Source organism: Streptomyces sp. NPDC004539 (genome assembly GCF_040610055.1).
Taxonomy (GTDB): Bacteria; Actinomycetota; Actinomycetes; order Streptomycetales; family Streptomycetaceae; genus Streptomyces.
Genome location: NZ_JBEXLS010000010.1, coordinates 108,366 through 220,920 on the forward strand (window position 1 = coordinate 108,366; position 112,555 = coordinate 220,920).

The 112,555-nt window shown below is 72.4% G+C and carries 107 protein-coding genes (1 of these 107 running past the window's edge); 60 read left to right on the forward strand and 47 right to left on the reverse strand.

Annotation, left to right across the window (positions count from 1 at the left end):
* Positions 1-224: 224 nt before the first annotated feature.
* On the reverse strand, positions 225-683 hold the full coding sequence (locus ABZX85_RS21855) for a MarR family transcriptional regulator (protein ID WP_355870947.1): 459 nt from the start codon (positions 681-683) through the stop codon (positions 225-227).
* Positions 684-813: 130 nt separating this feature from the next.
* On the opposite strand from ABZX85_RS21855, the gene ABZX85_RS21860 reads away from it, so the two are divergent.
* Positions 814-2,265, forward strand: a complete 1,452-nt coding sequence (locus ABZX85_RS21860; RefSeq protein WP_355870949.1) for an MFS transporter — start codon at positions 814-816, stop codon at positions 2,263-2,265.
* 85 nt (positions 2,266-2,350) lie between these two features.
* Here the strand turns inward: ABZX85_RS21860 and ABZX85_RS21865 are convergent, their stop codons facing one another.
* The 4 genes from ABZX85_RS21865 to ABZX85_RS21880 form a co-directional block, all read right to left on the reverse strand.
* The gene (locus ABZX85_RS21865) at positions 2,351-2,989 is read right to left on the reverse strand and encodes a response regulator transcription factor (protein ID WP_355870951.1); all 639 of its coding nucleotides are present in this window, start codon (positions 2,987-2,989) and stop codon (positions 2,351-2,353) included.
* Positions 2,986-4,182 carry a sensor histidine kinase gene (locus tag ABZX85_RS21870; protein ID WP_355870953.1) on the reverse strand — a complete coding sequence of 399 codons (1,197 nt, stop codon included), beginning with the start codon at positions 4,180-4,182 and terminating at the stop codon, positions 2,986-2,988. The genes ABZX85_RS21865 and ABZX85_RS21870 overlap by 4 nt, the downstream gene beginning before the upstream one ends.
* A gap of 81 nt (positions 4,183-4,263) precedes the next feature.
* Positions 4,264-5,379: an extracellular solute-binding protein gene (locus tag ABZX85_RS21875; protein ID WP_355870955.1), complete on the reverse strand. Its 1,116-nt coding sequence runs from the start codon at positions 5,377-5,379 to the stop codon at positions 4,264-4,266.
* 159 nt (positions 5,380-5,538) lie between these two features.
* Positions 5,539-6,525 carry a helix-turn-helix domain-containing protein gene (locus ABZX85_RS21880; RefSeq protein WP_355870957.1) on the reverse strand — a complete coding sequence of 329 codons (987 nt, stop codon included), beginning with the start codon at positions 6,523-6,525 and terminating at the stop codon, positions 5,539-5,541.
* 278 nt (positions 6,526-6,803) lie between these two features.
* Between ABZX85_RS21880 and ABZX85_RS21885 the strand changes: the two genes are divergently transcribed.
* Entirely contained in the window at positions 6,804-7,550 is a 747-nt protein-coding gene (locus ABZX85_RS21885; protein ID WP_355870959.1) for a phage Gp37/Gp68 family protein, read from the forward strand.
* A 1-nt stretch (position 7,551) separates the two neighbouring features.
* Here the strand turns inward: ABZX85_RS21885 and tcmP are convergent, their stop codons facing one another.
* Positions 7,552-8,709, reverse strand: a complete 1,158-nt coding sequence (gene tcmP, locus ABZX85_RS21890) for a three-Cys-motif partner protein TcmP (RefSeq protein WP_355870962.1) — start codon at positions 8,707-8,709, stop codon at positions 7,552-7,554.
* Between the two features lie 510 nt (positions 8,710-9,219).
* On the opposite strand from tcmP, the gene ABZX85_RS21895 reads away from it, so the two are divergent.
* From ABZX85_RS21895 to ABZX85_RS21905, 3 genes are read left to right on the forward strand one after another with little or no spacing between them, the layout of a single operon-like run.
* Entirely contained in the window at positions 9,220-10,608 is a 1,389-nt protein-coding gene (locus ABZX85_RS21895) for an SUMF1/EgtB/PvdO family nonheme iron enzyme (RefSeq protein WP_355870965.1), read from the forward strand.
* Positions 10,609-10,622: 14 nt separating this feature from the next.
* Positions 10,623-11,909, forward strand: coding sequence for an MFS transporter (locus ABZX85_RS21900; RefSeq protein WP_355870968.1), 1,287 nt, complete (start codon positions 10,623-10,625; stop codon positions 11,907-11,909).
* Positions 11,884-12,624 (forward strand): class I SAM-dependent methyltransferase, encoded by a 741-nt coding sequence (locus ABZX85_RS21905; RefSeq protein WP_355870971.1) that lies wholly within the window; start codon positions 11,884-11,886, stop codon positions 12,622-12,624. Before ABZX85_RS21900 ends, ABZX85_RS21905 begins: the two co-directional genes overlap by 26 nt.
* 79 nt (positions 12,625-12,703) lie before the next feature.
* Here ABZX85_RS21905 and ABZX85_RS21910 read toward each other — a convergent pair whose 3' ends face one another.
* Positions 12,704-13,717, reverse strand: a complete 1,014-nt coding sequence (locus ABZX85_RS21910) for an alpha/beta hydrolase (protein ID WP_355870974.1) — start codon at positions 13,715-13,717, stop codon at positions 12,704-12,706.
* Positions 13,718-13,913: 196 nt separating this feature from the next.
* Here ABZX85_RS21910 and ABZX85_RS21915 point away from each other — a divergent pair, with 196 nt between their 5' ends.
* The gene (locus tag ABZX85_RS21915) at positions 13,914-14,879 is read left to right on the forward strand and encodes a TerC family protein (protein ID WP_355870977.1); all 966 of its coding nucleotides are present in this window, start codon (positions 13,914-13,916) and stop codon (positions 14,877-14,879) included.
* Here the strand turns inward: ABZX85_RS21915 and helR are convergent.
* Together helR and ABZX85_RS21925 are read right to left on the reverse strand one after the other, a co-directional pair.
* Positions 14,860-16,992: an RNA polymerase recycling motor ATPase HelR gene (gene helR / locus ABZX85_RS21920; protein ID WP_355870980.1), complete on the reverse strand. Its 2,133-nt coding sequence runs from the start codon at positions 16,990-16,992 to the stop codon at positions 14,860-14,862. The genes ABZX85_RS21915 and helR overlap by 20 nt on opposite strands.
* Before the next feature lie 24 nt (positions 16,993-17,016).
* A complete protein-coding gene (locus tag ABZX85_RS21925; RefSeq protein WP_355870983.1) occupies positions 17,017-18,210 on the reverse strand; it encodes a glycosyltransferase in 1,194 nt (397 codons plus the stop codon).
* A 236-nt stretch (positions 18,211-18,446) separates the two neighbouring features.
* Between ABZX85_RS21925 and ABZX85_RS21930 the strand changes: the two genes are divergently transcribed.
* On the forward strand, positions 18,447-19,328 hold the full coding sequence (locus tag ABZX85_RS21930) for an LLM class F420-dependent oxidoreductase (protein WP_355870986.1): 882 nt from the start codon (positions 18,447-18,449) through the stop codon (positions 19,326-19,328).
* Positions 19,329-19,478: 150 nt separating this feature from the next.
* On the opposite strand, the gene ABZX85_RS21935 is transcribed toward ABZX85_RS21930, so the two are convergent.
* Positions 19,479-20,042, reverse strand: coding sequence for an NAD(P)H-dependent oxidoreductase (locus tag ABZX85_RS21935; protein WP_355870989.1), 564 nt, complete (start codon positions 20,040-20,042; stop codon positions 19,479-19,481).
* Between the two features lie 118 nt (positions 20,043-20,160).
* Between ABZX85_RS21935 and ABZX85_RS21940 the strand changes: the two genes are divergently transcribed.
* From ABZX85_RS21940 to ABZX85_RS21950, 3 genes are all read left to right on the forward strand, one after another.
* Positions 20,161-20,832, forward strand: coding sequence for a helix-turn-helix domain-containing protein (locus ABZX85_RS21940; RefSeq protein WP_355870991.1), 672 nt, complete (start codon positions 20,161-20,163; stop codon positions 20,830-20,832).
* 138 nt (positions 20,833-20,970) lie between these two features.
* Positions 20,971-22,011, forward strand: a complete 1,041-nt coding sequence (locus tag ABZX85_RS21945; RefSeq protein WP_355870993.1) for a LacI family DNA-binding transcriptional regulator — start codon at positions 20,971-20,973, stop codon at positions 22,009-22,011.
* Between the two features lie 173 nt (positions 22,012-22,184).
* Positions 22,185-23,615, forward strand: coding sequence for a benzaldehyde dehydrogenase (locus tag ABZX85_RS21950; protein WP_355870996.1), 1,431 nt, complete (start codon positions 22,185-22,187; stop codon positions 23,613-23,615).
* Between the two features lie 8 nt (positions 23,616-23,623).
* On the opposite strand, the gene trxA is transcribed toward ABZX85_RS21950, so the two are convergent.
* Positions 23,624-24,010, reverse strand: coding sequence for a thioredoxin (gene trxA, locus ABZX85_RS21955; protein ID WP_355870998.1), 387 nt, complete (start codon positions 24,008-24,010; stop codon positions 23,624-23,626).
* Positions 24,011-24,126: 116 nt separating this feature from the next.
* On the opposite strand from trxA, the gene ABZX85_RS21960 reads away from it, so the two are divergent.
* Positions 24,127-25,533 (forward strand): NAD(P)/FAD-dependent oxidoreductase, encoded by a 1,407-nt coding sequence (locus ABZX85_RS21960; protein WP_355871001.1) that lies wholly within the window; start codon positions 24,127-24,129, stop codon positions 25,531-25,533.
* Between the two features lie 279 nt (positions 25,534-25,812).
* On the opposite strand, the gene ABZX85_RS21965 is transcribed toward ABZX85_RS21960, so the two are convergent.
* Positions 25,813-26,451: a peptide deformylase gene (locus tag ABZX85_RS21965; protein WP_355871004.1), complete on the reverse strand. Its 639-nt coding sequence runs from the start codon at positions 26,449-26,451 to the stop codon at positions 25,813-25,815.
* 138 nt (positions 26,452-26,589) lie between these two features.
* Here ABZX85_RS21965 and ABZX85_RS21970 point away from each other — a divergent pair, with 138 nt between their 5' ends.
* The gene (locus ABZX85_RS21970) at positions 26,590-27,999 is read left to right on the forward strand and encodes a PepSY domain-containing protein (protein ID WP_355871007.1); all 1,410 of its coding nucleotides are present in this window, start codon (positions 26,590-26,592) and stop codon (positions 27,997-27,999) included.
* Between the two features lie 113 nt (positions 28,000-28,112).
* Here ABZX85_RS21970 and ABZX85_RS21975 read toward each other — a convergent pair whose 3' ends face one another.
* Together ABZX85_RS21975 and ABZX85_RS21980 are read right to left on the reverse strand one after the other, a co-directional pair.
* Complete coding sequence (locus ABZX85_RS21975; protein ID WP_355871010.1) at positions 28,113-28,544, reverse strand: MarR family transcriptional regulator; 432 nt, start codon at positions 28,542-28,544, stop codon at positions 28,113-28,115.
* Positions 28,541-29,125, reverse strand: a complete 585-nt coding sequence (locus ABZX85_RS21980) for a MarR family transcriptional regulator (protein ID WP_355871013.1) — start codon at positions 29,123-29,125, stop codon at positions 28,541-28,543. The genes ABZX85_RS21975 and ABZX85_RS21980 overlap by 4 nt, the downstream gene beginning before the upstream one ends.
* 148 nt (positions 29,126-29,273) lie before the next feature.
* Here ABZX85_RS21980 and ABZX85_RS21985 point away from each other — a divergent pair, with 148 nt between their 5' ends.
* Positions 29,274-30,239: a pirin family protein gene (locus ABZX85_RS21985; protein ID WP_355871016.1), complete on the forward strand. Its 966-nt coding sequence runs from the start codon at positions 29,274-29,276 to the stop codon at positions 30,237-30,239.
* A gap of 37 nt (positions 30,240-30,276) precedes the next feature.
* Here ABZX85_RS21985 and ABZX85_RS21990 read toward each other — a convergent pair whose 3' ends face one another.
* Complete coding sequence (locus tag ABZX85_RS21990) at positions 30,277-31,104, reverse strand: SDR family oxidoreductase (protein ID WP_355871019.1); 828 nt, start codon at positions 31,102-31,104, stop codon at positions 30,277-30,279.
* Positions 31,091-32,473: an NAD(P)-binding domain-containing protein gene (locus tag ABZX85_RS21995; RefSeq protein WP_355871022.1), complete on the reverse strand. Its 1,383-nt coding sequence runs from the start codon at positions 32,471-32,473 to the stop codon at positions 31,091-31,093. The genes ABZX85_RS21990 and ABZX85_RS21995 overlap by 14 nt, the downstream gene beginning before the upstream one ends.
* Positions 32,474-32,629: 156 nt before the next feature.
* Between ABZX85_RS21995 and ABZX85_RS22000 the strand changes: the two genes are divergently transcribed.
* The 7 genes from ABZX85_RS22000 to ABZX85_RS22030 all read left to right on the forward strand — a co-directional run bounded on the left by ABZX85_RS22000 (position 32,630) and on the right by ABZX85_RS22030 (position 38,367).
* Positions 32,630-33,277, forward strand: a complete 648-nt coding sequence (locus ABZX85_RS22000) for a TetR/AcrR family transcriptional regulator (protein ID WP_355871024.1) — start codon at positions 32,630-32,632, stop codon at positions 33,275-33,277.
* Positions 33,278-33,389: 112 nt separating this feature from the next.
* On the forward strand, positions 33,390-34,514 hold the full coding sequence (locus ABZX85_RS22005; RefSeq protein ID WP_355871027.1) for a hypothetical protein: 1,125 nt from the start codon (positions 33,390-33,392) through the stop codon (positions 34,512-34,514).
* 146 nt (positions 34,515-34,660) lie between these two features.
* Entirely contained in the window at positions 34,661-34,840 is a 180-nt protein-coding gene (locus ABZX85_RS22010) for a hypothetical protein (RefSeq protein WP_355871030.1), read from the forward strand.
* 11 nt (positions 34,841-34,851) lie between these two features.
* Entirely contained in the window at positions 34,852-35,529 is a 678-nt protein-coding gene (locus ABZX85_RS22015) for a hypothetical protein (protein WP_355871033.1), read from the forward strand.
* Positions 35,526-36,446: a hypothetical protein gene (locus tag ABZX85_RS22020; RefSeq protein ID WP_355871036.1), complete on the forward strand. Its 921-nt coding sequence runs from the start codon at positions 35,526-35,528 to the stop codon at positions 36,444-36,446. The genes ABZX85_RS22015 and ABZX85_RS22020 overlap by 4 nt, the downstream gene beginning before the upstream one ends.
* Positions 36,443-37,357, forward strand: a complete 915-nt coding sequence (locus tag ABZX85_RS22025) for a hypothetical protein (RefSeq protein ID WP_355871039.1) — start codon at positions 36,443-36,445, stop codon at positions 37,355-37,357. The genes ABZX85_RS22020 and ABZX85_RS22025 overlap by 4 nt, the downstream gene beginning before the upstream one ends.
* Positions 37,357-38,367 carry a serine hydrolase domain-containing protein gene (locus ABZX85_RS22030; protein WP_355871042.1) on the forward strand — a complete coding sequence of 337 codons (1,011 nt, stop codon included), beginning with the start codon at positions 37,357-37,359 and terminating at the stop codon, positions 38,365-38,367. Before ABZX85_RS22025 ends, ABZX85_RS22030 begins: the two co-directional genes overlap by 1 nt.
* 8 nt (positions 38,368-38,375) lie before the next feature.
* On the opposite strand, the gene ABZX85_RS22035 is transcribed toward ABZX85_RS22030, so the two are convergent.
* Positions 38,376-38,618: a DUF6059 family protein gene (locus ABZX85_RS22035; protein ID WP_355871045.1), complete on the reverse strand. Its 243-nt coding sequence runs from the start codon at positions 38,616-38,618 to the stop codon at positions 38,376-38,378.
* A 215-nt stretch (positions 38,619-38,833) separates the two neighbouring features.
* Here ABZX85_RS22035 and ABZX85_RS22040 point away from each other — a divergent pair, with 215 nt between their 5' ends.
* From ABZX85_RS22040 to ABZX85_RS22050, 3 genes are read left to right on the forward strand one after another with little or no spacing between them, the layout of a single operon-like run.
* A complete protein-coding gene (locus ABZX85_RS22040) occupies positions 38,834-39,283 on the forward strand; it encodes a hypothetical protein (RefSeq protein ID WP_355871046.1) in 450 nt (149 codons plus the stop codon).
* Positions 39,284-39,295: 12 nt separating this feature from the next.
* The gene (gene cseB, locus ABZX85_RS22045) at positions 39,296-39,967 is read left to right on the forward strand and encodes a two-component system response regulator CseB (protein ID WP_355871049.1); all 672 of its coding nucleotides are present in this window, start codon (positions 39,296-39,298) and stop codon (positions 39,965-39,967) included.
* A gap of 60 nt (positions 39,968-40,027) precedes the next feature.
* Positions 40,028-41,230, forward strand: coding sequence for a HAMP domain-containing sensor histidine kinase (locus tag ABZX85_RS22050; protein ID WP_355871051.1), 1,203 nt, complete (start codon positions 40,028-40,030; stop codon positions 41,228-41,230).
* 26 nt (positions 41,231-41,256) lie between these two features.
* On the opposite strand, the gene ABZX85_RS22055 is transcribed toward ABZX85_RS22050, so the two are convergent.
* Positions 41,257-41,586, reverse strand: a complete 330-nt coding sequence (locus ABZX85_RS22055; protein ID WP_355871446.1) for a helix-turn-helix domain-containing protein — start codon at positions 41,584-41,586, stop codon at positions 41,257-41,259.
* Between the two features lie 142 nt (positions 41,587-41,728).
* Between ABZX85_RS22055 and ABZX85_RS22060 the strand changes: the two genes are divergently transcribed.
* Positions 41,729-42,352, forward strand: coding sequence for an ANTAR domain-containing protein (locus ABZX85_RS22060; protein WP_355871054.1), 624 nt, complete (start codon positions 41,729-41,731; stop codon positions 42,350-42,352).
* A 45-nt stretch (positions 42,353-42,397) separates the two neighbouring features.
* On the opposite strand, the gene ABZX85_RS22065 is transcribed toward ABZX85_RS22060, so the two are convergent.
* Together ABZX85_RS22065 and ABZX85_RS22070 are read right to left on the reverse strand one after the other, a co-directional pair.
* Entirely contained in the window at positions 42,398-43,714 is a 1,317-nt protein-coding gene (locus ABZX85_RS22065; protein ID WP_355871057.1) for an NAD(P)/FAD-dependent oxidoreductase, read from the reverse strand.
* Between the two features lie 37 nt (positions 43,715-43,751).
* Positions 43,752-44,171 carry a hypothetical protein gene (locus ABZX85_RS22070; protein ID WP_355871060.1) on the reverse strand — a complete coding sequence of 140 codons (420 nt, stop codon included), beginning with the start codon at positions 44,169-44,171 and terminating at the stop codon, positions 43,752-43,754.
* Positions 44,172-44,355: 184 nt separating this feature from the next.
* On the opposite strand from ABZX85_RS22070, the gene ABZX85_RS22075 reads away from it, so the two are divergent.
* The 3 genes from ABZX85_RS22075 to ABZX85_RS22085 all read left to right on the forward strand — a co-directional run bounded on the left by ABZX85_RS22075 (position 44,356) and on the right by ABZX85_RS22085 (position 46,995).
* Positions 44,356-44,580 (forward strand): DUF6458 family protein, encoded by a 225-nt coding sequence (locus tag ABZX85_RS22075; protein WP_355871063.1) that lies wholly within the window; start codon positions 44,356-44,358, stop codon positions 44,578-44,580.
* Positions 44,581-44,590: 10 nt separating this feature from the next.
* Positions 44,591-46,435 (forward strand): transketolase, encoded by a 1,845-nt coding sequence (locus ABZX85_RS22080; protein WP_355871065.1) that lies wholly within the window; start codon positions 44,591-44,593, stop codon positions 46,433-46,435.
* 98 nt (positions 46,436-46,533) lie between these two features.
* The gene (locus ABZX85_RS22085) at positions 46,534-46,995 is read left to right on the forward strand and encodes a VOC family protein (RefSeq protein WP_355871068.1); all 462 of its coding nucleotides are present in this window, start codon (positions 46,534-46,536) and stop codon (positions 46,993-46,995) included.
* Positions 46,996-47,000: 5 nt separating this feature from the next.
* Here the strand turns inward: ABZX85_RS22085 and ABZX85_RS22090 are convergent, their stop codons facing one another.
* Positions 47,001-47,414, reverse strand: a complete 414-nt coding sequence (locus ABZX85_RS22090) for a VOC family protein (protein WP_355871071.1) — start codon at positions 47,412-47,414, stop codon at positions 47,001-47,003.
* Positions 47,415-47,524: 110 nt separating this feature from the next.
* Here ABZX85_RS22090 and ABZX85_RS22095 point away from each other — a divergent pair, with 110 nt between their 5' ends.
* A complete protein-coding gene (locus ABZX85_RS22095; protein WP_355871072.1) occupies positions 47,525-48,298 on the forward strand; it encodes a hypothetical protein in 774 nt (257 codons plus the stop codon).
* Here ABZX85_RS22095 and ABZX85_RS22100 read toward each other — a convergent pair.
* Complete coding sequence (locus tag ABZX85_RS22100; protein WP_355871075.1) at positions 48,267-49,679, reverse strand: aldehyde dehydrogenase family protein; 1,413 nt, start codon at positions 49,677-49,679, stop codon at positions 48,267-48,269. The genes ABZX85_RS22095 and ABZX85_RS22100 overlap by 32 nt on opposite strands.
* 57 nt (positions 49,680-49,736) lie before the next feature.
* Between ABZX85_RS22100 and ABZX85_RS22105 the strand changes: the two genes are divergently transcribed.
* Together ABZX85_RS22105 and ABZX85_RS22110 are read left to right on the forward strand one after the other, a co-directional pair.
* Positions 49,737-50,192 carry a DUF1569 domain-containing protein gene (locus tag ABZX85_RS22105; protein ID WP_355871078.1) on the forward strand — a complete coding sequence of 152 codons (456 nt, stop codon included), beginning with the start codon at positions 49,737-49,739 and terminating at the stop codon, positions 50,190-50,192.
* Positions 50,179-50,793 carry a TetR/AcrR family transcriptional regulator gene (locus ABZX85_RS22110; protein WP_355871081.1) on the forward strand — a complete coding sequence of 205 codons (615 nt, stop codon included), beginning with the start codon at positions 50,179-50,181 and terminating at the stop codon, positions 50,791-50,793. Before ABZX85_RS22105 ends, ABZX85_RS22110 begins: the two co-directional genes overlap by 14 nt.
* Positions 50,794-50,812: 19 nt before the next feature.
* On the opposite strand, the gene ABZX85_RS22115 is transcribed toward ABZX85_RS22110, so the two are convergent.
* Positions 50,813-51,658: an SDR family NAD(P)-dependent oxidoreductase gene (locus tag ABZX85_RS22115; protein ID WP_355871084.1), complete on the reverse strand. Its 846-nt coding sequence runs from the start codon at positions 51,656-51,658 to the stop codon at positions 50,813-50,815.
* A gap of 283 nt (positions 51,659-51,941) precedes the next feature.
* Here ABZX85_RS22115 and ABZX85_RS22120 point away from each other — a divergent pair, with 283 nt between their 5' ends.
* Positions 51,942-53,240, forward strand: coding sequence for a hypothetical protein (locus tag ABZX85_RS22120; RefSeq protein ID WP_355871087.1), 1,299 nt, complete (start codon positions 51,942-51,944; stop codon positions 53,238-53,240).
* A 23-nt stretch (positions 53,241-53,263) separates the two neighbouring features.
* Here ABZX85_RS22120 and ABZX85_RS22125 read toward each other — a convergent pair whose 3' ends face one another.
* Together ABZX85_RS22125 and ABZX85_RS22130 are read right to left on the reverse strand one after the other, a co-directional pair.
* Positions 53,264-53,911, reverse strand: a complete 648-nt coding sequence (locus ABZX85_RS22125) for a helix-turn-helix domain-containing protein (RefSeq protein ID WP_355871089.1) — start codon at positions 53,909-53,911, stop codon at positions 53,264-53,266.
* 99 nt (positions 53,912-54,010) lie between these two features.
* Positions 54,011-54,916, reverse strand: coding sequence for a LysR family transcriptional regulator (locus tag ABZX85_RS22130; protein WP_355871092.1), 906 nt, complete (start codon positions 54,914-54,916; stop codon positions 54,011-54,013).
* Positions 54,917-55,039: 123 nt separating this feature from the next.
* On the opposite strand from ABZX85_RS22130, the gene ABZX85_RS22135 reads away from it, so the two are divergent.
* The 5 genes from ABZX85_RS22135 (at position 55,040) to ABZX85_RS22155 (ending at position 62,759) form a co-directional block, all read left to right on the forward strand.
* Complete coding sequence (locus tag ABZX85_RS22135) at positions 55,040-56,419, forward strand: M20/M25/M40 family metallo-hydrolase (RefSeq protein ID WP_355871094.1); 1,380 nt, start codon at positions 55,040-55,042, stop codon at positions 56,417-56,419.
* Positions 56,420-56,585: 166 nt separating this feature from the next.
* Positions 56,586-57,872 (forward strand): MFS transporter, encoded by a 1,287-nt coding sequence (locus tag ABZX85_RS22140; RefSeq protein WP_355871097.1) that lies wholly within the window; start codon positions 56,586-56,588, stop codon positions 57,870-57,872.
* 255 nt (positions 57,873-58,127) lie between these two features.
* Complete coding sequence (locus ABZX85_RS22145; RefSeq protein ID WP_355871100.1) at positions 58,128-59,300, forward strand: winged helix DNA-binding domain-containing protein; 1,173 nt, start codon at positions 58,128-58,130, stop codon at positions 59,298-59,300.
* A gap of 112 nt (positions 59,301-59,412) precedes the next feature.
* Positions 59,413-62,289 carry a SpoIIE family protein phosphatase gene (locus ABZX85_RS22150; RefSeq protein ID WP_355871102.1) on the forward strand — a complete coding sequence of 959 codons (2,877 nt, stop codon included), beginning with the start codon at positions 59,413-59,415 and terminating at the stop codon, positions 62,287-62,289.
* Between the two features lie 26 nt (positions 62,290-62,315).
* Positions 62,316-62,759 carry an RpiB/LacA/LacB family sugar-phosphate isomerase gene (locus ABZX85_RS22155; RefSeq protein ID WP_355871105.1) on the forward strand — a complete coding sequence of 148 codons (444 nt, stop codon included), beginning with the start codon at positions 62,316-62,318 and terminating at the stop codon, positions 62,757-62,759.
* A 2-nt stretch (positions 62,760-62,761) separates the two neighbouring features.
* Here the strand turns inward: ABZX85_RS22155 and ABZX85_RS22160 are convergent, their stop codons facing one another.
* Positions 62,762-63,073, reverse strand: a complete 312-nt coding sequence (locus ABZX85_RS22160; RefSeq protein WP_355871108.1) for a DUF6191 domain-containing protein — start codon at positions 63,071-63,073, stop codon at positions 62,762-62,764.
* A gap of 15 nt (positions 63,074-63,088) precedes the next feature.
* Positions 63,089-63,613 carry a hypothetical protein gene (locus ABZX85_RS22165; RefSeq protein ID WP_355871111.1) on the reverse strand — a complete coding sequence of 175 codons (525 nt, stop codon included), beginning with the start codon at positions 63,611-63,613 and terminating at the stop codon, positions 63,089-63,091.
* Between the two features lie 507 nt (positions 63,614-64,120).
* Here ABZX85_RS22165 and ABZX85_RS22170 point away from each other — a divergent pair.
* Positions 64,121-65,119: an alpha-L-glutamate ligase gene (locus tag ABZX85_RS22170; RefSeq protein ID WP_355871113.1), complete on the forward strand. Its 999-nt coding sequence runs from the start codon at positions 64,121-64,123 to the stop codon at positions 65,117-65,119.
* Between the two features lie 538 nt (positions 65,120-65,657).
* Positions 65,658-67,328, forward strand: a complete 1,671-nt coding sequence (locus tag ABZX85_RS22175; RefSeq protein WP_355871116.1) for a cellulase family glycosylhydrolase — start codon at positions 65,658-65,660, stop codon at positions 67,326-67,328.
* A 48-nt stretch (positions 67,329-67,376) separates the two neighbouring features.
* On the opposite strand, the gene ABZX85_RS22180 is transcribed toward ABZX85_RS22175, so the two are convergent.
* From ABZX85_RS22180 to ABZX85_RS22190, 3 genes are all read right to left on the reverse strand, one after another.
* Positions 67,377-69,560, reverse strand: coding sequence for a nitrate- and nitrite sensing domain-containing protein (locus ABZX85_RS22180; protein WP_355871119.1), 2,184 nt, complete (start codon positions 69,558-69,560; stop codon positions 67,377-67,379).
* A gap of 229 nt (positions 69,561-69,789) precedes the next feature.
* Positions 69,790-71,658 (reverse strand): protein kinase, encoded by a 1,869-nt coding sequence (locus tag ABZX85_RS22185; RefSeq protein WP_355871122.1) that lies wholly within the window; start codon positions 71,656-71,658, stop codon positions 69,790-69,792.
* 137 nt (positions 71,659-71,795) lie between these two features.
* The gene (locus tag ABZX85_RS22190; protein WP_355871125.1) at positions 71,796-72,224 is read right to left on the reverse strand and encodes an ATP-binding protein; all 429 of its coding nucleotides are present in this window, start codon (positions 72,222-72,224) and stop codon (positions 71,796-71,798) included.
* 163 nt (positions 72,225-72,387) lie between these two features.
* Here ABZX85_RS22190 and ABZX85_RS22195 point away from each other — a divergent pair, with 163 nt between their 5' ends.
* The gene (locus ABZX85_RS22195) at positions 72,388-72,615 is read left to right on the forward strand and encodes a DUF397 domain-containing protein (protein ID WP_355871128.1); all 228 of its coding nucleotides are present in this window, start codon (positions 72,388-72,390) and stop codon (positions 72,613-72,615) included.
* 218 nt (positions 72,616-72,833) lie between these two features.
* A complete protein-coding gene (locus ABZX85_RS22200) occupies positions 72,834-73,754 on the forward strand; it encodes a helix-turn-helix transcriptional regulator (protein ID WP_355871131.1) in 921 nt (306 codons plus the stop codon).
* 20 nt (positions 73,755-73,774) lie between these two features.
* Here the strand turns inward: ABZX85_RS22200 and ABZX85_RS22205 are convergent, their stop codons facing one another.
* A complete protein-coding gene (locus tag ABZX85_RS22205) occupies positions 73,775-74,596 on the reverse strand; it encodes an SAM-dependent methyltransferase (protein WP_355871134.1) in 822 nt (273 codons plus the stop codon).
* 238 nt (positions 74,597-74,834) lie between these two features.
* On the opposite strand from ABZX85_RS22205, the gene ABZX85_RS22210 reads away from it, so the two are divergent.
* The 3 genes from ABZX85_RS22210 (at position 74,835) to ABZX85_RS22220 (ending at position 77,466) form a co-directional block, all read left to right on the forward strand.
* On the forward strand, positions 74,835-75,521 hold the full coding sequence (locus tag ABZX85_RS22210; RefSeq protein WP_355871136.1) for a PAS domain-containing protein: 687 nt from the start codon (positions 74,835-74,837) through the stop codon (positions 75,519-75,521).
* A gap of 430 nt (positions 75,522-75,951) precedes the next feature.
* Complete coding sequence (locus ABZX85_RS22215) at positions 75,952-76,929, forward strand: threo-3-hydroxy-L-aspartate ammonia-lyase (protein WP_355871139.1); 978 nt, start codon at positions 75,952-75,954, stop codon at positions 76,927-76,929.
* A 180-nt stretch (positions 76,930-77,109) separates the two neighbouring features.
* Positions 77,110-77,466: a cupin domain-containing protein gene (locus tag ABZX85_RS22220; RefSeq protein WP_355871141.1), complete on the forward strand. Its 357-nt coding sequence runs from the start codon at positions 77,110-77,112 to the stop codon at positions 77,464-77,466.
* Positions 77,467-77,479: 13 nt separating this feature from the next.
* Here ABZX85_RS22220 and ABZX85_RS22225 read toward each other — a convergent pair whose 3' ends face one another.
* The 8 genes from ABZX85_RS22225 to rhaI all read right to left on the reverse strand — a co-directional run bounded on the left by ABZX85_RS22225 (position 77,480) and on the right by rhaI (position 87,513).
* The gene (locus ABZX85_RS22225) at positions 77,480-78,829 is read right to left on the reverse strand and encodes a VWA domain-containing protein (protein WP_355871144.1); all 1,350 of its coding nucleotides are present in this window, start codon (positions 78,827-78,829) and stop codon (positions 77,480-77,482) included.
* The gene (locus tag ABZX85_RS22230; RefSeq protein WP_355871146.1) at positions 78,826-79,683 is read right to left on the reverse strand and encodes a MoxR family ATPase; all 858 of its coding nucleotides are present in this window, start codon (positions 79,681-79,683) and stop codon (positions 78,826-78,828) included. The genes ABZX85_RS22225 and ABZX85_RS22230 overlap by 4 nt, the downstream gene beginning before the upstream one ends.
* 63 nt (positions 79,684-79,746) lie before the next feature.
* A complete protein-coding gene (locus ABZX85_RS22235) occupies positions 79,747-80,382 on the reverse strand; it encodes an LUD domain-containing protein (RefSeq protein ID WP_355871148.1) in 636 nt (211 codons plus the stop codon).
* Positions 80,379-81,848, reverse strand: coding sequence for a LutB/LldF family L-lactate oxidation iron-sulfur protein (locus tag ABZX85_RS22240; protein ID WP_355871151.1), 1,470 nt, complete (start codon positions 81,846-81,848; stop codon positions 80,379-80,381). Before ABZX85_RS22240 ends, ABZX85_RS22235 begins: the two co-directional genes overlap by 4 nt.
* Entirely contained in the window at positions 81,845-82,600 is a 756-nt protein-coding gene (locus ABZX85_RS22245; RefSeq protein WP_355871154.1) for a (Fe-S)-binding protein, read from the reverse strand. Before ABZX85_RS22245 ends, ABZX85_RS22240 begins: the two co-directional genes overlap by 4 nt.
* A 151-nt stretch (positions 82,601-82,751) precedes the next feature.
* Positions 82,752-84,140, reverse strand: a complete 1,389-nt coding sequence (locus tag ABZX85_RS22250) for a rhamnulokinase family protein (protein WP_355871448.1) — start codon at positions 84,138-84,140, stop codon at positions 82,752-82,754.
* 56 nt (positions 84,141-84,196) lie between these two features.
* The gene (locus tag ABZX85_RS22255) at positions 84,197-86,236 is read right to left on the reverse strand and encodes a bifunctional aldolase/short-chain dehydrogenase (protein ID WP_355871157.1); all 2,040 of its coding nucleotides are present in this window, start codon (positions 86,234-86,236) and stop codon (positions 84,197-84,199) included.
* Between the two features lie 116 nt (positions 86,237-86,352).
* Positions 86,353-87,513, reverse strand: a complete 1,161-nt coding sequence (rhaI, locus tag ABZX85_RS22260; protein WP_355871160.1) for an L-rhamnose isomerase — start codon at positions 87,511-87,513, stop codon at positions 86,353-86,355.
* Between the two features lie 251 nt (positions 87,514-87,764).
* Between rhaI and ABZX85_RS22265 the strand changes: the two genes are divergently transcribed.
* From ABZX85_RS22265 to ABZX85_RS22310, 10 genes are all read left to right on the forward strand, one after another.
* Complete coding sequence (locus ABZX85_RS22265) at positions 87,765-89,279, forward strand: sugar ABC transporter ATP-binding protein (RefSeq protein ID WP_355871163.1); 1,515 nt, start codon at positions 87,765-87,767, stop codon at positions 89,277-89,279.
* A complete protein-coding gene (locus tag ABZX85_RS22270) occupies positions 89,276-90,349 on the forward strand; it encodes an ABC transporter permease (RefSeq protein ID WP_355871166.1) in 1,074 nt (357 codons plus the stop codon). Before ABZX85_RS22265 ends, ABZX85_RS22270 begins: the two co-directional genes overlap by 4 nt.
* On the forward strand, positions 90,342-91,349 hold the full coding sequence (locus ABZX85_RS22275) for an ABC transporter permease (RefSeq protein WP_355871169.1): 1,008 nt from the start codon (positions 90,342-90,344) through the stop codon (positions 91,347-91,349). Before ABZX85_RS22270 ends, ABZX85_RS22275 begins: the two co-directional genes overlap by 8 nt.
* Positions 91,350-91,360: 11 nt before the next feature.
* Positions 91,361-92,443, forward strand: coding sequence for a rhamnose ABC transporter substrate-binding protein (gene rhaS, locus ABZX85_RS22280; RefSeq protein WP_355871172.1), 1,083 nt, complete (start codon positions 91,361-91,363; stop codon positions 92,441-92,443).
* A gap of 17 nt (positions 92,444-92,460) precedes the next feature.
* Complete coding sequence (locus ABZX85_RS22285) at positions 92,461-92,781, forward strand: L-rhamnose mutarotase (RefSeq protein ID WP_355871175.1); 321 nt, start codon at positions 92,461-92,463, stop codon at positions 92,779-92,781.
* A 42-nt stretch (positions 92,782-92,823) separates the two neighbouring features.
* The gene (locus tag ABZX85_RS22290) at positions 92,824-94,245 is read left to right on the forward strand and encodes a BNR repeat-containing protein (protein ID WP_355871178.1); all 1,422 of its coding nucleotides are present in this window, start codon (positions 92,824-92,826) and stop codon (positions 94,243-94,245) included.
* Positions 94,246-94,327: 82 nt separating this feature from the next.
* Positions 94,328-95,353, forward strand: a complete 1,026-nt coding sequence (locus ABZX85_RS22295; RefSeq protein WP_355871181.1) for a LacI family DNA-binding transcriptional regulator — start codon at positions 94,328-94,330, stop codon at positions 95,351-95,353.
* Between the two features lie 41 nt (positions 95,354-95,394).
* On the forward strand, positions 95,395-96,684 hold the full coding sequence (locus ABZX85_RS22300) for an alpha/beta fold hydrolase (RefSeq protein ID WP_355871184.1): 1,290 nt from the start codon (positions 95,395-95,397) through the stop codon (positions 96,682-96,684).
* Complete coding sequence (locus ABZX85_RS22305; RefSeq protein WP_355871187.1) at positions 96,684-97,415, forward strand: PIG-L deacetylase family protein; 732 nt, start codon at positions 96,684-96,686, stop codon at positions 97,413-97,415. The genes ABZX85_RS22300 and ABZX85_RS22305 overlap by 1 nt, the downstream gene beginning before the upstream one ends.
* Positions 97,416-97,467: 52 nt before the next feature.
* Entirely contained in the window at positions 97,468-98,277 is an 810-nt protein-coding gene (locus tag ABZX85_RS22310; protein ID WP_355871190.1) for a pentapeptide repeat-containing protein, read from the forward strand.
* Here ABZX85_RS22310 and ABZX85_RS22315 read toward each other — a convergent pair.
* Positions 98,239-99,858, reverse strand: a complete 1,620-nt coding sequence (locus tag ABZX85_RS22315) for a cytochrome P450 (protein WP_355871193.1) — start codon at positions 99,856-99,858, stop codon at positions 98,239-98,241. The genes ABZX85_RS22310 and ABZX85_RS22315 overlap by 39 nt on opposite strands.
* Before the next feature lie 108 nt (positions 99,859-99,966).
* Here ABZX85_RS22315 and ABZX85_RS22320 point away from each other — a divergent pair, with 108 nt between their 5' ends.
* Complete coding sequence (locus ABZX85_RS22320; RefSeq protein WP_355871195.1) at positions 99,967-100,572, forward strand: TetR/AcrR family transcriptional regulator; 606 nt, start codon at positions 99,967-99,969, stop codon at positions 100,570-100,572.
* A 133-nt stretch (positions 100,573-100,705) separates the two neighbouring features.
* A complete protein-coding gene (locus tag ABZX85_RS22325; RefSeq protein WP_355871198.1) occupies positions 100,706-101,425 on the forward strand; it encodes a DUF2470 domain-containing protein in 720 nt (239 codons plus the stop codon).
* 44 nt (positions 101,426-101,469) lie between these two features.
* Here the strand turns inward: ABZX85_RS22325 and ABZX85_RS22330 are convergent, their stop codons facing one another.
* Both ABZX85_RS22330 and ABZX85_RS22335 read right to left on the reverse strand, forming a co-directional pair.
* Positions 101,470-102,687 (reverse strand): lactonase family protein, encoded by a 1,218-nt coding sequence (locus ABZX85_RS22330; protein ID WP_355871201.1) that lies wholly within the window; start codon positions 102,685-102,687, stop codon positions 101,470-101,472.
* A 418-nt stretch (positions 102,688-103,105) separates the two neighbouring features.
* Complete coding sequence (locus ABZX85_RS22335; protein WP_355871203.1) at positions 103,106-104,131, reverse strand: hypothetical protein; 1,026 nt, start codon at positions 104,129-104,131, stop codon at positions 103,106-103,108.
* A gap of 242 nt (positions 104,132-104,373) precedes the next feature.
* Here ABZX85_RS22335 and ABZX85_RS22340 point away from each other — a divergent pair, with 242 nt between their 5' ends.
* Positions 104,374-104,913, forward strand: a complete 540-nt coding sequence (locus ABZX85_RS22340) for an erythromycin esterase family protein (RefSeq protein ID WP_355871206.1) — start codon at positions 104,374-104,376, stop codon at positions 104,911-104,913.
* Positions 104,914-104,927: 14 nt separating this feature from the next.
* A complete protein-coding gene (locus ABZX85_RS22345) occupies positions 104,928-105,575 on the forward strand; it encodes an erythromycin esterase family protein (protein WP_355871209.1) in 648 nt (215 codons plus the stop codon).
* Here ABZX85_RS22345 and ABZX85_RS22350 read toward each other — a convergent pair.
* Entirely contained in the window at positions 105,526-106,416 is an 891-nt protein-coding gene (locus tag ABZX85_RS22350; protein ID WP_355871212.1) for an MBL fold metallo-hydrolase, read from the reverse strand. The genes ABZX85_RS22345 and ABZX85_RS22350 overlap by 50 nt on opposite strands.
* A gap of 86 nt (positions 106,417-106,502) precedes the next feature.
* Positions 106,503-107,282: an oxidoreductase gene (locus tag ABZX85_RS22355; protein ID WP_355871215.1), complete on the reverse strand. Its 780-nt coding sequence runs from the start codon at positions 107,280-107,282 to the stop codon at positions 106,503-106,505.
* Positions 107,283-107,367: 85 nt separating this feature from the next.
* On the opposite strand from ABZX85_RS22355, the gene ABZX85_RS22360 reads away from it, so the two are divergent.
* Positions 107,368-107,802 (forward strand): MarR family transcriptional regulator, encoded by a 435-nt coding sequence (locus ABZX85_RS22360; RefSeq protein ID WP_355871450.1) that lies wholly within the window; start codon positions 107,368-107,370, stop codon positions 107,800-107,802.
* Between the two features lie 25 nt (positions 107,803-107,827).
* Here ABZX85_RS22360 and ABZX85_RS22365 read toward each other — a convergent pair whose 3' ends face one another.
* The gene (locus tag ABZX85_RS22365) at positions 107,828-108,322 is read right to left on the reverse strand and encodes an FBP domain-containing protein (RefSeq protein WP_355871217.1); all 495 of its coding nucleotides are present in this window, start codon (positions 108,320-108,322) and stop codon (positions 107,828-107,830) included.
* Positions 108,323-108,441: 119 nt separating this feature from the next.
* On the opposite strand from ABZX85_RS22365, the gene ABZX85_RS22370 reads away from it, so the two are divergent.
* A complete protein-coding gene (locus ABZX85_RS22370; RefSeq protein WP_355871453.1) occupies positions 108,442-109,359 on the forward strand; it encodes a DUF3626 domain-containing protein in 918 nt (305 codons plus the stop codon).
* Positions 109,360-109,463: 104 nt separating this feature from the next.
* On the opposite strand, the gene ABZX85_RS22375 is transcribed toward ABZX85_RS22370, so the two are convergent.
* Complete coding sequence (locus tag ABZX85_RS22375) at positions 109,464-110,096, reverse strand: PAS domain-containing protein (protein WP_355871220.1); 633 nt, start codon at positions 110,094-110,096, stop codon at positions 109,464-109,466.
* 38 nt (positions 110,097-110,134) lie between these two features.
* A complete protein-coding gene (locus ABZX85_RS22380) occupies positions 110,135-110,722 on the reverse strand; it encodes an HD domain-containing protein (protein WP_355871223.1) in 588 nt (195 codons plus the stop codon).
* 409 nt (positions 110,723-111,131) lie between these two features.
* Here ABZX85_RS22380 and ABZX85_RS22385 point away from each other — a divergent pair, with 409 nt between their 5' ends.
* A protein-coding gene (locus ABZX85_RS22385; protein WP_355871225.1) for a cytochrome P450 crosses the window boundary here: on the forward strand, positions 111,132-112,555 show its 5' portion. 1,729 nt of this gene lie beyond the right edge of the window; the window shows 1,424 of its 3,153 coding nt (coding positions 1-1,424); the start codon lies at positions 111,132-111,134; its stop codon lies beyond the right edge, outside the window.

Sequence of the window (112,555 nt, forward strand, 5' to 3'; positions counted from 1 at the left end):
AAGACGGGCACCAGCCATGTCTTTTCAGGGGCGCGGGGCTGTGCGCTCACAGACGGGCACCAGCCATGTCTTTTCAGGGGCGCGGGGCTGTGCGCTCACAGACGGGCACCAGCCATGTCTTTTCAGGGGCGCGGGGCTGTGCGCTGAAAGACGGACATCAGCCATGTCCTTTCAGGGGCGCGGGGAACTGCGCGACCAGCCACATCCCACCCGTACCCGAACACCTACCCCTCCCGAGGCCACGGTCTCCCCCCAATCGCCTCGATCCCATAGTTGAACCGCCGCAAATACCCCGCGAACGCGGCGATGTCCTCCCCCGACCAATCCCCCATCACCCGGTCCAGCACCTCGACGATCCCGGCCCGCTCCTGGTCCAGCAGCCGCGCCCCCTCCTCCGTGAGGCAGAACTTGCGGGCCATCCCCCCGGCGGGATCGGGAATCCGCTCCAGCAGCCCCGCCCGGGTCGCGGCGGCGGTCTGCCGGTTGAGTGTCGACGCGTCGAGACCGAACGCCTCGCTCAACTCCCCGATGGACATGGGCCCCTGCATCAGAATGCGGCTCAGCATGATGTACGCGCTGCGGTCCATGACCCCGTCGGTCCGCCGCCCACCCCGCTTGCTCATGAACGAGTGGCGGCTGAGCAGCATCTGCTCGTACTCGACCTGGTGAGTCGGCGTCTCCATGAACCAATCCTGGCACACACGCAACGGCGGATCACATGCTTGATACATACGACATGTACGATGCACATCCTTCACCCCGCGCGCCCCCACCCGGCGCCGCCGAACCCCCTGACAGAAAGTCGAGTCCTCCATGGACGCCCCCCAGCCCACGGCCCGCTCGGGCGCCGTGGTCGCCACGCTCGCCTTCGCCGGCACCACCGCGGCGATCATGCAGACGCTGGTCACCCCGCTGATCGCCGAGCTCCCGAAGATCCTGGACACCACGTCGTCGAACGCGGCGTGGGTGATCACGGTCACCCTGCTGGTCTCGGCGGTCTGCGTCCCGGTGGTCGGCCGCCTGGGCGACCTCGTCGGCAAGCGCCCGATGCTGCTGGCCTGCTCGATCCCGCTGGTCGTCGGCTCCGTGGTGTGCGCGCTGGCCTCGGACGTCGTCATGATGATCATCGGCCGTGGCCTCCAGGGCATGGGCATGGGCATGGTCCCCCTCGGCATCGCGCTGCTGCGGGACGTCGTCCCGACGGAGAAGCTGAGCGGCTCGATAGCCCTGGTCAGCGCGTCCATGGGGATCGGCGGCGCCATCGGCCTGCCGATCGCCGCGGCCGTCGCCGAGTACGCGAGCTGGCGCGTCCTGTTCTGGGGCTCCGCGACGCTGGCCGCCGCCGTCGCCGTCCTGATCTGGTTCCTGATCCCGAACGTCCCGGCGGGCGCGAAGGGGCAGCGGTTCGACGCGGTCGGCGCGGTCGGGCTCGGCATCGGGCTCGTGGCGCTGCTGCTCGCCGTCTCCAAGGGCGGCGACTGGGGCTGGGGCTCCGGCTCGGTCCTCGGCCTGTTCGCGGCGGCCGTCGTCGCGCTCGTCGGCTGGGGCTTCTGGGAGACGCGGACGAAGGACCCGCTGGTCGACCTCCGCACGACCGCCCGCCCGCGCGTCCTGCTCACCAACGCGGCCTCGGTCTTCATCGGCTTCGGCATGTACGCGTCGATGCTGGTCCTGCCGCAGCTCCTCCAGTTCCCGAAGGAGACCGGGTACGGCCTCGGCCAGTCGATGCTGGCGGCCGGCCTGTGGATGGCGCCCGGCGGCGTCACGATGATGCTGGTCTCGCCGCTCGGCGGAAAGCTCACCAACGCCCGCGGCCCCAAGTTCACCCTGGTATGCGGCGCGCTCGTCCTCGCGGCCGGGTACGCCGTCGCGCTCCCGCTGATGGGTTCCGCCGCCGGCCTGATGGTCGTCACGATCGTCACCAGCAGCGGCGTCGGCCTCGCCTACGGTGCGATGCCCGCGCTCATCATGAGCAGCGTCCCGGCCTCCGAGACGGCCGCCGCGAACGGCTTCAACACTCTGATGCGCGCCCTCGGTACCTCGATCGGCTCGGCCGTCATCGGCGTGATCCTCTCCCAGATGACGACGACCCTGGGCGGCTACACCTTCGCCTCCGAGGACGGCTTCCGTACGGCCCTCATGGTCGGCGGCGTCCTCGCCCTCGTCTCGGCCGGCATCGCCGCCGTCATCCCGGCGGCCAAGCCGCTCGCCGCGGAGACCGAGACGTCCGACCAGACGCCGGAGCCGGAGCAGGCCCGCGTCTGACCCACGGACGGGGTGTGCCGGACCGGCCACGCACGACAGGCCGGCCACTCGCCACAGGCCGACCGTTTCATGACAGGCCGACCGCTCACGACAGGTCCAGCACACCCCGCCGTACCGCCTCCGACACCGCCGACGCCCGGTTGTCGACCCCCAGCTTCCGGTAGATCCGCACGAGATGTGTCTTCACGGTCGCCTCGCTCAGGAACAACGCCTCCGCGATCCCCCGGTTCCCCCGCCCCTCGGCCATCAGCCGTACGACGCCGACCTCACGTGCCGTCAACTCCCGCCCCCGGTCAGGCTCTTCCCCGACCAGCGCGCCCACCAGCTCCGGCGCCAGCCCCAGCGCCCCGGCCGCCGCCCCGCGCACCGCCCGGAACAGCTCCCCGGGCGCCCCCGCCTTGAGCACGTACCCCCGTGCCCCGGCCTCCAGCGCCCGCACGACATCGGCCCGCCCCGAGTAGCTCGTCAGCATCACCGCGGCCACCCCCGGCGCCGCGTCCCGCAGCCGCCGTACCGCCTCCACCCCGTCGATCCCGCCCGCCCCCGCGAACCGCAGGTCCATGAGGACGACGTCCGGCAGGAGCTCCACCGCGAGCCGCACCGCCTCCTCCCCGCTCGCCGCCTCCCCGGCGACGACGAGATCGGGCTCCCCCTCCAGCAGGGCACGCAGACCCGCCCGGACGACCGTGTGGTCGTCGGCGAGCAGCAGGCGCAGCCCGCTCACCGCACACCGGCCCGCTCGGCCGGCACCGACGCGCACACCCGTGTCCCGTGACCCGGCGCGCTGTACACGTCCAGGGCGCCCCCGCACTCCCGGAGCCGGGCGCGGGCGGCCGGCAGCCCGTAACCCCGGGCCGGGGCAGGGCGGTCGGGGACGCGGTCGAACCCCCGGCCGTCGTCCCGGATCTCCAACTCGGCGCCGTCCGCCCGCTGATGGAGGGTGACCTGGACGTTCACCGCGCGGGCGTGCTCGCGGATGTTCGCCAGGGAGCTCTGTGCGATCCGGAACAGGGTCGCGGCGGCCTGCCCGTCGAGTACGGGACAGGCCGCCCCTGTCGTCCGGAAGCTCACCCGCGCCGCCGCGCCCTCGGTCTCCGCCCGCGCGCACAACAGGCGCAGCGCGCCCGCGAGTCCGGCCTCGTCGACCGCCGACGGGGTGAGGTCGCTGATGATCCGGCGGGTCTCCGCGAGGTTGGCGTGCAGACCGTCGGCCGCCGCCCGGACACGTGTCAGCGCGACGTCCGGCCGCTCCCGCCAGTCCCGCTCGGCGGCCTGCAACAGCATGACGCCGCCCGCGAGTTCCTGCGCGAGGGTGTCGTGCAGATCCCGCGCGATCCGCTCCCGCTCCGCCAGCACCCCCGCCTCCCGCTGCCGCCGGGCCAGTTCCGCACGCGTCGCCCGCAACTCCTCGACCAGCAGGCGCCGTCGGTCCGCCTCCCGCTGGAGCGCGCCGTACAGCGCGACCGTCCCCCACACCGCCGCCACCGGAACCAGCACCTCCGGCGTGAAATCGCCGCTCCCGCGCACGAGTTGACCGACCAGCGAGACGGTGACGACGCCCACGGCGACCGCCGAGCCCCGCCGGTCCAGCGCCCGCAGCGCCGCACAGGCGAGGGGGATCGCCGCCCACACGTACGCGTCGGTCAGCGTGACCGGGGCGCGCAGCACCAGCCCCGTCCACAGCGCGACCAGCGACGCCACCCACACCCGGCGGGTGCCGGGCCCCCACCGGCCGCCGACGGCCAGCCCGCCCGCGTACACCAGCGCCAGCAGCACGCTGAGCACCACGATGTCGCGGCACAGGGGACCCCCGTAGGCGGCGGCCCGGACCAGCCCCGCGACGACGACGAGCGCGAACGCGCCGTGCGCGAGGTGGTCCAGGAGCCAGTGCTGGGCGGCGGGACGGCGGTCGGACACGGCGGGCACCCCTGGACGATCATCCGTAGGAACAGGGGCGCTGAGTCTAACGGCCGGCTGTAGGGGCGCTGTGAGATCCGGTCAGGCGCCCGGGTGCAGGCCCGGCCAGCCCGGGGTGGGCTCGCCGCGTACCTCGCCGAAGTACAGGGCGAACGTCTGCTTCAGGCGCTCGATCTCGGCGCGGTCCGCCATGAAGCGGGGGAAGCCGTCCAGGTTCGCCTGCGGGTAGCGCCACACCGGCTTGAGACCGGTCGGCGGGGTGACGTCCGTGCGGACCGACCAGCCGTTGAACGCCTGCTGCTGGCGGGCCGTCGACAGGCTCCAGTTGAGGTACAGCTTGGCGGCGGTGGGATGCGCGGCCTTCCGCAGGATCGCCGCGCGCTGGCCCCACGCCATGAACGGGGCCGCGTCCGGCAGCACCCACCTGACCGGGCCCGTGCCGAGCGGGGCGCCCGCCCCGCCGACGCCGATCGCCTTCGCGCCCGAACGGAGCGCGTCGCCGGGGGAGTTGCTGCCGCGCGCGAAGGCGACGTCCTGCGCGGCGAACCGGGCCGCCCACTCCCAGCCGTACTTCCGCACGTACAGGGAGTACAGGTACAGGACCGCGTCGTCGTCGTGCGGGTAGGACGACGCGATCCGGCCCTTCCAGCGCGGGTCGAGCAGGTCCAGCGGGGTGCGGGGGGCGTGCGAACCGACCGCGTCCGTGCCGTACATGAAGCCGAACGAGATCACCGAGAGCGCCGTCCACGCGCCCTGCGGGTCGCGGAACGCGTCGTACAGCTTCGAGAAGCCCGCCGGGCGGTAGGGGAGCAGGTGGCCCTGGGCCTTCCAGCGGGTGAAGTCCTGGAGGGTCTGGAGCTGGACGACGTCCGGGACGAGGGTGTCCGTCGCGAGCTGGTTGTCGATACGGACGTCGTGGTACTTGCTGTAGTCCACGACGATCGTCAGGTCGATGTCCGGGAACGCCTGCGTGAACGCGGCCTTCGTGGCGTCCTGCTGGGACGGGGTGTCGCCGCCCGCGTAGATCACGAGCTTCCCGCCCTCCGCCTTCGCGGCCCGGTACAGCTCGTCGAGGCCGCGCGTCTCCTCGCTCGCGGAAGGGGTGGCGGCGGACGCGGTCCTGCTCATCGCGCCGACCGCGAGCGCGGCACCGGCACTCGTCGCGAGGATGCGCCGGCGGCTGGGGAAAGTGGGCATGCTGGAGGGGCCTCTCTGCACGTCGGGTGGGGTGCGTCGAGTCTCTCGGGCGGGGCCGGGCGGGCGCGTCGGGAGAACGGAGGGGATACGGGGCGCGGGGTTGAACCGTGATTCCACCGATCGGTTGAACGGGGGCGCGCGGGCCGGGGCGCCGTGCCGTCAGGGTCGGGTCAGCCGGCGCATCGTCAGGGCGAGTTGCAGCCGGAAGCGGCCCGGCGGCATCCGTACGGACCAGCCCAGCACCTGTTCCGCGTGCGCGAGCCGGTCCTGCAACGTCGAGTGGTGGACGGTCAGTTCGGTGGCCGCGGCCCGCAGACTGGGGGCGAGTGCCACGGCGTGCAGCGTCGCCAGCGCCCAGGGGGCCTCCGTCGCCGCCCGCTCCAACGCCCGTACGTCGGCGGGCGGTTCGCCGCCCGGTGTCACCAACTCCGCGAGCAGCGCGATACCGCCGAGGTCGTCGGCGTGCACGACGCGGGGGCCGGGGTCCTGGGGCGTCCCCTCGGCCGTGAACCGCAGGGCGGTGCGGGCCGCCGTCCAGGAGGCGGGGAGGTCGAGGACGGGGAGCGAGGGGCCGACGCCGGAGCGGTCCCGGGCGGCGAGCGCGTCGGTGCCGGGGTCGAGATACGGGGGCCTGTCGAGCGGGGCGACCACCCGTACGTGCGCGTCGGGGGCGAGCCCCAGCCGCCGTGCCGCGTGCAGCCGGGCCCGCTCGGACGCGGTGGCGTCGAGGAGGGTCTCCAGCAGGGCGGGGTCATCGGCGGGCGCCCGCCCCCGGGTCCGGTCCAGCACCCGCCGTACGACACCCGCGGCGCGCTCCAGGATCACCGCGTCGACGACACCGGAGGCCCCGTCGGCACGCTCCAGCCACAGCGCGGGCGGCCCTCCGGGGGTGAGTGGCACACAGGGCCACGCCGGATCGACGGGCCCGTCGACCTCCCGCCGCACCCCGTCGACCTCCACCCGTACCCGCACCCGCCGCCCCTCGTCCACCAGCCGCACGGGCACCCCCGCCAGCACCGCGGCCCCCCGCACCAGCGACTCAACCCCCGCCCGCGCCTCCGCCAGCCGGTCGAAGTACGCGATCACCCCCACCGCGGCCCCCGCATCCGGATCAACCGCACTCAACCGCCCGGCCAGCTCTTTCATACGTCCCATCATGCGCCACCCCCGCCGCCCGCCGACGGGCCGTGCGTCCACCTGCGCCGACGCGGCTCGCCCCCGGAGGCGCGCCGCTGACCGGCGGCTTCGCCGGACGGGGCGAACGACTGGGCATATGTGTTCTATCGCCGTGACGGCGGAGACGCCGCAGACGCAAGGTGGTTGGATGCCTGTGCCCCGGTGGTGCGACGGACGGCCGGGGTTACAGGGCCTGCGTCCGTGCCGTCCGGGACAGGGCGCGGGTCGAGGGGACGGAGGGCCGACCGGTGAGTGACCGCAGCGCGATCGAGTGGACCGAGGCGACGTGGAACCCGACCACGGGATGCGACCGCGTCTCCGCGGGATGCGACAACTGCTACGCGCTGACGCTGGCGAAGCGTCTGAAGGCCATGGGGTCACCGAAGTACCAGGCCGACGGCGACCCTCGCACCTCCGGGCCCGGGTTCGGACTGGCGTTGCACCCGGACGCTCTGCGAGTGCCCTATGGATGGAAGAGCCCGCGCACCGTCTTCGTGAACTCCATGAGCGACCTGTTCCACGTGCGGGTGCCGCTCGACTACGTACGGAGCGTCTTCGAGGTGATCGCGGACACTCCGCAGCACACCTACCAGGTGCTCACCAAACGGGCGCGGCGCCTTCGCCAGGTCGCCGGCCGGCTCCGGTGGCCGGACAACCTCTGGATGGGGGTGTCGGTGGAGAGTGCGCGGGAGCTCCCGCGCGTCGATGATCTGAGGCAGGTGCCAGCGGCCGTGAAATTCCTGTCGTGCGAGCCGCTGCTGGGTCCGCTCGACGGCCTTGAACTGACCGGGATCGACTGGGTGATCGCCGGAGGCGAGTCAGGGCGAGGGCACCGTCCCCCGGAGGAGGCCTGGGTCACGCAGATTCGAGACACCTGCCAGGAAGCCGGCGTGGCCTTCTTCTTCAAGCAGTGGGGCGGCCGTACTCCGAAGGCCGGCGGCCGTGAACTTGAGGGCCGTACCTGGAACCAGATGCCGCTGGGAGCAGCCGTCTGATTCACCGGGCCGGGGCGACGACCAGCTCCCGAGGTTTGGGCCCCACCCCATTGCTGGACGTCTTCCCGGCTGCGTGCAACTGCTTGACGGCGGCACGCACCACCGGTTCGGTGACCTGGCCGTAGTACTCCCCGAAGACCTCCAGGGTGTGGTCGACCAGGCGGAAAGGACGCCGCCGTATCGCGAGCAGACGCTCCAGGTTCCCCGCGATCGCCGGGACGGCCTTCGCGGTGACTTCCTTCGGATCGGGCCGGATCAGAGACGCCGTTGTGAACAGTGCGTTCGGGTCGTGCGTCTCGTCGGCCACCTCGGCCTTCTCCCACCAGGCGTCCCGCGCGCGGGCGACTGCGTCGCCGAACACCCACAGCCCGTGCTGACGCCACGTGCCGAACACCAAGTGATACACGGCCTCGTGACGCGGGGCGCGGAAGACCGGAACGGAACGCACCAGCATGCCGGTGGCGGTGGACAGCCGCTGCGCGTACTCGGCGGCAACCTTCTGCGGCGCTGCGGGGTCCCACTCCCGGCCCGCGGGAAAGTAGTCCCGCCACCACCGGCCGCCCAGGACGGCGTCGAACCGCAGTGAGGACGCCTCCACGCCCTTGGCCGAACGAGCGTTGCCGCCCAGCCGTCGTACGGCGTCCATGCTGAAGTTCATCAGGAACTCCGTAGGCGGCCAGTTCCCGGTGCGGCGCCGCCCTGCCATGGTTCCCACCAATCGGCCGTAGGGCAGACCGAGCCCGCACGGATCGAGGAACAGGAACAGCGGCTGCCCCGCGGCCACGCCCACCACCCGGTCCAGGACGCCCTCGACGTCACCGTGGTGCACTCGGGCATCGACGCCCTGGCGGCGGTAGCTTACAGCGACCGACTCCAGCCGTGCTGCCGACTTCGCGTCAGCCTCTGTGAAGAAACATGTCCAGCGCAGTTGGTGACGCGAGCGGTGCCGGGCGGCCACCCGCATCGCGATCTCCGCCGAACCGGGCTCCCCGCTCTCGTAACGGCCCTCGCCGGCATATCCGTCCAGGTACACCACCTGCTTGTCCCGCGCTCCGGTCATCGCACCGAACTGCGGAATGTAACGCCCCAGCAAACTGTGCTTGAACACGCTCGGCAACGCCTGCTCAGCCCAGTACGTCCCGCCCGTCCCCGTCGACATGACGCCCCCTCCGCCGCCACTGGCCCCCGCCCTTTACGCATGGTCAACCACGCGCCCAAGCCCGACAAGAGGACCGACACGCCGAGTACGCCATCACGGTCCGGTGTCGCATCGTCGTGCGGTCGGCTGGTCAGTAAGGCTGTGAATCCGGCCTACTCAGGTCCAGGCCAATCGCGCACCGCCCGTTCCCTTCATGCTACATCAATCGGACATTGCGTATCATTTAAGGTTCGTTTACCTTCGCTTGGTCTAGCTGTCAAGAAGTCCTAACGGGTCAATCATGGAAAGCGCTCTTCAAGTACCTCAATTGTCCCCTTAGGGTGAGAGTGAAATAGCGAGAGGGGAGGTGAAGTACACATGTCGTACGGGACCCAGTGGGAAAAGGCTCGGTCGGCTCGCGCCCTGAAGAAGCGCCTGCCGGACGCGGACAAGTGGTAGAAGTCCTGAATCAAGGGGGGCGCGCGTCATTGGGCGTGCGCCCCTTCCTCACCTGCGACAGGAGCAGTGGTTTTGAGCCTCCTTTCCGGCATCCAGAGAATCGATGAACATGCCCTGGGGCCAAAACTCGGACATGAAGATTTTCGCGGCCTGGTGCACGATTATGTGGGTGTCATTGCCTCGGCCCGGCCGGGTGACGTCTCCGATCTGGCTCCAGTGGGGGCGATGCATCCGTGGCCGTGGGTTCGCGTCGCTGTCCTGAGGCGCCTTGCCCATCTCGCCCCGAAGAACCAGGCAACCCGCGAGCTGGCGCGCTGGCTGACCCACGACTACGACGACTTCGTCGCCTTCGAAGCTCTTCAGGTGGCTGGAGCCGTCGCGGGTGAGGACGCTGTGGGGGATCTGATCCTCATCGTCGGGGAGGCCGGCAAACGGATCACGCACCACAGCGGCAAGCCCGTGGGGATCGGCCACGCCGTGGCGCTGGAAGCGATTCAGGCCATCGTGTTCCGCGGAAACAAGTCACCGCGAAGGCTGGAAGAGCTTGAGAGGGAACTCTTTCCGGAAGGTCGCCGAAAGCCGGACCGGCTGCCCGAGGTGCACGGGCCTGTCTTCCGGACCGGCGGTCACGGTTTCCACGGTCACGACGGCATGTCCTTCATTCCGGCGGGCCCGGTGACGATGGGGATTCCTCCGTCATGGAGATCCCGGGAGCTGCTTTTCGACTGGAAGGACGATCCAGGGTCGACCGTCCAGGTCAAGGAATTCCACATCGACAAGCTTCCTGTGACGGTCGCCGAGTACGACACCTTCTCCTTTGGTGAAGCAGCCCTCACTCATGAGTTCTGCCACCCCAGCGAAGCGCCGGGGAAGCTGCACTGGCGGAATACCCTCACGGACGACCGCGTGGCGCCGGACCATCCGGTGACGGGGGTTGACTGGTTCGACGCCTACGCCTACGCGCGGTGGACGGGCAAACGACTTCCTGCGGAATGCGAATGGCAGCGAGCGGCTCAGGGGCCCGACGGCAGCCCGTTTCCCTGGGGACACGAATTCGACCCGGCGGCGGCGCACTGTGTGTCGCACATCGACCTCACACGCGGCTGGGAAACGATCCGGGAATGGCGTGCGCACCTGCTGGGCCTGCTGGACGAACCCACCCCGTCGACCACCGCGCCAGTGGCCGCCCGAGGGACTTCTCCCTTCGGTGTGCACGACATGAGCGGAAATTCATGGGAATGGACGTCATCGGCGTATTCCGGAGAACCGGCAACTCCCGGTGACGGCTCCCGGGACGCGGTCGACGTCGTCTACGATGCGACTTCGTACGCCGTGATCAAGGGAGGCGCATGGACCTCGCTGCCGGAACAGGTGTCGGCATCGTTCAGGGGGAGAGACCTGCTTTTCGATCGCCATTTCGAGATCGGTTTTCGATGCGTGTGCGACTGTGTCGCACGCTGACCGGGTGAACAGCATTGGGCCAGGAAACCGCTAGCAGCACCAAGGTTCGGGAAAAATCCGGCTATCGCGCGGCACTGGCGAACAAGGCAATCAGACGCCTCCTGATCGGATACATCCCTTTCTCCTTGTCCAGCTCCATGGACAAGATTGCCATCGTGTGGATCGCCTCCGAGCTGATGCCGGCCGACAAATCGCTTGCCATCTCAGCCGTGACCATCCTCTACCTGGCACCCGGCGTACTGGTGAGCCTCGCCTTCGGCACCCGGCTGGCGAGGGTCTCACCCGACCGCCTCACGCTCGTCAACAGCGTGAACAAGTGCTCCTTCCTCACGCTGAGCGGAATTCTCCATATCCTCGATCTGCTATCCTTTTCGTTGTTCCTCGTCTTTCTGTGTCTGGCAAGCCTCTCCGGGTCTTTCGGACGAGCCTCCTGGCAGTCGGCCATCCGGAACTCCGCCGAGGGCAAGCACCTCTTCGCGGCGAACTCTCTCTTCTCCACGGTCACCCAGATCAGTTTCATGGCGGGACCGGCGCTTGGCGGGATTCTCATCGCGGCCATGGGCGCCGGCCCGGTCCTCATTCTGGACGGACTCTCCTACCTGAGTGTTCTGGGCGCAGTGCTCTCGGTCAGCAGAGGGAAGACGCCCTCGGCGGCAGCTCCGGCTCCCCCGCAGGACGAAGCGCCCCCGGAGCCCGTGGAGCAGCCGGGCGCGCGAACCCGTGCATGGGTCCTGGTCTCGGTCACCGGGGTGTTCTACGCCCTGTACGGACCCATGGTCGTACAACTTCCGCTCAAACTCATCGAGGACTTCCGGATGAGCGACACCGAGGCGGCGCGCAGCCTCGGCTACGCCTGGTCGGCCGTGGGCGTAGGGTCGGCGATCACGGCCCTGCTGGTCGGTACGAGGCAAAGCCTGGCTCGCCAAGGGTGGGCATCGTTCGTCATCTTCGGCTGGGGCGCGGCCACGGTCGTCGTCGGGCTGGCACCGAACTTCCCGGTCGTCATCGCGGGTCTCTTTTTGGGCGGCCTGGTGTTCGCCCCTTACACCTCCATCGTGCAGACGATCCTTCAGGCGACGCTGAGCCGTCGCGGGTTCGACACCGTCAACATGTACTACTCGGCGGTGCTCAACGGTGCCCAGCCGGTCGGGGTAGCTGCCGCGGGTGCGCTGGGCGTGGCCTACGGTCCCACTCCCATCCTCGTAGGCACCGGCATTCTGCTCATCGGGACAGCAGCCACAGCCGCAGCCCTCACCTTGCGGAAAGGAATGAGCCTTGACCAAAGGCGCGCAGAGCACTGAAGAATTCGATGCCTGGGTGAAAATTCGCTCACTATGGACCTCGGTCGACGACGCGGACTTCTACCGGTCGCTTGCGGAGAAGTACGGCAGACCTGTCGTGGACCTCGGCATCGGGGACGGACGAGTGGCCTCCGTGAGCCTTCCTGACGTCGGCGTGGACATCTCTCCGGAATCGCTGCGCCGATGCGAGGAAGCGCTGGACGGGCAAGTGGCACTCCTCCAGGCGGACCTGGCCGACTACACACTCGGTGAACCCGCCCGGCTCTCCTACGCGTCGCTCAACACGTTCAATCACATCCTCGACTCGGAACACCGGGTCCGTGTCTTCCGTAACGTGCTGCGCAACACTCAGCCGGGCGGATTCCTCGTCTTCGACGCGGCGAACACATCGCGGGAAAGTCTCCTCAAGTACGACAGAATTCCCGTGGAACAGGCGCGTACCGAAGAATTCGTCTTCTACTTGAACGAGACCGTCCTGGATGCTGATCGACTGCTGACGGCGTATCACGGCGTACTGGAGCGTTTGGACAACGGATCGACCGTCAGCAGGTCGCATCTTCCACCGCTGCACCGCGTCTACGTTCCCCCGCATCAGTTCGCGATCGAACTGAGCCGGGCAGGTTGGCAGATCGAGAACCTCTGTGGCGGGTTCGACCTTTCTCCCTACAGCAGCACGAGTCGTAAGCAGATCTGGACAGCGACCAGGGCAGGCTGAAGGGAGGTCTCTTTCCTTCTGACCCGTAGCCGGCCCAGCCGCATGCGCTCTCTGCTTCAGCAGGAACCCGGTCTCCCCCTCACTCCGCCAACAACCGCCGCAGCCACGCCAGCTGAGCCGCCCGGGCCGCGCGGGACAGGGATGCCTGGGGGGCGAAGCCGTCGAAGCCGTGGAAGCCGCCGGGCCAGACGTGGAGTTCGGCGGCGCCGCCCGCCTGCCAGATACGGCCGGCGTAGGCGACGTCCTCGTCGCGGAAGGTCTCGGCGGAGCCGACGTCGATGAAGGCCGGGGGCAGGCCGGAGAGGTCGGTGGCGCGGGCGGGGGCCGCGTAGGGGGAGACGTCGGGGGTGGCGCGGGCGGAGCCCAGGAGGGCCGTCCAGCCCGTCTCGTTGGCGGTGCGGTCCCAGATGCCGAGGCCCGCCATCTGGTGGGCGGACGGGGTGTCGTTGCGGTCGTCCAGCATGGGGCACATGAGGAGCTGGCCGAGCGGGCGGGGGCCCTCGCGGTCGCGCAGGAGGAGGGCGAGGGCGGCGGTGAGGCCGCCCCCGGCGCTGGCACCGGCGATGACCACCCGGGCCGGGTCCGCTTCGAGGGCGGACGCGTTCTCCACCGTCCACAGCAGGCCCGCGTACACGTCCTCGATCGGCGCCGGGTGGGGGTGCTCCGGGGCGAGGCGGTACTCCACCGACACCACGACCAGGTCCAGCTCGCGGGCCCACTCCAGCACGTTCTCCACGCCCGTGCGGTTGTCGCCGATGACCATGCCGCCGCCGTGGATGTGGTAGATCACCCCCCTCGGGCGGGCCGGCGCCGGCGAGGTGGGCCGGCAGATCAGCAGGGAGATCTCCGGGGCGCCCTCCGGCCCCGGTACGGTGCGGTCCTCGGCCTCGAACGCCCCGCCGAGCGTGACGTCCACCTCGGGCAGGAACACGGCGTGCTCCCCCCGCCGCATGGCCTGGACGTCCTCGGCGGTCAGCGACGGACCGACCACGTCCTTGATCAGCTCAAGGGCGGCGGCCAGCTCGGGGTCGAAGGGCGGTGGCGGGAACGTCGTCATGGCGTACTCCTCAGCGGTGCGGCTCCGGACCGTCATGATCCGGCCCCCCTCACCCGTCCGGTCCCCCGCCGGACGGCGGAACCTCCCCGCCGGACGGCGGGTGGAACAGTTTCGAAAGCGGCCCCCACCTGCTGACTTTACCTTTCCGAAACCCTCTGTTCACCGAACCGAGGTGGAAAGGATCAAGCCACTGAAGGAACATGTCGAATCCCCACAACCTGGAGTACCACCCGTGAACATCACTCTCACCGTCTGGCTGGTGACCGTGGCGGCCCTGTGCCTCCTGGTCGCCGTCGACTTCTTCATCGGCCGCAAACCCCACGAGGTCTCCCTCAAGGAGGCCGGCACCTGGACGGTCGTATGGGTGGTGCTGGCGATCCTGTTCGGCATCGGCATCTGGATCTACGGCGGCGGCCAGTCGGCCGGCGAGTTCTTCGCCGGGTACATCACCGAGAAGTCGCTCAGCGTCGACAACCTCTTCGTGTTCGTCCTGATCATGTCCAAGTTCGCCGTCCCCGCGCAGTACCAGCAGCGCGTCCTGATGGTCGGCGTCCTGGTCGCACTCGTCCTGCGCGCCGGCTTCATCGCGGCCGGCGCGGCGATCATCTCCGCGTTCTCGTGGGTCTTCTACATCTTCGGCGCCTTCCTGATCTGGACCGCGTGGAAGCTCGTCCAGGACGCCCGCAAGGGCGGGCACGGGGACGAGGAGTACGAGGAGAGCAAGATGCTGAGGATGGTCGAGGAGCGGTTCGGCGTCGCCGACCGCTACCACGGCACCAAGCTGTGGATCGAGGAGAACGGCAAGAAGGTCATGACCCCGATGCTGGTCGTGATGCTCGCCATCGGCTCCACCGACATCCTGTTCGCCCTCGACTCGATCCCCGCGATCTACGGCCTGACCGACGACCCGTACATCGTGTTCACCGCCAACGCGTTCGCCCTGATGGGCCTGCGCCAGCTGTACTTCCTCATCGGCGGCCTCCTGAAGAAGCTGGTCCACCTCAGCTACGGCCTGTCGATCATCCTCGGCTTCATCGGCGTCAAACTCTTCCTGCACGCGCTGCACGAGTCCGGCGTCCACGTCCCCGAGATCAGCATCCCCTTCTCCCTCGGCTTCATCGTCCTCGTCCTCGCGGTGACGACGTTCACGAGCCTGCGGGCGTCGAAGAAGGCCGAACTCACGAACCCGGCGAACTGAGGACGACGAGCTGACGGGTCGCCCGGGTCATCGACACGTAGTGGTCGACGGCGCCGAACCGCTCCGGGTCCACGAGGACGACGAAGTCGAACTCCAGCCCCTTCACGAGCTCCGGCGACAGCGACCGCACCCGGGCGTCCCCGGCGAAGGACGGCGCCCCGATCACACAGGCCGTCCCCTCGTCGTTCCCGGCACGCCACGCCCCGACCACGGACTCCAGCTCCGACACCGCCCCGTACACCACCGGCAGCCCCGAACTCCGCACGGACGTCGGCACGTTCGCGTCCGGCAGCACGGCCCGGATCACCGGCTCGGCCTCGGTCATGATCTCCTCGGGCGTCCGGTAGTTGACGCTCAGGGACGTCATCGTGACCCGGTCGAGCCCGACCCGCTTGAGCCGCTCCTCCCACGACTCGGCGAACCCGTGCCGGGCCTGCGCCCGGTCCCCGACGATGGTGAAACTCCGGGACGGACAGCGCAGCAGCAGCATCTGCCACTCGGCGTCGGTCAGCTCCTGCGCCTCGTCCACGACGATGTGCGCGAACGGCCCCGCGAGGAGGTCCGGTTCGACGACCGGCGCCTGCGGGGTCGCCAGGGAGTTCTGGAGGTCCTGGCCGGAGAGCATCGTCATCAGCATGCCCTCCCAGTCGTCGTCGCTGCGCTGGAGGTTCTCGGTGACCTGCGCCCGGTACTCCCGCTCGGCGGCGGCCTCCGCCTCCTGACGCCGCCTGCGGCCGGACGCCTTCGGGTCGCCGAGCCGCTGCCGGGCCGCGTCGAGGAACGGCAGGTCGGACACCGTCCACGCCTGCGCGTCCGGGCGCTGGAGACGCCGTACCTCGTCGGCGCTCAGCCAGGGCGCGGACAGCCGCAGATAGGCGGGGACCGTCCACAGGTCGCCGATCAGCTCGGCCGCCTCGATCAGCGGCCACGCCTTGGAGAGCGCCGAGGTCAGCGGCTCGATCTGGCGCAGCATCCGCTGGAACATCTGGAGCGGGACGTCACCGTCGTACTTGTCCCAGAGGATCTCGACGAGCTTCGCCCAGACCTCGTCGCGGCCCTCGTTGTGCGGGGTGCCGGGTTCGGGGGCGTCGAACGCCTCCGCCCAGTCGGCGGCCGTCAGGGGCAGCAGGGCGCGGTCGACGGCGAGGACCATGCCCTCGGCGGGCGGCTCCTCGTAGAAGCGGACGGCCCGTTCGACCGCCTTGACCAGCGCGGCGGACGACTTGAGGCGGGCCACCTCCGGGTCGCTCTCGGCGCTCGCCCGCGCGCCCTCGGCGACCAGGTCGCGCACGATGCACGTCTGGACGCCCTCCTCACCGAGGCTCGGCAGGACGTCGGAGACGTAGTCGAGGTAGGGCCGGTGCGGGCCCACGAACAGGACCCCGCCGCGCCGGTGGCCGAGCCGGGGGTCGGCGTACAGGAGGTGCGCGGTGCGGTGCAGGGCGACGACGGTCTTGCCGGTGCCGGGACCGCCGTCCACGACGAGCGCGCCGCGTGAACCGGCGCGGATGATCGCGTCCTGGTCGGCCTGGATCGTCGCGAGGACGTCCCGCATCCGCTCCGAGCGGTTGGTGCCGAGGCTCGCGACGAACGCCGACTGGTCGTCGAGGGCGACGCCCTGCCGGAGGCCGTCGGCCGTGAAGACCTCGTCCCAGTAGTCCCCGACGCGTCCGCCGTGCCAGCGGTAGCGGCGCCGGGAGACGAGGCCCATCGGGTTGGCGTGGGTCGCCGCGAAGAACGGTTCGGCGGCGGGGGAGCGCCAGTCGACGAGCAGCCGCCGGCCCTCCTCGCCGGTCAGCCCGAGCCGTCCGACGTACACGATCCCGTCGTCCGTGACCATCCGGCCGAGGCACAGGTCGAGGCCGAACCGGCGCAGGGTGCGCAGCCGGCCGCCCAGCCGGTGCACCTCGATGTCCCGGTCCATCGCCGCCTGCCCGCTCCCGCCGGGCGCCCTCAGCTCGGCGTCCAGCAGCCGCGAGGTCTCCGCGATCGACGCCTCAAGGCTGCGCGCGACCTCCGCGAAATGCTCCTCGTCCTCGGCGATCAACGCCGGATCGGCCTTCGCGGACAGCCGCTCGGGGAGGGCGAAGGCGCTGGTGGCGCGGGGGTTCATGAGAATCTCCGTAGGTTCCGTGGCTCAGCCCGCCACATCGATCAACAGCTTGGCGGCGACGTCGGTCCCGTCCGCCCGTACAGTCTGCGCGACCGCCTTCGCGCGGACGGCCGTCCCCGGCTCCAGCGCCGTCCCGAGCGCCGCCGACAGCGACTCGTACGTCGGTACGGGCCCGTCGTGCGCGACCCCGATCCCGAGCGCCGCGACCCGGGACGCCCAGTAGGGCTGGTCCACGATCTGCGGGACGACGACCTGCGGCACCCCGGCGAGCGCGGCGGTCGTCGTCGTCCCGGCACCGCCGTGGTGGACGACGGCGGCGACCCGGCGGAACAGGGCCTGGTGGCTGACCTCGCCGACGACGTGGCAGTCGGCCTGGTCGTCGACCGGCGTCAGCTCCGCCCAGCCGCGCGCGAGCAGCACCCGGCGCCCCTGCGCGCGCACCGCCGCGACGGACGCGCGGGCGACGTCGGCGGAGGCTCCCCGCAGCGCCATGCTGCCGAAACCGACGTACACGGGCGGTTCCCCGGCGTCGAGGAACGCCGTCACGTCGGCCGGGAGCGGGCGGGGGTCGGGGAGAATCCAGGCGCCGGTGCGGACGACGTCCCGGTCCGTCGGGGCGAGGACCTCGTCCGCCGCGAGCCACGGCCGGTCGCCGAAGACGTGGTCGCGCACGCCGGTCAGCGCGGGCAGGCCGCGGGCCGTGCGGTGGGTGTTGAGGGCCTCGGCGTACAGGGCGTCGACCTTCTCGCCGTCCAGGCCCCACAGGACCAGGTTGTCGGTCTCGCCGGGCGGGAACGGCTTGCCCGGCCGGGACAGCGGCGGGTAGTGCGGGGACGGCAGCGAGGTCGGCTGGAACAGCGCGTACCGGTACGGGATGCCCCGCAGCTCGGCCACCGAGGGCACCCCGGCCGGGAGCAGCCCGCTCGCCAGGATCGCGTCGCAGCCCTCGGCCGCCTCCCCGACCGTCTCGAAGTGCTCGGCGACCAGCACCTTCGCCGTGGCGAACGGGTCGGCGGGCTTCGGTCCCGAGACCAGCTCCCGCACCGACATCCCGAACGGCACCACCTCCGCGCCGGTCGCCTCCAGCACCTTCGCGAACTCCTCGTCCGGCGGTACGCACACCCGGACGTCCACGCCGTAGGACCCCAGCCGCGCGGCGAGCCCGGCGAGCGGCTCGACGTCTCCCCGCGACCCGTACGACATCAACAGCACACGCATTCCCACAGCCCCCATTTACGCAGGTGGAACAGGTCAGGACGGTGATTGTGCGGCACCTGGGGGGCCTTGCCGCAAGGCCCCCCGTGCGCTATAAGTTAAGAGTGGCAAGGAGAGCGTTCACCTCCTTGCCTTTTCTGTTGCCCTCCTTGGCCGCCGCCGGCCTTCCTTGACTTCGAGAGCGCTCCAAGTCATAGCGTCGTCTCTGTCAGTGATCGTCCGGTGAGCGGAGACGGACCATGCGTGTCGGCGTCCACATCAATCGTTTCGACCATCCCGAGGGCGGGCCCGGGCTCGGCGCCGAACTCGCCGCCGCCGGGGCCGCGGCGGAAGCGGCCGGGGTCAGCCGGCTGTCGGTGATGGACCACTACTTCCAGATGGAGTTCAACGGCGGCGCCGAGGACCCGATGCTGGAGGCGTACACGACGCTGGGCTTCCTCGCCGCGCACACCTCCACCGTGAAGCTCGGCGCGCTCGTCACCGGTGTGACCTACCGGTACCCCGGTCTCCTCGCGAAGATCGTCACCACGCTCGACGTCCTCTCCGGCGGCCGGGCCTGGCTCGGGATCGGCGCGGCCTGGTACGACCGTGAGCACGCGGGCCTCGGGGTGCCGTACCCGGCGGTCGCCGAGCGGTTCGAGCGGCTGGAGGAGACGCTGCGGATCTGCCGGCAGATGTGGGACCCGCGAAACGACGGGCCGTTCGAGGGCACCCACTACCGACTCGCCGAGACGCTGTGCGTCCCGGCGCCGGTCAGCTCCCCGCACCCCGAGATCCTCATCGGCGGCGAGGGCGAGAAGAAGACCCTGCGGCTCGTCGCCCGCTACGGCGACGCCTGCAACCTCTTCGCCTCGTCCCCGGAGTCCGTGCGCCACAAGCTGGAGGTGCTGCGCGGGCACTGCGAGACCGAGGGCCGGGACTACGACACGATCACCAAGACGATCACGTACATGGGCGGCGCGGCCGGCGAGGGCGACCTCGACGCGTTCCTCGCGGACATCGCGGGGTACGGCAAGCTCGGGATCGAGACGGTGATCCTCGGGCCGACGGTGGGGAACCCGGCGCACTGGATCGAGGGATTCGTGGGGCGGGCGGTGCCGCGGCTGGCCGAGCTGGACTGAACGCGGGCGCGCTCGGGCCGGGTCGAGGGCGGGCACGCTCGGGCTGGGGTGAGGGCGGGCACGTTCGGGCCGGGTCAAAGGGGGGGCGCGCGGGAAGGGCCGGAGCTTCGGGAAGCTCCGGCCCTCCGTGTCCGTCCTCTACCGGCTGCCTCAGGCGGCGGCCGGCTCCGTGGCCTGGCCGTGCAGGCTGGTGACGACCTCGGTCAGCTGGGCGACGACCTCGGCGTCGTCCGACGGGTGGGTCTCGGCGAAGCGGGTGAGGGAGCCCGGGATGGAGAGCTTGGCGTCCTCCAGGACCTTGCCACCGGCGATGCCGACGGCCTTGCGGGCCTCGTCCTGCGCCCAGACGCCGCCGAACTGGCCGAAGGCGGTGCCGACGACGGCGGCGGGCTTGCCGGTGAAGGCGCCGGCGCCGTACGGGCGGGACAGCCAGTCGATGGCGTTCTTCAGGACGGCCGGGATGGTGCCGTTGTACTCGGGGGAGAACAGCAGGAAGGCGTCGGCGGAGCCGGCGGCCTCGCGCAGCTTCACGGCGGCGGCCGGGACGCTGCCCTCGACGTCGATGTCCTCGTTGTAGAACGGGACCTCGCCGAGGCCCTCGAACAGCACGATCTCCGTGCCCTCGGGAGCGGTCTTGACAGCGGCCTCGGCGAGCTGACGGTTGGTCGAGCCGGTGCGGAGGCTGCCGACGAGCGCCAGGATACGGACAGACATGGGAACTCCCAGAAGTGCGGAACAGTGCTGTGGGGATACGGACCGAGGTCCGTTTAAGGTTGTACCACCCTAACCGGACCGGGGTCCAGTTTCATTCCCGGTGCTTTACGCTGAGTTCATGTCCGCCCTCCTGCCCCCCTTCGTGAACCCCTCGGACGACCCCGCCACCGAACCCGAACTGCTCCAGCTCGAACAGCCCGGCGACGAGCCCTGCCTGCGGGCGGACGCCGCGCGCAACCGGGCCCGCCTGCTGGACGCGGCGGCCCGCCTGGTCGCCGAACACGGCGCCGCCGGCGTCACGATGGAGGCCGTCGCCGTCGAGGCGAACGTCGGCAAGGGCACCGTCTTCCGCCGCTTCGGCGACCGCACGGGCCTGCTGAACGCGCTCCTGGACCACTCCGCGCACACCTTCCAGGCCGCCTTCCTCTCCGGCCCCGCGCCGCTCGGCCCCGGCGCCCCGCCCGTCGAGCGCCTGCACGCCTTCGGACACGCCCTGCTGCGCACCACCACCGACCACCTCGACCTCCAGCTCGCCGCCGAGGCCCCCGCCGACCGCCGCTTCGCCGTCGGCGCCTGGCGCTTCCTGCACAGCCACGTCGTGATGCTGCTGCGCCAGTGCGTCCCGCACGCCGACCACGAACTCCTGGCCCACGCCCTCATGGGCTACCTCAACCCGGCCTTCGTCCACCACATGGTCCGCCAGTGCGGTGAACCCCTGGAGCGGCTCGAAGCGGGCTGGAGCGACCTCGTCGACCGGATCACCCGGACACCGCAGGCGCCCGCTGTCTGAACCCTGGGCGGCCTCTGTGTGACGAACCTCTCGTCACTCCAGGCGACCCTGGTCACAGGGGGCGCGAACCGGCCGGGAGGAGCCCGGCCCGCGCTCCCCGCGCCCCCGGACGGTCACCGAGGCGTTGCATCTGCCAAGATGCCGTACGTCATGGTGCAGATACCCAGAACGCCCGTGCCGCCCGCGCCGCGGTCCGTGCCCACCAGCGCCGATGTCGCCCGCCTCGCCGGAGTCTCCCGGGCGACCGTCTCCTACGTCCTGAACAACACCAGCGCGGTCCGGATCAGCGAACCCACCCGCCTGCGCGTCCACGAGGCCGCCCGCGAACTCGGCTACGTCCCGCACGCGGCGGCCCGCAGTCTGCGCGCCGGGCACAGCCGGATGGTGCTGATGCCCTCCCCGACGGTCGCCGCCGGCCCCCTGTACAGCCAGTTCGTCCACGACCTCCAGCAGTCGCTCAGCCACCTCGGCTACACCGTCGTCCAGTACGGCGCGAGCGGGCTGCGCGGACAGGAGGCCGTGCGCGCCTGGGCCGAACTGCGGCCGGTCGCCGTCCTCGTGCCGGGCAACGGCATCAGCGCGGAGGGCGTCGCCGTCCTGAAACGCGCCGGGGCCAAGGCCGTTGTCGCCCTCGCCGCCGAACACGTCCCGGGCGGCCACACGCTGATCCTCGATCACACCGACGTCGGCAGGCTCGCCGCCCGCCATCTGTACAACGCCGGCCGGCGCCGGATCGGGGTCGTCGTCCCCACCGAGCGCGGCATGGACATGTTCTCCGCACCCCGGCTCGCCGGTGTCCGCGCGGAGCTGGCCGGGACCGGTGCGACGGTCACCGAGCTGCGGCTCGCCCACACCGAGGAGTCGGCCGTCGAACTCGCCGCCCGCTGGCCGGACTTCGGGCTCGACGGCGTCTTCGGCTACAACGACGAGTACAGCCTCCCGCTGATGCGTGCCCTCCAGGACGAAGGCGTCCGCATCCCCGAGGACGTCGCCGTCGTCGGCGCCGACGACCTCCTGATCGCCCGGCTCGCCCGCCCCCGGCTCACCTCCGTCGCCATCCGGCTGCCCTCCGGGCCCGCCCTCGCGGAGCTGGTCGACCGCGCCGTGCACGCGCCCGGCACCGAGGCCGAGTACCGGGACGCCATCCAAGTCGCCCTGGTGGCACGGGAGTCCAGCTGAATCCCGCGCTGTGAATATGTGTCACGGGTCACCGTGAATCTGTTCGACGGGGCTAGGCTGTTGCGCGCTCAACCAATCGAGGTCCGCGCACTCCATGGGCGTGGACCGCGCGCGCCCGCCGGGCACCGGACGCCCGCGGGCCGCCGTACGGAGCCGCCGAACGGAGAGCCGACATGCCGCTGCTCGACCCCTCGACCTGGCTGACCCACCCGGGCGGGGAGCACCCCGTCGTCGAAGCCGCCACCGGCGAACGGCTCGCCGCCGTCAGCCTCGCGGGCCCCGCGGACGTCGGCGCCGCCACCGAGGCCGCGCGGGCCGCCCAACGGGAGTGGGCCGGTGTACCGCACTTCGCGCGCGCCGCCGTCCTGCGCAAGGCCGGGGACCTGTTCACCGCGCACGCCGACGAACTGCGCGACTGGCTCGTACGCGAATCCGGATCGATACCCGGCAAGGCCGACTTCGAACTCCACGTCGCCGCCCAGGAGTGCTACGAGGCCGCCGCCCTCGCCTCCCGGCCCACCGGACAGCTCCTGCCCAGCGAACAGCCCCGGCTCTCCTACACCCGCCGGGTGCCCGCCGGAGTCGTCGGCGTCATCGCGCCCTTCAACGCGCCGCTGATCCTCTCCATCCGGTCCGTCGCGCCCGCGCTCGCGCTCGGCAACGCCGTCGTGCTGAAGCCCGATCCGCGTACGGCGGTCTGCGGGGGGCACGCGCTCGCGGCGGTGTTCGCCGAGGCGGGGCTGCCGGAGGGGCTGCTGCACGTGCTGCCGGGCGGCGCGGAGACCGGGGCCGCGCTCGTCGCCGATCCCCGGGTGCCCGTCCTGTCGTTCACCGGGTCCACCGGCGCCGGACGCGCCGTCGGGGAACTCGCCGGGCGGCATCTCAAGCGGGTCCACCTCGAACTCGGCGGGAACTCCGCGCTGATCGTCCTTCAGGACGCCGACCTCGACGCCGTCATCTCCACCGCCGCCTGGGGCTCCTTCTTCCACCAGGGCCAGATCTGCATGACCACCGGCCGCCACCTCGTCCACCGCTCGCTCTACGACGAGTACGTCGAACGCCTCGCCGCCAAGGCCGACTCGCTCGCCGTCGGCGACCCCTACCGCGAGCAGGTGCACCTCGGGCCGCTCATCGACGACGGGCAGCTCGCCAAGGTGCACGCGCTGGTCACGGCGAGCGCCTCGGCCGGGGCCAAGCTCGCCGCCGGGGGGACGCACGAGGAGCGGTACTACCGGCCGACGGTCCTCGCCGACGCCGACGACGGCACCCCCGCCTACGCCGAGGAGGTCTTCGGGCCCGTCGCCCCCGTACGGCCCTTCGACACCGCCGAAGAGGCCGTCGCCCTCGCCTCCGCGAGCCCGTACGGCCTCTCCCTCGGCATCGTCACCCCCGATGTGACCCGGGGGCTCGACCTCGCCGCCCGCATCCCCACCGGGATCGTCCACATCAACGACCAGACCGTGAACGACGAGGCCGTCGCGCCCTTCGGCGGGCTCGCCGCGTCCGGGAACGGGGCGCGGTTCGGGGGCGAGGCGAACGTCGAGGCGTTCACGGAGGTGCGGTGGACGACGGTGCGGGGGGATGTGGCGGGGTACCCGTTCTGAGGGTTGTCCTACTCGGTGGCCGAGTCGCCCTTGGCCTGCTGCTCCGCGATCGACTTGCGGACCTCGTCCATGTCCAGCTTGCGCGCCTGTCCGATGACGTCCGTGAGGGCGGCCTCGGGCAGGGCGCCCGGCTGGGCGAAGACGGCGACCTGGTCGCGGACGATCATCAGCGTCGGGATCGACTGGATGCCGAACGCCGCCGCCAGCTCCGGCTGCGCCTCCGTGTCGATCTTCCCGAACACCAGATCCGGGTTCGCCTCCGCCGCCTTCTCGTACACCGGCGAGAAGGCGCGGCACGGGCCGCACCAGGCCGCCCAGAAGTCGATCAGCACGAACTCGTTCTCGGTGACCGTCTTGTCGAAGTTCTCCTTGGTGAGCTCGACCGTGCTGCTCATGGTGTCCAACCTCTTCCGTATGGGGGCATCCGTCCCGGCCAACACGCCCGGGGGTGTCGGTATTCCGGGCCCCTACCCCTGTGGCCCTGCCGTACGCCGCCCAGCAGACTGACCCCATGAGTGAAACGGAAACCCTTCCCTACGACGTGGTGATCATCGGTGCGGGGCCGGTCGGGGAGAACGTCGCCGACCGGACTCGGGCGGCGGGGCTGAGCACCGCGATCGTCGAGAGTGAGCTGCTGGGCGGTGAGTGTTCGTACTGGGCGTGCATGCCGAGCAAGGCGCTGCTGCGGCCGGTGATCGCCCGCGCGGACGCGCGGCGCGTGCCGGGGCTGCGGACCGCCGTCGCCGGTCCGCTCGACGTCCCCGCCGTCCTCGCCCACCGCGACTGGTTCACGTCCGGCTGGAAGGACGACGGGCAGGTCGCCTGGATCGAGGGGATCGGGGCGGACCTGTTCCGGGGGCACGGGCGGCTGAGCGGGGAGCGGACGGTGACGGTCGGCACGAAGACGCTCACCGCGCGCCACGCGGTCGTCGTCGCGACGGGGACGCGGGCCGCGCTGCCGCCGCTCCCCGGGCTCGCTGAGGTGCGGCCCTGGACGAGTCGTGAGGCCACGAGCTCCCAGAGTGTGCCGGGGCGGCTCGTCGTCGTCGGCGGGGGAGTGGTCGCCGTCGAGATGGCCACGGCGTACCAGGCGTTCGGGTCGCGGGTGACGGTGCTGGTGCGGGGGGACGGGGGGCTGCTGCCCCGGATGGAGCCGTTCGCCGGGGAACTCGTCACGGAGGCGCTGCGGGAGGCGGGGGCGGAGATCCGGACGGGGGTCGGCGTCGAGTCGGTGACACGGGAGTCCGGGGTGGTGCGGGTCGCCCTCGACACGGGGGACTTCGTCGAGGCGGACGAGATCCTCTTCGCGACCGGGCGGACGCCGCACACGGACGATCTCGGGCTGGAGACGGTCGGGCTGACGCCGGGGTCCTGGCTGTCGGTGGACGACACCTTGCAGGTCACCGGCACGGACTGGCTCTACGCGGTCGGCGACGTCAACCACCGCGCCCTCCTCACCCACCAGGGCAAGTACCAGGCCCGCATCGCCGGTGCCGCCATCACCGCCCGCGTCTCCGGCGCGCCCCTCGGCCCCGCCCACCACGCCACCGCCGACCACCACGCCGTCCCCCAGGTCGTCTTCACCGACCCCGAGGCGGCCTCGGCCGGCCTGACGCTGGCGGAGGCGGAGTCCGCGGGCCACCGAGTCCGCGCGGTCGACGTCGAGTTCTCGTCCGTCGCGGGGGCGGGGTTGTACGCCGAGGGCTACAAAGGGCGGGCCCGCATGGTGGTCGATGTGGAGGCCGAGATCCTCCGAGGGGTGACCTTCGTCGGCCCAGGAGTCGGCGAACTGATCCACTCCGCCACGATTGCTATCGCGGCCCGCGTACCGATCGACCAACTGTGGCACGCGGTGCCCGCTTATCCGACGATCAGTGAGGTGTGGCTGCGGTTGTTGGAGGCGTATCGCGACAAGTAGGGGGCGCGGACGGGGGGCCTGATCCGGCGCCGGGCAATTCAACCCGGCGCCGCGAAACGGCTCCGCCGACGCGGAGAGGGTGCATACCGGTGGGCTCGTATTCAGCGAGCAACGCGGGAACATCTCCGCTTGCGCGGAGCGCACCCCGCTACTCCCGCAGTAGGCATGTGAAATTCCGGACCACCTCCGCTCGCGCGGAGCGCACCCTTCCCAGCCTGGGCGTTTCATGATGCTTTGCGTTCTCTTTGCTGTGAGCGCACCCCCTGCCGCCCCTCGTCCCTACGGCAACTCGAACCCCAACCCCTCCGCAGCCTCCCCCGGCGTAGCCTGCGTCCATCTCTCCGCCAGGACCTCGTTCGCCGTCAGGGACCTCAGCTCCGCCCGGTCCAGGTACAGCATCCCGTCGAGGTGGTCCGTCTCGTGCTGGACGATTCGGGCCGGCCAGCCGGAGAAGTGTTCGTCGATGGGGTGGCCCTTCTCGTCCTCGCCGGTCAGGTGGATCTCTGAGGGGCGGGTCACCACGGCCTGGTAGCCAGGGACGCTCAAGCAGCCCTCGTAGAAGGTGGCTTGGGTGGGGCCCACCCCGGTGTACGAGGGGTTGATCAGGACCCGGAAGGGCTGGGGGACGCGGGCGCGGGCCTCGCGGATGTCGGCTGGGACGGTCGCGGGGTCCTCGATGACCGCGATGCGCAGGGGGACGCCGACCTGGGGTGCGGCGAGGCCGACGCCGGGGGCGGTGTGCATGGTGAGGCGGAGGGCGTCGATGAGGCGGGCGAGGAGGGCGGGGCTGAGCTGGCCCTCGTAGGGGGGTGTGCCCGCGCGGAGGACGGGTTCTCCGGCGGAGACGATCCGCAACGGGCCGTCCGTGGCGAGGAGTTGCTCGATCTGGTCCGTGAGGCGGCTGTTCGGGGATGGCATGGGGCCAGGATGCCACGGCTCGGGAGATCGTGTGACGCAGGTCACTCAAGCCGCCGGGAACTTACCCACCCCCCACCCCGACTACTGAACCGCAACGGCTGACAGCCACCCGTCCCCAGCCCCCGGAGAACCCCGCCGATGTCCACCGCTCCCTCGACCACGACGGACGAGGCCCCGCAAGACGACGCCGCGACAACCGAGCCGGCGTCGAAGAAGCGAGGTCCCTGGGCGCCCCTGCGCCCCCTCGCCCTGCGGCTGCACTTCTACGCCGGAATCCTGGTCGCCCCCTTCCTGCTCGTCTCCGCGCTCACGGGGCTGCTGTACGCCGCCTCGTTCCAGGTCGAGAAGATGGTGTACGCGCACGAACTCACCATCCCCGTCGGCGACACCAAACTCCCCATCTCCCAGCAGGTCGAGGCCGCCAGGAAGGCGCACCCGGAGGGAACCGTCTCCGCGGTGAGACCCTCCCCGGAGGACGACGCGACGACCCGCGTGATGCTGACCGGCGTGGCGGGCGTCGCCCCCACCCACACCCTCGCCGTGTTCGTGGACCCCTACACCGCGGAGGTCCGAGGCGCCCTGGAGCAGTACGGTTCCACCGGCGCCCTCCCCGTCCGCACCTGGATCGACGAGTTCCACCGCGACCTGCGCCTCGGCGAGAACGGCCGCCTGTACAGCGAGTTCGCCGCGAGCTGGCTGTGGGTGATCTCGCTGGCCGGCGTCGCCCTGTGGTTCTCGCGCCGCAGGGCCCTGCGCAAGGTCCGCGGCACCACGGGCCGCCGCCGCACCCTCGGCCTGCACGGCACCCTCGGCGTCTGGGTCGCCCTCGGCTTCGTGTTCCTCTCCGCCACCGGCCTCACCTGGTCGAAGTACGCGGGCGAGAGCGTGACGGAACTGCGCACCTCCCTCGGCCAGACGACCCCCTCGGTCTCGTCGGCGGCCTCCGGCGGCGAACACTCCGGCCACGGCTCCGCCTCCGCGGCCGGCGGCACCGGCGAGCACGGCGTCGGCCTGGACAAGGTCCTGGCGGCGGCACGGGCGAAGAACCTCGGTGACCCCGTCGAGATAGTGCCCCCGGCGGACGCGGAGTCCGCCTACGTCGTCCGCCAGGTCCAGCGCAGCTGGCCGGAGAAGCAGGACGCGGTGGCCGTGGACCCGGCGACGGGAGAGGTCACGGACACAGTCCGGTTCGCGGACTACCCGGTCCTCGCGAAGCTGACCCGCTGGGGCATCGACCTGCACACCGGCGTCCTGTTCGGGCTGGTCAACCAGATCGCCCTGATGCTGCTGGCCCTCGCGCTGATCGTGATGATCGTCTGGGGCTATCTGATGTGGTGGAAGCGCGGCCGGGGCAGCTCCTTCGGGCGGCCGATCCCGAGGGGCGCGTGGGCCGAGGTCCCGCCCTACGTGCTCGTACCGGCGATGGCGGCCGTCGCCGCGCTCGGCTACTTCGTCCCGCTGCTCGGCATCCCGCTGGCCGCGTTCATCGCGGTGGACGTCGTGCTGGGCGAGATCGCGCACCGGCGGAAGAAGGCCGCGGCGGTCTGAGGCGAGGGGGTGTGCGGGGCTCGGTTCCAGGACGGGAACCGGGCCCCGTCCGTCGTACGCGGCCTCCGTCCGTCGTGCGCCATCCGGGTTCATGTCCTCGGGGCGCCCCCGGTTCATGTCCCCAGCGCCGCCAGTTCCGCGTTCGCCCGCCGGGTCACCTGCTCCAGGACGCGACCCGCCGCCGTGAGTTCCTCCTCGGAGAGGCCGGCGTAGATCCGGGCGGAGACCTCCGCGACCTCGGCGGTGGCCGTCGCGAAGAGGGCGCGGCCGGTGGGGGAGGGGCGCAGGCCGGGGCCGTCGAACTCCAGGTGGCCGCGCGTGACGAGGGAGTCGACGGCCCGGCGGGACCGGGCGGGGTCCTCCTTGAGGTCGGCGGTGAGGCGGGCGGCCAGCTCCTCCGGCGTCGGCGGGAGGTCGGCGGTGTGGGCCGCGCGCAGGGCGAGGTGGTCGAGGAAGGCGAGTCGGTGGCGGTCGAGGACGCGCTCGGCCAGCGCGCGTCCGGCGTAGTGGGCGAGGCCGATCGTGCGGCCGTCGACGGTGGTCATGACTGCTCCTGAGGGGGGTCGTCGTCGGTACGGGGGTCGCCGGAACGGGTGACGGAGCCGGCCGGAGGGTCAGTCGGAGGGCCGGCCGGAGGCTGCTCCAGGGAAGCCGTCAGCGATGCCTCCAGCGGCGTCAGCAGAGGTGTCTCCAGCAGGGCGCGCAGCTCGGCCGCGAACGCTTCCGCCCGCTCGCCGTCCTGCCCCCCGAGGGGTGCGAGCAGCTGGTCGAGAAGGGTCTGGACGACGCCGATCGCGCGTCCGGTGACGGTGCGGCCCTCGGGGGTGAGGGTGAGGCGCATGGCGCGCGGGTCCTTGGGGTCCTTCTCGCGGGCGAGGAGTCCGGCGGACTCCAGGGCGCGGGCGAGTTTGGAGACGTACAGCGCTTCGAGGCCGGTGTGGTCGGCGAGTTGGCGCTGGCTGGGGGTGAGGCCCGTGCGGCGCATGCCGTGCAGGGAGGCGAGGACGACGTACTGCGCGTGGGTGAGGCCGATCGGGGTCAGGGCCCGGTCGACCGCGACGCGCCACTTGTTGGCCAGACGCCAGACCAGATAGCCGTGCGTCGCCTTCTCGTCTCCTGTGCTCATGCCTCGATACTGTACATGGCTACTATGTCCATGGCTAGTATTTTCCACCCCTCACTCTCACGGGCCGCCCCACCCTCGCCCTCATCCCCACGCACCACCCGTTCCCGACGGCAGACGCGACCCCGCCCACAGGTCTAGGTTGTGCCCCATGAGCAACCTTGATCGGGCCCCGGCGCCCGCCGTCTGCGGCGGCCGGGGATTCGTCGTGGCGGAACCGGTCCGCGAACTCCTCACCCCCCGCCGGGTCCAGCTCGGCGGCTCGACCGAAGTCCGCCGCCTGCTGCCGAACCTGGGCCGCAGGATGGTCGGAGCCTGGTGCTTCGTCGACCACTACGGTCCGGACGACATCGCGGGCGAACCCGGCATGCAGGTCCCCCCGCACCCCCACATGGGCCTCCAGACCGTCAGCTGGCTGCACGACGGCGAGGTCCTGCACCGCGACTCCACCGGCAGCCTCCAGACGATCCGCCCCCGCGAACTGGGCCTCATGACCTCGGGCCGGGCCATCAGCCACTCCGAGGAGAGCCCCCGCGACCACGCCCGCCTCCTGCACGGCGCCCAGCTCTGGGTGGCCCTCCCCGACACCCACCGCCACACGGAACCCCGGTTCGAGCACCACGCGGCGCTCCCCGAGGTCACGGCCCCCGGCCTCACCGCGACCCTGATCCTCGGCACCCTCGACGGCGCCGCCTCCCCGGGCGCCGCCTACACCCCGATCACCGGCGCCGACCTCACGTTGGCCGAGGGCACGGACGTCCGCCTCCCCCTGGAACCGGACTTCGAGTACGCCGTCCTCGCGATGTCCGGCGAGACCCACGTGGACGGCGTCCCCGTCCTCCCCGGCTCGATGCTCTACCTCGGCTGCGGACGCACCGAACTCCCCCTGCGCGCGGCCTCCGACGCGAGCGTCATGCTCCTGGGCGGCGAGCCCTTCGACGAGGAACTCGTCATGTTCTGGAACTGGATCGGACGGTCCCAGGAAGAGATCGAGCAGGCACGCCGCGACTGGACGGAAGGGACACGCTTCGGGGAGGTGAAGGGGTACGACGGCGCCCCGCTCCCGGCCCCGGAACTGCCGACGACACCGCTGAAGCCGCGCGGCCGAGTGCGCTGAAGACCGGCCACCCGGGACGCGGCGGCGCCCGGCGGTCCTACGTGAGGCCCTTGCGGCTGAGGTACCGCGCGTGCCCACGCCTTCCCACCCGCTCCATGAACGGGATCGCCCGGTTCGAGAGGCCGGGGGAGAGCGCCATGGCGCGGGAGACGAGGCTGTCACCGAAGGGGAGGAAGACCTCCAGGCGCCGGGTGCGCAGGGCACGTTCGTAGCCGCGTACGACGTCGTCCACGGAGAGGATCTTGCCCACGAAGTTCAGCATGCTGCCGCCGTGCCGCGCCTCGTGCCGCAGCATCGCCGTGTCCACGCCGCTGGGGTAGACGCCGCTCACCGCGACGCCGGTGCCGCGCAGTTCGGCGGAGAGGGCGGCGAGGAAGGCACGCAGTCCCGCCTTGGCCGCCGAGTACGCCGCGGAGCCGGGCAGCGCCAGCACGCCGCCCATGGAGACGGTCGCGAGGACATGTCCCCGGCCACGCGCCCGCATCCCCTCCGTGGCCGCCGCGATGACCTGGAGCGGACTGGCCAGCAGCACGGACAGCTGGGTGTCCAGGTCCGCCGGATCGGCGTCGGAGACCCGGCCCGGGACGACGACCCCGGCGTTGCAGACCAGGACGTCGAGCCGCGCGGACCACTCGCCGCGGACGCGCGCGCACAGCGCCCCGACCTGTGCGCGGTCGGTGGCGTCGCACACGACCGCGATCGTGTCCGCGCCGATGGCGTGCGCCGCCCGGTCGGCCGCCTCCCCGTCCACTTCGACCGCGATGACCTGGAAGCCGCGCCGGGCGAGCATCCGGGACACCCCGAGGCCGATTCCGCCGCCCGCGCCGGTGACGAGGGCCAGGGGCTTGGAGTCAGTGGGCGACATGACGGGAGTCCGTTTCCGAAGTGGTTGCGCGGATGCCGTCGAACATGCCCGGTGACATGTCGGCCCAGCCGAGCCGCCTGGTGAGTGACCGCAGGTACTTCCGGTACGCGCGGATCTCGACGTAGGCCGCGTGGCGGTCGGACCCGACGAACCTGATTCCGCCGGACAGGTCCGGGCGGTCCTCGCGGACGAGCTTCGCGAACCTCGCCGCCCGGTCCGGACGGCGCGACTGGTCGTCGAGGTACTGCGCCATGACCTGGGAGATCCGGTCGAACAGGGTGTACGCGCTGGAGTTGACCTCCAGGAACCCGAGCCCGAAGAGGTTGTGCCGCTCCCGGCTGAAGGCGTTGAGGTACATCTGGGGCCGCCCGCCCTTCCAGGGGAAGTAGTCGGCGGGCACGTAGGGGATGCTCGTGCGGTAGCCGGTGGCGAAGAGGACGAGGTCGATCCGCTCGCGGGAACCGTCGGTGAAGACCACGTCGGCGCCGTCGAACCGCGCGACGCCGGGCTTGGCCGTGATGTCCCCGTGCTGGAGGTGGTGCAGCAGCTGGGTGTTGAGCAGCGGGTGCGACTCGAAGAGCCGGTGATCGGGGCGGGGCAGCCCCCACCGGGAGACGTCGCCGATCATCACGCGCCGGACCACGCCGTAGGCGAGCCGCTCGGCCCAGACCGGAAGCCACTCGGTCTCGTCGGACGGTATGCCGAAGGTGTGCTTGGGGACGAAGTGGTAGCCGCGCCGCGTGCTGATGAACGCCTGGGCGGCGCTGGAGGAGGCGGCGTCGCAGGCGATGTCGGCGCCCGAGTTGCCGAGTCCGACGACCAGCACCCGCCTGCCCGCGAAGAGCGAGGGCTCGGTGTAGTCGACGGAGTGCATGAGCTGTCCGTCGAAGGAGCCGGGCACCTCGGGGGTCACGGAGTCCCAGGTCACGCCGGAGCAGCAGACGACCGCCCGGGCGCGGGTGTCGCCGCGGTCCGTGTGTACCGTCCACGCGCCGTCCTCGTCCTGGCGGACGGCGGAGACCGCGGTGCCGAAGCGGATCGCGTCGCGCAGTCCGAAGGCGTCGGTGAAGGACCGGGTGTAGCGCAGGATCTGTTCCCGGGTGGGGTAGTCGGCGAAGTCCTTCGGCATCGGATACCCGAAGAACCCCGACTTGTCGCGGGACGAGATGAAGTGCGCCGAGCGGTACATGGGGCTGCCGGGGTTGTCGATGTCCCAGATGCCGCCGACGTCGGAATGGCGTTCGAACTGCGTGTAGGGGATCTTCAGGCGTTTGAGGGCCCGGGCCGCGGAGAGCCCGGCGGGGCCGGCTCCGACGATCGCGACGGGCAGGTCGGAGTGTGCCGGGACGACGGGTGGAAGCGTGGTCACGAGGAGGCCGCCTCTCTGGGGGAGCGTGGGGACGAGCGTATCTGGTCACTTGGCCAAGTCAAGTGACCAGAAGTGTTTCCGTGAGGGCTCCGGCCGCTGTGCCGGGCGATTGACCTGGCCGAATGACCAAGTCGGGTCGTGTGGAACGATGAGCCCATGCCCAGCACCCGCTCCCCGCGCCGACGGCCCGACGACGCGCGCCGTACCGAACTGCTCGACGCCGCACGCACCGTGATCGCCCGGGACGGGGTGGCGGCGGCCACCACGCGCCGCATCACCCAGGAGGCGGGGCTGCCGCACGGCATGTTCCACTACTGGTTCTCCGGCAAGGAGGAGCTCTTCGAGGTGATCATCGCGGAGGTGATCGAGGAGCTGCGCGCGACCGCCGTCGCGGTGCCCGGTGCGGCTGCCGCCGAGCCGGGTCCCGGGGTGAAGAGCCGGCTGCGGGCCGCGTTCGAAGTGGCGCGGCGCGACGAGGCGGAGCGGCCGGGCCGTCAGCTGGCCTTCTACGAACTGACCGCTCTCGCGCTGCGCACCCCCGCCCTGCGCGACCTGGCGCGCCGTCAGTACACGGCGTACCGGGAAGCCTCCACCGAGGTGGCGACGGCCTGGATGGCCGAGAACGGTGTCGACCTGCCCGGTGGCGGCGAGGCGCTCGGCGAGCTGCTGGCCGTGGTGATCGACGGCATGATCCTGGCGTGGCTCGCGGACCCGGAGGGCAGCGGTCCCGAGAGGGTGTTCGACCTCCTGGAGGTACTCCTCACGCGGCAGGCCGCCGCCGGAAACGCGACCGGATGCGCCTGATCCGAACCCTCTCGCGCAGATGGTGATCCCGACCGCGCAGAACCCGAACTCCCTTGTGCGGAAAGCGTGCTGGGCGGGTGGGGCACAGGTCCGCTCGGTAGGCTCCGTCGGCGTGGTGGAGAAGATCCGTCTCGCGGACGTCGAGAACGTACCGACGGACGAACTGGTGCCCCTGATCAGCGACCGGTTCGACAACCTGGTCACCGTCGCGATCGCGGAGGCGGTCAGCGGCTACGTCCCGCAGCGCACCCGGCGTCTGCTGCGCAAGGCGGAGTGGCGGCAGGACTGGCAGGACGCCCTGCTGTGCGCCGACGGCGAGCTCCAGGTCGCCACGGAACGCATGCGCTACACCCACGACCCGCGCCTGGAGACCACGGAACACCGGCTGCGCCGGGTGCGGGTGCGGCGCAACGAGGCGAGCGTGCTGGTCAAGAAGCTGCGTCGGCACGACTTCCTGGGCAGCGTGGAGCGCCGGGCGGGCACCGACTCCCGGCTCACCGCGCAGGGCTGGCTCAGGACCGCGTTCCCCGACGAGTACGCCGGCCTCCTCACCCGTGAGCGGAACCGGATCGGCGTCCTGGAGGAGGGCGGCGAGCCGTCGTTCCGGGACGTCCACGAACAGATCGAGTACGCCTGCGCCCACGGCTGGCTCACCGCGCCCCGCAGCCCGGAGGTCGACGGCCTGCTCGCCGCCGCCGACGCCGTCGTACGCCACACCGCGGCCGACGACGCGAAGGACCAGGAGGGGCGCAACGCGGCGCTGCGGCATCCGCTGCTGCTGGGGCGGTGGGAGAACGCGCTGCGGGAGCTGGGGCGGACGACGGCGGTGCGGGCCCGCGCCGAGACCCCGCACGCGCTGGGCGTCCTGCCGGACGACTTCTACGCGCTGCCCCGCCCGGAGGCGACCGGCGTCCTCAACGCCCGCCGCTTCCTCGCCGCGCTCCAGCAGCGCCGGCTCGAATACAAGCGGTACGTCCGCCAGCTCACCCAGGCGCTGCGCGAACGGGCCCGGGAGAACCCGTACGTCCTGGCGGCGGCCGAGGCGAAGGCGGGCGCCAGCGCGCTCCTGGTCGCGCGCCACCCGGGCGAGTACGCGTACGTCCTGGCCGCGCTCGCGCCGTACGAGGAGCGCGACGGGGTGCTGCCCCTGGCGCTCGTCTCCAGCCCCCGGCGGGCCGAGTTGAAGCGCGAGGTCCTCGCCGCGCTGGCGGACGGGACGTGGACGCCGTCCGGGTGAATCCCGTCCGGAGGGGCTGATCGCCCCGGAGCCGTACGCCCCGCCGCGCACAACTCGGCCGCAGCGACGCCCCGATGGTCGACTTGCGGTGATTTGTCGGAAATATAAGCTTTGTTATGTCATCCCCTCTCAAGGAGCTGATTTCCATGGGCATGGAACGCACGTTGCCGACCGAACTGACCGTCCAGGTGGACCATCTGGTGGACGCGCCCGAACAGGACGGCGTCTACCGGGACAGCGCCGAATGCGCGGGCCTCCTTCTCGTCGGCGGTCTGCTGCTGCTCTCGCCGCCGACCCCCCGCCCGAAGCTGCCGGCGAAGAGCTGAGGGGAGCCGCGTTGGCAGAGCAGGCCCAGGAAGCGGTCCCCCTGCACACTGCGGTCGCCGACGCGGCAACCGGGGTCACCCTCGCCCTGCGCGAGGGTGGCCCTTACGCCGTGTCCCGCGTCCTGCGCCCCGAGGACCCCCTGACCCCGGCCGCCGTCCGCGTACTGGGCGCCGACACCCTCGTTCCGTACACCCTGGGCCCCGGCCCGGCCGACGACGACGGGCCCCTCGTCCGCCAGGCTCTCGCCGCCTACCCGCCGACCGCGGGCTCCGCCGTCTCCGCGTGGAGCCACCACGGGCTCGCCGAGGCGGCGCGCACCCTGCTGCCCGGCGCCTGGCCCCGAGGCGGCGTACCCGACACGGACTGGACGGCGCGCGAACCGTGGCCGCGGCTGTCGTACCAGGTGTCGCAGCTCGCCGCCCTCGCCGCGCCCGGACTCGCGCCGGACCTGGAGGAGCGGCTCGCGGAGCGCAGTGTCGACCTGGCGCGCGGCTTCGTGCGCGCGGTGCGCCGGCGCGACTGGCTCCAGGCGGCGGGCGTCGGCCGCTGGCTGGCCCGGCTGCCCGGCGTTCCGGACTCGCTGGGGCTCGACGCGGGCCTCGTCTTCGTCGGCCGGTGGGGCGCCGCCGATCCCCGCGTCGGTCTCCAGGTGGAGGCGGCGCGACGGCTGTTCGGGCCCGGCCGGTGACCGCCGCCGACCTGGACCGCACGGCCGGGCGGGCCCTGCGCTGGCTCGCCGCGCACCGCGACGCCTTCCGCCTCCCGCCCGACGCCACCACCGACGCCGACCGCGACCTCACCTGGAAGCCCCTCGGCGAACTCGCCCAGCTCACCCGGCGGATCGCCACCGGCCACCCCCGCGCGGACCTGCGCGCCGAGGCGGCCGGCCTGTTCGCGTTCACCTGGGCCGAGACCCACGAGGGCGCGCTCTTCGCGGAACTCGTCCACCGCGAACCGCACGCCATCTACCCGGTCGAGATCTACGGCGTCTTCGCCCAGGCCGGACTGCGCCACCCGGTCACCGACGAACTGATCGCCGCCACCACCCGGCTGCGCGCCCGGCGCATCGCCCGCGACACCCCGACCCGCACCCTCGGCCTGCTCATCGCCGAACGCCGCACCGGCGTCACCCCGCACACCGACCCCGCCGCCGAACTCGCCCGCACCTGGCTCGGCGAACGCCCCGAACCCTGGGCCCTGGACCGCCGCACCGCCTACGGGCTCACCCACGACGTCTTCCACGTCACCGACTGGGGCGCCGACCCGACCGGTCTCGACCGGGAGGCCGCCGACTACCTGCGGCTGTGGCTGCCCGCCTGGCTGGACGGCTGGCTCGCCGAGGGCGAGTGGGACCTCGTCGCGGAACTCCTCGCCGTCGGCGCCTGCCTGCCCGGCGCCGATCCGTACGACGCGGCCTGGGCACGGCTCGCCGGGGCCCAGTCGGCGGACGGCGCCGTCCCGGAGCACGAGAACTTCCCCCGGGACTCCTTCCGCGCCTGCTACCACGCGACGCTCGCGACGGCGTTCGCGGCGACGCTGGCCCGCACGGCGCTCGAAGCCCGGGACACCCCCGACGTCCTCTCCGGAAGGAACCCCGCGCGATGACCGTGACGGCAGCCTCTCCGGCCCTGTTGCACCGGGTCGGCGAGCGGGCCCTCGACTGGCTCGACACCAACAGGGACCGCTTCCGGATCACCCCCGAGGACCACGTCTCGGGACTCGCCCTCGGCGAGCGCCTCAAACCCGTCGGCGAACTCGCCGTCAACACCCGGGTGCTGTTCCGCGAGGGCGTCGCCGGGTCCCGGCAGCGGGAGCGGGCCGGGGCCCTCCTCGACTTCGCGTGGCGCGAACTCCTCGACGGCGGCGGCGTGCTGGCGGCCCTCCAGGAACAGGAGCCGCACACACCGGTCGCGCTGGAGGTGTACGTCCCGTTCCACGAGAGCGGCTACCGCCACCCCGGCCTGGAGGAGATGCTCGCGGTCTCCCGGCGCACGCGGAGCTGGGCCGCCGTCGAACGGCCCCCCAACCGGCAGCTCGCCCTGCTCAGCGCCGAACGCCGGATCGGGCTCACCCCGAGCGGCGACTTCGACGAGATCCTCCGCCGCACCTGGCTCGGCCAGCTCCCCGAGCCGTGGTCCGTCCAGCTCCACATCGCCTACGACATCACCCACACCGTCTTCCACGTCACCAACTGGGGCGAGAAGCCGCATGCGATCCCGCCCGACATCGCCGACTACCTCGACCGCTACCTCCCCGCCTGGCTGGAGACCTGGGCCGACCTCGAACACTGGGACCTGCTCGGCGAACTCCTCGTCGTCGACGCCTGCCTGCCCCGGCCGGGGCTCGACGCCGAGATCTGGGAGCGGTACGCGGCGGCCCAGGCGCCGAACGGCGCGATGCCGATCCACCGGGGCATGCCCGAGGGCGACCCCGGCGAGGTCTTCGACCTCCTCCACCACCCCACCCTCGTCGCCGCGTTCGCCTCCGCGATGGCCACCTCACGGGCGCTCGGCTGATGCCGCCCCTCGACGCCCGCCTCACCGAGGCCCTCCAGCTCATCGACGCGCCCGACGCCGTCGTGGGGATCTCCCGGCGCGGGAGGCGGACCGTCGTCGGGTCGGGCGGTGTCGTACGGCCGCTGCGGTACGAACTCGGGTCGCTGAGCAAGACGTTCACCGTGCTGCTGGCGGCGCGGATGGCCGACGAGGGGGTGATCGGGCTGGACGACTCCCTCGCCGCGCACCTGCCCGTGCACCGCACCCCCATCACCCTGCGCCACCTCGCCACGCACACCTCGGGCCTGCCGCGCGTCCCCCACGACCTGCTGCCCGGCGTGCTCCTGCACCCCCGCCGCAACCCCTACACGCGCTACGGCACCGACCAGCTGCTGGCGGCCTTCTCCCGGGCCCGCCTCCGGCACGCGCCCGGCACGCACTGGAACTACTCCAACTTCGGCGTCGCCCTCCTCGGCCAGGCCCTCGCCCGGGCGGCCGGGACCCCGTACCCCGACCTGCTCGCCGAGCGGGTCCTCACCCCGCTGGGGCTGACCCGGACCGGGGCGACTCCCGCGCCCACCGACGCCGTCGGCCACCGCAAGGACGGGGTCACCCGGGTGCCGTGCACCTCGATGGGGGCGTTCGCGCCCGCCGCGTCCGTCCGGGCCACCCCCGCCGACCTCCTCACCTACGTCGAGGCGCACCTCGCCCCCGGCGGTCCGCTCGGACCCGCGCTGCGCCGGGTCGTCGTCCCCCAACTGCGGCGTGGACGGCCCCCGGAGACGCACACCCTGACCTGGTTCCAGCACGACACCGAGCACGGGCCGGTGCTCTTCCACAGCGGGGCCACCTTCGGACAGCAGGCGTACGCCGGGTTCCATCCGGCGTCCGGGACGGCCGTCGTCGCGCTCGCCAACCGCCACCACCGGGGCTGCCGTCTCGTCCCCGTCGCGCACGAACTCCTCCACGCCCTCGCCGCCACCGCCACTCCGCCGGCGGTCCCCGCGGAGTCCGGCCGGGCCGACGCCTGACGGCACCCTCAGCGCAGCCGGGACCAGAGCGAACGCTCCTCGGCGGTCGGCGGGACGTGCGGGACCGGACGCTCCGGATGCCCGGGGCCCGGCAGTCCCGTGCCCAGCGGAGGCGCCGGTGCGGGCGGCTCCGGTGCCTTCTCCGGTGCCTTCTCCGCCGCCTTGGGCGCCGTCTTCTCGTCCAGCACCTCCGGCGTCATCCCCACCGCGAGCGCGCCCATCACCTGCGCGCTTCTGATCAGTTCGCGCACGAATCTCTTCAGGAAGCGCACCACCATCGACCAACCGCCTCACCGCCGGGACCCGTTGGGCCCGCATCCTGTGCGGGCGTCCTCCACGACCGGTCGAGGAGCGCTGGAAACACGCTGATGACGGATCGCCGGACGGTTGTTACAAGCGGGCGCCGGACCGCTACGTACGATGTGGCCGTCCTCGCGGTCACTCCGCGTGGCCGGAAGGAGCGGTGATGCGGTTTCGGCAGGCCGGGGCCTGTGCGCTGCTCGCCGTCTGCCTCGCCGCGTGCGGCAGGCCGGACGGCGGGGTACGGGTCGAGGGCCCGGCGGTGACGGCCGCGCCGTGGACGGGGCCGACGTACATCGGTGACGTGTACGGCAGGGCCTGGCAGCACCCCACCGAGGTCGCCGCGGGCGAGACCGTCTACCTCCAGGGGCTGCGCTGGCAGGGCTGGGGGACGGCCCGGCCGACGTCGACCGGCGTCGCGCAGGACACGGGCTGCACGGCCGGCTGCGCCGACGGGAAGACGGCCGAGTACCGGGTCCGGATCACCCTCAGCGGACTGGTCCGGCGCGGGGACGTCGCGTTCTACGGGCACGCGTCCCTCAAGCCCGTGACACCGCCCGCGCCGTTCTGGGCCGTGGGCTTCGACGACCTGGTCCTTGACGTTCCGGACGAATGAGAGGGGGCAGCCGTGCCCGAGGTACTGCTGGTCGAGGACGACGACCTGATCCGCGAGGCGACCCAGCTCACCCTGGAGGCCCGCGGCTATCAGGTGCGCGCCGCCGCCGACGGGGTCAGCGGACTCGCCCTGTTCCGCGAACGCCGGCCCGACGTCGCCGTCCTGGACATCATGCTGCCCGGACTCAACGGGGTCAGCCTGGCCGGGCGGATCAGGGAGGAGTCGCGCGTGCCGGTGCTGCTGATCTCCGCGCGCAACGACCCGATAGACGTCGTGATGGGCCTGGAGGCGGGCGCCGACGACTACGTCACCAAACCCTTCGACGGGCCCGTCCTGGTCGCCCGTATCCGCTCCCTGCTGCGGCGCGCGACACCCGGCGAGGCGTCCGCCGCGGAGCCCGCCCGACTGCGCTTCGGGGACCTGGAGTTCTGCCCCGCCTCCCTGACCGTCGAACGCGGCGGGGAGCCGCTCGCGCTCACCGCGACCGAACTGAGACTGCTCGGCGAGTTCGCCGCCGCGCCCGGCAGCGTCCTCTCCCGGGACCTCCTCCTCGAACGGGTCTGGGACTACGCCTGGTCGGGTGACACCCGGGTCGTCGACGTCCATGTCCAGCGGCTGCGCGCGAAGATCGGCCGGGACCGGATCGAGACCGTGCGCGGCTTCGGCTACAAACTGCGCACGTGACAAGCCCGTCGACGACGAGAGGTGAACGGACCCGTTGCCCATGAAGCAGACCCGTCGCCCATGAAGAGGCCCGGTTCCAGTCTCGGTACGAAGGTCGCCCTCGCGGTGGCCGTCGCGGCGGCCTGCGTCGCGGGCGCCGTCGGCGTGCTCGTGCACCGGCTCACCGCCGCCGACCAGCTCACCACCGCCCGCGCCGCCTTCGACCGGGAGATGGTCACCGCCGCCTACGACCACGCCGCCGGCCGCCGCACCCCGGCCCGCCTGGACCGCCCCGGCCTGCCGGCGCCGGTCGTCCACGCCGTGCGCGACAAGGTGCGCGTCACCTATCTCCACGACGGCGTGCTGTGGGCGGCGACCCCCGTCGCCGGCGGCAAGGTGCTCTCCCTGCGCCGCTCCTACCGGCCCGAGGAGCGGGCCCTGTCCACGCTCGACCGCACCCTCTTCGCGACCGGCGCCGCCGCCACCGCCGTCGTGTCCCTCGCCGGTCTCCTGCTCGGCATGCGCATGGGCCGCCGGGCCACCGCCGCCGCGCGCACCGCCGAACGCATCGCCGAGGGCGACCTCGACGCGCGCGTCCACCCGCACGGCCACGACGAGATCGCCCGCCTCGCGGCCTCCGTCAACACCATGGCCGACGCGCTCGGCGCCCGCCTCGAAGCGGAACGCCGGGTCACCGCGGACATCGCGCACGAACTGCGCACGCCGGTCGCGGGGATGTCGACGGCGGTGGGGCTGCTGCCGCCGGGGCGGCCGTCGGAGCTGATCGCGGACAGCGTGCGCAAGCTGCGGGGGCTGGTCGAGGACGTGCTGGAGGTGGCCCGGATGGACGCCCAGGTGGTGACCGTCGAGCGGGAGCAGCGGGAGGTCAGCGCGATGGCTCGGCGGGCGGTGTCGGGGCTCGCGGGGGTGACGGTCGAGATCGTGGCGGACGCGGTGGTGCCGACCGATCCGCGGCGGGTGGAGCGGGTGCTGACCAATCTGGCCGCCAACGCGCTGCGGCACGGCGCCGCGCCGGTCGTCGTCACGGTCGACGGGGCTGTCGTGCGGGTGCGTGATCACGGGCCAGGGTTCGCGGACGACCTTCTCGCGATCCTGCACGCGTCCGGGCCCCAGCGGTTCCGGACGGGGGCGCGGACGGGCGGCACGGGGCTCGGGCTGACCATCGCGACCGGTCAGGCGCGGTTGCTGGGGGCGCAGTTGACGTTCCGCAACCATCCCGAGGGGGGTGCGGAGACGGAGTTGAGGCTGCCCGCGGGGGAATGAGGCCGGGGAGGACGGCGGGTGGGGCGTCAGCTTTCGTGCACCTTGTTCTGGCGTTCCGCCTCGTCCTTCGCCAGCACCGTCAGCAGTGAGGCGACCGTCAGGCCGGCCTCGGCGGGGTGGCGGAGGATCTTCGTGGGGTCGATGTCGTAGTCGTTGCCCCGGCCTCTGCGCGTGTGCGACAGATAGCCGTCCTGTTCGAGATCCGCGATGATCTTCTGCACGGCGCGCTCGGTGAGCCGGCAGCGGGCCGCGATGTCACGGATGCGGGCGCTGCGGTTGTCGGCGATGGCGGCGAGCACGCGCGCGTGGTTGGTGAGGAACGTCCATCCCGCGTGCGACTCGGGCACCCCATCCACTGCGGCCATACGTCGATCCTACGGCTGTGTGTTCACGTGTCCAAAAGCGCGAACCTGAATTCCGGTATCCCTTGACGGGTGGTGCGGTCGGCACAACTCTGGGGAAGGGAACCCGTAAGCGAGTACCCACGGAGAGGCAGCCATGCCCGACCCGACCGTACCGACACGAAACCGGCACACCCCGCCCTCGGTGAGCGCACGCCGCGACGGCGACCGGGCCGTCGTGAGCGTGGGCGGCGAACTGTGCCTGGACGACAGCGAGTCACTGGAACAGATCCTGCGCGCTGCGCTGCGCGAACCGGTCCGGCGGCTCGAACTCGACCTCGGCGCACTGGAGTTCTGGGACTGCTCGACACTGAACGTGCTGCTGACGGTCCGCCGGCAGGCCCTCGCCGACGGCAAGTCGCTCACCGTCACCGCCGTGAGCCCCGTCGCGGAACGCCTGCTGGCCCTCACCGACACCCGCTCCCTGCTCGTCGAGGACGACGAACTGCGCCGCGAGGTCGTCCAGCTCCGCCGCGCCCTGCGGACCCGCCCCGACATCGACTTGGCCAGAGGCATCCTGATGGCGTCCTTCGGGCTGAGCCCCGACGAGGCGTGGAACGTCCTGGTGAAGGCGTCCCAGAACACCAACACCAAGCTGTACCGCCTCGCGTCGAACGTCGTGACCACCGTCCAGGGCGAGCCCTTGCCGGAGCCGGTCCGCCACCACCTCACGAAGGCCGTGGCGAGCGTGAGCGACTCCGGGGCGGGCGGGGGCGGTTGACCCGAGGGCGCCGAAGCGTCTCGGCCAACTTCCTCGCGGAGAAGCTCACGTCTGCGCGCCGGGCCCGTCCGGGACCCGGGCGAGCTCGGGCGAGGCCGTGTCCAGCGGGACCGACGCGGCGCGCACGAGGCCCAACTGGACGTTCTGGCGCGGAAGTACGGCGTCCAGCAGCCAGTCGGCCGCGACCCGGGCCCGGTTGCCGGGCAGCGCGGCGAGGTGGTAGCCGCGGGTGACGATCCCGGCGGGGAGCCCGGACAGCGGGAGCCCCAGCGGGTCGGCCGCCGCCCGGCCCCCGCCGAGGTCGACCACGAACCCCAGGTCCTTGTGGCGGTACGGCGTCTGCGGGCGGCCGGTGAACGACGCGGCCACGTTCTCCGCCGCCACCTTCCCCTGCCGCCAGGCGTGCTGCGCGGTCATCGCCGTGAACTCACCCGGCCGGTCGGTGTCCGGGACGGCCGCCACGTCCCCGCACGCGAACACCTCCGGCCTGCCCGGCACCTGGAGGGTCGGCTCGACGAGGACACGGCCCCGTTCCAGGGGGAGACCGAGTGACTCGGCGAGCGGATCGGGGCGGACCCCCACGCACCACACGAGGGTGCGGGTCGGGACGAACTCGCCGTCCGTCAGGAGGACTCCGTCCCGCTTCGCCTCCGTCACGGACGTACCCGTCCGTACCTCCACCCCCCGCTCGCCCAGTACCCGCGTCGCCGTCCGGGACAGCCTCTCGTCCAGTTCCGGGAGGATGCGCGGGGCGGTGTCGAGGAGGAGCCAGCGGACGGGCAGGGCCTCGTGGCGGGGGCGGGAGCGTTGCAGGGCGTCCGTGAACAGGCGGCCCTGGGCGGTGACTTCGGTGCCCGTGTAGCCCGCGCCGACGACCACGAACGTACAGCGGGCCGCCTGCTCGTCCCGCTCCGTCGCGGCCAGTTCCAGCTGCCGGGTGATGTGGTCGCGCAGGTACAGCGCCTCGGGGAGGCCGCGGAAACCGTGCGCGCACTCGGCGACGCCGGGCACGGGCAGGAGCTTGTTCACGCTGCCGACGGCGAGGACCAGACGGTCGTACTCCAGAACCCCCGTACCGCCCTCCGGGTCCAGGTAGCGAACGGTCCGGGCGTCGAGGTCCACACGGTCGGCCTCGCCGAGGACGAGGCGGGCGTCGCGCAGGGTGCCGGGGAGGGAGACGGTGATCCGCCTCGGCTCCAGGACGCCGGTCGCCACCTGGGGGAGCAGCGGCAGGTACAGGAAGTGGTCCGTCGGGTTGAGGACGGTGATGTCGGCGCGTCCGCGTGCGGCGCGCGCGAGGTGACGGGCCGCTCGGTATCCGGCGAAGCCGGCTCCGACGATGACGATACGAGGGCGGCTCATGAGGGCTCCTGGGGTTCGGCGTCGCCACGGGGCGCGGTCAGATCGGGCGTTGGCGGGGGTCGGGGGTGGATTCCGGCTGGGGCGTGGTGACCGTGGGGGTCTGGGTGCCGGGGCCGCCGGTCGGCATGGGGCCGCGCAGGGCGTCCTCGCGGTGCAAGGCGCGGAGTCCGGCCTCGGGGCCCGGGGCGGTCGTCGGGGGGTGGGGGCGGGCCGAGCGGTGCAGGAGGCGGGCGGCCACGGTGAGGGCCGCCGCGATGAGCAGGGCCGCCGCCCAGGCGGAGAAGGTCCGGGCGAGAGTCAGCGCGAGGAGGAGCGTGAGCGCCGCGCCCGCGTACAGGACGGGGGCACCGGACAGCGCCGCCTTGCGGTGCCGTCCGCCCGTCCGTTTCCCGGGCGTCTCGGTCGGTTCCCCGGGTGCGGGGTCTGCGGGGTGTTCGGGACGGTCCGTGTGTTTCATGGGCGCCGGGTACCCCTGGGGAAAGGGCCGTAACGCGGTGGACCGCCCGGGATGAACATGCAGGTCAGGGGCAGGGCGTGCTGCTCCTCGCCGCCGAGCCCGCGTGTTTCCCGGTGTCGGGGCGCGGGGCGCGGGTACCCGGGGGGCTTCCGGTGACGCGTGCCGGAGGGAAGGAGCAGGACCCATGGGACTGGGAGGATGCCTCGCCCTGATCGCCGTAGGAGCGATCCTCACGTTCGCCACGGACTGGCAGGTGGAGGGCGCCGACCTCGATCTGATCGGGGTGATTCTCATGGCCGTCGGCCTGATCGGCACGGTCACCTTCGCGAGCATCGCCCGCCGCAGGCGGCTGATCGTCCCGCCGTCGAGCCCGCTCGTCGACGACCGCGACACCCGCCCGTACGAGTGAGGAATCCCGCATGCGGTACGAAGAACTGGCCGAACTGGGACAGCAGTTGAGGGTCGACGCGGTGCGCGCCGCGCAGGCGGCGGGCTCGGGACACCCGACCTCGTCGATGTCGGCGGCGGACCTCGGCGCGGTCCTCCTGGCCCACCACCTGCGCTACGACTTCGCGCACCCCGCCCACCCGGGCAACGACCGGCTGATCCTCTCCAAGGGCCACGCCTCACCCCTGCTGTACGCGATGTACCGGGCGGCCGGAGTCGTGGACGACACCGAACTCCTCGGCTTCCGCCGTGAGGGCAGCCGTCTGGAGGGGCACCCCACGCCACGGCTGCCGTGGGTGGACACCGCCACCGGTTCCCTCGGCCAGGGCCTGCCCGTCGGCGTCGGCATGGCCCTCGCCGGCGCGCGGCTGGAGCGGCTGCCGTACCGCGTGTGGGTGCTGTGCGGGGACGGCGAGCTGGCCGAGGGCTCGGTGTGGGAGGCCGTCGAGCACGCCGGGCACGAGCGGCTCGCGAACCTCACCCTGATCGTCGACGTCAACCGCCTGGGACAGCGCGGTCCGACCCGGCACGGCTGGGACCTCGACGCGTACGCCGCCAGGCTCGCCGCGTTCGGCTGGCACACGGTCACCGTGGACGGCCATGACGTCGCCGCCGTCGACGCCGCCTACCGCGAGGCCGCGTCGATCCGGGGCCGGCCGACCGCCGTGCTGGCCCGCACCCTCAAGGGCAAGGGCGTCGCCGCGGTCGAGGACAAGGAGGGGTTCCACGGCAAGCCGCTGCCCGACGCCGAGCGGGCGGTCGGGGAACTCGGCGGAGTGCGGTCCGCGCGGATCGGGGTGGCGCTGCCCGCCGGGAGCAGGCCCGGAGAGCGGCCCGAGCCGCGGAAGGTGCCCTGGCCGTCCTACGAGGTCGGCGACCTGGTCGCCACCCGGGCCGCCTTCGGGGATGCCCTCGCCGCGCTCGGCTCCGAACGGGACGACGTCGTCGTGCTGGACGGGGAGGTGGGGGACTCCACCAAGGCGGAGGCGTTCGCCGAGGCGCACCCCGAGCGGTACTTCGAGTGCTACATCGCCGAACAGCAACTCGTCGCCGGGGCCATGGGGTTGCGGGCGCGCGGGTTCGTGCCGTTCGCGGCGACGTTCGCCGCGTTCCTGACGCGGGCGCACGACTTCGTGCGGATGGCGGCCGTCGGGGGGCTCGCGGTCCAGCTGTGCGGGTCGCACGCGGGGGTCTCGATCGGGCAGGACGGGCCGTCTCAGATGGGGCTTGAGGATCTGGCGATGATGCGTGCCGTGCACGGGTCGACGGTCCTGCATCCGTGCGACGCGCATCAGACGGCCCGCCTGGTGCGGGAGATGGCCGCGCTGCCCGGGATCGGGTATCTGCGGACGTGCCGTTCACCGATGCCGGTGCTGTACGGGCCCGACGAGGAGTTCCCGGTCGGCGGGTCGAAGGTGCTGCGGTCGGGGCCCGACGACCGGGTGACGGTGATCGGTGCCGGGGCCACTGTCCACGAGGCGCTGAGGGCGGCGGAGGCGCTGGAGGAGGTGGGGGTCGCGGTGAGAGTGGTCGACATGTACTCCGTGAAACCCGTGGACGAGGTGGTGCTCAGGGCGGCGGCCGTGGACACCGGGTGTCTGCTGACCGTCGAGGACCATCGGCCCGAGGGGGGCCTCGGCGACGCGGTCGCCGCCGCCTTCGCCGACGGGGGGCCGCAGCCGAGGCTGGTGCGGCTCGCGGTGCGGGGGATGCCGGGGTCGGCTTCGCCGGAGGAGCAGATGAGGGGGGCCGGGATCGACGCGGCGGCTGTCGCGGCGGCGGTGATGCCACTGGCCGGGAAGGTGGTGGTGCCGTGAAGCGGGCGGCTGCCCGTCGTCGTATCTAGGTCGGCTTCTGTCCTAGATCGGTGTCAGAGTGGTCGGAGAGCCGGTCGACCGTACGGATGGAGTACCCCGTGAGCCGTCACGTCCAGATCACCTTCGATGCCCATGAGCCGCGCGCCCTCTCGGAGTTCTGGCGTGAGGCGCTCGGGTATGTCACGCCGGCGCCGCCTGGGGTGGAGCTTGCCGACGGGGCCGATGTGTGGGCGGCGTGGCACGAGTTCCTGGGGAAGGTCGGGGTTCCCGAGGCGGAGTGGGAGTCGAAGGCCGCCATCGAGGACCCGGAGGGGCAGGGGCCCCGGGTCTTCTTCCAGCGGGTCCCTGAGGGGAAGACCGCGAAGAACCGGGTCCACCTCGACATCCGCGCCGCCCCCGGCCTCACGGACGACGCCCGGACGGTCGCCCTGGAGGCCGAGGCCGCGCGTCTCGTCGCCCTCGGCGCGACCGTCCTGCGCCGTGACCCCGGCCAACCTCCGCTGAGCGGTGGCTTCCTGGTCATGGCCGACCCCGAGGGCAACGAGTTCTGCCTCGATTAGAGGTGTCAGCTCGCGGCGGTGATGTTCACCATCCACGGCACCCCGAACCGGTCCGTGCACATGCCGAAGACGTCGCCCCACATCTGCTTGTCGAGGGGGACGGAGACCGTGCCGTCGGCGGAGAGCCGCTCCCACCAGCCGCGCAGCTCCGCGTCGTCGTCACCGCTGAGGCTGATGGAGTAGCGGTGCTCGGCGGGCCCGGGCATGCCGGGCGGGGAGTCGGCGGCCATCAGTGTGAAGCCGGCGGGGGTCTCCAGCATGCCGTGCATGATCTTGTCGGTGAAATCGGGGCCGGCCTCCTGGCCGAAGGAGCCGTACGTGTTCAGCGAGAGCGTGCCGCCGAAGACCTGCTCGTAGAACTCCAGTGCCTGACGGGCCTCGCCGGTGAACGTGAGGTACGGATTGAGTCGAGAAGCCATGGGAGCCTCCAGGAAGTGCGGTTGTCCGCACCGTAACGCGACCCACTGACAACGGCCCGCCGACGTCGGTCCGGGGCCCGTTGTCAGTGGCGGCGGTTAGCTTGGGCCGCATGCCGAACTCGTCGTACCTCTGCTCCTGCGACCAGCCCGTGCTCTACCCGTCGAGCCAGGCCGGCGGCTTCGACCCGCGCACCGGGGTCATCGCCACCGACGCCCAGGCCGTCCCCCTGCTGTGGCTGGCCATGTTCCGCCCGGACGACCTGGTGACCGAGGTCTTCACGTTCGAGGAGGACGCCGACGACGGGGACGACGCCGACGAGGACGACGTGATCGAGGCGACGGCCCCGCTCGCCCCCAAGTCCCGCGCCCTCGCCCGGCTCGACGCGGCCCTCCCCGCGCTGGCCCGCCTCTTCCCGGCCGAGATCCCCCTCGACGCCCACGCGGCGCTCCTGCGCGAGGCGGTGGAGAGAGCGCCGGGCGCGTACGTGACGATCGAGCTGGACGAGATAGCGGGGCTGTGGGAGGGCGAGGAGGAGGGGTCGTTCGTACCGGCGCTGACGGGGGCGCTGGCGGCGTTCGAGACGGCGGGCGGGGCGGCGGGGGCTGCCGTCCCCGTGGGAGGAGACGCACCGGCGGCTGCCGGGTTCGCGGCGGGCGACGAAGCGGACCCCGCCGCGCTCGACGCGGCCCGCGCCCACCTCCTCGCCCTCACCCGCCTCCGCCCCGCTCACCCCTTCCCGCCCGCCCGCCTCCTCCTCGACACACCCGAGGCCACCGGGGACGACCACTGGAACCTCGTCCGCCTCCTCGGCTCCACGTTCGGCCGCGAAGTCCCCTGGGAGGGCGGGGATGTCACACCAGTCGCCGCAGAATCCGCTCCTTGACCTGCGTGAACGGCGGGTAGGCCACCCGCAGCGGGTCGAGCAGGAGCGGCTTGTCCAGCACCGCCTTGTGGTGGCTGAACGTGTCGATGGAGTGCGCCCCGTGGTACCGCCCCACCCCGCTCTCCCCGACCCCGCCGAACGGCAGCCCGGGGACGGTCAGATGGGCGTTGGGCACCCCGAAGGCCAGCGCCCCGGAGGACGTCTCGGCCTCGATCCGCTTCTTGGACCGCGAGGACCCGACGAACGCGTACAGCGCGAGCGGCTTGTCCCGCCCGGTGACGAAGGAGATCGCCGCGTCGAGGTCGGGCACCCGCACGATCGGCAGGACCGGCCCGAAGATCTCCTCCCGCATGACCCCCGACTCGGGCGAGACGTCGGCGAGGACGGTCGGCGCGATGAACAGCGACTCCTTGTCGCTCTCCCCGCCGACGACGGTCCGCCCGTCCCCGAGCAGCCCGGTGAGCCGCTCGAAGTGCCGCTCGTTGACGATCCGCCCGTAGTCCGCGCTCTCGGCGGGCCGCTCTCCGTACATCTCCCGGACGGCCGCCGCGAGATGCCCCTCGATCTCGGCCCCGGCCTCCCCGACCGCGAGGACGTAGTCGGGGGCGACACAGGTCTGCCCGGCGTTCATGAACTTCCCCCAGGCGATCCGCCGCGCGGCGGTCGCGAGGTCGGCGCCGGGCTCGACGATCGCCGGGGACTTCCCGCCCAGCTCCAGGGTGACCGGCGTGAGATGACGCGCGGCGGCGGTCATCACGATCCGGCCGACCGCGCCGTTGCCGGTGTAGAAGATGTGGTCGAACCGCTGCTCCAGCAGCTCGGTCGTCTCCGGCACCCCGCCCTCGACGACGGCCACCGCCTCCGGGTCCAGCACCTTCGGCAGCCAGTGCGCGAGCGCCGCCGAGGTCGCCGGGGCCAGCTCACTGGGCTTGACGACCGCGCAGTTGCCCGCGGCGAGCGCGCCGACGAGCGGGGCCAGCGCCAGCTGGAGGGGGTAGTTCCAGGGGCTGACGATCAGCACCGTACCGAGCGGCTCGCGCACCGTCCGGGCGCGGGCCGGGGCCAGCGAGAGCGGGACGCCGACGCGGCGCGGGCGCATCCAGCGGCCGAGGTGGCGCAGCGTGTGGTCGATCTCGTTGACGACGAAGCCGAGTTCGGTGAGGTACGACTCCAGGGGGCTCTTGCCGAGGTCGGTGTGGAGCGCGTCCGAGAGCTCGCTCTGGCGGTCGATCAGCAGGCCGCGCAGCGCGCGGAGCTGCTCCCTGCGCCAGGCGGCGGGGCGGGTGCGGCCGGTCGCGAACGTGGCGTGCAGCCGGGAGACGGTCGCGGCGGCGTCCGGCGCGGCTGGGGCGTCGGATATGGAGTGGGTGTCGAGGCGCATACCGTCAGGGTATACGAAACGAAATTGTTTCGTTTCGTATATGTGTATCCTCGTCCCATGACCGCAGCCCTCCCCGACCTCACCGACCGCCTCCTGGAACAGCTCCACCGCCCCGAGGGCGACCTGCTGGAGCGCGACGCCGTCTGGAACCTCTCCCAGACCCTCCAGCACTGCACCCAGACCGTCCGCTACTCGGTCACCGGCTACCCCCGCCTCAAGCCCGCCCTGTTCCGGGCCACCGCGGGCGCCCTCGCCAAGAAGGTCTTCCTGAGCCGCGGAGCGACGAAGCACTCCCTCGCCGCCGAGATAGACGGCGCCCCACCCCTGCGGGCCGACCTCCCGGTCGCCGAGGCCGCCGCCGACCTCGTCTCGGCCGTCGCCCTCTTCACCGAGCACACCGGCCCGCACGCCCCCCACCCCGCGTACGGCGCCTGCACGCACGACGAGTTCGCCCGCCTGCACGCCTACCACCTCGCCGAACACCTCCCGGGCCTCACCGGTGTCCGTCACTGACCCGGCGCCCGCCCGCCCGGGCCGACGCGGTCGGCCCAGGGACGCCGGCCGCGACCGCGCCCTCCTCAAGGCGACCCTCGCGGTCCTCGCCGAGAACGGGTACGGCGGCCTGACCACCGCCGCCGTCGCCGCCCGCGCCGGCGTCTCCACCGCGACGCTCTACCGCCGCTGGTCCTCCAAGGAGGAGCTGGTCCTCGCGGCGGCGGCGGCCTTCACCGAGGACCTGGAGCAGCGCCCCGACACCGGCACCCTGGAGGGTGACCTCCGCCTCCTCCTGCGTGACAAGGCCACCGGCCTGACCGGCGAGAACGGCCGCCTCCTGCGCGCCCTCATCGGCGAGGCCGCCCACAACGTCCCCCTCGCCGAGGCCCTCACCGGCGCCTTCATGCGGCCCGTGCGGGACCGCGTCGAGGAGGTCGTACGACGCGCCGTCGACCGCGGCGAGATCGCCCCCGTCCGGGACGCCGACCTGGTCGCGGACTTCGTCATCGGCCCGATGGTCAGCCGCCTCCTGCTCACCGCCCGGCCCACGGAGCCGGACGACGCGGAGGGCGTCGCGGACCGGCTGCTGCCGTTCCTGCTGCGGGCTGTGGGCGGCTGAGGGCGGGTGCCGGGCTGGCTCAGGGTGCCGCGAGCGGTGAGCGCGGCTTCGGGTGGCCCGCCAGGCCGCCGTCCGGGACCGACACCCCGCCGTCCACGACGAGCGCGTGCCCCGTGACGTACGAGGCGGCGGGGGAGGCGAGGAACAGGACCGAGCCGGTGATCTCCTCGACCGTCGCCCACCGGCCCAGCGGGACATGGCCCATCAGCCACTCCGACAGCGCGTCCGTCCCGCTCGCGAACGTCGTCATGTCCGTCAGCGTCCACCCCGGGCAGACCGCGTTCACCCGGATGCCCTGCCGCGCCCAGCCCACCGCGAGACTCCTGGCCAGCGACACCTGGGCCGCCTTCGTCGCCGCGTACGAGTCGAGGAGCGGGGCGCCGAGGAGCGCCGCCGTCGACGACATCAGCACCAGGCTGGCCCGCTCGGACTCGGCGAGATACGGGTGGGCCGTCCGGCACAGCGCCGCCGTCGCGTCGAGGTTGACGGCGATCACCCGGTCCCACGCCCGCTCGGGCAGGTCCTGCAACTGCACGAGCAGCATCCCGCCGCCGTCGTCCGCCGGGGTCACGCCCGCGTTGTGCACGACGACGTCGAGCCCCCCGAGCGCCTGCGCCGCCCGCTCCACCAGCTCCGCCGCGACCCCCACCGCCTCCAGGTCCCCGGCCAGCGCCGTCGCCTTGCGGCCCCGGTCCTCCACCGCCCGCACGGTGTCCGCCAGCGCGGCCGTCGTCCGCGCGGTCACGGCGAGGTCGCACCCCGCGTCGGCGAGCGCCACCGCGACCGCCTTGCCTATGCCCCGCGAGGCACCGGTGACGAGCGCGCGGGCGCCTTCGAGACGGAAGAGATCAAGGGACGAGGTCATGGGGGAGTCCTCTCGGAGAAGTGGGGGAGCGGGAGGCTTCGGGCGGCGCGGATCAGAGGGGGAGGGCGCCACGGCAGGCGCGTCGGGACATCCCGTGTCCTGCGCCGCTCACGTCCCGGCAGAGGGCGCGGCGGACCATCGCGCGCGCCGTCGATGCGCACTGCGAGAGACCGCCCGCGCGGACACATCCTGAGCCTGTACGACGCCGGCCCCGCGCGGCGGCCGTACCGCTGACCGGTGTGTTGAACAGCAGCGGACGTTGAACCGTCCGCCGGGGGTGACCGTGCGACGACTCCGTACACCCAACCGCGCCCTGCGCGCGCTCCTCGCCGAGGCCGGCTGGTCCGGCGCGCGCCTCGCCCGCGAGGTCAACTCCCTGGGCGCCGCCCAGGGGTTCACCCTGACCTACGACCGGACGACGGTGTCCCACTGGCTGTCCGGCACCCGGCCCCGGCCCCCCGCACCGGAGCTGGCGGCCCAGGTGCTGTCGGCCCGGATCGGCAGACGGGTGAGGGCGGTCGACGCCGGGCTCGCGCAGGCAGGCGTCCGGGTGCCGGGGGAGAGCGGGGCGGAACTCCTCGACGCGGCGCTGAAGCGGGCCGGGCGGTGGGACGTGTACGCGCCGGGGGAGCCCGGCGACGGGGGGAGCGGTCCAACTCCCTTCTCGTACGCGCCCGATGGCGTCCGCGTCGGCATGGCGCACGTCGAGTCCGCGCGCCAGCTCCTCGCCGCCCTCTCCCGCAGCGACGACGTCTTCGGGTCCGGGGCCGTGCGGGAGCCGCTCGGGAGGTTCCTGGGCGCCGTGGTGCTGCCCTGGCTGCGCGCGGCCGTGCCGCCCGGCGTGCGGCGTGAACTGTTCGAGGTGGCCGCGCAGTTGGCGTACCTGTGCGGGTTCGTCGCGTTCGACGGCGGGCGGCACGCGCTCGCCCAGCGGATGTACGGGGCCGCCGCGCGGCTGGCGGAGGAGGCGGGCGACCGGGCCGGGCGGGCGGTCGCGCTGCGCGGACTGAGCGTGCAGGCCCACCAGTTGGGGTACGCCGCCCGGGCACGGGACCTCGCGGAGGAGGCCGCACGGGTCGGTGTGCGGTACGCGCCCTCGCGGCAACATGCCTTCTTCCTCGGCCAGTTGGCGGTCGCGCAGGCCGCGTCCGGTGACCCCGGCTACCTCGTGCGGCTGGCCCAGGCCGAACGGTGCCTCGAACGGGCGGGCGGCGCGGGCGAGTTGCCGGTCGGCGCGTTCCACCCCGGCGCGCTCGCCCTGCAACAGGCGTACGTCCACCGCGCGCGAGGCGACCACCGGGCGACCGTACGCGCCCTGGAGACGTCGTTGCGGCACCGGCCCCCGGACGAGCGCCGCTCCACGGCCATCACCCTCGCGGACCTGGCGCTGACCCACCTCGGCGTCGGCCACCTCGACCGGGCCTGCGCGGCGGCCCACACGTTCCTCGACCTCCACCCCGCCGTCACCAGCGCCCGCGTCGACACCCGCCTGCACACGCTCCTGGCCGGGCTGCGCCCGCACGGCCGCGACCGGGCGGCGCGAGGGGTCCTGGAACGGGCCCGGGAGACACGAGCCCGCTGAGGACGCACGCCCCTGGGCCTGTGTCACGCACCGTACGGCGGCTCCTCCGGACGGGTCGTCCGGCGCACCAGGTCCGCCCACACCGCGCGCAGCCGCGTCACCGGAACCGTGTGCTCGGGCAGGTGGTCCAGCGCCTCGAAGGCCAGGAACGACAGGAGCGCGCGGGCCAGCAACTCGTGGTCGCCGACGACCCCCGACTCCCTCAGCAGGACGCGGACGTGCGCATGGAACGCCCGCCCCGACCCGGAGCAGATGCGCAGCTCCGGCAGCAGCTCACGGGCGAGGGCCGAACCGAGGTCGCCCTCGGTGACCGTGCGGTCGATGAGCGCGTGCCCGAACGCGACCAGCCGCTCACCGGGCGGCGCACCGGGCCCCAGCGGGGGCGGACCGCACGAGTACGCCTCGATGAAGTCCGCGTCGGCCTCGTCGAGGAGCGCGAGGAGCAGCCCGTCCCGGTCCCCGAACCGCCGGAACAGCGTCCCCTTCCCGACCCCCGCCGCCGAGGCGACCTCCCGCATCGTGACGTGCTCGGGGCCATGGGCGACGATCAGCCGGCGCGCGGCGTCCAGCAGCCGCTCCCGATTGCGCGTGGCATCCGAACGGGAGGTGTCGCAGGCTGCCCCCATCGGCGCGTCCGGCGGACTCGGGGGCGTGAAGCCGCTCTCGGACACCGTTCTCCTCGGGAAAGGGGGCTGGGGACCGCTCAGGCTAACGACCGGAACCCACCCCGGTAAGGACCTTCCGACCGATTTCCGGTTACCCGGTTCGGCCTAGGCCCCCGGCGCCTCCAGCAGCGCCTCCGTCAGGAGTTGTGCGCAGCGTGTCGCCGCCCACGGCAGGCGTCGTGCCGCCGCCGTCTGTACCTGCGCCTCGCGCTGGCGGAACACCGGATGGTCCACGCGGACGTGGGCGAGGCCGGTGTCGTCGAGGTCGCCCAGGTCGCCGACGAGGGCGATGCCGCCGCCCGCGCGGACGAACGCGTACTGCGGGGCGAGCGCGTCGCAGACCAGCGCCGGACGGACGGTGAGTCCTTCGAGGCGTACGCCGATGTCGAACAGCTCGCGCTGGCTGGTCCCCGGACTCGCCAGCGCCAGCGGATACCCGCACAGCTCGGCGAGGCCGATCCGCTCCCGTCCGGCGAGCTCGTGGTCGTACGGGACGAGCGCGGTCACCGGCACGACCACCGCGCACTCGACGCGTACGTCGGCCTGGGGCCCCATCGCGTAGGTGACCGCGAGATCCGCGAGGCCCTCGACGACCCGGCGGGTCGCCTCCTGGCGCTGGACGACGTCGATGCGGAAGGAGACGTCGGGGTGGTCGCGGCGCAGCGCGGCGACCGCGAGGGGCACCAGGCGCTGCGCGAACCCCTCCGAGCAGGCGATCGCCACACTCCGCGCCGCGGCGTCCCCACCCGTCCTCAACTCCTCGACCAGCGCCGCCGATTCGGCCTCCGTGCGGCGCGCGTGGGCCAGCAGCCGAAGGCCCGCCTCGGTCGGCGTCATACCGCGCGGATGCCGGACGAACAGCGCGACCCCGAGCCCCGACTCCAGCCGGGCGATCTGCCGGCTGACCGCCGACGGCGCGACGCTGAGCCCCTGCGCGGCCTCCGTCACCGAACCCGCTCGGGCGACTTCGAGGAAGTACGCCAGGTTCAGCGGCAGCATCTGCACCTGCATCGAATCCTCCGGAGGGTTGCCGAAAAGAGAACGCGGGACGTCACAAACGGCAATGGTCGCAGACCGCGAACCGCCCTACTCTGCTGATGCCACACCTCTCCGAACGGCTGGAGCGACGTGCCCGTGACCCCCGAGAAACTCGCCCGCGCGGCCGAGGAGTTTGTCGACTCCGGAGCCTTCTTCGCCGAGCTCGCGACGATGGTCGCCCACGCCACGGAGAGTGCCCGCCCGGAGGGTCGCCTTGCGTTGGAGGCATACCACGCCGAGGTGCTGACCCCCGCGCTGGAGATCCTCGGCTGCACGGTCACCCGGCACGAGAACCCCTCCCCGGCGGCCGGCCCCTTCCTGGTCGGCCGCCGGGTCGAGGACCCCGCCCTGCCGACCCTGCTGTGCTACGGCCACGCCGACGTCGTCGAGGGCATGGCCGGACGGTGGAGCGAGGACCGCGACCCGTGGACCCTCACGGCCGACGGCGACCGCTGGTACGGGCGCGGCGCGGCCGACAACAAGGGCCAGCACCTCGTGAACCTCGCCGCGCTGCGGCTGCTCCTCGCCGAACAGGGCTCCCTCGGCTTCAACCTGACGTTCCTCTTCGATCCCGGCGAGGAGATCGGCTCCCCGGGGCTCGCCGAATTCGCCGCCGCCCAGCGGGAGTTGCTGCGGGCGGACGTCCTGCTCGGCTCCGACGGGCCGCGCCTGGACGAGTTGACGCCGACGCTGTTCCTCGGCGCGCGCGGCGGCGTACAGCTCCTGCTCGACGTCGATCTGCGGCCCGGCGCCCACCACTCCGGCAACCGGGGCGGTGTCCTGCGCAACCCGGCGACCACCCTCGCGGGGGCCATCGCCACCCTCGTCGACGGGCACGGCCGCATCCTCGTCCCCGAACTGCTGCCGCCGCCGGTCGGGGACGAGGTGCGGGAGGCGCTCGCCGGGATCGAGGTCGACGCCGACCCGCACTGGGGCGAGCCGGGGCTGACGCCCGCCGAACGGCTCTACGCCTGGAACACCCTCGAAGTCCTCGCGATCTCCGCCGGGGACACCGACCGGCCCGTGGGCGCGATCCCCGGCCGGGCCCGCGCGGTCCTCCAACTGCGGCACGTCGCCGGCACCGACGTGGAGAACGCCGCCGCGGCCGTCGCCGCGCACCTCGGCTCCCACGGCTACTCGATGATCGACGTCAGCACGCGCGGCACGTACCCCGCGAGCCGTACGCCGCTCGACGACCCGTGGGTGAGCTGGGCCCGGCCCGTCCTCGACCGCGCCGCCGGGCGGCCCGTCGCCGTCCTCCCCAACATCGGCGGCGGGCTGCCCAACGCGGTCTTCCGGGACGTCCTCGGCCTGTCCACGCTCTGGCTCCCGCACTCCTACCCCGGCTGCCGCCAGCACGCCACCGACGAACACCTGCCCGTGTCCATCGCCCGTGAAGGGCTCGTCCTGACCGTGGGCCTCCTGCACGCCCTCGGCCACCCGACACCGGACCATCCGCTCCCGGTCCGCGCGTAGTACCCGTAATACCCCCGGTACCCGGTGCGGGGCGCGGCCCCCGTAGTACCCGTAGCCCCCACCGGGCGGACCCTGTCATACCCGTAGTACCTCCGGCTCCCGCACCCACCCGCGCACCCCACCCCGAGCCCCTCCCCGCCTCGGCCCGCCGGAAGGACCTCCCGCCATGACCGCTCCCGCGCCCCAGCCCACCCGGACCCCCGCCCCCGTCCCCCGCGCCACCACCAGAGCCGTCGCCGCCGCGACCATAGGCAACGCCCTCGAATGGTTCGACCTCGCCGTCTACGCCCTGATGGCCGCCCACATCGGCCGCACCTTCTTCCCCGGCGACGATCCCGGCGTCCAACTCGTCCAGGCGTACGCCGTGTTCGGTGTCACCTACCTGATCCGCCCCCTCGGCGGACTCCTGCTCGGCGCCTACGCGGACCGGCACGGCCGCAAGAAGGCCCTGATGCTGTCGATCCGGCTGATGGTCCTCGGCACGCTCATGCTGGCCGTCATGCCCGGCCACGGCACCCTCGGCATCGCCGCGACCGTCGGCGTCGTCGTCGCCCGGCTCCTCCAAGGGTTCGCGGCGGGCGGCGAGTTCGGGGCGGCGACCTCCTTCCTCGTCGAGCAGGACGAGCGCCGCAAGAGCTTCCTCGGCAGCTTCCAGTTCGCGAGCCAGGGGCTGTCGACGCTGATGGCCGCCGGGTTCGCGGCCGGCCTCACCGCCGTCCTGAGCACCTCGCAGATGGACGCCTGGGGCTGGCGCGTCCCCTTCGTCTTCGGGCTGCTCATCGGCCCCGTCGGCTACTTCGTCCGCCGGTACGTCGAGGAGTCCCCGGCGGTCGTCCGCGAGCCGCAGGAGAGGTCCCCGATGGTGACGGTGTTCCGCGACCACTGGCGGGGCCTGCTGATCGCCGGTGGAGTCCTCGTCGTGTCGACGGCCGTCAACTTCATGCTCCAGTACCTCCCGACGTACGGCATCGACGAACTCGGCCTCGACGACTCCCTCTCCTTCACCGCCCTCCTCATCGCCGGGGCCGTCCTCACCTTCGTCACCCCCGTGGTCGGTCTCCTCGGCGACCGGTACGGGCGGCTGCGCCTGATGGTTCCGGCCGCGCTGCTCCTCGGCGCCTCGGCGGTGCCCCTGTTCATGTGGCTCACCGCCGCCCCCTCGTTCATGACCCTCGCCCTGTGCACGACGATCCTCGGCCTCCTCAAGGCCCTGTACTTCGGCACGCTCCCGTCGGTGATGGCCGACGCGTTCCCGCCGCACGCACGGGCCACCGGACTGTCGTTCAGCTACAACACGACCGTCGCGGTCTTCGGCGGATTCACCCCGACGATCGCCGCCGCGCTCACGCAGGCGACGGGGTCGGGGGTGGCGCCGGGCTACTACCTGCTGGCGACGGCACTGTTGAGCGTGGCGGCGCTGGGCGCGGCGGTGCGGGTGGGAGGCATCCGCTGAGGGAGGGGCGACCTCACGAGGACGCGCGGGCCGGCGCGGCGCCGGGGACACACGGCCGGGCCGGCCCACGGCTGTCGCCGGGCGGGCCCGACCGGCCGCAGAGGCACCCCACCCACCGGCCCCGCACTCGGACCCCGCACGCCGACCCCACCCACCGGACCCCGCACGCCAGCCCCACACCGACCCCGCCCCCGGCCACGCCCCCGGCCCCACCGGCTCACCCGCCGCCCCGCCCTGCCGGTATCCTCCGGCGCCATGACCACCCCCCTGCCCCGCATCACCGACGCCCACCGCCGCGCCCTCCTGACCACCCGTCACCGCCTCACCCCGGCCCTGCGCGCCGCCACCCCCGAGGAGGCCGCCGGCTCCGTGCTGGCCCTGCACGCGACGGACCCGGCGAGCGTGTACCTCTCGGCGGCGGCACGGCAGAGCGAGCCGTCCGTGGGCGAGTTGGAGCGGGCCCAGTACGAAGACGGCACGCTGGTACGGATGTTGTGCATGCGGCGCACGGTGTTCGTGGTGCCCCGCGACCTCGCCCCCGTCGTCGACGCGGCAGCCGCCCGCCCGGTCGCCGCCCGGCTGCGCCGGGACCTCCTCAAGGTGCTCGCCGAGCAACTCGGCTGGGACGAGGACAGGTTCACGGCCGTCGAACGCGTGGTCGCCGACGCGCTCACCGGACTCGGCGAGGCGACGGCCGCCCAGCTCTCCGCCGCCGTACCCGAGTTGAGCGAGCGCATCGTGCAGGCGCCCGGCAAGAAGTACGAGGCGCGGCCGAAGATCGCGAACCGGTTCCTCGGCGTCATGGCGGCCGAGAACAGGATCAGGCGCGGGCGCCCGCTGGGGAGTTGGGCGTCCTCGCAGTTCCGCTGGCGGCCGGTCGAGCCGTACCCGGAGCTGCCGGCGGCCGAGGCCCGCGCGGCGCTCGTCACCCGGTACCTGGAGGTGTTCGGACCGGCGACCACCGAGGACGTCAAATGGTGGACGGGCTGGAACCTCACCGAGACCCGCAAGGCCCTCGCGGAGACCGGCGCCCTGGCCGTCGCCCTCGACCACGGCACCGGCCACGCCCTCCCCGCCGACCTCGAAACACCCGCCCCCGTCGAGCCCGGTATCGCCCTGCTGCCAGCCCTCGACCCCACCTCGATGGGCTGGCGGCAGCGCGACTGGTACCTCCAACCCGCCCACGCCGCCGACCTGTTCGACACCAACGGCAACATCGGGCCGACGGTCTGGTGGGACGGCAGGATCGTCGGCGCCTGGTCCCAGCGCCAGGACGGCGAGATCGCCACCCACCTCTACGACCGCGACGTCAGCGGGAGCGGCCTCAAGGCCGAGACCGAACGCCTCGCCGCGTTCTACGGCGACGTCCGCACCCGCCCGAGCTTCGGCATCCCCCTCGAACGGCGCCTGTACGACGGCACCGCCTGAAGTCCCCCGGCGCGAAACGGGGTTGCCCTCCGCATGGCGCAAGACCCCCGTGACCGGTGAGAATTCTGCGAAGCACGCTTTCGCCCGAGACGTGAACGATAAGGTTCCCAGCATGAACGCGCGGTTGGCTTTGCTCGGCACGGTAGGTCCCGGCATCCCGGAGAGCGAAGTCTTCCGACTGGCCCTCCAGCACGCCGTCGCCGAGCTGGGCGCCCTCGGTGGCACGATCCACCTGCGCGGCCTCAAGTCCCCCCTGCGCATGGTCTCCTCCACCGGACTGCCGACCTCCCTCACCCGCGCCTGGGAACTCATCGACCAGGACAGCCGGGTCACCCCCGCCCGCGCCCTGCACCGGGGCAGCGGCGTCTGGGACCCTCTCCCCGGAGACGCGGACGCCGCCTGGCCCGGCACCGGACTCGCCGCCCTGCCGCTCTACCGGGGCGAGCACAGCATCGGCGCGCTCACCCTCCTCACCGGCGACTCCGGACAGCCGACGGCCGCGCAGTGGTCGTACCTGCGCGCCCTGGTCGCCTGGGCCGAGGAGCGCATGGGACAGGCCCCGCCGCTCACGCCCCGCCCGCGCGGCGGACAGCACGCCGGACTGCGCGAGGCCCTCAAGGAGGCCCGGGTCGGCTCCTGGGACTGGGACCTCGGCAGCGGCGCCCTGATCTGGGACGAGGCGGCGATGGAGCTGTACGGCACCCGCCCCGCCGACTTCACCGGCCACATCGACAGCTGGATTCGCGTCGTCCACCCCGACGACCTCGCCCCCACCCTCGCCCTCGCCGAACGCGCCGTCCGCGACCACGACGTGTTCGAGGCCGAGTACCGGGTCCGCCGGCTGGACGGCGGCTGGGGCTGGACCCGCACCCGCGGCAAGGCGACGTACCGCGCCGACGGCGAGCCGGACCGGCTGATCGGCATGGGCTGGGACAGCGACGACTCCCGCCCCGGCCGCGACGCCCTCGGCCGCGCCCTGCGGCACATGAGCGACGGCTTCCTCTCCGTCGACGACGACTGGCGGATCACCTTCGCCAACGTCGAGGCCGAACGCACCCTCGGCCTCACCGAGGAGGAGCTCTTCGGCCGCATGCTGTGGGACGTCCCCGCCGTCCGGCACGTCCCCGGTCTCGAACAGCGCTGCCGCAAGGCCGCCGCCGAGGAGAGACCGACCGAGTTCGACATCCACCCCAGCGACACGTGCCGCCGTTTCCACCTGCGCCTGGTCCCCGGCCCCGACGGCCGCACGCTCTACTTCACGGACGTCACCGAGAAGCGCCGGCTCGCCGACGAACGCCGCGCCGGGGAGCGCGCCGCCTCCCAGCGGGCCGCGCGGATCGCCGAGCTGACGGCCGCCCTCGCCAAGGCGACCACCTCCCAGGACGTCGTCGACGCGGTCGCCCGCCGGGTGCTGCCGCCGTTCGCCGCCGCCGGGCTCCTCGTCCAGGTCATCGAGGACGACCGGCTGCACAACGTCGGCGCCGTCGGCTACCCCGAGGAGTTCCTCGCCGAGGTCGACGGCCGCCGCCGCGTCCCGCGCGACCCCTCCTGGGACGCCGTCACCCACGGCACCCCCCTGTTCCTCTCCTCCGTCCGCGAACTCGTCGAACGCGCACCCCAGTTGACGGGCATGCCGGAGCGCGCCGGGAAGCAGGCGTGGGCGTTCCTGCCGCTCACCGCGTCCGGCACGACCTTCGGGATCTGCGTCGTCGCCTTCGACCGCCCGCGCCGCCTCACCGACGAGGAACGCACCCTGCTGGCCACCATCAGCGCCCTCGTCGCCCAGGCCCTGGACCGCGCCCGCCTCTACGACGCCGAGCACACCCGGTCCCGCGAACTCCAGCGCAGCCTCCTGCCGGACGCGCTGCCCGACCTGCCCGCCTGCACCGCCGCCGCCCGCTACCTCCCGGCCGGCCAGGGCATGGACGTCGGCGGCGACTGGTACGACATCATCCCGCTCTCCGGCGGCCAGGTCGCCCTCGTCGTCGGCGACGTCATGGGACACGGCCTGCCCGAGGCGGTCACCATGGGGCGGCTGCGCACGGCCGTCCACACCCTGGCCGACCTCGAACTCCCGCCCGACGAGATCATGGGCCACCTCAACGACATCGTGAGCGCGATGGGCGAACGCTCCTACGTCACCTGCCTGTACGCCCTGTACGACTCCACCACCCAGACCTGCTCACTGGTCCGCGCCGGGCATCCGCCGCCGGCGCTGGTCCACCCCGACGGCACCGTCCACTTCCCCGACACCGTCGTCGACCCGCCGCTCGGCGCCGCGAAACCGCCCTTCGAGACCGTCGAACTCGCCGTCCCCGAGGGCAGTCTGCTCGTCCTGTACACCGACGGCCTCGTCGAGTCCGCGACCCGCGAGGTCGACCAGGGCATGGCCGACCTCGGCCGGCTCCTGCGCGCCGCGCACCGCGACGGCACCGCCGCCGACCTGGAGGCCCTGTGCGACCGGCTGACCTCCGGACTGCTGCCCGCCGACCAGCAGGCCGCCGACGACGCCGCGTTCCTCGTCGCCCGACTGCACGCCCTGCCCGCCGAGAAGATGGCCTCCTGGTGGCTCCCGGACGACCCGAAGGCCGCCGGACAGGCCCGCGGGCATGTCCGCGAACAGCTCACCGCCTGGCACCTCGACGACCTCATCCCGACCACCGAACTCCTCGTCAGCGAACTCGTCGGCAACGTCGTACGGCATGCCCGGGGGCCCTCCCGGCTGCGCCTCCTGCACGACACGCACCTCGTCTGCGAGGTCTTCGACGGCAGCCTCACCATGCCCCGCATCCGCCGGGCCACCGACACCGACGAGGGCGGGCGGGGGCTCCAGCTCGTCACCGCGCTCACCCACCGCTGGGGAACCCGGTACACCGCCACCGGCAAGTGCATCTGGACCGAACAGCCGCTGAACGCGCCGGAGATACTCCCCGGGTTCGCGGACTTCGACGGGGACCTGGACAAGCTGCCGTTCGGGGACGACTGGTAGACGCGGGCGCTCAGTAGGCTGGCCCCATGCGTATCTCCGTCTCCTCCGACATGGACGACCCCGTCGCCCGCGCCCTTCTCGCCCAGTTGCGCGGGCGTGGCCATGAGGTGATCGCGCACGGGGCGCTGCGCGAGGGGGCCGACCCGCAGTGGGCGGTCTGCTCGGAGGCCGCCGCGCGGGACGTCGCCGAGGGCCGGGCCGACCAGGCCGTCGTCTGCTGCTGGACCGGGACCGGGGCGTCCATCGCCGCCAACAAGGTCCCCGGCGTCCGCGCCGCCCTGTGCACCGACGCCTACACCGCCGACGGGGCCCGCCGCTGGAACGACGCGAACGTCCTCGCGCTGGGGCTGCGGCTGACCTCGGAGCCCGTCCTCAAGGAGATCCTGGACGCCTGGTTCACGGCGGAGGCCAGCGAGGACGCCGAGGACCGGGGGAACGTCTCGTACGTGGCCCGGCTCGACCGGCGCTGACCTCAGCGGCGTACGCGCACGACCGCTCTGCCGCTCTCCAGGTCGATCCTCGTGCGGTGCGGGGGCGCGCCGTCCTCCTCGTCGTCCCGCAGGACCAGGGACGACTGGCGCTCCTTCAGTTCGTGCTGCTTGCCCGGCGACAGGGCGGCGTGGAGCTGCTCGAAGCCGGTCGCCGAGATCTGGCCCTGGCGGGCGGAGTTGCGCCAGGGCAGGAGACCGGCCCGCCCGGCCCGCAACAGGAGCTGGTCCGCGAACGCGACCGCCGTCAGCAGCAGGACCAGCCCCGGCAGTGTCATGAAGACGACGAATTCCATGCCGCCCAGTATGGGTCAGCCCACTGACAACGACCCCACCGCACGGTCGAAATAGAGCCGTTCCGCGGGCTCGGCGGGCCGCAGCCCGCGCCGGGCCAGCGGCGCGAACAGCCGGCCGTGCCGCTCCAGCACCTCCCGCGACGGCTGGTCCGCGTCCACCGCGCTCTCGACGGTGACCAGCGGCAGCGACCTCGTCCCCGCGACGACCGTCACCGCCCACCGCTCGACGTCGTCCTCCGCGAGCCGCAGCCGCCGAAATCCCACCCCGGTCACCTCCGCCCAGGCCAGCCGCCGCCGCGACCACGGCCGCAGCACCGTCACCCCGGTGTCGTCGAACCGCACCGCGAACCGCCCGCGCAGCGCGAGGTGCAGCAGCACCGGCAGCCCCAGGCACCCCAGGAGCGCGGGCCCCGCCGGGCTCTCCCCGAACAGGCCGGCCGCCCCCGCCACGGCCATCGCGACCCAGCTCAGAGCGGTCACCCCGCAGAACCACTCCGTACGCAGCGGGCCTTCCAGCACCCGCACCCTGACATCCGTCACACGGCCACCGTAGACCGGTGACACGAACACCGGCATGAGTGTTCCTACTCAGAGGGGGCAGACGGAAATACAGGCACACGCCCAGCTCTTCGGGGCGCACCGGGGAGCGTGAAGGCCCGTAGGACAAGAGGCGGTTGGGACGGGGCGGGGCTCAGGGGCCGCCGTACGGCACCCGGGCCGACGCGGGGCGCACGGCCGGGGCGTCCGGCGCAGAGGCAGGGGCAGGGCGCCGGGGCGCGTGCGCCCTGGCCCGGTCCACCACCGGGCGCCTACTGTGGCGCCACAGCCCTGCGGCGCGGGACCGGCGGGGCATCCCGCACGAGCCGTCGGGACCCCGGCCGCCGCCCCGACCGGCCGGGCCCGCACCCCGGAACCGCACACCGTCGCCGCTCCCGGCCGACGGGGTGCGGACAGCCCGCGCGACAGGCACCACCCGTGACACCGCACGCGCCCTGGCGTCGGCCACCCCGCGCCGCGAGCGCGCGTCGAGAGCATCTGGAGGCCGCTGTGTCCCGACCCCGCATCGCCCTGATCGCCGACCCCACGTCGCCCGAAGGCTGCCGGGACTACCTCGCCGAGGCGGTCGGACTGCTCACCGGAGTCCCGCCCGTGCGCATCGACTCCCGGCACTTCGCCACCGGAGGCGGCGGACAGGCCGAGCGCGACGGCGGCCGGTTACGGCTGCGGGTTCCCGAGGAGGGCCTCGACCTCGTCCCCGACGTCGTCGTCCTCTACGAGATCCCGCCGCACCGACGCGCCGGACTCGCCGGTTTCCAGCGCCTCCTGGAGGAGTGCGACGTCGTCACCCTCGGCACCGGCCCCGACGCCTGGCGCACCGCCACCGAGAAGAACCTCACCGTCGAGCGCTTCCGGCGCGACGGCATCGCCCAGATGGAGACCGTCGTCCTGTCCGCGCCCACCGAGGCCGAGGCCCGCGACGCCTTCGAGGAGCTGGGCGGCGACACCTGGGCCCGCCCCGTCGTCGGCACCGGCGGCAACGACACCTTCCACGTCAACAGCCCGCGGCGGCTCGCCGAGGCGATCGCCTACTACGCCGGGCAGGACACCGACTGGATGCTGTCCCGCGACGCGGGGAACATCACCGCCGACGGGCTGCGCCACCAGTTCCGCGTCTTCGTCCTCGGCGGCCGGATCGTGCACGCCCGCGAACACCTCCAGCCCGAGGACGACACGCCCTGCAACACCTGCCAGGGCGCCACCCCGGTGCACCTCGGGGCGCACGGGCTGCCGGACCGCCTCGCCGAGCTGGCGATCGCCGCGACCGCGTCGGTGGGGCTGCCGTTCGCCGGGGTCGACCTCGCGGCCGAGCACGGCGGCGTCGTCTTCGAGGTCAACGTCCAGCCCGCCTTCGTCGAGGGCGAACTCCCGCTGGTGGCCGTCCCGTACATCGAGGCCCACCTCGAAGCCCTGGAGCTCGCGGGAGGCGTCCGGCACGGCGGGCGGCCGGTGCCGCTGCGCCGGGGAGACAAGCTCCCGTCCCGGTGACGTGATGCGACGGCCGGAGCACCCGACCGACGTGCTCCGCCCCGACCGTCACCGGGACGGGGTCCAACAGCCCTGACGGACAGGGCCGTCGGACCGCAGGACGACAGGAGAAGGCGGCCCGGCCGGGGAGTCGAACCCCGGCCGGGCCGCCGTGTGTGTCTGGGGGGCCGTACCGGACTCAGTAGGGAAGGGTGCGCCCCGACGGGGTCCGCAGGTCCTGCGGCTCCGGTCGGCGGGGTCCACGGGGATGCCTGTTCAACTGCAACCTCTTCACGTCCGCCTCCTCGTCCCCCGCAGCACGGACCGGTTTCGCGTCGTTCCGTGCGCTCGGGCGTGTTGACCTTCTTGGGGCCGGTCATCCCCATCTCACGGCCGGAATATGCCCGCAGGCCGTGTCGAATCTCCGCAGGTCCCGGGGTCGCACCGATGAGCATGCGCCGCCTCTCTTGACGTGTACTTGGCCAAGTGGGTTTATGGGAGCGCTCCCATCTCACTGTCCCGCAGCCTGAACCCTCGGCGCTCACCCACTGGAGCCGCAGTGCGAACAACAGCAACAGCGAGAACGGCAAGAGCCCTCTTCCGGAAAGTACTGGCGGCCCTCCTCGGGGCCCTCCTGCTCGGCGCGCTCGCCCCCGCCGCGGCCCGCGCCGCGGCAACCGCCCCCGGAATCAAGGCGACCGGTCTGCACATCAGCAACGGCCGGCTGCTGGAGTCCAACGGCAACGATTTCGTGATGCGCGGCGTCAACCACGCGCACACCTGGTACCCGGGCCGCCTCAACCAGTCCCTCGCCGACATCAAGGCGTTCGGCGCCAACACCGTCCGTGTCGTCCTCGCCGACGGCCACCGCTGGACCGCCAACACCGCCTCCGACGTCGCCAACGTCATCGCGCAGTGCAAGGCCAACCGCGTCATCTGCGTCCTCGAGGTCCACGACACCACCGGATACGGCGAGGAGTCCGCCGCCGGCACCCTCGACCAGGCCGCCGACTACTGGATCAGTCTCAAGAGCGTCCTCGCCGGCCAGGAGGACTACATCGCCATCAACATCGGCAACGAGCCCTGGGGCAACACCAACCCGGCCGGCTGGACCGCCCCCACCATCGCCGCGATCCAGAAACTCCGCGCCGCCGGATTCCAGCACCTCCTCATGGTCGACGCCCCCAACTGGGGCCAGGACTGGCAGGGCGTCATGCGCGCCAACGCCCAGTCCGTCTACGCCGCCGACACCACCGGCAACCTCATCTTCTCCATCCACATGTACAGCGTGTTCGACACGGCCGCCGAGATCACCGACTACCTGAACGCCTTCGTCACCGCGAAACTCCCCCTCCTCATCGGCGAGTTCGGCGGCCCCGCCGACCAGTACGGCGACCCCGACGAGGACACCATGATGGCGACCGCCCAGCAGCTCAGGCTGGGCTACCTGGCGTGGAGCTGGAGCGGCAACACCGACCCGATCCTCGACCTCGCCCTCAACTTCGACGCGAACAACCTGAGTTCGTGGGGCAAGCGGATCTTCAACGGCGCCAACGGCATCGTCAGCACCTCCAAGGAAGCGACGATCTTCGGCGGCGGCAACCCCGGCGGTGACACCCAGGCGCCGACCGCCCCCGGCACGCCCACCGCCTCCGCGGTGACCGCGAACTCCGTGACGCTGAGCTGGGCCGCGTCCTCCGACAACGTTGGCGTGAGCGCCTACGACGTCGTCCGGGTGAGCGGCGGGACCGAGACGGCCGCCGCCGCGTCGACCACCAACTCGACGACGGTGACCGGGCTCTCGGCCTCCACCGGGTACACGTTCGCCGTCTACGCCCGCGACGCCGCCGGGAACCGCTCCACCCGGTCGGGCACCGTGAACGTCACCACGAGCCCGCCCGCCCCCGGCCAGTCCTGCTCCGTCGGGTACCGGTCGGTCGGCGAATGGCCCGGCGGGTTCCAGGGGGAGATCGTCATCAAGAACACCGACACGACCGCCGTCAACGGCTGGACGCTCGGCTTCTCCTTCGCCGACGGGCAGACCATCAGCAACATGTGGGGCGGGACGGCCACCCAGTCCGGAAGCGCCGTCACCGTGAAACCGGCCGCCTACACCGCCAACATCCCGGCGGCGGGCTCGGTGACCGTCGGGTTCATCGGCAACAAGGGGACCGTGAACAGCGTTCCGGCCTCGTTCACGCTCAACGGCACGACCTGCGCCAAGAGCTGACGGACCCTCATGAGCGGCCGGGGCGCGCGCGGCACGCCCCGGCCCGTCTCACTCCTTGGCCTGCGCCTTCTTCCGCCCCCACCGGGGCATCAGCCGTGAGCGCTCCACCTTCTCCGGCGTCTCCGACGGCGTGTGGTCGCTCCACGACTCGTACCCCGCGAACGGGTCCTCGGCAGGCCGCTGCGCCGGGATCTTCGCACGCAGGGTCAGGGTGTCGAAGTCGGGCAGGGCGTGGTCCGTGACCGACACCGGGAGCATCACGAGGGACGTCGTGCCCGACCGGGCGGCGGACGGCCGCAGTTGGACGCGGACGCCGTGACGGTGGGCCAGCCGGCTCACCACGAACAGGCCCATGTGCTGGGAGGCGGTCTCGTCCGGGGCGGGCGGGTCGGCGAGCTTGCGGTTGATCGTCGCGAAGTCCTCGGGGCGCAGGCCGATGCCCTGGTCGTGGATCTCCACCATCACCCCGCCGTCCGGCAGCCGCGTCGCGAGCACCCGGACCGGGGTCTTCGGGGACGAGAACGTCGTCGCGTTCTCCAGGAGTTCGGCCAGCAGATGCACCAGGTCGGTGACGGCCGGGCCACCGATCTCGACGTCCGGGACGCCCGCCAGCTCGATCCGCTCGTAGCTCTCCACCTCGGAGGAGGCCGCCCGCACCACGTCGACCAGCGGCAGCGGCCGGTCCCACAACTGGCCCGGCCGCTCCCCGCCGAGGACGAGGAGGTTCTCCCCGTTGCGCCGCACACGCGTCGCGAGGTGGTCGAGACGGAAGAGGTTCTCCAGCTGCTGCGGGTCGGTCTCCCGGTCCTCCAGCTCGCCGATCATCGCGAGCTGGCGTTCGACGAGGGACTGGTTGCGGCGGGACAGGTTGGTGAAGATCGCGTTCACCTGTCCCCGCAACCTGGCCTGGACGGCGGCCAGTCGGGCCGCCTCGTGGTGGACGTGGTCGAAGGCGCGGGCCACCTCGCCGATCTCGTCCGTCGAGGTGATCGGGATCGGGGTCACCCGGGGGTCGACGGTGTGCGGGTCGTTCTGCGACAGCCGGCCGATCAGCTCGGGCAGCTGGCGTTCCGCGATGTCGATGGCGGAGGCGCTCAGGCTGCGCATCCCACGGCTGGTGAGGCGGGCCATCCAGGCCGCGAACAGGAACGCCAGCAGGATCGCCGCCAGCACCAGCGCGCCGGTGAGGATCGCGTCGTCGCGCGAACTGTCCGCGATCGCCGTCGCGTTGGTGAGCGCGCCGTCCACCAGCTGCACCTGGACGCTGCGGTAGGCGTCGAAGCCGAGGGTGGAGGACGCGAAGAACGTCTCGGCGGTGATGCCCTCCTCCGCGAGGTCGGCGGCGGACGCCCCGGAGGAGATCCGCTCCACCATCGTCGCGATCGGCGGCGGCGCCACGTACGTCCGCCCGGCCGCCTGCGCCTCGGCGGCGGCCTGCGCGTTGCGTTCCTGGCCGCGCGCCTGCGCCGCCGCGAGGGCCTGCTGGAGGCGGGTCGTGTCGTCGGGGGTGCCCGCCGCCGCGTACTCGCGCAGCGCGACCTGTTCGAGGTAGGCGTACGACCTGAACGCGGTGAGCTGGACGGCGAGTTCGTTCTGCTTGAGCTTGTCGCGGTCGCCGACCAGGAGGTGCGTGCCGATGGACCGGATCAGGGACTCGGCGGCCTGCGTGAGGGAGATGGCGTACAGGGAACGGCCGAAACTGGACTGGTTGGAGCGGCCGTAGCCCAGTTCGTTGGAGATCTCCATCAGGGGGTGCTGGACGGCGTAGTAGCTCTCCTCGGTCTGCACCCCGGACGTCTTGTCCGTGAAGGCCGCCGCCCGGACCTGCGGGAGCTGCCGCTCGCCGGCCCGCACGAGCGCGACCCGGCGCACCAACCGGGCCTCCTGCGGCATGCGCCGGACGGCCTCGGCGAACGCCTTCGCGTCGGCGTCGGTGACCTTGCGCGCCTCGACGACGGCCGCCGCGTCCCGCTCCCCGAGGAGCAGCGGGACGACCGAGACGTCCCGCTCGTTGATGGCGTCGCTCGCGTACTGGCTGGCGGCGCGCACGAGTTCGGCCACCCGGACCGCGTCGTCCGCGTCCCGCCAGGTCTCCAGCGAGTCGTTGACCCGGATGCCGCCGAGGACCAGGGTCACCAGCACCGGGAGCAGCAGCGCGGCCCGAAGCCGCCTGGCCACCGGCCAGTTGCGGGTCAGCGGCTTGCGCGCGGGCTTCTTCGCCGGCTTGCTCACGGGCGTTCTCCGGGGCTCGGCCGCAGGGGCGTCGGCTGAGGTGTTCGGCAAGTGCGTCCCATTCGGTTCCGAGCCGTCACGCGTCCGGGCGGGTGTTGGGGCGGGGCTCGATCTGATCTGGCCAATTCTTAGCATCGAGCGATCGCCGATGTTCATCGTTCGGCCCAAGCCGTCCAAGTTTCACACAGGCCGACCGCTCCCCACGACCGGTGTGTCGGGTCCCCGGCGGTCAGCCGGACCGGAGAGCTTTCCAGGTCGGGCGGTTCACGACACCGGTCACATTCAGCCCCGCCGCGCCCTGGAAACTGCGCACCGCCGCCTCCGTACCGGGCCCGAAGTCCCCGTCCTCGCCGCCTGTTTGATACCCCCGTGCGACGAGCAGGCACTGCGCCTGCCGCACCTTCTTGCCGCTGTCCCCGGGCCCGATGACGGCCTTGCCCGCGTAGTAGTCGCAGCCCGCGGGCTGCGGTTCCGGATCGGTGCTCGGCGACTGCGTGCCCGGTGTGCTCCCGGGGTCGGTCACGCCACCGCTCGGCCCGGCCGTGGCACTCGGCACGACGGGGACGACGCCGTCGTCGGTGGAGACGTCGGGGGTGGGCGCGGGGACGCTCACGTCCGGTGCGGTGCCGGCCTTCGGTCCGGTGCGCTCACCGGAGATCGTCTTCGCGCCGCTCGGCTCCTGCGACGCCGACGCCCCGGCCGAGGCGGGGGTGGTGGCGCCTCCGTCGGCGGTCACGACACTGCGGCCGGGCGGAGCGGCGGACGCGGGGGTGCCCTGCCGGGTGAGGACGAAGGTACCGGCCGCCACCGCGCACAGGGAGACCCCGGTGGTGGCGATGATCAGACGCTTCCTGCGCCTGCGGCCGGTCCCGCCGAGGAGGGGTTTTCGCTGTTCGGTCCGGCTCGCGTCCTGTTCCGCCTGGCTCGTGTCCTGTTCCGCCCGGCTCGGGTCCGGTGCGGCCGGCGGTGTGCCTGGTGCTTCGCCCGGTTCCGCCGCCCCGTACGCCAGCGACCCGGGCGTCTGCGCCACCCCGCCGTTCTCGACGGGCGGGATGACGGCGGCGTCGGGGGCGGGCCGGCTCAGGGGTCCCCGGGGAGGCGTCGCGCCGAGCGGCGGACGGTGGCCCCGGGGGCGCAGCAGGGGGACCCGGTCGACGGGCATGGCGTGCAGGACGTCGTACGCCTCGCGGAGTCCCCGGACCCGGGTGTGCAGCGGCTCGGGCCAGTCGGGGGAGGTGACGTGCGGGGCGGCGGACGCGGTCAGGGCCCGCGGGGTGGGGCGCTCGGCGGGGTCCTTGGCGAGGCAGGAGGCCAGCAGGGCGCCGAGCGCCGGGTCGGCGGCCGTCACCTTCGCGATGACCTCCGCGTCGGGCTCCTCGAACGCGACGCGGTGCATGACGTCCACGCCCGTGCCGTCGCCGAACGGCGCGCGGCCCGCGGCGGCGTAGATGAGCGTCCCGGCGAGCGAGAACACGTCCGACGCGGTGTCGCAGTGGCCCGTGCGCAGATACTCCGGCGACATGTACGCGGGGGTGCCGACGCGGTTGCCGGTGCTGGTGATCGCGCTGACGTCGACGGCCTTGGCGATCCCGAAGTCTATGACGTGCGTCCCCCGGTCCGAGAGCAGCACGTTGGACGGCTTGAGGTCGCGGTGCACGACGTGCGCCTCGGCCAGCACGCCCAGCGCCTCGCCCAGTTCGGCGACGAGGCGCCACACGACGGCCGTCGCCAGCGCGCCGTCCGTGCGGACGGCGTCGGCGAGGTCCAGCGAGGGCAGGTACTCGGTGGCCATCCACAGCAGTTCGGCCTCGAAGCCGGTGCCCCGTAAGCGTGGTGCGCGCTCCGTCCTGATCCGGTCGTGGACCAGTGCCTCGCGCTCGAACCGGCGGCGGAAACGGGGGTCCTCGGCGTACTCGGGCCGGATCACCTTGACCGCGAACAGGCCCGGCCCGTCGTCCGCGGCACGTCCGAGGTACACGCGGCCCATGCCGCCGCTGCCGAGGAGCGCGAGGGTCACGTACGGACCGACCCGGTCCGGGTCGCCCGGTCGCAGCGGCTGCGCGCCGGTCCGCCGGAGGGCACCGGCCTCGTCGGTCACCGGGCCAGGTGGGACCGGTCTCTGGTCTGACACAGATCAACCCCGAAGTGATGTTCGCCGTACGTCAGTTCGTCTGGACGGGAGGTACGAGGCTAGCCCAGTTCGGGCAGGTGACGCGGGTGATTGCGGTGATCGGATCAGACCGGATCTCGGGTCGGGAGCATCGCCCAGACGGTCTTGCCCACCGGCGTGCGTTTCGTCCACCCCCAGTGCTCCGACAGCGCCTCGACGATCCTCAGGCCCCGGCCGTGTTCGAGAAACGGGTCGACGGCCGCCGGGTACACCGGGACGTCGTCGCTGCGGTCGGTGACGGCGCACATGAGATGCGTACGGCGCAGGGTGAGCCGGACGCGGACGTCGCACGTATCCGCGTGGGGCAGGGCGTGCAGGACGGCGTTCGCGGCGAGTTCGGTGACGACCGCCACCGCGTCGTCCGTGCAGTGCTCCAACTCCCAGTCGTCCAGCGTGCGATGGGTGAAGTCGCGGGCCTCGGCGAATCCCTCGCGGGTGCCCGTGAGATCCAGGATCGCGGACTTCGCGGTGGGGAACTGGGCGCGTGACAGCACGGCTTCTCCCTGGGACGACGTCGGTACAGGGCTCTGGCACACCGGATGACGGCCCGTCTATTATCCACGGTGTCGACGGCCGCGTGCAATTTCACGGGAAATTGCCACGGGTACATCCGGACACGCTGACACGCCGACACGCCGGGACACCGAGGAGGAAGCCGTGCCGTTCGAGAACGGAGTACGGGCGAGCTCGCTGGACGCCCGCTGGACCAAGAGCCGCCACAGCAACGCGACGGGCAACTGCGTGGAGACGGCCGCCCTGCCCGGGGGACTGGTCGCTCTGCGCAACTCCCGGGACCCCGACGGTCCCGCACTCGTGTACACGCCGGAGGAGATCGCGGCGTTCCTCGCGGGCGTCAAGGACGGCGAGTTCGACCATCTGGTGTGAAAAGGCGGCCCCCGGTCGCCTACTGTGAAAGGGCCGGGGCCGGCCGTCCGCCGTGAAAAAGAGGGGAGTTCACCTCCCCGGTGTGAACGCCCGTGCCCCGGACCGGTGTCCGGTCATGTTCCGGCGGCATGTGCCGGACGGCCCGTCGGTGAGACAATCCGGTCGGGAAAGTCCGGTTGGGAAAGTGCAGCCTCGTCATGTGGCCCTGAGGAGTCAGGATGTCCGCGGAGTCACCACGCGTCTCCCGCCTCGAACCGTATCTGAACCGGCAGGAACCCGCCCCGACCCTGCTGAAGACCCTCGTCGGCCTGCAACTCGCCGGCATGCGCGAGGACGCGGGCCTCGCGCAGGAGGAGGCGGCCCGCGCCGTCGGGTTCAGCCCCGCGAAACTGTCGCGCATCGAGTCCGGCAAGGGCCGCCGCCCTCCGGCCGAACCCGACGTCCGGCTCCTGCTGGGGCTGTACGGCGCCGAGGAGTACGAGGCGTCCGTCCTGCTCCAACTCCTGCGCAGGGCGGGCGAACCCGGCTGGTGGCAGCGGTACGACAAGCGGCTCATGCCCGAGTGGTTCGACCGGCTCGTCGGCCTCCAGGAGGGCGCCACCGCGATCCGCACCTTCGAGATCCAGTACGTGCCGGGGCTGCTCCAGACCCCCGCGTACGCCCGTGCCGTCGTCGAACGCGGGCTGCCCCGCGCCCCCTCGCGCGAGGTCGAGCGCCGGGTCGACCTGAGGATGCGGCGCACCGAACTCCTGCACCGCGCGGACGCCCCCTCGCTGTGGGCGGTCGTCGACGAGTCCGTCCTGCTGCGTGTCATCGGCGGCCGTGACGTGATGCGGGAGGAGCTCACCCACCTCGTCGACATGGCCGGGCGCCCCCATGTCACCCTCCAGGTCGTCCCGTTGGACGCCCCGCACGCCTCCGCGCCGCCCCTGCCGGTGACGTACCTGCGCTTCGGCGGCGTCGATCTGCCCGACGTGGTCTATCTGGAGCATCTCGCCGGGGCGGTGTTCGTGGAGGCGCAGGAGGAGACCGAGGAGTACCGGGCGGCGCTGGACCGGCTCGCGGACCAGGCGCTCGACCCCCGTGCCTCGCTGGAGCTGCTGAGACGGGTGAGGGACGAGCGCTATCCCGATCGGTAGCCGGTAGTCGGCGTCCGCTCTCAGCCGGGGATGCGCCCCAGCCCGCCGAACTCGATCCACTCCAGGGTCTGCTGACGGGGCGCCACCTCGGTGTCGGGCCGCCAGCCGGAGACCTCCACCAGCCCCGGTTCCAGGATCTCCAGACCCTCGAACCACCCCGCGACGTCCGCCTCCTGGCGCACCCGGCCCCAATGCCCCTGCGTCGCCTGGTCCATGAAGTCCGTGACGAACTTCCGGACTTCCGCGTCCTCGCTGACGAGCTGGCACATCACCACGAAACTCCCGGGCGCCAGCCGCTCGACGACCCTGCGGACGACGGCCTGCGGACCGTTCGCCTCGTCGTCCGGGATGCAGTGGAACACCGAGTTGAACAGCACGGCCACCGGCCGCGAGAAGTCGATCAGCCGCTCGGTGTCGGGGTGGGCGAAGATCTCGTCCGTGCGCCGCATGTCCGCGTGGATCACGGCGGTCCGGTCGTCCTCCTGGAGCAGCGCGCGGCCGTGCACGAGCACCATCGGGTCGTTGTCGACGTAGACGACGTGCGTCGCCGGGTCGACGCGCTGGGCGACCTGGTGGACGTTGTTCTGCGTGGGCAGGCCGGAGCCGTGGTCCAGGAACTGCCGGATGCCGTACTCCCGGGCGAGCGTGCCCACCACCCGCTGGAGGAAGCGGCGGTTGTTGAGGGCGAGGACGCGGGTGCTCGGGACGACCTGGTCGAGCTGTTCGCAGGCCGCGCGGTCCGCCGCGTAGTTGTCCTTGCCGCCCAGGTAGTGGTCGTACATCCGGGCCGCGGTGGGCACCGCCGCGTCGATGTCCATGGACAGCCGTTCACCGGGCCGCATGAGGCTCCCCCCAGGTCCGCTCCGCCGAGTCACGGAGGCGAACTCATCGTAGGGAAACGGGAATCGGGGGCGCCAGGGGTTCGGGCGGGGTTCCCCTGGAGGTGTCATGGGGTGAAGGGCGGCGGGGTGGAAGGCGGTGAGCGGGTGTGGTGGAGCGCGGCTGGGGTGTCACTCGAAAGTGGACTGTTCGTCCAAGGGTTGGATGTGTAGTCTAGGAAGCGGAGAGGAGGGCGGGCGGATGGCCGGAGGCGGGAGCAGGGACGGCGAGCGGGACGCGATCATCGCGGCGCTGGGGCCGGTGGTCGAGGGGCTGGTGGCGACGTTCGGGCCGATGTGCGAGGTGGTGCTGCACGACTACCGGCGCCCCGAAGCCTCGGTCGTGGCCGTCGCCGGCGCGGTGACCGGGCGCGTGGTCGGCGCGGCGATGAGCGAGATCGGGCTGCGCGTGCTGGCCGGGGGCGACGAGGCGGCGGACGACCTGAACTACGTGACGCGCACGGTCGGCGGCAAGATGGTCAAGTCCTCGACGATGGTGCTGCGCGACTCGGGCGGTACGGTCTTCGGCGCCCTGTGCGTCAACGTGGACATCACCGAGGTCGCGAAGGTCCAGTCCCTGCTGGGTGCCCTCGCCGGACCGGCCGCGGCGCCCGCCGAGACCCCGGTGACGACGTTCGAGCACGACATCGACTCCGTCGTGGACGTCCTGGTCGACACCCACCTCCCCGCCCGCGACGGCACCTGGTCCGACCTCGACCGCCCCCGCCGCCTCGACCTCTTCCGCACCCTCGACGCGCGCGGCGTGTTCGCCGTCCGCCGCTCCGTCGAACAGGTCGCCACCCGCCTCGGAATCTCCCGCGCCTCGGCGTACAGCTACCTGGCACAGGCGAGAGCGGGCGGGGCCGAGGGGGAGAGGGGGCCGGGGTGAGGGGCGTCGCCGGGGGAACGGCGGGGCCGAAGGGGAGGCGGCCTTCCGGCGGCGAGGGCGGGCCGGGGAAGAGGCTGCCTCCCGGTCGGTGCGGGCGAGAGTGGGCTTGGGAGGAGGCTGTTGCCCGGCCGGTGCGGGCGAGGGCGGGCCGGGGAGCAGTCGTCGCCTGGCCGGTGCGGGCGAGGGTGGGGCGGGGAGCAGCCGTCGCCTGGCCGATACGGCGAGAGCGGGCTGAGGAGGCTGCTGCCCGGTCGACGCGGGCGAGAGTGGGTCAGGAAGAGGCCGTCGCCTGGCCGATGTGGGCGAGGGCGGGCCGGGGAGCAGCCGCCGCCCGGCCGATGAAGAGCCGTCACCCGGCCGATACGGACGAGGCCGTGAGAGCCGGCGGCCGACCGATACACACGCGAACGACCCGAGAGGTGGACCACCCATGACGACCACACCCCTGCCGATCACCTTCGAGGACGTCCGTGAAGCCGCCCAGCGGCTCAAGGGGGTCGCGCACCGTACCCCGGTCCTGCGCTCGCGCACGCTGGACGAACGGGTCGGTGCCGAGGTGTACCTGAAGTGCGAGAACTTCCAGCGGATCGGCGCCTTCAAGTTCCGGGGCGCCTACAACGCGGCCTCCCGGCTGACCCCGGAGCAACTGGCACGGGGCCTCGCGGCCTACTCCTCCGGAAACCACGCCCAGGCCGTCGCCCTCGCCGCCCGCGAACTCGGCACGACCGCCGTCATCCTGATGCCGGAGGACGCCCCCCGCTCCAAGGCGGAGGCAACGGCCGGATACGGCGCCGAGATCGTCACCTACGACCGGTACACCGGCGACCGCGAGGCCATCAGCGAGGCGCTGGCGGCGGAGCGCGGCCTGACCCTGATCCCGCCCTACAACCACCCGCACGTGATGGCGGGCCAGGGCACGGCCGCGCTCGAACTCCTGGAGGAGACCGGCGGACTGGACGCGTTCCTGGCACCGGTCGGCGGAGGCGGCCTGATCTCCGGGTGTGCCACTGCCGTCAAGGCGCTCTCCCCCGACGCCCGGGTGATCGGCGTGGAACCGGAGGCCGGTGACGACACGAAGCGGTCCCTGGCGGCGGGCCACCGCGTCAGCGTCCCCATCCCGCGCACGATCGCCGACGGACAGGCCCTGGACACCCCGGGCACCCTGACCTTCCCGGTGATCCAGGAACTGGTGGACGCCGTGGAGCTGGTCTCCGACGACGAGATCAGGGCGGCGATGCGGTTCGCGTTCGAGCGGCTGAAGATCGTGGTCGAGCCGAGCGGGGCGACCCCGCTGGCCGCGCTCCTCTCCGGCCGGCTGGAAGGGCTCGGCGGGCGGATCGGGCTGATCGTGTCGGGCGGGAACGTGGACGCGGAACGGTTCGCGGAACTGTGCGGGGGAGGGGAGTGAGGGCGGGGGGCTCGGGAGGTGCGGGACGCGCCGGTTCAGCGGGAGGCGCCGGTTCACTCGAATGGCGGTCCCCGATGGACGGGCGGACGATGAAGGCGTAGGGCCGGTGGCGCCGGATACGGTGCGCGGGAAAGGCCGGTCCCGGTCGTGATGTAGGCGTGGCCGGAAGGGAGGAGCGTCATGCTGGAAGTGAAGACGCTCGACAAGCCCGACGAGCGGCGCGATTTCCCGCGCGGTCACCTCGAAGCCGTCCACCTCACGGGGCTCGACTTCGCCGTGGCGACGTTCGAACCGGGCTGGCGCTGGTCCGAGTCGGTGGCACCCCTCGCGGGCACGGAGAGCTGCGAGATCCACCACAACGGCTATGTCGTGCAGGGCCGTCTGCACGTACGGATGGACGACGGCGGCGAGGGCGAGGTAGGCCCCGGTGACGTGTTCGTCTGCCCGCCCGGACACGACGCCTGGGTGGTGGGTGACGAACAGGTCGTCGTGTACGACTTCGCGGGGTCGATGGCCAAGGAGTACGCCAAGGCATAGCGGAGGCGGGAGGTCAGACCGGAAGCAGCCGGCTCACGAGTTCACCGAGCTGGCGCGCGGTGCGGCACTCGTGCATCGCCACCAGCTCGGCGTACTCGGGGGCCGCCGAGTCCCCGGTGCCCCACAGCGAACGGGGCTCCGGGTTCAGCCAGTGCACGCGCCGTACCCGCCGGGCGATCTCGCGGACGGCGGCGAGGTTCGGGTCGCTCATGTTGGTGCGGGCGTCCCCGAGGACGAAGACGGTGGTGCGCGGGCCCAGCGTCGTGCCGTACCGCTCGGCGAACTCGCCGAGGGCCGTGCCGTAGTCGCTGCTGCCGTGCCAGCCCGTCAGGGTGGCCTCCGCCTGGATCAGGGCGCCGAGCCCCGCCGGGTCGGCGGCGCCGTGCCGCAGGAGGCCGGTCACCTCGTCGAGGCGGTTGACGAACGCGAAGACGCGGACCTTCGAGAACTGGTCGTGGAGGGCCTGCACGAGCAGCATCGTGAAGTCGGAGAACCCCGACACCGACCCCGACACGTCGCACAGCAGGACCAGCTCGGGCCGGACGGGGCGCCGCCGGCGCAGCACCGGCCGCACCGGGACCCCGCCCGTGGAGAGGGAGGCCCGCAGGGTGCGGCGCAGATCGATGGACCCCCGCGCGGCCCGGCGCCGCCGCGCCGCGAGCCGGGTCGCGAGCTTGCGGGCCAGCGGCTGGACCGTACGCCGCAGCTCGGCGAGCCGGTCGCGGCCCGCGTACAGGAAGTCCACCCGGTCCGCGGTGGGCGCCACCGCCCGCCGCGCGATCATCTCCCGCCCCCGCCGTTCGGCCACCCGCCGCCGCGCCTCGGCGGCCACCAGCGCCCGGAACTCCTCGACGCGTCGCCGCAGTTCGTCGTCGAGCAGCCGGCCGGTGAACCCCGAACCGCCGCCGCGCGAGCGGACGTCGTCGCGGACCCGCGCCAACAGGGTCTGCGGGCGCAGCCGTTCGAGGGTCTGATGCGACGACCACCCGTCCGACCCGGGGGAGTTCCCGTACCCGCCGAGCGCGTCCACCGCCTCCACGGCCAGTCGCCCGAGCAGCTGCCGGTCGTCGTCCGCGAGGGCCTGCGCGAGCCGCTCCCGCAGCGACTCCCGGTCCCCGGAGGGCTGTCCGGGCGCCCCGACCGAGCGCGGGAAGTACAGGTCGAAGACGGCGTCGAACACCGCCCGCTGCCCCGTGGTGTGCAGCAGGGTCGCCGCCAGCCCCTCGCGCAGCACCTCCCGGTCGTCGAACCCGAGCACGGCCACCGCCTCGGCGGCGTCCACGGTCTCCCCGGTCCCCACGGACACCCCGTGCTCCCGCAGCACCCCCGTGAACTCGGCCAGCCGCGCCGCGACGTCGTTCACACCGCGTCCAGATCGAGCTTGGCGGCGGCCTTGAGGATGTCGTCCTGATGCTTGAGGACGACCCCGAAGGTCTCGCGCACGACGGTCTCGTCCAGGGTGTCCGCGCCGAGCGCCAGCAGGGTGCGCGCCCAGTCGACGGTCTCCGCGACCGAGGGCGCCTTGCGCAGGTCCATCGCCCGCAGCGCCCCCACGACCCGGACGAGGGACGCGGCGAGCGCCTCCTCGACGCCGGGGACCTTCAGGCGGACGATGCGCCGCTCCAGCTCCTCCTCCGGGAACCCGATGTGCAGGAACAGGCAGCGCCGGCGCAGCGCCTCGGACAGCTCGCGGCTCGCGTTGGAGGTGAGGACGACGAAGGGGCGGTGCGTCGCGGTGACCGTGCCCAGCTCGGGGACGGTCACCTGGAAGTCGCTGAGCACTTCGAGGAGCAGCCCCTCCACCTCGACGTCCGCCTTGTCGGTCTCGTCGATGAGGAGGACCTTGCGCGCGTCCCCGCGGATCGCGGTGAGCAGGGGGCGGGGGAGGAGGAACTCCTCGCCGAAGATGTCCGTGCGGGCCTCGTCCCACGTCTCGTCACGGCCCGCGCTGATCCGCAGCAACTGCTTGGCGTGGTTCCACTCGTACAGCGCGCGGGACTCGTCGATGCCCTCGTAGCACTGGAGGCGGACCAGTTCGGCGCCGGCCACCGCCGCGACCGCCTTCGCCAGCTCCGTCTTCCCGACCCCGGCCGGGCCCTCGACGAGGAGCGGTTTGCCGAGGCGGTCGGCGAGGAAGACGGTCGTGGCGATCGCCGGGGAGGCGAGGTACCCGGCCTCGGCGAGCCGGGCGGAGACCTCGTCGACGGATGTGAACAACGCGGCCTCCGGGCGGTGGGACGACGGAACGTCACCTATCTAAGCGCTTGTTCACCGCCGTTGTCACGACCCGTCCAGCAGGATCACCTCCAGCGTGCGCGGCCCGTGCACCCCCTCCACCCGGTCCAGTTCGATGTCGCTCGTCGCCGACGGCCCCGAGATCCACGTCAACGGCCGCAGGGGGTCGAGCCGTTCGAGGGCCTGCGGCACCGACGACACGACCTGGTCGGGGACGCGGACGACGCAGATGTGGTGGTCGGGGACGAGGGTGATCCGGCGTCGTCCCTGGTCGGGGCCGCCGTCGAGGACGATGGTGCCGGTCTCGGCGACGGCCAGCGCGCAGGCGGTGACGACGCTGTCGACCCGGTCGAGCGCGTCCGCGGTGCCCTCGGCGTCGTCCGCGACCCGCTCGGCACCGGACTCCGCGAGCCACCCGGCGTCCAGCCCCGGCGGCACGACGACGGACGCCGCGCCCCGCTCGGCCAGCAACCGGCCGATCAGGGACGGCAGTTCGGCCGCGCTCGACCGGTGCACGATCGCCCGGTAGTCCGCGAGGTTCTCCGCCAGCAGCTCCACGGTCTCCGTGACACTCCGCGTGCCGTGCTCGCGCAGATACCCCCGCTCGATCGGCGCGTCGTCGGCCGGCACGTCCGCCAGCGCGCGCCGGACCCGGCCCAGAATGCGTTCCCTGCTGTTCACTTCGCCTCTCCTCGGGTCCGCTGCCACCAGTCACGGAACGGTTCGGCGGGCACCGACGGCAGATCCCGCGTCCCGCTCCACACTTTGCCCGGCCCGGGCAGCGTCCGGGGATGCCAGCGCCGGGTCCGGGAGGCGATCCGCTGCCCCGACCGCAGTGCGCCGGGCCGCCCGAAGGCCCAGCCCGCCGCCCGCATCGCGGCCCGCTCGGCGGCGTGCCCCTTCGCGGGCTTCAGCACGACCCGGTTCCCCTCCCGTACCACCGGCCCGCCCTGCACGACGCGTTCGCGCAGATGCACCAGCACCTCGGGGATGTCGATGGCGACCGGGCACACCTCGTAGCAGGCCCCGCACAGCGACGACGCGTACGGCAGCGAGGCGTCGATGTCGCTTCCCGTGCCCCGGAGTTGAGGGCTGAGGATCGCGCCGATCGGGCCCGGGTAGACCGAGCCGTAGGCGTGCCCGCCGGCCCGCTCGTAGACCGGGCAGACGTTGAGGCAGGCCGAGCAGCGGATGCAGCGCAGGGCCTGACGGCCGACCTCGTCGGCGAGGGTGTCGGTGCGGCCGTTGTCCAGCAGGACCAGGTGGAAGACGCGCGGGCCGTCGCCGTCCGTCGTACCCGTCCAGGTGCTGGTATAGGGGTTCATGCGCTCGGCGGTCGAGGAGCGCGGCAGGGTCTGGAGGAAGACCTCCAGGTCCTGCCAGGTCGGGACGATCTTCTCGATGCCGACGACCGAGATCAGGGTCTCGGGGAGGGTGAGGCACATACGGCCGTTGCCCTCGGACTCGACGACGACGAGGGTGCCGGTGTCGGCGACCATGAAGTTCGCGCCGGAGATGCCGACCTTGGCCCGCAGGAACTTCTCCCGCAGGTGCAGACGGGCGGCCTCGGCGAGTTCGGCCGGGGTGTCGGTGAGGCCCTCGGGGGCGGGGCGGCCCCACTCGCTCATCTCGCGTTCGAAGATGTCCCGGATCTCACCCCGGTTGCGGTGGATCGCCGGGACCAGGATGTGCGAGGGCCGGTCCTTACCCAACTGGACGATCAGCTCGGCGAGATCGGTCTCGTAGGCGCGGATGCCCTCCGCTTCGAGGGCCTCGTTCAGGCCGATCTCCTGGGTGGCCATCGACTTGACCTTGACGACCTCGGACTCGCCGGTCTCCTTGACCAGACGGGTGACGATCTCGTTCGCCTCGTCGGCGTCGGCCGCCCAGTGCACGGTCCCGCCCGCCGCCCGGACCGACTCCTCCAGCTGGAGTAGGTAGTGGTCGAGCCGGTGGAGCGTGTGGTCCTTGATCCGTTTGCCCGCCTCGCGCAGCTCGGCCCAGTCCGACACCTCCTCGACGGCCTTCGCGCGTTTCGCGCGGATGGTGTGGGTGGCGTGGCGCAGGTTGCCGCGCAGCGTCGGGTTCCCGACGGCGTCCTTCGCGGCGACCGGGAACGCCGGCATCCCTACGAACGTTCCGCTCATACGGCGGCTTCCTCCTCGGTGCTCGCCAGGATCTCCGCGATGTGCACGGGCCGCATGCCCGTGCCGGTGCGGGTCATCGTGCCGCCGATGTGCATCAGGCACGAGTTGTCGGCCGCGCACAGCACCTCCGCGCCCGTCGACTCCGCGTTGCGGACCTTGTCCGCGCCCATCGCCGCCGAGACGTCGGAGTTCTTCACGGAGAACGTCCCGCCGAACCCGCAGCACTCCTCCGCCCCCGGCAGCTCCACCAGCTCAAGTCCCTTGACGGCCTTGAGGAGCTGGTACGGCCGTCCGCCGAGCCCGAGACTGCGCAGCCCGTGACAGGTCGGGTGATAGGTCACCGAGTGCGGGTAGTACGCCCCCACGTCGGTCACCCCGAGCACGTCCACCAGGAACTCCGTCAGCTCGTACGTCTTCGGTACGACCGGCGCGAGCGTCGCCGCCAGCGAGTCCCCCCGGCCCTCCGCCCGCGCCCGCTCGCCCATCCGGGGGTACAGCTCGCGGACCATCGCCCCGCACGATCCGGACGGGGTGACGATCGCGTCGTACCCGGCGAAGACATCGGAGAAATGCCGGGCCAGTGGTTCGGCCTGGTGCCGGTACCCGGTGTTGTAGTGGGCCTGCCCGCAGCAGGTCTGCGCCATCGGGAAGTCCACCTCGACCCCCAGCCTGGTCAGGAGCTTCACCACGGCCCGGCCGGTATCGGGATACAGCGTGTCGTTGACACAGGTCAGGAACAGAGCGACACGCATCGCGGCTCCTCGGGGTCAGTCATCGGATGGATGCAGGGTAGTCGGCGGGGAGGGGATGGGGGAGTGGGGGGAGTAGGGGGAGGCAGCGGAGGTGGCGGAGGAGCGCGGCGGGTCCTGGCCGTCACCGGAATCCACCCCACCGCACCCCCTCTCAGCGTCCGGCGAGCCGGTCCTGTGCCTCGCGCCAGCGGTCCGTGCCGCCCTGCGGCTCGTACCGGGTCAGCGGCAGGCTCTGGACCAGCAGGCGCCGCATGTCGGCGCGGTCGCCCACCAGACCGTGCGCCCGCGCCTGCACGAGCACGTTCCCGAGCGCGGCGGCCTCGGTCGGCCCCGCGACGACCGGCAACCCGCAGGCGTCGGCGGTCAGCTGGCACAGCAGCGCGTTCCGGGTCCCGCCCCCGACGATGTGGACGACGTCGACAGGGTGATCGGCGAGCCGCTGGGCGTCCTCGACCGCCCGGCGATGGGCCAGGGCGAGGGAGTCGAGGATGCAGCGCGTGATCTCGCCCCGCGTCTGCGGCACCGGCTGCCCCGACGCCCGGCACGCCTCGGCGATCCGCTCCGGCATGCGCCCCGGCGCGAGGAACGCGGCGTCCCCCGCGTCCACGACCGACCGCAGCGCCGGCGCGGCGGCGGCCTCCCGCAGGAGCACCCCCAGATCCGGTTCGCCCCAGGCCCGTACGCACTCCTGGAGCAGCCAGAGCCCCATGATGTTGCGCAGGTAGCGGACGGTCCCGTCGATGCCCAGCTCGTTGGTGAAGTTGGCGGCCCGGCTCTCCTCGGTCAGGACCGGCGCCTCCAGCTCCAGGCCGGCCAGCGACCAGGTGCCCGTGCTGATGTACGCGAACCGCTCACTGCCGGCCGGCACCGCGGCGACGGCGGAGGCGGTGTCGTGCGACGCGACCGCCGTCACCGGAACGGGCCCGGTCAGGCCCGTCTCCTCCAGCACGCCGGGCAGCAACTCCCCGGCGTGGTCGCCGGGTTGCCGCAGCGGCGCGAACAACCCCAGGTCGATCCCGACGCGTTCGGCGACCTCGGACGACCAGTCCCGCGACCGGGGGTCGATCAGCTGGGTCGTCGAGGCGTTGGTCAGCTCGGTGCCCTGCACACCCGTCAGCCAGTACGACAGCAGATCCGGGATCAGCAACAGCCTTTCGGCGCAGGCCAGTTGGGCGGAGCCCTGCGAGGCCGCGAGCTGGTACAGGGTGTTGAAGGGCGCGTACTGCAACCCCGTCGCCGCGTACAGCTCGGCCGCCGGGACGCTCGCCCACACCTTCTCCGCGACCCCGTCGGTACGGGAGTCCCGGTAGTGCACGGGGTTGCCGAGCAGCGCCCCGTCCGCGTCCAGCAGCCCGTAGTCCACGGCCCAGCTGTCGATGCCGACCGAGTCGACCTGCCCGGCCGCCCGCAGCCCGTCCAGCACCCCGGCGTACAGGGCGAGTACGTCCCACCGCAGCCCCTCCGGCAGGCGCACCGGCCGGTTGGCGAACCGGTGCACCTCCGTCAGCTCCAGCGACTCGGGGCTGACCCTGCCGGCCATCACCCGGCCGCTGGAGGCGCCCAGGTCGACGGCCGCGTACGCCTTCTGACGCCCGCTCACCGGAGGAAGGCGGCGGCGACGCCCGCGTCGACCGGGACGTGCAGACCGGTGGTGTGGGTCAACTCCCCGCCCGTCAGCGCGAACACGGCGTTGGCGACGTGCTCGGGCAGCACCTCGCGCTTGAGGATGGTCCGCTGGGCGTAGAACTCGCCGAGCTTCTCCTCCTCGATCCCGTACGTCGCCGCGCGCTGCGCGCCCCACCCGCCGGCGAAGATCCCCGACCCGCGCACGACGCCGTCCGGGTTGACCCCGTTGACGCGGATGCCGTGCTCGCCCAACTCGGCGGCCAGCAGCCGGACCTGGTGGGCCTGGTCGGCCTTGGTCGCGGAGTAGGCGATGTTGTTCGGCCCGGCGAAGACGGAGTTCTTCGACGCGATGTAGACGATGTCCCCGCCGATGCCCTGCGCGGTCATCACCCGCGCCGCCTCCCGCGACACCAGGAACGACCCGCGCGCCATGATGTCGTGCTGGAGGTCCCAGTCCTTCGCCGAAGTCTCCAGCAGGGGCTTGGAGATGGAGATCCCGGCGTTGTTCACGACCAGGTCGACCCCGCCGAACGCGAGCACGGCCGCCTTGAACGCCTCGGTGATCTGCTCCTCGGACGTCACATCCACGGTCACGGCGACGGCCTTGTCCGGCCCGCCCAACTCCTCCGCCACCGCAGCCGCGTTGTCGGCGTTGAGATCCGCGACGACGACACACGCCCCCTCGGCCACCAGCCGCTCGGCGATCGCCTTCCCGATCCCGCTGCCCGCGCCGGTCACCAGCGCGACCCGCGTCGCGAGCGCCTTGGGCTTCGGCATCCGCTGGAGCTTGGCCTCCTCCAGCGCCCAGTACTCGATACGGAACTTCTCCGACTCCTCGATCGGCGCGTACGACGAGACCGCCTCGGCCCCGCGCATCACGTTGACCGCGTTGACGTAGAACTCCCCGGCGACCCGCGCCGTCTGCTTGTCCTTGCCGAAGGAGAACATCCCGACGCCGGGGACCAGCACGATCGCCGGGTCGGCGCCGCGCAGCGCGGGGGAGTCCGCGTCGGCGTGCCGCGCGTAGTAGGCGGCGTACTCCTCGCGGTACTCGGCGTGCAGCTCCTTCAGCCGCGCGACCGCGTCCTCCAGCGGGGCGGCCGGCGGCAGGTCGAGGACGAGCGGCCGGACCTTGGTGCGCAGGAAGTGGTCGGGGCAGGACGTGCCGAGCGCGGCCAGGCGGGGGTGCTCGGCACGCGCGAGGAACTCCAGCACGGGCGCCGAGTCGTCGAAGTGCCCGACCTGCGGCTTGTCCTGCGAGGCGAGGGCCCGCACGTACGGCGCGAGCGCGGCGGCGCGCTCCCGGCGTTCGGCGTCCGGGAGAGCCTCGTACCCCTCCAGCACCGGGCCGAACGGCTCGGCCTTGCCCTTCGAGGCGAGGAACTCCTCGGCGGTCCGGATGATGTGCAGGGAGTTGCGCTCGCACTCCTCGGCCGTCTCGCCCCAGGCGGTGATCCCGTGCCCGCCCAGGATGACGCCGATGGCCTGCGGGTTGGCCTCCTTGATGGCGGCGATGTCCAGCCCGAGCTGGAAACCGGGGCGCCGCCAGGGCACCCAGGCGACCGTGTCCCCGAAACACTCCGCTGTCAGCTTCTCCCCGTCCGCCGCGCAGGCGAGCGCGATCCCCGAGTCGGGGTGGAGGTGGTCGACGTGCGCGGCGTCCACCAGCCCGTGCATCGCGGTGTCGATGGAGGGGGCGGCGCCCCCCTTGCCGTGCAGGCAGTAGTCGAACGCGGCGACCATCTCGTCCTCGCGCTCGACACCCGGGTACACGCCCTTGAGCGCGTGCAGCCGGTCCAGCCGCAACACCGCGAGCCCGGCCTCGGTGAGCGTCCCGAGGTCGCCACCGGACCCCTTGACCCACATCAACGGGACATCCCCGCCGGTCACCGGGTCGACATCGGTGCCCTTGGCGGAAGCGTTGCCACCGGCGTAGTTGGTATTACGAGGATCGGCACCGAGCCGACGCGACCGAGCGATGAGAGCAGCGGCCTCGGGATGAACGCTCACGGATCTTCCTTAACTTCTAGAGAGACGGGGAGTGCATGTACCTCAGGGGCGCGGGGAACTGCGCGAGCAACCACAGCGGACCCGCACCCCGCAACGAACCAGAACCGGGCAGACGCTTACGCACCCCACCCGGCCTGCTCCCCACCCACACGCTCCGCCACGATCTTCTCGGCCCACCCGGACCGCGCGTACGCCGCGATGGGATCGGCGTCCAGCCCCATCTCCTCGCGCACCTCCCGCAGCAGCGGCCGCACGTCCGTGTTGAACGCGTCCATCAGCACCGCGTTCGCCGCCAGCACATCCCCGGAGACCTGGGCCGCGCCCAACGCCTCCCGGTCCACCAGCAGCGCCTTCGCCGTCGCCTCCTGCACGTTCATCACGGACCGGATGATCGCCGGAATCTTCGCCTCGATGTTGTGGCACTGGTCCAGCATGAACGCCACGTCGGAGGTGAACCCCCCACCCCGCCCGACCTCGTACATGATCCGGAACAGCTGGAACGGGTCGGCGGCCCCCACCATCAGATCGTCGTCGGCGTAGAACCGGGAGTTGAAGTCGAACCCGCCGAGCTTCCCCTCCCGCAGCAGCAGCGCCACGATGAACTCGATGTTCGTGCCCGGCGCGTGGTGCCCGGTGTCCACGACGACCTGAGCCTTCGGCCCGAGCTTCAGGCAGTGCGCGTAGGCGGTACCCCAGTCCGGGACGTCCGTCGCGTAGAACGCCGGCTCGAAGAACTTGTACTCAAGGAGCATCCGCTGCTCGTCACCGAGCCGGGCGTACACCTCCGCGAGGGCCTCCCCGAGCCGCTCCTGCCGGGCAACGATGTCGTCCTGCCCGGGATAGTTCGTCCCGTCGGCGAACCAGAGCTTCAGATCACGGGACCCGGTGGCGTCCATGATGTCGACGCACTCGACAAGGTGCGCGACGGCCTTGCGGCGCACGGCTGCATCCGCGTGACAGACGCTCCCGAGCTTGAAGTCGTCGTCCTGAAACGTGTTCGAGTTGATCGCGCCGAGCCTCAGCCCGCGCTCCTCGGCATGTTTCGCAAGTGCCGCGTAGTCCTCGACCTTGTCCCACGGAATGTGCAGCGCGACGGTCGGGGCCACACCGGTGAACGCGTGGACCTGAGCGGCGTCGTCCAGCTTCTCCCACGGCGTACGCGGAACCCCCTGCTGGGCGAACACCTTGAACCTGGTCCCCGAGTTCCCGTACGCCCACGACGGCGTCTCGACGGCCTGGTTCTTCAGTGCGGCCTTCACCGCGGCGAGATCGGTCACTTCGGGCTCCAGAGGCAGGCTACGGATGAAACGATTCAGTAGGGGAAGTTATGAGCACGCCGAGGGAGTGTCAACCCCTCCGGCCGGGCGGGTTCTCCGTGACCGTCGTGTGACCTTCGGCTATCGAAATTTTTTCGAGACGGACCCATTGACGTGACATGCCCGTGGTGCCTACGGTCCCGGCAATCCAGTTGAAACCTTTCACGACGTCGTGGGGCTCACCGCCGGCGTCGTCGTCGAGGAGAGTTCCCATGACCCACCCGTCCGACGAGGGACCCGCCCCGGTACTGGCGCTCAAGGACGTCGCCAAGTCCTTCGGCGCCGTCCGCGCCCTGCGCGGCGTCTCCCTGGAGCTGTACCCCGGCGAGGTGCACGCGCTCGCCGGGGAGAACGGCGCGGGCAAGTCGACGCTGATCAAGACCCTTGCGGGAGTGCACCGGCCCGACGCCGGCCAAGTGCTCCTCGACGGCTCGCCGGTCGTCTTCCACGGCCCCGGCGACGCCCGCGACGCGGGGATCGCCGTGATCTACCAGGAGCCGACGCTCTTCCCCGACCTGTCGATCGCCGAGAACATCTTCATGGGCCGCCAGCCGCGCCGCGCCCTCGGCCGCATCGACCACAAGGCCACCCGTGACGCGACCGCCGCCCTGATGACCCGGCTCGGCGTCGCCCTCGACCCCGACCGCCCCGCACGCGGCCTGTCCATCGCCGACCAGCAGATCGTCGAGATCGCCAAGGCGCTCTCCTTCGACGCCCGGGTCCTGATCATGGACGAGCCGACCGCCGCCCTCACCGGCAGCGAGGTCGCCCGCCTCTTCGGCGTCGTCCGCACCCTGCGCGAACAGGGCGCGGCGGTGCTGTTCATCTCGCACCGGCTGGAGGAGATCTTCGAGATCTGCCAGCAGGTGACGACGCTGCGCGACGGCGCCTGGATCGCCAGCGAGCCGATCGCCGGCATGACCGAGGACGACCTGGTCCGCCGCATGGTGGGCCGCGACCTCGACGAGCTGTACCCGAAGCAGGACGTCACCCCCGGCGCGGTCGCCCTGAGCGTGCGCCGCCTGACCCGCGAGGGCGTCTTCACGGACGTCTCCTTCGACGTCCGGCGCGGCGAGATCGTCGGCCTCGCCGGACTCGTCGGCGCCGGCCGCACCGAGGTCGCGCGGGCCGTGTTCGGCATCGACCGCTGGGACGCCGGAGAGGTCACCGTCGACGGCAGGCCGCTCACCAACGGCGCCCCGTCCGTCGCGATGTCCTCCGGCCTCGCCCTGGTCCCCGAGGACCGCCGCGCCCAGGGCCTCGTGATGGACATGTCCATCGAACGCAACATCGGCCTCACCGGACTCCGTACGACCGTCAGGGCCGGCCTCATGGACCGGGGCGCCGAGCGCAGCCGCTCCCTCGACTGGGCCGTCAAGCTCCAGGTCAAGTACGCCCGGCTGGCCGACACCGTCAACACTCTTTCGGGTGGGAACCAGCAGAAGGTCGTCCTCGCGAAATGGCTGGCCACGAAGCCTCAGGTGCTCATCGTCGACGAACCCACCCGGGGCATCGACGTCGGCACCAAGGCCGAGGTGCACCGCCTCCTGAGTGAACTCGCGGCCGACGGTGTCGCCGTCCTGATGATCTCCTCCGACCTGCCCGAGATCCTCGGTATGGCCGACCGCGTGCTCGTCATGCACGAGGGCCGGCTCACCGCCGAGATCTCCCGATCCGACGCCACCGAGGAAACCGTGATGGCCGCAGCCACCGGGAGGGCCGCATGAGCGCCCTCCCCGTCGAGGTGCCGAAGTCCTCCGGGACCCGGCTCGTCGACCGTGTCTTCAAGATGCGCGAACTCGCCATCCTCGTCGTCTTCCTGGTGATGATCGCCATCACCCAGGCCGGCAACAGCGAGTTCCTCTCCGAGCAGGGCATCAAGGACCTCCTGCTCAACGCGACGATCCTGGTCCTGGTCGCCACCGGGCAGTCCCTGGTCGTCATCACCCGCAACGTCGACCTGTCCGTCGGCTCCACCCTCGGCATCAGCGCCTTCGCCGCCGGCACCTACCTGCACGGCGGCGGGAACGCGGTCGTCGCGATCGCCCTCGCCGTGCTGATGGGCATCGGGTTCGGGCTGCTGAACGGGCTGCTCGTCAGCCTCGGCCAGGTGCCCGCCCTCGTCGTCACCCTCGGCACCCTCTACATCGTCCGGGGCATCGACTCCATCTGGGTCGGCTCCCGCCAGATCACCGCCGCCGACCTGCCCTCCGGGTTCGTCGACTTCGGCTCCGGCGGCATCTCCGCCGTCCCCTACCTCGCGCTGATCGCCCTCGCGGTGCTCGTCGCGACCGCCTACTACCTCAAGCACTTCGGCAGCGGACGCGAGCTGTACGCGCTCGGCTCGGGCCCCGAGGCCGCCCGGCTCGCCGGCATCCCCGTCCGCAAGCGCATCCTCGCCGCCTACACGTTCTGCGGGGCCCTCGCCGGACTCGCCGGCGCGCTGTACCTGGCCCGGTTCGGGAACGTCGACTCCGGGACCGGCACCGGCTACGAACTCACCGTCGTCAGCGCGGTCGTGGTCGGCGGCGTCGTCTTCACCGGCGGCTCCGGCAGCGTCTACGGCGCGGCCCTCGGCGCGCTGCTCCTGACCTCCATCAACAGCGTGCTGCCCGCGCTCGGCGTCAGCTCCGTGTGGGTCCTCGCCATCAACGGCGTCCTCCTGCTGCTCGCCATCGCCGTCGACCGGGTGGTCGCGCTGCGGGTCGCCGCCTCGCTCAAGAAGAAGTCGGCCGCCGCGCGGCTCGCCGCCGTCGGTGCCGCACCGAACGCCGAGAAGGGAGAGCCCCGTGCCTGAGTCCCTCACCCGGGCCGTCCGCTGGGACACCGTCGTCGGTGCCCTGCTGATCGTCCTGCTGCTGCTCTCCTTCTCCACCGTGGACGGCTTCGGCAACGCGCTCAACCTGTCGTTCCTGCTGGGGAACACGCTGCCCATCGCGCTCGTCGCGCTGCCGATGACGATGCTCGTCGTGTCCGGGGAGATCGACCTGTCGGTCGCGTCCACCGCCGGGCTCTCCGGGGCCGTCATGGGGGCGCTGTGGAACCAGGGCATGACGATCGAGACGATCATCCCGATCTGCCTCGCCCTCGGCGTGGTGTGCGGGCTCGTCAACGGACTGCTCGTCACCCGGCTGGGGCTGCCCTCGCTCGCCGTCACCATCGGCACGCTCGCCGCCTACCGGGGGATCGCGCAGATCGTCCTCGGCTCCGACGCGGTCACCGACTTCCCGACCCAGTACCTCGACTTCGCGGCCGGCCGGGTCGGGGACAGCTTCCTGCCGCAGGCGTTCCTCCCGTTCGTCGTGCTGCTCGCCATCGCCGTCGTCGTCCTGCACGCCACCCCCTTCGGGCGGTCCGTGTTCGCGATCGGCGCCAGCGAGGAGGCCGCCCGGTTCTCCGGTATCCGCGTCAAGCGCAACAAGCTGATCCTGTTCACCGTCACCGGCCTCATGGCCTCGCTGACCGGGATCTTCTGGGCGCTGCACTACGCCAGCGCCCGCTACGACAACGCCACCGGCCTCGAACTCTCCGTCATCGCCGCCGTCCTGCTCGGCGGGATCGACTTCGACGGCGGCAAGGGCACCCTGGGCGGGGCCATCGCCGGGGTGTTCCTGCTCGGCACCGCGCAGAACGTCATGAGCCTCCAGGACGTCTCCGCCCAGTCCCAGATCCTCGTCACCGGCGTCCTGCTCGTCGTCTCCGTGCTGGCCCCCCGGGTCGCACGCCAGATCTCCGTCGCGAGGGCGGGCAGACAAGCCGCCTCGACCCCGACGCCGTCCCTCCGCTCACCCTCGTAAAGGAACCCGCCATGAACAAGAGAACCCTCCGCCGCGCCTGCGTCGCGCTCGCCGCCGTCTCCTCCCTCGCCCTCACCGCCACCGCGTGCGGCGGCACCACCAAGGAGGACGTGAAGAGCGAGAGCAGCGGCGCCGCGAACACCGGCGGCAAGGCCGACCCGAACGCGGCCACCAAGAAGGGCCTGACCGTCGGCTTCCTGCCGAAGCAGGTCAACAACCCCTACTTCACCTCCGCCGACAAGGGCGGCGAGGCCGCGCTGAAGGAACTCGGCTCCTCCTACAAGGAGGTGGGCCCCTCCAGCGCCACCGACACCGCCGGGCAGGTCAGTTACGTCAACACCCTGACCCAGCAGCAGGTCGACGCGATGGCCGTGTCCGCGCAGGACCCGGGCGCGCTGTGCACCGCGCTCAAGCAGGCGATGAGCAACGGCATCAAGGTCGTCACCTACGACTCGGACACCAACCCCGAGTGCCGCAACGCCTTCATCTCGCAGGCCAGCGGCGAGGACCTGGGCCGCACCGAGGTCCAGCTGCTCGCCCAGCAGATCGGCTACAAGGGCGAGATCGCGATCCTGTCGGCCGCGCAGACCGCGACCAACCAGAACGCGTGGATCGAGTTCATGAAGGAAGAACTCAAGGACCCGAAGTACAAGGACATCAAGCTCGTCAAGGTCGCGTACGGCAACGACGACGCCCAGCAGTCCTTCCAGCAGACGCAGGGCCTCCTCCAGGAGTACCCGAACCTGAAGGGGATCATCTCCCCGACCACCGTCGGCATCAAGGCCGCCGCCCAGTACCTCTCCGGCTCCAAGTACAAGGGCAAGGTCAAGCTGACCGGCCTCGGCACCCCCAACGACATGCGCAACTACGTCAAGAACGGCACCGTCGAGGCGTTCGAGCTGTGGGACCCGGCGAAGCTCGGCGCGCTGGCCGCGCAGACCGCCGTCGCCCTGGCCTCCGGGCAGATCACCGGCAAGGAGGGCGAGACCTTCAAGGCCGGCGGGACGTCCTACACGATCGGCGCGAACGGCGTGATCACGCTCGGCAAGCCGACCGTGTTCGACGCGAAGAACATCGACCAGTTCAACTTCTGATCAGCCAGGGGGCGTTGGTGCAGCGAGTCTGTTTTCTCCTCAAGGTCCGTGCCGAGCGGCTGGACGAGTACCGCGAACGCCACGCGCAGGTGTGGCCGGACATGCTGGCGGCGCTCAGCGCCACCGGCTGGCGGAACTACTCGCTGTTCCTGCGCGAGGACGGTCTCCTGGTGGGCTACCTGGAGACCGACGACTTCGCCGCCGCGCAGGCCGGCATGGAGGCCACCGACGTCAACGCCCGCTGGCAGGCCGAGATGGCGCCGTTCTTCGAGTCGCTGGACGGCGCCCGCCCGGACGAGGCCATGAAACCGCTCACCGAGGTCTTCCACCTCGCCTGAACCCCGACTTCCCCAGGGGACCCCCGTATTCAGGAGCCGCGCATGAAAAGACGTACCGTCCTCACGACGGCGATACTTGCCGCCGTGAGCACGCCAGGTATAGCGGGAACGGCGCGAGCGGCCGACCCCGGCCCCTCCGTCACCCTCCGCCAGAACACCCAACTCGACGCCCAGGCCGTCTTCTTCGTCTCCTACGACGGCCTCGTCAACAACAACTCGTTCCAGAAGAACGGCCTGTTGACCTACAAGGGCTACCAGTACGCCGTCTGGTACACGGCCGCCCGCAACGCGGTCGTCGCCCGCCGGGCCCTGGGCGCCGCGTCCTGGTCCACGGTCACCCTCTCCCACCAGCTCAAGGCGAGCGACTCCCACAACGTCATCTCCATGGGCGTCTCCAAGGTGGACGGCCGCCTCCACCTCAACATGGACTCCCACAGCGACGGCTTCTTCTACGTCAAATCCGTCGCCGGCCTCATGGACAACCCCGGTACCACCGCGTGGACTTCGGCCGCGTTCGGCGCCGTCCAGACCACGCTGGACGGGCTGGCGCTCACCACCCAGTTCACCTACCCCCAGTTCATCGCCACGCCCGAGGGCAGGTTGCAGCTCAGCTACCGGGTCGCGATCTCCGGCAACGGCCGCAACGCCCTCGCGGAGTACGACGGTTCGAGCTGGACGGCGCTCGGGGAGTGGTCCAGCTCGACGGGGACCTACACCAGCGAGCACGGCTCCTCGACGGCCCGCAACATGTACCTCCACGGCATCGACTACGACAGGAACGGCCGCCTGCACTCCTTCTTCACCTGGCGGGAGCAGAACGGCGCGGTCATGTGCTCCTCCGGCGGCATCACCAACCACGACACCGGCTACGTCTACTCCGACGACCGGGGCCGCACCTGGCGCAACAACGCGGGGACGGCCGTCGGCACCACCGGCGGCTCCGACAAGGTCGCGGTCACCGACGCCGGGCTCGTCGTCGACGCCCTCAACCCCGACCACTCCCTGATGAACCAGGAGAGCCAGACCACCGACTCCTCGGGCCTGCCGCACGCGGTCATCTCCTACGTCCCCGGCCGCTTCGGCCAGTGCACGACGAACTACGTGAACGACCGCACGGCCAACGGACGCGCCTTCCACCTGCGCAAGAACAGCTCCGGCGGCTGGCAGAAGACCGAGATCCCGGTCCCGCTGAACTCCAGCCAGCGCACCAAGCTGGTCCTGGACAAGTACGACAACGCCTACGCGATCCTCCCCTTCGGCCGGATCGCCGCCGCCTCCAAGGCGTCCGGCTACACCGACTGGACCCTCCTGTACGACGGCTCCGGCCTCAACGCGTTCGGGGAGGTCGTCATCGACGAGTCCCGGGTCGCCGCCGACAACGTGCTCTCCTTCATGTACCAGGAGAAGTCCAGCGGCACGACGCCGTCGGCACTGCACGTCGTCGACTTCACGCTGCCCGCCTGATCCACCAGGGGTACGGCGCAGGCCCTGACGGTAGTGTGACGTCCGGCCCGCCGTACCCCGTTCACCTGGAGGTCTCCGTCCGATGGCCCAGTCGGTGGGTATCAAGGACGTCGCCCGCGCCGCCGGAGTCTCCGTCGGCACGGTCTCCAACGTCATCAACCGCCCGGAGACGGTCGCGACCGAGACCCGGGCGCGCGTGCTGTCCGCGATCGACCGGCTCGGGTACGTCCGCAGCGAGTCCGCGCGGCAACTGCGCGCCGGGCGCAGCCGGATCATGGGGCTGCTCGTCCTCGACATGGGCAACCCCTTCTTCGTCGACGTCGCCCGGGGCGCCGAGCGCGCCGCCCGGGACGCCGGGCTCGGCGTGATGGTCTGCAACAGCGCCGAGAGCGTCAGCGAGGAGGCCGACTACCTGTCCCTCTTCGCCGAGCAGCGGGTGCGGGGCGTCCTGTTCACACCGGCCGACGCGACCGGGCGGAACATAGCGTCGTTCCGGCGCCACGGCATCCCGTTCGTGCTGGTCGACCGGGTCTCCGACGGGACGACCGAGTGCTCGGTCTCCGTCGACGACGTCGCCGGCGGCGCCCTCGCCGTACGGCATCTCCTCGACGCCGGGCACCGGTCCATCGCCTACGTCAGCGGGCCGCCCGGCTTCAACCAGGTCCGCGACCGCCGTACCGGCGCCCTCCAGGCGCTCACCGAGGCGGGGCTCGGGCCCGAGCGGCTGCGGGAGCTGCCGACGGAACGGCTCGACGTCGCCGCCGGACGCGACGCGGGCGCCCGGCTGCTGGGCCTCGCCGACCGGCCGACGGCCGTGTTCTGTGCGAACGACCTGCTGGCCCTCGGCGTCCTCCAGGCCATGTACGCGGCCGGCGTGAACGTCCCGGACGACCTCGCGATCGTCGGCTACGACGACATCGAGTTCGCGGCGGCGGCGGCCGTCCCCCTGACCTCGGTCCGCCAGCCCGCGGTGACCATGGGGGCGCTGGCCGCGGAACTCCTCCTGGAGGAGACGGACGAGGACACCCCGAAGCGGGCGCACGAACACCGCAGGGTCGTGCTCCAGCCGGAACTGGTGGTCCGGAGGTCGAGTCTGTCGGCGCGGTGAGTGATCATGGGTGGGACCGCCTCACCCCTCCGGGAGCCTCCTTGACCCTCGCCAGCTACCGCCAGCCCGGTGTCGTCCTCACCGATCACCGCTTCACCGTGCCGCTCGACCACGCCGACCCCGCCGGGGAGACGATCTCGCTGTACGCCCGTGAGCTGGTCGCCGGGGAGAAGGCGGGGCAGGAGCTGCCCTGGCTGGTCTATCTCCAGGGCGGTCCGGGCTTCGGGGCGGAGCGCAGCGTGGGCCGGCCGGGGTGGCTGGCGCGGGCCCTGCGCGAGTACCGGGTCCTCCTCCTCGACCAGCGCGGCACGGGCCACTCGACACCGGCCAACCGGCAGACGCTGCCGCTGCGGGGCGGGCCGGCCGAGCAGGCGGCGTACCTCACGCACTTCCGCGCCGACTCCATCGTCCGCGACTGCGAGCTGATCCGCCGCGAGCTGACCGGCGGCGCCCCCTGGACGGCGCTCGGCCAGAGCTACGGCGGCTTCTGCGCGGTCACGTACCTGTCGCTGGCCCCCGAGGGCCTCGCCGCCGCGCTCATCACCGGCGGCCTGCCCTCGCTCGACGCGCACGCGGACGACGTCTACCGCGCCGCCTACCCGCGCATGGAGCGCAAGGTGGCCGCGCACTACGCCCGCTACCCGCAGGACGTCGAGCGGGCCCGCCGGATCGCCGAACACCTCGCGGACCGGCCCGTGACCCTCCCCAACGGCGGTCTCCTCACGGTCGACGGGTTCCGCAGCCTCGGCATCCTCCTCGGCGGCGGCGAGGGCAGCCACCGCCTCCACCACCTCCTGGAGGACGCGTTCGTCCCGGCCGTCGGCGGCGAGACCCTCTCCGACGAGTTCCGGGAGAACCTCCAGAGCCACCTCTCGTACGCGAAGAACCCCCTCTACGCCCTGGTCCACGAGTCGATCTACGGCCAGGACGACCGCCCCACCGCCTGGTCGGCCGACCGGGTCCGCGGCGAGTTCCCGCAGTTCGAGGGCGTCACCGACCCGTTCCTGTTCACCGGCGAGACCATCCACCCCTGGATGTTCGACCACGACCCCGCCCTGCGCCCCCTGAAGGAGACGGCCGACCTCCTGGCCGCCCGCACCGACTGGACCCCGCTCTACGACAAGGCCCGCCTCGCGGCGAACGAGGTCCCGGTCGCCGCGGCGGTCTACCACGACGACCTGTACGTCCACACCCCGCACTCCCTGGAGACCGCGAGGTCGGTCAAGGGCCTGCGGACCTGGGTGACGGACGAGTTCGAGCACGACGGAATCCGCGCGGGCGGCCCGCGCGTCCTGGACCGCCTGCTGGCGCTGACCCGAGACGAGGCGTGATGACGACCCCCTTGCGACCCCTGCCCGAGGACTGGCACAAGGCACTCGCGGTGGTGGCCCACCCCGACGACCTCGAATACGGCTGCTCCGCCGCCGTGGCCGCCTGGACGGACGCCGGGAAGGAGGTCGCCTACCTCCTGGCCACCCGCGGCGAGGCCGGCATCGACACCCTGCCCCCGGAGCGCTGCGCCCCGCTCCGCGAACAGGAACAGCGGGCCAGCGCGGCCGTCGTCGGCGTCACGTCCGTCGAGTTCCTGGACCACCGCGACGGCGTCGTCGAGTACGGCCCGCCCCTCAGGCGGGACATCGCGGCGGCGATCAGGCGGCACCGCCCCGACCTGGTGATCACCCTCAACCACCGCGACACCTGGGGAGACGTCGCCTGGAACACCCCGGACCACGTGGCCGTGGGCCGGGCGACGCTGGACGCGGCGGCCGACGCGGGCAACCGCTGGATCTTCCCGGAGCTGACGGAACAGGGCCTGGAACCCTGGAACGGCGTCCGCTGGGTCGCGGTCGCGGGCTCCGTCACCCCGACGCACGCCGTGGACGCGACGACGGGCCTGGACCGCGCGGTCGCCTCCCTGGTCGCGCACCGGACGTACATAGAGGCACTGACCGACGAGGACCCCGAGCAGTACGCGCGGACGTTCCTCACGGACGTCGCCGGGACGGTCGGGGAACGCTTCGGGGGCCGCCCGGCGGTGGCGTTCGAACTGTTCACCCGCTAGCGCCGCGATTATCGGTTCGCCGGGCAAGTGCGCAGGTCAGTAGGGTGGCGGGATGGAAGAGACCAGGCCCGCGCCGGCCGACCTGCGCGGCTACTGCGGCAACTGCTTCGGGCTGTGCTGTGTGGCGCTGCCCTTCGCGCGCTCGGCGGACTTCGCCTTCGACAAGCCCGCCGGCACCCCCTGCCGCAACCTCCTGGCGGACCACACCTGCGGCATCCACACGGAGTTGCGGCGCCGGGGCTTCGCCGGCTGCACGGTGTACGACTGCCTCGGCGCCGGCCAGAAGGTCTCCCAGGTCGTCTTCGAGGGCCGTGACGGAGGCCGCCGGATGCACGAAGTCTTCCCGGTGGTAAGGCAGTTGCACGAACTGCTGACCTACCTCACCGAAGCCCTCGCCCTGCCCGCCGCCCGCCCCGTGCACGCGGAACTCCGCGAGGCCCTCGACCGCACGGACGCGCTCACCCGGGGGACGCCGGAGGAACTGACCGCGCTGGACGTCGGCGCCCACCGGCAGGCGGTCGCCCGACTCCTCTTCGAGGCGAGCGAGTTGACGCGCGCGAAGGTGCGGGGACGCAAGAAGCGGCACCGGGGCGCGGATCTGATGGGCGCCCGCCTCAAGGGCGCCGACCTGCGCGGGGCCGACCTGAGAGGCGCCTATCTGATCGCCGCCGACCTCACGGGCGCGGATCTGCGAAGCGCCGACCTGATCGGGGCGGACCTGCGGGACGCCGACCTCGGCGGCGCCGACCTCACCGGGGCGCTCTTCCTGACCCAGCCGCAGGTGGACGCGGCTCGGGGGAACGCGGGGACCCGGCTGCCGGGGTCAGTCGGCAGGCCGGTGCACTGGGCAGCCGGGGGCTGAGGCGGGGGAGTTGTGGGAGTCTGGGGCGGTCGCGGGGGTTTCCGGCGCGGCCGTCGCCCGGTTCGCGAGGGGAGTCGCAGGGTCCTCAAGAGGCGGGCCGTCAAGGGCTGCTGACGGGGCCTCAACATCCCGCGCGGGGGCGGCCGTTCGCCGGTCCAGGCCGAGCCGCAGCCCCTCCGGCATCAGTGTCAGCCGTTCGGTCACCCGCAGTTCGTACCCCGGGTCCGCCCGCAGGGTGTAGCGGCGCAGCAGGAGCCCGAGGACCAGCGTCGCCTCGTGCAGCGCGAACTGGCGGCCGATGCAGGCCCGCGCCCCCGTCCCCCACGGCTTGAAGGTGTGCGCGGGCCGGGCGCGGACCGCCGCCGCGTCGAAGCGGTCCGGGTCGAACCGCTCGGCGTCCGGGCCCCACACCTCGGGGTCGCGGTGCAGCATCGGCGTCAGGACGAGCGCCCAGGCACCCCGCCGCATCGGATGCTCCCCGGCGAGGACGGTGTCCTCCCGGGCCTCCCGCGAGAACGCGGGCGCCGTCGGCCACAGCCGCAGCGTCTCGTCCAACACCCTGCGCACGTACCGGAGTCGGGCGACCTGCTCGTACCCGGGCACCTCCGCGTCACCCCACACCCGGTCCACCTCCGCGCGGGCGCGGGCGGCGATCTCGGGGTGCAGGGAGAGGTAGTGCAGCGCGAAGGAGAGCGCCCCGGACGTCGTCTCGTGCCCGGCGACCAGGAACGTGATCACCTGACGGCGCACGTTCTCGGCGGACAGCCGTTCACCGGTCCGCGGGTGCGCCGTGTCCAGCATCCGGTCGAGGAGGTCGCCGTCCCCGCCGCCGTCCGCCTTCCGGGCCCGGACGAGAGCGTCGACCGTGTCGTTCAGGTATGCCATGTCGGCCTCGTTGCGCCGGGCCGCGCCGCGGTGGAGGGCGGGGAAGGGGAGGCCGTTGAGGCGCTGGGCGTAGCTGAGGGTGCCGACCATCGCGGAGACGAAGGGGTGCGGGCGGCTGCGCTCGAAGGAGCCGAAGTCGTGCCCGAAGCCGGTGCGGGAGATCGTCTCCAGCGTCAGCTTCGTCATGTCCCCGGGGACGTCCACCGGTGTGCCCGCTGCCGCCGCCCGGTCCCAGCGGTCGGTCAGGCGGGCCGCCACGTCCAGCATCATCGGGTGGTACGCGGCCATCGCGTCCCGGCTGAACCCGGGCGCCAGCACGTCGTGCGCGAGCTGCCAGTTCGGCTCGTCGTTGTACGCCGTGAACAGCGCGTCCCCGGCGATCGGGCGGAGGTTGGCGATGCCGAGGCCGACGTACTTCGCGAACCGGGACTCGTCCGCGAGGTCGGCGGCGTAGCGGGCGCCGCCCACGAAGACGAACTCCTTGCCGAACGCCTTGCGGCGGAAGACCGGCCCGATCTCGGCGCCGAACCGCACGGTGTCCTGGAGGGGCGTCTTCCGGTTCACGCCCCGGACGTCGCCGAGGAGCGGGAGCCGGCCCTTCGGGTGGGGTATGCGGCCCAGTTCGGGCCAGCCCCGCGCGGCGTCGCGGAAGCCCTTGGGCAGGCGGGTGCCGGTGCCTGTCGTCGTCTCCGTCATGACGCGATCTCCCTTGATCCTGCGGCACTTCGAGCCTGTTGTACGTGGATTCAATAGCGCGTTTCAGTCTGATCCGCCCGCTGAACCGGCGTCAAGTAAAGTGCGGACATGACCGCCGAACAGGGCGAGCGCGTCCGGCGCCGGCTCAGTACGCAGGAGCGCCGCGAGCAGCTTCTGTCGGTCGGCGCGCGCCTGTTCTCCGAGAGTCCGTACGACGAGGTCTGGATCGAACAGGTCGCCGAGATCGCCGGGGTCTCGCGCGGGCTGCTCTACCACTACTTCCCGACGAAACGGGACTTCTTCGCGGCGGTCGTCGAGCGCGAGAGCGAACGGATGCTGATCCTGACGGCTGCGGTGCCGGGCGTGCCGGTGCGTGAGCAGCTCTCCGTCGGGCTCGACGTCTTCCTCGCGTACGTCGAGGCCCACGCCCACGGCTTCCGTGCCTTCCACCGCGCGGACTCGGCAGGTGACCAGGCCGTACGGCGCGTCTATCAGCGGGCGTTGGCCGCGCAGGAGCGGCAGATCCTCGCCGCGCTCGCCGCCGACCCCGAGTTCGGGCCGCTGTTCGGGGAGCGTCCGGAGGTGCGGCTCGCGGTGCGCGGGTGGCTGGCGTTCATGACGGCGGTGTCGCTGGAGTGGCTGCGGGGGGCGGAGTTGTCGCGGGATCAGGTGCGGGAGGTGTGCGCGCGGGCGTTGCTCGGGGTGCTGGTGTGAGGGAGGCGGGGGTGCCGGCTGGGGCGGGGTCGGAGTGGTGGTCGGTGTGACGGCCGGCGTGATGGCTGACGTGATGGTTGGCGTGGGCCTCGATCTTCGGTAGGTTAGGCAAGGCTTACCTAAGGAGGTCTTGATGAGTGACAGCCCGAGCTGGACGGCCGCGCCTTCCGCGGCGGAACGCGCCCGGTCGATCCTCGCCACCGCGTGGTCCTGCGGGGTCACCGCGGACGGCGGACGCGAGGAGTTCGTCGGCGCCCACACCGTCGGCGACGACGGCCGCGTACTGCTGTGCGTGCCCGACGACAGCGCCCTCGTCACGGCCGCGATCTGCGCGCCCCGAGGTGAGCCCTCGGCGGTCCTGGAGTTCGCCGACGTCGCCCCCGTGCCCGTCCGGGGCCGGATCAGGTCCCGCCTCTGGCTCGCCGGCTGGTTCGCCCCCGAGGACGGACTCCTCGGCTTCCACGCCACCCGCATCGTACTGAAACAGCCGACCGGCGCGGTCGTCGTGGACCGCGACGAGTTCGCCTCCGCCGCGCCCGATCCGCTGGCCGGCGCCGAGGCCCAGCTCCTCACCCACCTCGCCGACTCCCACCCCGACGCGGTCGAACGCCTCACCCGGCTCGTCGGCCGCGACAGCCTGCACGGCGCCGTCCGCGTCCACCCCCTCGCCGTCGACCGGCACGGGCTGACGCTGCGCATCGAGCGGGCGCGTACGCACGGGGACGTACGGCTGGCGTTCCACGCCCCCGCCGACGACGTCTCCCAACTCACCGAGCGGATGCACGCGTTGCTGACGCAGGCCAGCGCGGCGTCGTGCTCGCGGGCGTTGCAGCGGCAGCGCGAGGAGGGGTGAGGGCGTTCCGGTTCCCGGGAAGGGGCGGCTTCGGGGCGTGCCGGTCAGAGCGGCAGTGCGCAGACCGCCATCGGTGAGGGGTACGGTTCGCCGGCCGGGCGGAGGGTGCCGCTCGCCGGGTCCACGTGGAAGACGCTGACCGTGCCCGAGTGCTGGTTCGAGGCGAACAGCAGCCGGCCGTCGGGGGAGAGCGAGACGTGGCGGGGGAAGTCCCCGGCCACCGCGACCGTGCCGAGCAGCCGCAGCCGCGCGCCGTCCGCCTCCACGCCGTACCTGGCCAGCGTGTCGTCACCCCGGTTGGCCAGGAAGGCGTACGCCCCGTCCGGCGTCACCGCCAGCTGCGCCGGGTAGTTGGGGTTCTTGCGCGAGCCCGTCGGCTGCGGCTCCCCGATCGTCAGCCGGCCCGACGACGCGTCGTACGCGCACACCGCGACCGTGTCGTCCACCTCGTTCGCCAGGTACGCGTGGCGGCCGGCGGGGTGGAAGACCAGGTGCCGGGGGCCCGCGCCCTTGCGGGTGTTCGCCCTGGAGACCTCGGTGAGGGTGCCCGCGCTGTCGTCGAGGCGGTAGCTGTAGACCGTGTCGGTGCCCAGGTCCACCGCCAGCACATGACGGCCGTCCGGCGCCGTCACCATCTGGTGCGCGTGCGGGCCCTCCTGGCCGGGGCCCGGGGCGGGGGAGCCGTGCGTGAGGGAGTGGGCGCGCTCGCCCAGGGCGCCGTCCGCGCCGATCGGGTGCACCGCGACGCTTCCCGAGCCGTAGTCCGCGCTCAGCAGCCAGCGGCCGTTCGGGTGCACCGACACGTGACACGGGTACCGGCCGCCCGTCCCCCTGCTCCCCAGCACCTTGCCGTCGGCGATCCGCACCGCGCTCACCGCGCCCCGCTCGCGCTCGTTCGCCGTGTACAGGGTCCGGCCGTCCGGGTGCACCGCGAGGAACGAGGGGTCCGGGACGCCGGTCACCACTCCGGCCGTCGTGATCTCTCCCGTCACGGGGTGGTACGAGGCGACCCGGACGCCCTTGCCGCCGCCGTCCCGGGAGGTGTACGTGCCGATGTAGAGGGGGCGGGGGTCGGTGGCGGGGGTGGTGCTCGGGGTCGGGGCGGGGGTCGGGGTCGTGTTCGGGGGCGGGTCGACGGCCGCCGGTCCCTGTTCACCGCTGACCGCGGTCTCCCGCGTCTCGCCGGAACACCCCACGACACCGGCTCCGACCACAGCCCCGGTCACCGCGGCGAACCGCCGCCTGCTCCACCCGCCACTCATCCACACGCCTCCACGTCCTCGCCACCGGTGCCGTCCGACACCATGACCCGGAGGGGGGCCGGGATGCAAAACGGGGGCGGGGAGGCCGGGGCTTCTCGGGGGGAGCGCCGCGTGTCGGGGAGTGCTGCGTCTCTGGGGCGGAGTGCTGGGCGCCTTTCGCCGACACGAGCCGTGTCCGTACGCCGCCGCTCGGGGGAGACCGGCCGGTCGGAAGGCGAGTCCTGGCGGGTGCCGCCCGCCTCGGGAGGGAGGCGCCTCTCCGCCTCCTCCGCCGGTCGCCGAGGTGCTGTCGGCCTCTCCGCTCGGCCTTCTGAAAGCGACCTCCTCCGGTGGAAACGCCTCTCATCCCTCCGGTGGAAGCGTCCCCGCTCCTCCAGCGAAAGCGCCCCCACTCCTCCCGCGAAAACCCTCGCCCCCCTCACCACTCCCCGTCCTCCACCACCTCCCCCCGAGCGTCCTTCAGCGGCTTGACCTGTCCTGCCCCCGGCTCCTCCCAGGGGTCCAGGTCGTTCCCGATCCAGTCGCCCACCGGCTTCACGGCGCCCAGGGTGCCGGTCGGGGCCAGGTCCTGGGCGGATTCGTCGTAGTAGTCGAACCAGGGGAGCCCGGCGTGGGTGTAGGCCGCGCGGTCGACCGGGGAGGGCGGGGGAGCCTCGCCGGTGATGTGGTGCCATTCCGGGGGAGTGACGAGGTGGACGAAGAGGCGGCCCGCCGGGGTGGGGGACCAGTCGGAGAGGGGCCGGTCGTCCTCGTAGACCTCCTGCCGCATGGTGCCCCCGATGCCGAGCCCCATCGCCGCGGCGGCAGGGGCGCGGGGCGCGGCGGCGGGCATCGCGAGCATGGGGCCCGCCGAGGAGTCCTCCGCGAGGGTGGCGAAGGGGCCCAGCCGCTTCGTGTGCCGGCGCTGCGCCGCGCGCCACACCCGCAGCCGCTCCTCGGTCAGCGGGAAGGACTGGAGCTGGACGCCGCCCCAGGTCTCCTCACCGGTGACCTGTCCCTCGACCGTCGCCCCGAGGCCCAGCGGGACGGCGACGAACTGCCGGACGGTCCCCTTCCCGGAGTTGATGCCGTCGAGCCAGGGCTGGCGGGGGAGGACCACGTAGTTCTGCGGCTCCCGGGAGAGGCGGTCGCTCCACGGCTCGCCCGACACCGCGCAGACCTTCCCCACCCCTACCTGGAGCGCGGCCGGCTCGCCGGTCCCCGTGAAGTTCAGCCACATCGCTTCGCGGAGGTACATCGGCAGCATGACCCCGCCGCGCGCGAGCCAGTGCGCCGGAGCCGTCTTCGGATAGTCCGTGATCCGCCGCACCGGGAACTCCCCGAGCCCCGGCGGCAGCGGATGCGTCCCCGTCTCGGGCAGCCGCAGCGTCCGCATGAACCGCACGCTCACCCCGCCGGGCATCCGCACCGAGTCCCCGTCGATCCGTACCGTCGTCTCCGCCATGACTCCGCTCCCTCCGCCGTCGCCCCGCCGCACCGTCCGCCGTTGCCCGATGAACGCCCGGCCCTCCCCGCCCGGTTCCCCACCCTCACTCGATCACCCGTTCGGGTCAACCCGAATTCCCCCGCCCCTCGACTCGACCCACCCCTGAAGCGAACCCCCGCTCCCACGCCCCAGCCACCCCCACCCCACGACGGTGGCCCACCGGATGTCCCCCCTCCCGCCCGCCACGCGAACCTGTGCCCATGACCTGCGCCCGCTTAGCCCCCCTCGTCACCCTCCTCACTCTCACCACGCTCGCCGAGCCCGCAACAGCCACCGAACCCGCCCCGGCCGGCACCACCACCGCCCCGGCCACCTACACCCTTGCGTCCACCCCCACCTCCCCCTCCGTCCTCACCGCCCTGAACCGAGCCGCCCACCCCCTCCGCACGACCGAACCCGGCGGCGACACCAGCGACCTGCGCGCTCTGGACCGCGCGATCGGCGGCGCCCGGGTCGTCGGACTCGGCGAGGCCACCCACGGCTCGCACGAGTTCTTCGCCCTCAAGGCCCGCGTCTTCCGCCACCTCGTCGAGAAGAAGGGCTTCCGCACCTTCGCCCTGGAAGCCCCCTGGAGCACCGGCCGGCGCCTGGACGCGTACGTCGTGCACGGCGAGGGCGACGACATCGCCTGGACGGGCCCGGAGGTGTACGACGAGGTCGAGGCATACGTCGCCGAGCACAGCCCGGAGCTCCGTACGAGGTCCGCAAGGCGCGCGCCGAGCGGACGGCGCGGGCGCTGAAGCTGCTGAAAGGGATGCCGGCGGGGGCCGGTCGCGAGGCGGCCGTGCGGAACGCGACCGCCATCGACCGCACGGCGGGCCTGTACGCGTTCGCGTACGAGCGGGAGCCGGGGGAGATCGCCGCGGGGATGCGCTACCGGGACGAGGCGATGGCGGCGAACGTCGACGAGTGGGCGCGGCGCACCGGGACGAAGGTGCTGCTGTCGGCGCACGACGCGCACGTCGGGTACGTGCCGGTGGACCCGGTGAACTACCCGAAGGTGCAGGGCGCGTTCCTGAGGGACCGCCTCGGGGACGGGTACGTGAGCGTCGCGACGACCTTCGGGCGCGGCTCGTTCGTCGCCACCGGACCCGACGGGACGACGGTCGGACACTGGACGCTGGGCCCGCCCGAACCCGGCGGCAACGAGGAGACCCTCGACCGCGTCCGCCACCAGAGCTACGTCCTGGACCTGCGGACCGTCGGCGCGCCCGCGCGCGCGTGGCTGCGCGCGGCCCGCCCCACGCGCAGCATCGGAACGGCCTACCCGGACGACGGCCCCTCGGACGTCGCGCTCGCCCGCGCGCACGACGTGCTGATCCACCTCCACGAGGTGACGGCGGCCGTGCTCTCTACTCCTGGTGACCCAGTCGCACGATCATGTTCGGGTGGCGCTCGCTGAGCGCCTTCAGGGTGAGCAGGCTCTTGATGCTGGCCTCGCGCTCCTGCATGTACGTTCCGGGCTCGACGTCGTTGTCCCAGCCCCAGCGCGTGTGGCTGACGTCCCCGGTCATGAGTACCGGCCCCGCCGAGGTGCGGGCGAGGTAGGAGACGTGTCCGGTGGTGTGCCCCGGGGTCAGGATCGCGAAGAACGAGCCGTCGCCGAACACGTCGTTGACACCTTCCAGCCGCCCGCCGGGGTCCTTGGTGAACTGGAGTTCCTGAAGCGGCGGGCGTCCGGCCAGGAGGTGGTTGTTGGTTCCCTGGGCGAACAGGTTCAGGAACAGCGACGCCTCCGCCTCGTCGGCGCCCGTGTAGACGGGGACGTCCTTGGGCACGTCCGGGAGCCCGGAGACGTGGTCGAGGTGGAGATGGGTCATGAAGACCCCGCTCAGAGGGACTCCCTCCGCTTCGATGATCTCCGCGGTGCTCTGCCGCGGACGCATCTTGTCGATGCCTCCGTACTTCCTGAGCATCAGGCCGACCCCCACACCGACGGGGTCCTCCACCAGCCGCCGTGAGACACCGGTGTCGACCAGGAAGAAGCCGTGCGTGGGGTGCCGTACGACGTGGGCGTAGATCTTGATCGGTTCCTTGTGGTCGGTGATCCCGGCCGCGACGGCCTTCGGGTGCTTGATGTTGAGGAGTCCCGTGATCGGGGCCTCCCAGTCCGCGCCGACCGTCCTGACCTCGACCGGCCCCGGCTCGCCGAGCAGGGACTCCATGGCCGCCGCGCCGATCGGCCGGCCGATACGGGCGGGCTGGGTCTGGTGGGTGGTGGCCTTGAACGTGAGCATCTTCATGGTTGAACTCCTCATCCTTGATCACTGAAAACTGACGCGGACCGTCCCGCAAGCCGGGGGACCCGGGGTCCCGCTCCGGTTCAGATTCAGACGGTTTTGATGGTGCCGCCGTCGATGACGTAGTCGGCGCCGGTGATGTTGCCGGCCACGTCGGAGAGCAGGAACGCGATGAGGGCGGCGACTTCGTCGGGCTCGCTCATGCGGCCGGTCGTGATGTTCTGGGATGCCGCGATCTGCCGGACGAAGTCGGGGAGGGTGAGTCCTGCGGCGGTGGCGAGCTGGGCGACGGGGCCGTGGGGGTCTTCGTAGACGGTGGTGCGGACGAGGCCGGGGGAGACGGTGTTCACGCGGACGCCCTGGGGGCCGAACTCCTCGGCGAGGGATTTGCCGAGGGCGGTGACGGCCGCTTTGGCGGCGCTGTAGCTGGCCGGGACGCCGAGGGGCATGCGGGCGACGGCGGAGGAGATGTTGACGATCGCCCCGCGCCGTTCGGTCAGGCTGGGGAGGGCGGCGCGGGTGGCGCGGACGGTGGCGAGGACGTTGATGTCGAACATGCGGGTCCACTGGGTGTCGGGGGCGTCGAGGAAGCCCATGACGGCTTCGTCGCCGCCGCCGACGTTGTTGACCAGCAGGTCGATGCCGCCGAGTTCGGCCAGTGCTGTGTCGATGAGGGCGGTGACGCCGTCGGCGGTGCTCAGGTCCGCCGCGACCGTGAGTGCGCCGGTCTCCTTCAGTTCGGGGGTGATGGTCCGGGCGGCTCCTACGACGCGGACGCCTTCGCCGACGAGGGTACGGACGGTGGCGAGTCCGATGCCGCGGCCGGCGCCGGTGACGACGGCGGTCTTGCCTGTGAGGTTGAGGTCCATGGAACCCCTCCGATGCATATGGCTTGAATACTTAAAGCCATATCTATCATGGCTTTAAGTGGTGCGCTAGCCTGGACCCATGGCGATGACACAGGCACAGGCGGAAGCGGAGTGGGAACTGGGCAAGCTCCTGCACGACCTGGACATGCAGTGCAACGCCCGCATGCGCGAACGGGTGACCGGACTCGGCCTGACCGTCGCCCAGGCGTCCGCCCTGCGCGAGATGACCGGCCCGATGACCATGCGCGAACTCGCCGCACGCATGAGCTGCGAACCCTCCAACGCCACCGTCGTCATCGACAAACTCGAAACCCTCCACCTCATCGAACGCCGCCCCCACCCCACCGACCGCCGCGCCAAACAACTCGTCCTCACCCCCGAAGGCACCGACCTCCGGGAACGCCTGCTGAAGGCCCTCACCGAAGAACCCCTGTTCACCGGCCTCACGCAAGGCGAGCAGGGCGCACTGGAGAGCCTCCTCAAGCGGGCCCTCTCAGGTGATGAAATCCCCCGAGCCTGATGGCGTCGGGGGCGGACCGCCTCACTCAGGCGGAGAGCTTGTCTAGGAACGCGGAGAGTAGCCCCGTCGTCCGGGCGATCTGTTCCTCCACGGTCAGGCTCTCCTCGAACCGGCTGCCCGAGTCGGGGACCTTGCGGCCCCGGACGTACAGCGAACAGGCCAGGTCCGTGCACATGTACACGCCGACCGAGTTGCCGTCCCGGCCCGCCGCGCCGGCTTTCCGGGCGGTCATCAGGGAGACGCCGCCGCCCCGGTGCGTCGTCAGGCAGAGGGAGCACATGCTGCGGTGCAGGAAGCCCCGCTGGGACGACGGGAAGCGCAGGGTCACGCCGACGAGACGGCCCGCGTGTTCGGCGACCAGATAGCTGCGGTCGGGCGCGCCGGGGTCGCGCCAGCCCAGGAAGTCGAGGTCGTCCCAGGGGCGTTCGTCCAGGTCACGCGGGATCGCGAGCCGCTTGGCCTCACCTTTTGAACAGTTCACGAAGGAGTTGCGGATCTCCTGCTCGGTGAGCGCGCGCACGGATAGCCTCCAGAGAGTTCGGATCTCAAACCTAGTGTCCCTAGGTTCGGGGCTAGGGTAAGCAGTCAGTTCAGGAGCAGCCAGTGGATTTCCGTGACCCGTCGTCGCCCCGCGCGCCGTTGCCGTCGTCCCGCGCGCGGGCGGCCGTCGCCCATGTCACCGCCCACGCCTCCGGCCCCGCCGTCCCGGCGGACCTGCGCGTCACCCTCAACCTCCACCCCGACCGCACGGCAGGCGGCGAACCGATTCTGCGGGCCCTCGCGCGGGACGGCGCCTACCACTCCCAGTTCGTCACCGGCACCAGCAACGGCGGCCTCACCGCCCACCCCGGAGGGGACCGCTGGCGCTGGGAGAGCCGGATCTTCGGCGGCGCGTACGACGACGCCGAGCCCCACGAGCGGCCCGTCTACGGCGCGCTGAACTTCCGCCGCCAGGTCGTCGGCGCCGCCCCGCGCTTCGGCTCCTCCCACTTCCGCCTCACCGCCGAGGCCCTCGCCCGCGCGACCTTCTGCTACCCCGACAGCGCCGCCGAACCCACCCGCTTCGGCGTCGCCGCGTCCTCCGCCCTGATCGCCTTCGCCGAGACCGACGAGCAGGACGCCCTCGACGACTACATCGAGACGCAGGTGCACGGCGGGGTCGACCTCGCGCGGGACGTCGAGGCGGTCGTCCTGGACGCCTGCTATCGCGGTACGGCCGTGGAGACCGACGCCCGCCGCCTCCCGTGCCCCGTCGAATGGCACCCCGGCTACCGCCTCACCGTCGCCGGACTCCACGCCCACGCCGACTACCGGGGGCCCGAGTACACCGCCCTGGGCGAGGAGATCGCCGAGGACGGCCACCTCGACCCCCGGGTGATCGGCGACGCGGCCCGGACCGGCCGGTACGCCCTCCAGGACCTGAAGATGATCTGGCACACGCTGGCGAGGTTCGGGGCGCCGGAGGGGGCGGGGACGGCGCGGGCGGAGGCGGCGGGGACGGCCGGCGCGGAGTCGGTCGGGGCGACCGAAGCGGGCACCGGGGCGGCCGGAATCTGAAACGGCACCCCATCTGCGGCCGTTTCCCTTTCAAACCACCTGCGCCACCCTGCGCCCGCCTCGCCCCCGGCTCTCGCCATCCCCGCCTCCTCGGCCCCCAGCCCTCAGCACCCCCGCCCCTCCGGCGGCCACACCCCCACCGCCAGTACCCCCTCCGCGTACGCCCGAGCCACCAGCTCCGTCCGGTTCGCCGCTCCCCACCGCGCCGACAGCCGCCGCAGGTGATAGCTCACGCCGTCCGGGGTGAGCCCCGTCTCGCGGGCGGCGCGGGCGGTGGTCGCGCCTGCCGCGAGCAGGGCGAGGATGCGGGACTCGACGGGGGTCACGGCGTCGGCGGGGGCGGGGCAGGCGGGTGTCTCCTCGCCGAGGACGCGCAGCATGACCAGCAGCGCCGGGGTCACGCGGACGCTGTCGCTGACGGGGTCGGCGGTCAGCTCACCGAGCCGGACCCGCCCGCCGGGCCCGTCCCACCGCACGGACACCTGGTAGCGGGACCGGTGGCGCAGCCGCAGCGCCTGGGCGATCCGCTCGACCTGCCCCGCCTCGACGGGCCGGAACAGCTCCAGTACGTCCCGGCCCTTCAGTCGCCCCGGCGTCGCCCCGCACTCGGCGGCCATCGCCGGATTCGCGAGCAGGACGGCGCCGTACAGGTCGCACACCGCGACCGGGACCGAGACCCGGTCGAAGAGGGTCAGCGCGCGGTTGCGCCAGACGACGGCGGTCTCGTCCGCCCTCACCCGGTGCCCGCCGCGCGTGGTTCTCGCATCCGACGACCCTAACGGCCGGAGCGGACGGGGTGCGCGGCCTGCCAGGCGAGCCTGCGGTCGGCGTCCTCGCCGATGCGGGTCAGGGTCTCGTCGAGTTCCATGAAGACCTGCCAGAGGGGGCGTCCGCAGGCCCGGGAGAGCTCGGCGACGACGAGGTCCTCCAGATCAGGCACGCGTTTGTTCTTCCAGATCTTGTCGGCGAGGCTGACGAGGAGATCCTCGGCGTCGGCCTCCGGTGACTGCCAGGACGCGTGCGTCCCCGCGAACCGGGCGAGTTCGGCGGGGACTTGGCGCGCGAGGAGCAACTCCCGTCCGGCCTCCTCGTGTTGCGACCCGGGTCCCGAGAGCTCGGCCGGGTGCAGCGCCTTGCCGATGTCGTGCGTGGCGGCCCCGAACAGCACCGCTTCCCGGTCCACGGCCAGCCCGAACACGCCGACGGCGTCCAGGAGTTGGGCCGCGACGTCATGGACCGCCCGCAGGTGGGCGACCAGGCGCGGCGGCGCGGACACCCCCTCCAGGAGAGCGACGGCACGCACGGGCAGCGGACGCAGCGGGGGTTCGGTGACCTCGTCGAGCGCGATCGCGGAGAGAGGCATTCGAGCAGCCTAGTCCGTGTCTTTCGGATCGGTCCTGGGCGCGGGGCGTGGCACGCGCTCCCCCAAGCTCTTCGAGCAGGGGGGACCCCCAGGCGTTGTCGTCAGTCTCCCCCAAGTTCTCGGCTTCGCTCGAACAGGGAGGTGCCCCCATCGCGCCGCGTCGACTCCCTCCTCCGCCTTGCAGCTGCACGCACCACGCCCCGCTCACCGGCGTTGCGAGGGCGCCGTTTCTTGAGGCGGACCGATCCGAAAGACACGGACTAGCCGTAGACCCCGACGACCCTGCGCGCAAGGTGGCATGCGGATTCTTGACTGCACGATCGTGTAGTGCCCGCACCAGGACGGGCCCCGGACGTGGACAACGCTGGAGGACGTACCCCCACCGCCCAGCGAGAGGAAGCCGAGCGTCATGTCCCCCACCGCGCCGCACCCGGAGCCCACGTCCGTCCCCGTCGCCGACATCAGTGCCACCGGGCCCGGCCGGACCCCGGTCCAGCAGGTGATGGAACTCATGCGGGAGCACGGGCCGGTCCTGGTCCGGCGGCTGCACGGGCGGGACACCCTCTTCGTCGCGGACCTGGACCTGGTGACCGACCTCGCGGACGAGACCCGGTTCGCCAAGCACGTCGGCCCCGCCCTGGAGAACGTCCGGGAGTTCGCCGCCGACGGCCTGTTCACCGCGTACGGCGACGAGCCCAACTGGGCGAAGGCGCACGACATCCTGATGCCCGCGTTCGCGCTCGGCTCGATGCGCACGTATCACCCGGTGATGCTCAAGGTGGCCCGCCGCCTCATCGACGCGTGGGACGGCGCGGCCGGTGCCGGGCAGCCGGTGAACGTGCCGGACGACATGACCCGTATGACGCTCGACACCATCGGACTCGCCGGATTCGACTACGACTTCGGCTCCTTCGAACGCGCCGAACCGCACCCCTTCGTCGAGTCGATGGTCCGCTGCCTGGAGTGGAGCATGACCCGTCTCGCCCGCGTCCCCGGCACCGACCACTCGGCGGCCGACGCGGCGTTCCGCGCCGACTCGGCCTACCTCGCCCGGGTCGTGGACGACGTCATCGCCGCCCGCACCGGCACCGACCAGTCGCAGGCCACCGACCTGCTGGGCCTCATGCTCACCGCCCCCCACCCGGCCGACGGCACCACCCTCGACCACGCCAACATCCGCAACCAGGTCATCACGTTCCTCATCGCCGGGCACGAGACCACCTCCGGCGCCATGTCGTTCGCCCTCTACTATCTCGCCAAGCACCCCGAGGTCCTCAACCTCGTACGCCGCGAGGTCGACGCCCTGTGGGGGGACCAGGAGAACCCGGAACCGACGTACGACGAGGTCGGACGGCTCACCTACACGCGTCAAGTCCTCAACGAGGCCCTGCGGTTGTGGCCCACGGCCGCCGCGTTCAGCCGACGCGCCCTGGCCGACACCCTCCTCGGCGGCCGGATTCCGCTGCGCGCCGGACAGGCGGTGACCGTCCTCGCGCCGATGCTGCACCGGCAGCCCGTGTGGGGCGACAACCCCGACCTGTTCGACCCGGAACGCTTCACGCCCGAGGCGGAGGCGGCCCGCTCACCGCACGCCTTCAAACCGTTCGGCACCGGTGAACGCGCCTGCATCGGACGGCAGTTCGCGCTCCACGAGGCGACGATGCTCCTCGCGATGCTCGTCCACCGCTACCGCCTCCACGACCACGCCGGCCACCGGCTCACGATCAAGGAGACCCTCACCCTCAAGCCCGACGGCCTCACCCTCACCCTCACCCCGCGCACCCCCGCCGACCGAACCCATGCCCCCCTCCCGGGAGTTGCGGTCCTCGAACC

Coding starts and splice junctions, on each gene's coding strand:
- ABZX85_RS21855 (WP_355870947.1), bottom strand. CDS start 683: ATGGAGACGCCGACTCACCAGGTCGAGTACGAGCAGATGCTGCTCAGC.
- ABZX85_RS21860 (WP_355870949.1), top strand. CDS start 814: ATGGACGCCCCCCAGCCCACGGCCCGCTCGGGCGCCGTGGTCGCCACG.
- ABZX85_RS21875 (WP_355870955.1), bottom strand. CDS start 5,379: ATGCCCACTTTCCCCAGCCGCCGGCGCATCCTCGCGACGAGTGCCGGT.
- ABZX85_RS21880 (WP_355870957.1), bottom strand. CDS start 6,525: ATGAAAGAGCTGGCCGGGCGGTTGAGTGCGGTTGATCCGGATGCGGGG.
- tcmP (WP_355870962.1), bottom strand. CDS start 8,709: ATGTCGACGGGGACGGGCGGGACGTACTGGGCTGAGCAGGCGTTGCCG.
- ABZX85_RS21910 (WP_355870974.1), bottom strand. CDS start 13,717: ATGACGGTCCGGAGCCGCACCGCTGAGGAGTACGCCATGACGACGTTC.
- helR (WP_355870980.1), bottom strand. CDS start 16,992: ATGAACCCCCGCGCCACCAGCGCCTTCGCCCTCCCCGAGCGGCTGTCC.
- ABZX85_RS21925 (WP_355870983.1), bottom strand. CDS start 18,210: ATGCGTGTGCTGTTGATGTCGTACGGGTCGCGGGGAGACGTCGAGCCG.
- ABZX85_RS21930 (WP_355870986.1), top strand. CDS start 18,447: ATGCGTGTCGGCGTCCACATCAATCGTTTCGACCATCCCGAGGGCGGG.
- ABZX85_RS21935 (WP_355870989.1), bottom strand. CDS start 20,042: ATGTCTGTCCGTATCCTGGCGCTCGTCGGCAGCCTCCGCACCGGCTCG.
- ABZX85_RS21940 (WP_355870991.1), top strand. CDS start 20,161: ATGTCCGCCCTCCTGCCCCCCTTCGTGAACCCCTCGGACGACCCCGCC.
- ABZX85_RS21945 (WP_355870993.1), top strand. CDS start 20,971: ATGCCGTACGTCATGGTGCAGATACCCAGAACGCCCGTGCCGCCCGCG.
- ABZX85_RS21950 (WP_355870996.1), top strand. CDS start 22,185: ATGCCGCTGCTCGACCCCTCGACCTGGCTGACCCACCCGGGCGGGGAG.
- trxA (WP_355870998.1), bottom strand. CDS start 24,010: ATGAGCAGCACGGTCGAGCTCACCAAGGAGAACTTCGACAAGACGGTC.
- ABZX85_RS21960 (WP_355871001.1), top strand. CDS start 24,127: ATGAGTGAAACGGAAACCCTTCCCTACGACGTGGTGATCATCGGTGCG.
- ABZX85_RS21965 (WP_355871004.1), bottom strand. CDS start 26,451: ATGCCATCCCCGAACAGCCGCCTCACGGACCAGATCGAGCAACTCCTC.
- ABZX85_RS21970 (WP_355871007.1), top strand. CDS start 26,590: ATGTCCACCGCTCCCTCGACCACGACGGACGAGGCCCCGCAAGACGAC.
- ABZX85_RS21975 (WP_355871010.1), bottom strand. CDS start 28,544: ATGACCACCGTCGACGGCCGCACGATCGGCCTCGCCCACTACGCCGGA.
- ABZX85_RS21980 (WP_355871013.1), bottom strand. CDS start 29,125: ATGAGCACAGGAGACGAGAAGGCGACGCACGGCTATCTGGTCTGGCGT.
- ABZX85_RS21985 (WP_355871016.1), top strand. CDS start 29,274: ATGAGCAACCTTGATCGGGCCCCGGCGCCCGCCGTCTGCGGCGGCCGG.
- ABZX85_RS21990 (WP_355871019.1), bottom strand. CDS start 31,104: ATGTCGCCCACTGACTCCAAGCCCCTGGCCCTCGTCACCGGCGCGGGC.
- ABZX85_RS22000 (WP_355871024.1), top strand. CDS start 32,630: ATGCCCAGCACCCGCTCCCCGCGCCGACGGCCCGACGACGCGCGCCGT.
- ABZX85_RS22010 (WP_355871030.1), top strand. CDS start 34,661: ATGGGCATGGAACGCACGTTGCCGACCGAACTGACCGTCCAGGTGGAC.
- ABZX85_RS22025 (WP_355871039.1), top strand. CDS start 36,443: ATGACCGTGACGGCAGCCTCTCCGGCCCTGTTGCACCGGGTCGGCGAG.
- ABZX85_RS22030 (WP_355871042.1), top strand. CDS start 37,357: ATGCCGCCCCTCGACGCCCGCCTCACCGAGGCCCTCCAGCTCATCGAC.
- ABZX85_RS22040 (WP_355871046.1), top strand. CDS start 38,834: ATGCGGTTTCGGCAGGCCGGGGCCTGTGCGCTGCTCGCCGTCTGCCTC.
- ABZX85_RS22050 (WP_355871051.1), top strand. CDS start 40,028: ATGAAGAGGCCCGGTTCCAGTCTCGGTACGAAGGTCGCCCTCGCGGTG.
- ABZX85_RS22060 (WP_355871054.1), top strand. CDS start 41,729: ATGCCCGACCCGACCGTACCGACACGAAACCGGCACACCCCGCCCTCG.
- ABZX85_RS22065 (WP_355871057.1), bottom strand. CDS start 43,714: ATGAGCCGCCCTCGTATCGTCATCGTCGGAGCCGGCTTCGCCGGATAC.
- ABZX85_RS22070 (WP_355871060.1), bottom strand. CDS start 44,171: ATGAAACACACGGACCGTCCCGAACACCCCGCAGACCCCGCACCCGGG.
- ABZX85_RS22075 (WP_355871063.1), top strand. CDS start 44,356: ATGGGACTGGGAGGATGCCTCGCCCTGATCGCCGTAGGAGCGATCCTC.
- ABZX85_RS22080 (WP_355871065.1), top strand. CDS start 44,591: ATGCGGTACGAAGAACTGGCCGAACTGGGACAGCAGTTGAGGGTCGAC.
- ABZX85_RS22090 (WP_355871071.1), bottom strand. CDS start 47,414: ATGGCTTCTCGACTCAATCCGTACCTCACGTTCACCGGCGAGGCCCGT.
- ABZX85_RS22095 (WP_355871072.1), top strand. CDS start 47,525: ATGCCGAACTCGTCGTACCTCTGCTCCTGCGACCAGCCCGTGCTCTAC.
- ABZX85_RS22100 (WP_355871075.1), bottom strand. CDS start 49,679: ATGCGCCTCGACACCCACTCCATATCCGACGCCCCAGCCGCGCCGGAC.
- ABZX85_RS22105 (WP_355871078.1), top strand. CDS start 49,737: ATGACCGCAGCCCTCCCCGACCTCACCGACCGCCTCCTGGAACAGCTC.
- ABZX85_RS22115 (WP_355871084.1), bottom strand. CDS start 51,658: ATGACCTCGTCCCTTGATCTCTTCCGTCTCGAAGGCGCCCGCGCGCTC.
- ABZX85_RS22130 (WP_355871092.1), bottom strand. CDS start 54,916: ATGCAGGTGCAGATGCTGCCGCTGAACCTGGCGTACTTCCTCGAAGTC.
- ABZX85_RS22140 (WP_355871097.1), top strand. CDS start 56,586: ATGACCGCTCCCGCGCCCCAGCCCACCCGGACCCCCGCCCCCGTCCCC.
- ABZX85_RS22145 (WP_355871100.1), top strand. CDS start 58,128: ATGACCACCCCCCTGCCCCGCATCACCGACGCCCACCGCCGCGCCCTC.
- ABZX85_RS22150 (WP_355871102.1), top strand. CDS start 59,413: ATGAACGCGCGGTTGGCTTTGCTCGGCACGGTAGGTCCCGGCATCCCG.
- ABZX85_RS22155 (WP_355871105.1), top strand. CDS start 62,316: ATGCGTATCTCCGTCTCCTCCGACATGGACGACCCCGTCGCCCGCGCC.
- ABZX85_RS22160 (WP_355871108.1), bottom strand. CDS start 63,073: ATGGAATTCGTCGTCTTCATGACACTGCCGGGGCTGGTCCTGCTGCTG.
- ABZX85_RS22200 (WP_355871131.1), top strand. CDS start 72,834: ATGTCCGCGGAGTCACCACGCGTCTCCCGCCTCGAACCGTATCTGAAC.
- ABZX85_RS22205 (WP_355871134.1), bottom strand. CDS start 74,596: ATGCGGCCCGGTGAACGGCTGTCCATGGACATCGACGCGGCGGTGCCC.
- ABZX85_RS22210 (WP_355871136.1), top strand. CDS start 74,835: ATGGCCGGAGGCGGGAGCAGGGACGGCGAGCGGGACGCGATCATCGCG.
- ABZX85_RS22215 (WP_355871139.1), top strand. CDS start 75,952: ATGACGACCACACCCCTGCCGATCACCTTCGAGGACGTCCGTGAAGCC.
- ABZX85_RS22220 (WP_355871141.1), top strand. CDS start 77,110: ATGCTGGAAGTGAAGACGCTCGACAAGCCCGACGAGCGGCGCGATTTC.
- ABZX85_RS22240 (WP_355871151.1), bottom strand. CDS start 81,848: ATGAGCGGAACGTTCGTAGGGATGCCGGCGTTCCCGGTCGCCGCGAAG.
- ABZX85_RS22245 (WP_355871154.1), bottom strand. CDS start 82,600: ATGCGTGTCGCTCTGTTCCTGACCTGTGTCAACGACACGCTGTATCCC.
- ABZX85_RS22250 (WP_355871448.1), bottom strand. CDS start 84,140: ATGGCCGGCAGGGTCAGCCCCGAGTCGCTGGAGCTGACGGAGGTGCAC.
- ABZX85_RS22265 (WP_355871163.1), top strand. CDS start 87,765: ATGACCCACCCGTCCGACGAGGGACCCGCCCCGGTACTGGCGCTCAAG.
- ABZX85_RS22270 (WP_355871166.1), top strand. CDS start 89,276: ATGAGCGCCCTCCCCGTCGAGGTGCCGAAGTCCTCCGGGACCCGGCTC.
- rhaS (WP_355871172.1), top strand. CDS start 91,361: ATGAACAAGAGAACCCTCCGCCGCGCCTGCGTCGCGCTCGCCGCCGTC.
- ABZX85_RS22290 (WP_355871178.1), top strand. CDS start 92,824: ATGAAAAGACGTACCGTCCTCACGACGGCGATACTTGCCGCCGTGAGC.
- ABZX85_RS22295 (WP_355871181.1), top strand. CDS start 94,328: ATGGCCCAGTCGGTGGGTATCAAGGACGTCGCCCGCGCCGCCGGAGTC.
- ABZX85_RS22305 (WP_355871187.1), top strand. CDS start 96,684: ATGACGACCCCCTTGCGACCCCTGCCCGAGGACTGGCACAAGGCACTC.
- ABZX85_RS22310 (WP_355871190.1), top strand. CDS start 97,468: ATGGAAGAGACCAGGCCCGCGCCGGCCGACCTGCGCGGCTACTGCGGC.
- ABZX85_RS22315 (WP_355871193.1), bottom strand. CDS start 99,858: ATGACGGAGACGACGACAGGCACCGGCACCCGCCTGCCCAAGGGCTTC.
- ABZX85_RS22320 (WP_355871195.1), top strand. CDS start 99,967: ATGACCGCCGAACAGGGCGAGCGCGTCCGGCGCCGGCTCAGTACGCAG.
- ABZX85_RS22325 (WP_355871198.1), top strand. CDS start 100,706: ATGAGTGACAGCCCGAGCTGGACGGCCGCGCCTTCCGCGGCGGAACGC.
- ABZX85_RS22330 (WP_355871201.1), bottom strand. CDS start 102,687: ATGAGTGGCGGGTGGAGCAGGCGGCGGTTCGCCGCGGTGACCGGGGCT.
- ABZX85_RS22335 (WP_355871203.1), bottom strand. CDS start 104,131: ATGGCGGAGACGACGGTACGGATCGACGGGGACTCGGTGCGGATGCCC.
- ABZX85_RS22340 (WP_355871206.1), top strand. CDS start 104,374: ATGACCTGCGCCCGCTTAGCCCCCCTCGTCACCCTCCTCACTCTCACC.
- ABZX85_RS22345 (WP_355871209.1), top strand. CDS start 104,928: ATGCCGGCGGGGGCCGGTCGCGAGGCGGCCGTGCGGAACGCGACCGCC.
- ABZX85_RS22350 (WP_355871212.1), bottom strand. CDS start 106,416: ATGAAGATGCTCACGTTCAAGGCCACCACCCACCAGACCCAGCCCGCC.
- ABZX85_RS22355 (WP_355871215.1), bottom strand. CDS start 107,282: ATGGACCTCAACCTCACAGGCAAGACCGCCGTCGTCACCGGCGCCGGC.
- ABZX85_RS22360 (WP_355871450.1), top strand. CDS start 107,368: ATGACACAGGCACAGGCGGAAGCGGAGTGGGAACTGGGCAAGCTCCTG.
- ABZX85_RS22380 (WP_355871223.1), bottom strand. CDS start 110,722: ATGCCTCTCTCCGCGATCGCGCTCGACGAGGTCACCGAACCCCCGCTG.